At 46.1% G+C, this 113253-nt stretch carries 119 protein-coding genes, 1 other RNA gene and 1 pseudogene (2 of these 121 running past the window's edge); 54 read left to right on the top strand and 67 right to left on the bottom strand.

Annotated elements, in window-relative coordinates:
- Positions 1-835: the 3' portion of a UDP-N-acetylmuramate--L-alanine ligase gene (locus F8C67_RS03440; RefSeq protein ID WP_151666393.1), read on the top strand. Its footprint begins 521 nt before the window's first position; only the last 835 of its 1356 coding nucleotides appear in the window; its start codon lies beyond the left edge, outside the window; its stop codon occupies positions 833-835.
- 46 nt (positions 836-881) lie between these two features.
- On the opposite strand, the gene F8C67_RS03435 is transcribed toward F8C67_RS03440, so the two are convergent.
- The 6 genes from F8C67_RS03435 to F8C67_RS03410 all read right to left on the bottom strand — a co-directional run bounded on the left by F8C67_RS03435 (position 882) and on the right by F8C67_RS03410 (position 6649).
- Entirely contained in the window at positions 882-2015 is a 1134-nt protein-coding gene (locus F8C67_RS03435; RefSeq protein WP_151666392.1) for a thioredoxin family protein, read from the bottom strand.
- A 9-nt stretch (positions 2016-2024) separates the two neighbouring features.
- Positions 2025-2546, bottom strand: coding sequence for a DUF3347 domain-containing protein (locus tag F8C67_RS03430; protein ID WP_151666391.1), 522 nt, complete (start codon positions 2544-2546; stop codon positions 2025-2027).
- Positions 2547-2587: 41 nt separating this feature from the next.
- Complete coding sequence (locus F8C67_RS03425) at positions 2588-2884, bottom strand: hypothetical protein (RefSeq protein WP_170266344.1); 297 nt, start codon at positions 2882-2884, stop codon at positions 2588-2590.
- A 79-nt stretch (positions 2885-2963) separates the two neighbouring features.
- Positions 2964-5570 (bottom strand): PAS domain S-box protein, encoded by a 2607-nt coding sequence (locus F8C67_RS03420; protein ID WP_151666389.1) that lies wholly within the window; start codon positions 5568-5570, stop codon positions 2964-2966.
- 84 nt (positions 5571-5654) lie between these two features.
- Positions 5655-6200, bottom strand: coding sequence for a hypothetical protein (locus tag F8C67_RS03415; RefSeq protein WP_151666388.1), 546 nt, complete (start codon positions 6198-6200; stop codon positions 5655-5657).
- 107 nt (positions 6201-6307) lie between these two features.
- Entirely contained in the window at positions 6308-6649 is a 342-nt protein-coding gene (locus F8C67_RS03410) for a hypothetical protein (RefSeq protein WP_151666387.1), read from the bottom strand.
- 187 nt (positions 6650-6836) lie between these two features.
- Here F8C67_RS03410 and pyrR point away from each other — a divergent pair, with 187 nt between their 5' ends.
- The 6 genes from pyrR (at position 6837) to F8C67_RS03380 (ending at position 11623) form a co-directional block, all read left to right on the top strand.
- A complete protein-coding gene (pyrR, locus tag F8C67_RS03405) occupies positions 6837-7388 on the top strand; it encodes a bifunctional pyr operon transcriptional regulator/uracil phosphoribosyltransferase PyrR (protein ID WP_151666386.1) in 552 nt (183 codons plus the stop codon).
- Positions 7381-8331, top strand: a complete 951-nt coding sequence (locus F8C67_RS03400) for an aspartate carbamoyltransferase catalytic subunit (protein WP_151666385.1) — start codon at positions 7381-7383, stop codon at positions 8329-8331. Before pyrR ends, F8C67_RS03400 begins: the two co-directional genes overlap by 8 nt.
- 8 nt (positions 8332-8339) lie before the next feature.
- Positions 8340-8657 carry a hypothetical protein gene (locus F8C67_RS03395; RefSeq protein ID WP_151666384.1) on the top strand — a complete coding sequence of 106 codons (318 nt, stop codon included), beginning with the start codon at positions 8340-8342 and terminating at the stop codon, positions 8655-8657.
- An 84-nt stretch (positions 8658-8741) separates the two neighbouring features.
- Positions 8742-9509, top strand: a complete 768-nt coding sequence (locus F8C67_RS03390) for a T9SS type A sorting domain-containing protein (protein ID WP_151666383.1) — start codon at positions 8742-8744, stop codon at positions 9507-9509.
- Positions 9499-10434, top strand: a complete 936-nt coding sequence (locus F8C67_RS03385) for a ribonuclease Z (protein ID WP_151666382.1) — start codon at positions 9499-9501, stop codon at positions 10432-10434. The genes F8C67_RS03390 and F8C67_RS03385 overlap by 11 nt, the downstream gene beginning before the upstream one ends.
- Positions 10427-11623, top strand: a complete 1197-nt coding sequence (locus tag F8C67_RS03380; protein ID WP_151666381.1) for an MFS transporter — start codon at positions 10427-10429, stop codon at positions 11621-11623. Before F8C67_RS03385 ends, F8C67_RS03380 begins: the two co-directional genes overlap by 8 nt.
- Positions 11624-11654: 31 nt before the next feature.
- On the opposite strand, the gene F8C67_RS03375 is transcribed toward F8C67_RS03380, so the two are convergent.
- Complete coding sequence (locus F8C67_RS03375) at positions 11655-12182, bottom strand: plastocyanin/azurin family copper-binding protein (RefSeq protein ID WP_151666380.1); 528 nt, start codon at positions 12180-12182, stop codon at positions 11655-11657.
- A gap of 98 nt (positions 12183-12280) precedes the next feature.
- Positions 12281-13915 carry a transcription termination factor Rho gene (gene rho / locus F8C67_RS03370; RefSeq protein ID WP_151666379.1) on the bottom strand — a complete coding sequence of 545 codons (1635 nt, stop codon included), beginning with the start codon at positions 13913-13915 and terminating at the stop codon, positions 12281-12283.
- 213 nt (positions 13916-14128) lie between these two features.
- Between rho and F8C67_RS03365 the strand changes: the two genes are divergently transcribed.
- Positions 14129-14533 (top strand): DUF4293 domain-containing protein, encoded by a 405-nt coding sequence (locus F8C67_RS03365; protein WP_151666378.1) that lies wholly within the window; start codon positions 14129-14131, stop codon positions 14531-14533.
- On the opposite strand, the gene F8C67_RS03360 is transcribed toward F8C67_RS03365, so the two are convergent.
- Positions 14530-15036 (bottom strand): metallophosphoesterase family protein, encoded by a 507-nt coding sequence (locus F8C67_RS03360; protein ID WP_151666377.1) that lies wholly within the window; start codon positions 15034-15036, stop codon positions 14530-14532. The two genes, F8C67_RS03365 and F8C67_RS03360, sit on opposite strands and share 4 nt — an antisense overlap.
- A 26-nt stretch (positions 15037-15062) precedes the next feature.
- Here F8C67_RS03360 and truA point away from each other — a divergent pair, with 26 nt between their 5' ends.
- From truA to F8C67_RS03335, 5 genes are all read left to right on the top strand, one after another.
- Positions 15063-15854, top strand: coding sequence for a tRNA pseudouridine(38-40) synthase TruA (gene truA, locus F8C67_RS03355; protein ID WP_151666376.1), 792 nt, complete (start codon positions 15063-15065; stop codon positions 15852-15854).
- Entirely contained in the window at positions 15847-17679 is a 1833-nt protein-coding gene (locus tag F8C67_RS03350; protein ID WP_151666375.1) for an ABC transporter ATP-binding protein, read from the top strand. Before truA ends, F8C67_RS03350 begins: the two co-directional genes overlap by 8 nt.
- A gap of 114 nt (positions 17680-17793) precedes the next feature.
- Complete coding sequence (locus F8C67_RS03345) at positions 17794-18396, top strand: hypothetical protein (RefSeq protein WP_151666374.1); 603 nt, start codon at positions 17794-17796, stop codon at positions 18394-18396.
- On the top strand, positions 18386-18679 hold the full coding sequence (locus F8C67_RS03340) for a winged helix-turn-helix domain-containing protein (protein WP_151666373.1): 294 nt from the start codon (positions 18386-18388) through the stop codon (positions 18677-18679). The genes F8C67_RS03345 and F8C67_RS03340 overlap by 11 nt, the downstream gene beginning before the upstream one ends.
- Positions 18676-19212, top strand: a complete 537-nt coding sequence (locus F8C67_RS03335) for a hypothetical protein (protein ID WP_151666372.1) — start codon at positions 18676-18678, stop codon at positions 19210-19212. The genes F8C67_RS03340 and F8C67_RS03335 overlap by 4 nt, the downstream gene beginning before the upstream one ends.
- Here F8C67_RS03335 and F8C67_RS03330 read toward each other — a convergent pair.
- From F8C67_RS03330 to F8C67_RS03315, 4 genes are all read right to left on the bottom strand, one after another.
- On the bottom strand, positions 19209-22292 hold the full coding sequence (locus tag F8C67_RS03330; protein WP_151666371.1) for a WD40/YVTN/BNR-like repeat-containing protein: 3084 nt from the start codon (positions 22290-22292) through the stop codon (positions 19209-19211). The two genes, F8C67_RS03335 and F8C67_RS03330, sit on opposite strands and share 4 nt — an antisense overlap.
- A 62-nt stretch (positions 22293-22354) precedes the next feature.
- Positions 22355-22510, bottom strand: a complete 156-nt coding sequence (locus F8C67_RS03325) for an Arc family DNA binding domain-containing protein (RefSeq protein ID WP_151666370.1) — start codon at positions 22508-22510, stop codon at positions 22355-22357.
- Positions 22511-22513: 3 nt separating this feature from the next.
- The gene (locus F8C67_RS03320) at positions 22514-23044 is read right to left on the bottom strand and encodes a hypothetical protein (protein WP_151666369.1); all 531 of its coding nucleotides are present in this window, start codon (positions 23042-23044) and stop codon (positions 22514-22516) included.
- Positions 23044-23892: an SPFH domain-containing protein gene (locus tag F8C67_RS03315; protein ID WP_151666368.1), complete on the bottom strand. Its 849-nt coding sequence runs from the start codon at positions 23890-23892 to the stop codon at positions 23044-23046. The genes F8C67_RS03320 and F8C67_RS03315 overlap by 1 nt, the downstream gene beginning before the upstream one ends.
- Positions 23893-24071: 179 nt before the next feature.
- On the opposite strand from F8C67_RS03315, the gene F8C67_RS03310 reads away from it, so the two are divergent.
- Complete coding sequence (locus tag F8C67_RS03310) at positions 24072-24734, top strand: YceI family protein (RefSeq protein ID WP_151666367.1); 663 nt, start codon at positions 24072-24074, stop codon at positions 24732-24734.
- Between the two features lie 56 nt (positions 24735-24790).
- On the opposite strand, the gene F8C67_RS03305 is transcribed toward F8C67_RS03310, so the two are convergent.
- On the bottom strand, positions 24791-25696 hold the full coding sequence (locus tag F8C67_RS03305; protein ID WP_151666366.1) for a TIGR01777 family oxidoreductase: 906 nt from the start codon (positions 25694-25696) through the stop codon (positions 24791-24793).
- Between the two features lie 64 nt (positions 25697-25760).
- Here F8C67_RS03305 and F8C67_RS03300 point away from each other — a divergent pair, with 64 nt between their 5' ends.
- Positions 25761-26330 carry a hypothetical protein gene (locus F8C67_RS03300; RefSeq protein ID WP_151666365.1) on the top strand — a complete coding sequence of 190 codons (570 nt, stop codon included), beginning with the start codon at positions 25761-25763 and terminating at the stop codon, positions 26328-26330.
- Here F8C67_RS03300 and F8C67_RS03295 read toward each other — a convergent pair whose 3' ends face one another.
- On the bottom strand, positions 26331-27377 hold the full coding sequence (locus F8C67_RS03295; protein WP_151666364.1) for a branched-chain amino acid aminotransferase: 1047 nt from the start codon (positions 27375-27377) through the stop codon (positions 26331-26333).
- A 108-nt stretch (positions 27378-27485) separates the two neighbouring features.
- Here F8C67_RS03295 and F8C67_RS03290 point away from each other — a divergent pair, with 108 nt between their 5' ends.
- The 3 genes from F8C67_RS03290 to mnmD are packed head-to-tail and all read left to right on the top strand — an operon-like array spanning position 27486 to position 29612.
- The gene (locus F8C67_RS03290; RefSeq protein WP_151666363.1) at positions 27486-28016 is read left to right on the top strand and encodes a DUF4920 domain-containing protein; all 531 of its coding nucleotides are present in this window, start codon (positions 27486-27488) and stop codon (positions 28014-28016) included.
- Between the two features lie 2 nt (positions 28017-28018).
- On the top strand, positions 28019-28510 hold the full coding sequence (locus tag F8C67_RS03285) for a hypothetical protein (protein WP_151666362.1): 492 nt from the start codon (positions 28019-28021) through the stop codon (positions 28508-28510).
- Positions 28500-29612: a tRNA (5-methylaminomethyl-2-thiouridine)(34)-methyltransferase MnmD gene (gene mnmD / locus F8C67_RS14355; RefSeq protein ID WP_151666361.1), complete on the top strand. Its 1113-nt coding sequence runs from the start codon at positions 28500-28502 to the stop codon at positions 29610-29612. The genes F8C67_RS03285 and mnmD overlap by 11 nt, the downstream gene beginning before the upstream one ends.
- Here the strand turns inward: mnmD and F8C67_RS03275 are convergent.
- From F8C67_RS03275 to F8C67_RS03250, 6 genes are read right to left on the bottom strand one after another with little or no spacing between them, the layout of a single operon-like run.
- Positions 29609-30109 (bottom strand): ABC transporter ATPase, encoded by a 501-nt coding sequence (locus F8C67_RS03275; RefSeq protein ID WP_151666360.1) that lies wholly within the window; start codon positions 30107-30109, stop codon positions 29609-29611. The genes mnmD and F8C67_RS03275 overlap by 4 nt on opposite strands.
- 25 nt (positions 30110-30134) lie before the next feature.
- Positions 30135-30923, bottom strand: coding sequence for a (Fe-S)-binding protein (locus F8C67_RS03270; protein WP_151666359.1), 789 nt, complete (start codon positions 30921-30923; stop codon positions 30135-30137).
- A gap of 2 nt (positions 30924-30925) precedes the next feature.
- The gene (locus F8C67_RS03265) at positions 30926-31363 is read right to left on the bottom strand and encodes an LNS2 domain-containing protein (protein WP_151666358.1); all 438 of its coding nucleotides are present in this window, start codon (positions 31361-31363) and stop codon (positions 30926-30928) included.
- Positions 31363-32676 (bottom strand): 4Fe-4S dicluster domain-containing protein, encoded by a 1314-nt coding sequence (locus F8C67_RS03260; RefSeq protein WP_151666357.1) that lies wholly within the window; start codon positions 32674-32676, stop codon positions 31363-31365. Before F8C67_RS03260 ends, F8C67_RS03265 begins: the two co-directional genes overlap by 1 nt.
- Positions 32677-32686: 10 nt before the next feature.
- Entirely contained in the window at positions 32687-33703 is a 1017-nt protein-coding gene (locus F8C67_RS03255) for an MlaD family protein (protein WP_151666356.1), read from the bottom strand.
- 39 nt (positions 33704-33742) lie between these two features.
- Positions 33743-34903 (bottom strand): N-acetylmuramoyl-L-alanine amidase family protein, encoded by a 1161-nt coding sequence (locus tag F8C67_RS03250; RefSeq protein ID WP_170266343.1) that lies wholly within the window; start codon positions 34901-34903, stop codon positions 33743-33745.
- Positions 34904-34967: 64 nt separating this feature from the next.
- On the opposite strand from F8C67_RS03250, the gene F8C67_RS03245 reads away from it, so the two are divergent.
- The gene (locus F8C67_RS03245) at positions 34968-37538 is read left to right on the top strand and encodes a putative LPS assembly protein LptD (protein WP_170266342.1); all 2571 of its coding nucleotides are present in this window, start codon (positions 34968-34970) and stop codon (positions 37536-37538) included.
- Here the strand turns inward: F8C67_RS03245 and F8C67_RS03240 are convergent.
- Positions 37535-38107, bottom strand: coding sequence for an anthranilate synthase component II (locus tag F8C67_RS03240; RefSeq protein WP_151666353.1), 573 nt, complete (start codon positions 38105-38107; stop codon positions 37535-37537). The genes F8C67_RS03245 and F8C67_RS03240 overlap by 4 nt on opposite strands.
- A gap of 40 nt (positions 38108-38147) precedes the next feature.
- On the opposite strand from F8C67_RS03240, the gene F8C67_RS03235 reads away from it, so the two are divergent.
- Complete coding sequence (locus F8C67_RS03235) at positions 38148-38528, top strand: RidA family protein (RefSeq protein ID WP_151666352.1); 381 nt, start codon at positions 38148-38150, stop codon at positions 38526-38528.
- A gap of 5 nt (positions 38529-38533) precedes the next feature.
- On the opposite strand, the gene F8C67_RS03230 is transcribed toward F8C67_RS03235, so the two are convergent.
- The gene (locus tag F8C67_RS03230) at positions 38534-38968 is read right to left on the bottom strand and encodes a hypothetical protein (protein ID WP_151666351.1); all 435 of its coding nucleotides are present in this window, start codon (positions 38966-38968) and stop codon (positions 38534-38536) included.
- Between the two features lie 123 nt (positions 38969-39091).
- Between F8C67_RS03230 and lpdA the strand changes: the two genes are divergently transcribed.
- The 5 genes from lpdA to F8C67_RS03205 are packed head-to-tail and all read left to right on the top strand — an operon-like array spanning position 39092 to position 44932.
- Complete coding sequence (lpdA, locus tag F8C67_RS03225; RefSeq protein WP_151666350.1) at positions 39092-40480, top strand: dihydrolipoyl dehydrogenase; 1389 nt, start codon at positions 39092-39094, stop codon at positions 40478-40480.
- Between the two features lie 59 nt (positions 40481-40539).
- On the top strand, positions 40540-41232 hold the full coding sequence (locus F8C67_RS03220; RefSeq protein ID WP_151666349.1) for a porin family protein: 693 nt from the start codon (positions 40540-40542) through the stop codon (positions 41230-41232).
- 44 nt (positions 41233-41276) lie between these two features.
- Complete coding sequence (locus F8C67_RS03215; protein WP_151666348.1) at positions 41277-41732, top strand: hypothetical protein; 456 nt, start codon at positions 41277-41279, stop codon at positions 41730-41732.
- Complete coding sequence (locus tag F8C67_RS03210; RefSeq protein ID WP_151666347.1) at positions 41729-43981, top strand: hypothetical protein; 2253 nt, start codon at positions 41729-41731, stop codon at positions 43979-43981. The genes F8C67_RS03215 and F8C67_RS03210 overlap by 4 nt, the downstream gene beginning before the upstream one ends.
- 27 nt (positions 43982-44008) lie before the next feature.
- Positions 44009-44932: an ABC transporter ATP-binding protein gene (locus F8C67_RS03205; protein WP_151666346.1), complete on the top strand. Its 924-nt coding sequence runs from the start codon at positions 44009-44011 to the stop codon at positions 44930-44932.
- On the opposite strand, the gene F8C67_RS03200 is transcribed toward F8C67_RS03205, so the two are convergent.
- The 13 genes from F8C67_RS03200 to F8C67_RS03135 form a co-directional block, all read right to left on the bottom strand.
- Entirely contained in the window at positions 44924-46210 is a 1287-nt protein-coding gene (locus F8C67_RS03200; RefSeq protein ID WP_151666345.1) for a porin family protein, read from the bottom strand. The genes F8C67_RS03205 and F8C67_RS03200 overlap by 9 nt on opposite strands.
- A complete protein-coding gene (locus tag F8C67_RS03195; RefSeq protein ID WP_151666344.1) occupies positions 46207-46755 on the bottom strand; it encodes an RNA polymerase sigma factor in 549 nt (182 codons plus the stop codon). The genes F8C67_RS03200 and F8C67_RS03195 overlap by 4 nt, the downstream gene beginning before the upstream one ends.
- A 104-nt stretch (positions 46756-46859) precedes the next feature.
- Positions 46860-47582 carry a hypothetical protein gene (locus F8C67_RS03190; protein WP_151666343.1) on the bottom strand — a complete coding sequence of 241 codons (723 nt, stop codon included), beginning with the start codon at positions 47580-47582 and terminating at the stop codon, positions 46860-46862.
- A 71-nt stretch (positions 47583-47653) separates the two neighbouring features.
- On the bottom strand, positions 47654-48529 hold the full coding sequence (locus F8C67_RS03185; protein ID WP_151666342.1) for an NmrA family NAD(P)-binding protein: 876 nt from the start codon (positions 48527-48529) through the stop codon (positions 47654-47656).
- Between the two features lie 11 nt (positions 48530-48540).
- Positions 48541-48843, bottom strand: a complete 303-nt coding sequence (locus tag F8C67_RS03180; RefSeq protein WP_151666341.1) for an addiction module antidote protein — start codon at positions 48841-48843, stop codon at positions 48541-48543.
- A 307-nt stretch (positions 48844-49150) separates the two neighbouring features.
- A complete protein-coding gene (locus F8C67_RS03170) occupies positions 49151-49990 on the bottom strand; it encodes an alpha/beta fold hydrolase (RefSeq protein WP_170266341.1) in 840 nt (279 codons plus the stop codon).
- Between the two features lie 28 nt (positions 49991-50018).
- Positions 50019-50321 carry a HigA family addiction module antitoxin gene (locus F8C67_RS03165; protein WP_151666338.1) on the bottom strand — a complete coding sequence of 101 codons (303 nt, stop codon included), beginning with the start codon at positions 50319-50321 and terminating at the stop codon, positions 50019-50021.
- 10 nt (positions 50322-50331) lie between these two features.
- Positions 50332-50613 (bottom strand): type II toxin-antitoxin system RelE/ParE family toxin, encoded by a 282-nt coding sequence (locus F8C67_RS03160; RefSeq protein ID WP_151666337.1) that lies wholly within the window; start codon positions 50611-50613, stop codon positions 50332-50334.
- Between the two features lie 129 nt (positions 50614-50742).
- On the bottom strand, positions 50743-51087 hold the full coding sequence (gene rplT / locus F8C67_RS03155; RefSeq protein WP_151666336.1) for a 50S ribosomal protein L20: 345 nt from the start codon (positions 51085-51087) through the stop codon (positions 50743-50745).
- A gap of 101 nt (positions 51088-51188) precedes the next feature.
- Complete coding sequence (gene rpmI, locus F8C67_RS03150) at positions 51189-51386, bottom strand: 50S ribosomal protein L35 (RefSeq protein ID WP_151666335.1); 198 nt, start codon at positions 51384-51386, stop codon at positions 51189-51191.
- A gap of 37 nt (positions 51387-51423) precedes the next feature.
- On the bottom strand, positions 51424-51978 hold the full coding sequence (gene infC, locus F8C67_RS03145) for a translation initiation factor IF-3 (protein ID WP_223277505.1): 555 nt from the start codon (positions 51976-51978) through the stop codon (positions 51424-51426).
- 41 nt (positions 51979-52019) lie between these two features.
- On the bottom strand, positions 52020-53963 hold the full coding sequence (gene thrS, locus F8C67_RS03140) for a threonine--tRNA ligase (RefSeq protein WP_151666333.1): 1944 nt from the start codon (positions 53961-53963) through the stop codon (positions 52020-52022).
- A 96-nt stretch (positions 53964-54059) separates the two neighbouring features.
- Positions 54060-55739, bottom strand: a complete 1680-nt coding sequence (locus F8C67_RS03135; protein WP_151666332.1) for a hypothetical protein — start codon at positions 55737-55739, stop codon at positions 54060-54062.
- Positions 55740-55895: 156 nt separating this feature from the next.
- Between F8C67_RS03135 and F8C67_RS03130 the strand changes: the two genes are divergently transcribed.
- Positions 55896-56300, top strand: coding sequence for a DUF805 domain-containing protein (locus F8C67_RS03130; protein ID WP_151666331.1), 405 nt, complete (start codon positions 55896-55898; stop codon positions 56298-56300).
- Positions 56301-56425: 125 nt separating this feature from the next.
- Positions 56426-56611 (top strand): hypothetical protein, encoded by a 186-nt coding sequence (locus F8C67_RS03125; RefSeq protein ID WP_151666330.1) that lies wholly within the window; start codon positions 56426-56428, stop codon positions 56609-56611.
- Here F8C67_RS03125 and F8C67_RS03120 read toward each other — a convergent pair.
- Positions 56605-56949: a hypothetical protein gene (locus tag F8C67_RS03120; RefSeq protein WP_151666329.1), complete on the bottom strand. Its 345-nt coding sequence runs from the start codon at positions 56947-56949 to the stop codon at positions 56605-56607. The two genes, F8C67_RS03125 and F8C67_RS03120, sit on opposite strands and share 7 nt — an antisense overlap.
- Before the next feature lie 95 nt (positions 56950-57044).
- Between F8C67_RS03120 and F8C67_RS03115 the strand changes: the two genes are divergently transcribed.
- The 5 genes from F8C67_RS03115 to F8C67_RS03095 are packed head-to-tail and all read left to right on the top strand — an operon-like array spanning position 57045 to position 62142.
- Entirely contained in the window at positions 57045-57473 is a 429-nt protein-coding gene (locus F8C67_RS03115; protein WP_151666328.1) for a PaaI family thioesterase, read from the top strand.
- Between the two features lie 34 nt (positions 57474-57507).
- Entirely contained in the window at positions 57508-58458 is a 951-nt protein-coding gene (locus F8C67_RS03110; protein WP_151666327.1) for a chorismate-binding protein, read from the top strand.
- On the top strand, positions 58455-60146 hold the full coding sequence (gene menD / locus F8C67_RS03105) for a 2-succinyl-5-enolpyruvyl-6-hydroxy-3-cyclohexene-1-carboxylic-acid synthase (RefSeq protein ID WP_151666326.1): 1692 nt from the start codon (positions 58455-58457) through the stop codon (positions 60144-60146). Before F8C67_RS03110 ends, menD begins: the two co-directional genes overlap by 4 nt.
- A 39-nt stretch (positions 60147-60185) precedes the next feature.
- On the top strand, positions 60186-61091 hold the full coding sequence (gene menA, locus F8C67_RS03100; protein WP_151666325.1) for a 1,4-dihydroxy-2-naphthoate octaprenyltransferase: 906 nt from the start codon (positions 60186-60188) through the stop codon (positions 61089-61091).
- Positions 61092-61101: 10 nt separating this feature from the next.
- Entirely contained in the window at positions 61102-62142 is a 1041-nt protein-coding gene (locus F8C67_RS03095) for an o-succinylbenzoate synthase (RefSeq protein ID WP_151666324.1), read from the top strand.
- Here F8C67_RS03095 and F8C67_RS03090 read toward each other — a convergent pair whose 3' ends face one another.
- The 6 genes from F8C67_RS03090 to F8C67_RS03065 all read right to left on the bottom strand — a co-directional run bounded on the left by F8C67_RS03090 (position 62143) and on the right by F8C67_RS03065 (position 68557).
- Complete coding sequence (locus tag F8C67_RS03090; protein WP_151666323.1) at positions 62143-62661, bottom strand: DUF1697 domain-containing protein; 519 nt, start codon at positions 62659-62661, stop codon at positions 62143-62145.
- Between the two features lie 194 nt (positions 62662-62855).
- Positions 62856-64805 (bottom strand): WG repeat-containing protein, encoded by a 1950-nt coding sequence (locus tag F8C67_RS03085; protein ID WP_151666322.1) that lies wholly within the window; start codon positions 64803-64805, stop codon positions 62856-62858.
- A gap of 609 nt (positions 64806-65414) precedes the next feature.
- Positions 65415-66287, bottom strand: coding sequence for a pirin family protein (locus tag F8C67_RS03080; RefSeq protein WP_151666321.1), 873 nt, complete (start codon positions 66285-66287; stop codon positions 65415-65417).
- A 629-nt stretch (positions 66288-66916) separates the two neighbouring features.
- Positions 66917-67918, bottom strand: coding sequence for an NAD(P)-dependent alcohol dehydrogenase (locus tag F8C67_RS03075; RefSeq protein WP_151666320.1), 1002 nt, complete (start codon positions 67916-67918; stop codon positions 66917-66919).
- Positions 67890-68108 (bottom strand): helix-turn-helix transcriptional regulator, encoded by a 219-nt coding sequence (locus F8C67_RS03070; RefSeq protein WP_151666319.1) that lies wholly within the window; start codon positions 68106-68108, stop codon positions 67890-67892. The genes F8C67_RS03075 and F8C67_RS03070 overlap by 29 nt, the downstream gene beginning before the upstream one ends.
- Entirely contained in the window at positions 68108-68557 is a 450-nt protein-coding gene (locus tag F8C67_RS03065; RefSeq protein ID WP_151666318.1) for a hypothetical protein, read from the bottom strand. Before F8C67_RS03065 ends, F8C67_RS03070 begins: the two co-directional genes overlap by 1 nt.
- A 194-nt stretch (positions 68558-68751) precedes the next feature.
- Here F8C67_RS03065 and F8C67_RS03060 point away from each other — a divergent pair, with 194 nt between their 5' ends.
- Both F8C67_RS03060 and F8C67_RS03055 read left to right on the top strand, forming a co-directional pair.
- Positions 68752-70425 carry a formate--tetrahydrofolate ligase gene (locus F8C67_RS03060; RefSeq protein ID WP_151666317.1) on the top strand — a complete coding sequence of 558 codons (1674 nt, stop codon included), beginning with the start codon at positions 68752-68754 and terminating at the stop codon, positions 70423-70425.
- 75 nt (positions 70426-70500) lie between these two features.
- Complete coding sequence (locus F8C67_RS03055; protein WP_151666316.1) at positions 70501-70863, top strand: hypothetical protein; 363 nt, start codon at positions 70501-70503, stop codon at positions 70861-70863.
- Here F8C67_RS03055 and F8C67_RS03050 read toward each other — a convergent pair.
- Positions 70860-73271 (bottom strand): TonB-dependent receptor, encoded by a 2412-nt coding sequence (locus F8C67_RS03050; RefSeq protein ID WP_170266340.1) that lies wholly within the window; start codon positions 73269-73271, stop codon positions 70860-70862. The two genes, F8C67_RS03055 and F8C67_RS03050, sit on opposite strands and share 4 nt — an antisense overlap.
- Positions 73272-73363: 92 nt before the next feature.
- Between F8C67_RS03050 and F8C67_RS03045 the strand changes: the two genes are divergently transcribed.
- Entirely contained in the window at positions 73364-74371 is a 1008-nt protein-coding gene (locus tag F8C67_RS03045; protein WP_151666314.1) for an AMP-binding protein, read from the top strand.
- On the opposite strand, the gene F8C67_RS03040 is transcribed toward F8C67_RS03045, so the two are convergent.
- The 4 genes from F8C67_RS03040 to ffs all read right to left on the bottom strand — a co-directional run bounded on the left by F8C67_RS03040 (position 74368) and on the right by ffs (position 77190).
- On the bottom strand, positions 74368-75312 hold the full coding sequence (locus tag F8C67_RS03040; protein ID WP_151666313.1) for a tocopherol cyclase family protein: 945 nt from the start codon (positions 75310-75312) through the stop codon (positions 74368-74370). The genes F8C67_RS03045 and F8C67_RS03040 overlap by 4 nt on opposite strands.
- Positions 75312-75938 (bottom strand): L-threonylcarbamoyladenylate synthase, encoded by a 627-nt coding sequence (locus F8C67_RS03035; protein WP_151666312.1) that lies wholly within the window; start codon positions 75936-75938, stop codon positions 75312-75314. The genes F8C67_RS03040 and F8C67_RS03035 overlap by 1 nt, the downstream gene beginning before the upstream one ends.
- Before the next feature lie 259 nt (positions 75939-76197).
- A complete protein-coding gene (gene fsa, locus F8C67_RS03030; RefSeq protein WP_151666311.1) occupies positions 76198-76854 on the bottom strand; it encodes a fructose-6-phosphate aldolase in 657 nt (218 codons plus the stop codon).
- 236 nt (positions 76855-77090) lie between these two features.
- Positions 77091-77190, bottom strand: an RNA gene (gene ffs, locus F8C67_RS03025) — signal recognition particle sRNA small type.
- A gap of 81 nt (positions 77191-77271) precedes the next feature.
- Here ffs and F8C67_RS03020 point away from each other — a divergent pair.
- From F8C67_RS03020 to F8C67_RS03000, 5 genes and pseudogenes are all read left to right on the top strand, one after another.
- Positions 77272-78867: an endonuclease gene (locus F8C67_RS03020; protein ID WP_151666310.1), complete on the top strand. Its 1596-nt coding sequence runs from the start codon at positions 77272-77274 to the stop codon at positions 78865-78867.
- A 68-nt stretch (positions 78868-78935) separates the two neighbouring features.
- Positions 78936-79496 (top strand): DUF4199 domain-containing protein, encoded by a 561-nt coding sequence (locus F8C67_RS03015; protein ID WP_151666309.1) that lies wholly within the window; start codon positions 78936-78938, stop codon positions 79494-79496.
- Positions 79489-80460 carry a glycosyltransferase family 2 protein gene (locus tag F8C67_RS03010; protein WP_151666308.1) on the top strand — a complete coding sequence of 324 codons (972 nt, stop codon included), beginning with the start codon at positions 79489-79491 and terminating at the stop codon, positions 80458-80460. The genes F8C67_RS03015 and F8C67_RS03010 overlap by 8 nt, the downstream gene beginning before the upstream one ends.
- The gene (locus F8C67_RS03005; protein WP_151666307.1) at positions 80460-81437 is read left to right on the top strand and encodes a glycosyltransferase; all 978 of its coding nucleotides are present in this window, start codon (positions 80460-80462) and stop codon (positions 81435-81437) included. Before F8C67_RS03010 ends, F8C67_RS03005 begins: the two co-directional genes overlap by 1 nt.
- Positions 81438-81500: 63 nt before the next feature.
- Positions 81501-82589 (top strand): annotated as a pseudogene (locus F8C67_RS03000) (efflux RND transporter periplasmic adaptor subunit); the annotation flags it as partial.
- Here the strand turns inward: F8C67_RS03000 and xerD are convergent.
- A complete protein-coding gene (gene xerD / locus F8C67_RS02995) occupies positions 82586-83482 on the bottom strand; it encodes a site-specific tyrosine recombinase XerD (RefSeq protein ID WP_151666305.1) in 897 nt (298 codons plus the stop codon). The pseudogene F8C67_RS03000 and the gene xerD sit on opposite strands and share 4 nt — an antisense overlap.
- Before the next feature lie 46 nt (positions 83483-83528).
- Here xerD and aroQ point away from each other — a divergent pair, with 46 nt between their 5' ends.
- Positions 83529-83954, top strand: a complete 426-nt coding sequence (gene aroQ, locus F8C67_RS02990; protein ID WP_151666489.1) for a type II 3-dehydroquinate dehydratase — start codon at positions 83529-83531, stop codon at positions 83952-83954.
- Here aroQ and F8C67_RS02985 read toward each other — a convergent pair.
- Together F8C67_RS02985 and F8C67_RS02980 are read right to left on the bottom strand one after the other, a co-directional pair.
- Positions 83916-84959, bottom strand: a complete 1044-nt coding sequence (locus F8C67_RS02985; RefSeq protein WP_151666304.1) for a glycosyltransferase family 2 protein — start codon at positions 84957-84959, stop codon at positions 83916-83918. The two genes, aroQ and F8C67_RS02985, sit on opposite strands and share 39 nt — an antisense overlap.
- Positions 84960-84969: 10 nt before the next feature.
- A complete protein-coding gene (locus tag F8C67_RS02980; RefSeq protein WP_151666303.1) occupies positions 84970-86457 on the bottom strand; it encodes a GWxTD domain-containing protein in 1488 nt (495 codons plus the stop codon).
- Between the two features lie 146 nt (positions 86458-86603).
- Between F8C67_RS02980 and F8C67_RS02975 the strand changes: the two genes are divergently transcribed.
- The 6 genes from F8C67_RS02975 to F8C67_RS02950 all read left to right on the top strand — a co-directional run bounded on the left by F8C67_RS02975 (position 86604) and on the right by F8C67_RS02950 (position 92318).
- Entirely contained in the window at positions 86604-87107 is a 504-nt protein-coding gene (locus F8C67_RS02975; RefSeq protein ID WP_151666302.1) for a SixA phosphatase family protein, read from the top strand.
- Positions 87104-89176 (top strand): polyphosphate kinase 1, encoded by a 2073-nt coding sequence (ppk1, locus tag F8C67_RS02970; protein ID WP_151666301.1) that lies wholly within the window; start codon positions 87104-87106, stop codon positions 89174-89176. Before F8C67_RS02975 ends, ppk1 begins: the two co-directional genes overlap by 4 nt.
- 3 nt (positions 89177-89179) lie before the next feature.
- Positions 89180-90091: a Ppx/GppA phosphatase family protein gene (locus F8C67_RS02965; RefSeq protein WP_151666300.1), complete on the top strand. Its 912-nt coding sequence runs from the start codon at positions 89180-89182 to the stop codon at positions 90089-90091.
- An 86-nt stretch (positions 90092-90177) separates the two neighbouring features.
- Positions 90178-90498, top strand: coding sequence for a thioredoxin family protein (locus F8C67_RS02960; protein ID WP_151666299.1), 321 nt, complete (start codon positions 90178-90180; stop codon positions 90496-90498).
- Positions 90495-90734, top strand: coding sequence for a DUF6952 family protein (locus tag F8C67_RS02955; protein ID WP_151666298.1), 240 nt, complete (start codon positions 90495-90497; stop codon positions 90732-90734). The genes F8C67_RS02960 and F8C67_RS02955 overlap by 4 nt, the downstream gene beginning before the upstream one ends.
- 1035 nt (positions 90735-91769) lie before the next feature.
- Positions 91770-92318, top strand: a complete 549-nt coding sequence (locus tag F8C67_RS02950; protein WP_151666297.1) for a YceI family protein — start codon at positions 91770-91772, stop codon at positions 92316-92318.
- Positions 92319-92376: 58 nt separating this feature from the next.
- Here the strand turns inward: F8C67_RS02950 and F8C67_RS02945 are convergent, their stop codons facing one another.
- Positions 92377-92841 (bottom strand): acyl-CoA thioesterase, encoded by a 465-nt coding sequence (locus tag F8C67_RS02945; RefSeq protein ID WP_170266339.1) that lies wholly within the window; start codon positions 92839-92841, stop codon positions 92377-92379.
- A 54-nt stretch (positions 92842-92895) separates the two neighbouring features.
- Between F8C67_RS02945 and F8C67_RS02940 the strand changes: the two genes are divergently transcribed.
- Positions 92896-94062: an alpha/beta hydrolase-fold protein gene (locus F8C67_RS02940; RefSeq protein ID WP_151666296.1), complete on the top strand. Its 1167-nt coding sequence runs from the start codon at positions 92896-92898 to the stop codon at positions 94060-94062.
- Positions 94063-94258: 196 nt separating this feature from the next.
- Here F8C67_RS02940 and tpx read toward each other — a convergent pair whose 3' ends face one another.
- Both tpx and F8C67_RS02930 read right to left on the bottom strand, forming a co-directional pair.
- Positions 94259-94759, bottom strand: coding sequence for a thiol peroxidase (gene tpx, locus F8C67_RS02935; RefSeq protein WP_151666295.1), 501 nt, complete (start codon positions 94757-94759; stop codon positions 94259-94261).
- A 33-nt stretch (positions 94760-94792) separates the two neighbouring features.
- Positions 94793-95707: a patatin-like phospholipase family protein gene (locus F8C67_RS02930; RefSeq protein ID WP_151666294.1), complete on the bottom strand. Its 915-nt coding sequence runs from the start codon at positions 95705-95707 to the stop codon at positions 94793-94795.
- 93 nt (positions 95708-95800) lie between these two features.
- Between F8C67_RS02930 and F8C67_RS02925 the strand changes: the two genes are divergently transcribed.
- Positions 95801-96787, top strand: coding sequence for an aldose epimerase family protein (locus tag F8C67_RS02925; RefSeq protein WP_151666293.1), 987 nt, complete (start codon positions 95801-95803; stop codon positions 96785-96787).
- Between the two features lie 56 nt (positions 96788-96843).
- Here the strand turns inward: F8C67_RS02925 and F8C67_RS02920 are convergent, their stop codons facing one another.
- The 7 genes from F8C67_RS02920 to F8C67_RS02890 form a co-directional block, all read right to left on the bottom strand.
- Positions 96844-97473: a peroxiredoxin gene (locus F8C67_RS02920; protein ID WP_151666292.1), complete on the bottom strand. Its 630-nt coding sequence runs from the start codon at positions 97471-97473 to the stop codon at positions 96844-96846.
- A 155-nt stretch (positions 97474-97628) separates the two neighbouring features.
- Entirely contained in the window at positions 97629-98324 is a 696-nt protein-coding gene (locus F8C67_RS02915) for a ZIP family metal transporter (protein ID WP_151666291.1), read from the bottom strand.
- A 108-nt stretch (positions 98325-98432) separates the two neighbouring features.
- On the bottom strand, positions 98433-99209 hold the full coding sequence (locus F8C67_RS02910; protein WP_170266338.1) for a sulfite exporter TauE/SafE family protein: 777 nt from the start codon (positions 99207-99209) through the stop codon (positions 98433-98435).
- Positions 99210-99274: 65 nt separating this feature from the next.
- Positions 99275-99616, bottom strand: coding sequence for a hypothetical protein (locus F8C67_RS02905; protein WP_151666289.1), 342 nt, complete (start codon positions 99614-99616; stop codon positions 99275-99277).
- 43 nt (positions 99617-99659) lie between these two features.
- The gene (locus F8C67_RS02900) at positions 99660-100337 is read right to left on the bottom strand and encodes a hypothetical protein (protein ID WP_151666288.1); all 678 of its coding nucleotides are present in this window, start codon (positions 100335-100337) and stop codon (positions 99660-99662) included.
- A 37-nt stretch (positions 100338-100374) separates the two neighbouring features.
- A complete protein-coding gene (locus tag F8C67_RS02895; protein WP_170266337.1) occupies positions 100375-101103 on the bottom strand; it encodes an alpha/beta fold hydrolase in 729 nt (242 codons plus the stop codon).
- Between the two features lie 52 nt (positions 101104-101155).
- Entirely contained in the window at positions 101156-101890 is a 735-nt protein-coding gene (locus F8C67_RS02890) for a DUF1028 domain-containing protein (RefSeq protein WP_170266336.1), read from the bottom strand.
- A gap of 52 nt (positions 101891-101942) precedes the next feature.
- Here F8C67_RS02890 and F8C67_RS02885 point away from each other — a divergent pair, with 52 nt between their 5' ends.
- Positions 101943-103355, top strand: coding sequence for a serine hydrolase (locus F8C67_RS02885; protein ID WP_151666285.1), 1413 nt, complete (start codon positions 101943-101945; stop codon positions 103353-103355).
- On the opposite strand, the gene F8C67_RS02880 is transcribed toward F8C67_RS02885, so the two are convergent.
- The gene (locus F8C67_RS02880) at positions 103342-104004 is read right to left on the bottom strand and encodes a DUF1361 domain-containing protein (protein WP_151666284.1); all 663 of its coding nucleotides are present in this window, start codon (positions 104002-104004) and stop codon (positions 103342-103344) included. The genes F8C67_RS02885 and F8C67_RS02880 overlap by 14 nt on opposite strands.
- A gap of 159 nt (positions 104005-104163) precedes the next feature.
- Here F8C67_RS02880 and F8C67_RS02875 point away from each other — a divergent pair, with 159 nt between their 5' ends.
- Genes F8C67_RS02875 through priA form a run of 3 tightly spaced genes read left to right on the top strand, consistent with a single transcriptional unit; the run spans position 104164 to position 108741 of the window.
- Positions 104164-105312, top strand: coding sequence for a THUMP domain-containing class I SAM-dependent RNA methyltransferase (locus tag F8C67_RS02875; RefSeq protein WP_151666283.1), 1149 nt, complete (start codon positions 104164-104166; stop codon positions 105310-105312).
- Between the two features lie 16 nt (positions 105313-105328).
- Positions 105329-106303 (top strand): 6-phosphofructokinase, encoded by a 975-nt coding sequence (pfkA, locus tag F8C67_RS02870; RefSeq protein ID WP_407675832.1) that lies wholly within the window; start codon positions 105329-105331, stop codon positions 106301-106303.
- Positions 106303-108741 (top strand): replication restart helicase PriA, encoded by a 2439-nt coding sequence (gene priA, locus F8C67_RS02865; RefSeq protein ID WP_151666281.1) that lies wholly within the window; start codon positions 106303-106305, stop codon positions 108739-108741. Before pfkA ends, priA begins: the two co-directional genes overlap by 1 nt.
- Here the strand turns inward: priA and F8C67_RS02860 are convergent.
- From F8C67_RS02860 to F8C67_RS02850, 3 genes are read right to left on the bottom strand one after another with little or no spacing between them, the layout of a single operon-like run.
- Positions 108717-109400: a lysoplasmalogenase family protein gene (locus F8C67_RS02860; protein WP_151666280.1), complete on the bottom strand. Its 684-nt coding sequence runs from the start codon at positions 109398-109400 to the stop codon at positions 108717-108719. The genes priA and F8C67_RS02860 overlap by 25 nt on opposite strands.
- Positions 109390-110592 carry a sterol desaturase family protein gene (locus tag F8C67_RS02855; RefSeq protein ID WP_151666279.1) on the bottom strand — a complete coding sequence of 401 codons (1203 nt, stop codon included), beginning with the start codon at positions 110590-110592 and terminating at the stop codon, positions 109390-109392. Before F8C67_RS02855 ends, F8C67_RS02860 begins: the two co-directional genes overlap by 11 nt.
- A 3-nt stretch (positions 110593-110595) precedes the next feature.
- The gene (locus F8C67_RS02850) at positions 110596-111429 is read right to left on the bottom strand and encodes a M48 family metallopeptidase (RefSeq protein WP_151666278.1); all 834 of its coding nucleotides are present in this window, start codon (positions 111427-111429) and stop codon (positions 110596-110598) included.
- Positions 111430-111667: 238 nt separating this feature from the next.
- Between F8C67_RS02850 and F8C67_RS02845 the strand changes: the two genes are divergently transcribed.
- Entirely contained in the window at positions 111668-112057 is a 390-nt protein-coding gene (locus tag F8C67_RS02845) for an Hsp20/alpha crystallin family protein (RefSeq protein ID WP_170266335.1), read from the top strand.
- A 60-nt stretch (positions 112058-112117) separates the two neighbouring features.
- Here F8C67_RS02845 and F8C67_RS02840 read toward each other — a convergent pair whose 3' ends face one another.
- Both F8C67_RS02840 and F8C67_RS02835 read right to left on the bottom strand, forming a co-directional pair.
- Positions 112118-113089 (bottom strand): isoaspartyl peptidase/L-asparaginase family protein, encoded by a 972-nt coding sequence (locus tag F8C67_RS02840; RefSeq protein WP_151666276.1) that lies wholly within the window; start codon positions 113087-113089, stop codon positions 112118-112120.
- Between the two features lie 10 nt (positions 113090-113099).
- On the bottom strand, positions 113100-113253 hold the 3' end of the coding sequence (locus F8C67_RS02835) for an RluA family pseudouridine synthase (RefSeq protein WP_151666275.1). 524 nt of this gene lie beyond the right edge of the window; 154 of the gene's 678 nt are visible here — the last part of the coding sequence; its start codon lies off the right edge, out of view; its stop codon occupies positions 113100-113102.

Here is a 113253-nt window from a genome sequence, read left to right as displayed (position 1 = left end):
TCATTTATACCATCCCAACATTGCGCTACTAAGCGGCATAGCTTGGGATCACATCAATGTGTTTCCTACGTTCGACGATTATCTCGATCAGTTTAGAATATTCCTGACTACGATGGAGCGCGGCGGTGCCCTTGTTTACAATGCAGACGACCCCGTTGTGAAGAAATTGGTAGAAGAAGATAAGACCGAGATCAAGAAGTTTGCATACCACAAGCCATCTTATCGAGTGGAGGGTGGTAGCTGCATTTTGGAAACACCTTTTGGGGATGTTCAGTTACAAATCATTGGCGAGCACAACTTGTTGAACCTTGAAGGTGCGCGTTGGATTTGCTTGGAGATGGGTATTCAAGAGGATGAATTTTATGAGGCTATCGCCTCGTTTACCGGTGCAAGCAAGCGACTTGAGCCCTTGGCTGAGTCCTCCAACGTACGCGTTTTCAAAGACTTCGCACACGCTCCTAGTAAAGTAAAGGCAACCGTTTCGGCAGTTGCAGAAACCTATCCTGATAGCAAGGTTGTGGCGTGCTTGGAGCTACATACCTTCTCAAGTTTGAATCCGGATTTTCTTCCAGGCTACGCTGGGAGCATGGATAATGCTGATGAAGCATTCGTGTATTTCAATCCAAAAGCTGTGGAGCACAAAAAGCTTCCACCACTTGACGAAGAGATTGTATCGACAGCATTTGGAAGAAGCGACATCCAAGTCTTGACGCAGTCTGATGCAGTACTTGATCGCTTGAAGTCTGAGAAGGCGGAATCTACCGTATACTTGATTATGAGTTCGGGTAATTTCGACGGAGCGGACCTGAAGGATTGGGCCGATCAATTGAAATAAAAAAGGCCGGCACATTGGCCGACCTTCAGAGTGTTTTGCATTAGAATTACTCAGCCATAAGCGTGAGCAGCTCTTCTGAGGATTTCATTTCACCCCCGTTTTCAGCAATGGCACGTTGAGCTTGTTCCTTGGCCTCTTCAGTTTCACCAGCGCGATATAGAAGCCATGCAAAAGTGTCAATGTGGTTAGGGTCTACATTATCACCTTCAACGACGGCAGCCATAATCTCGGTAGCTGTCTTGCATGATTCACGATCTTGGCACTCTTCCTCTACAAGGGTCCAAAGTGTGCTATTGATATACTCGTCGCTCACTTCTTGCTCTTCCACTAGGGTGGCTAAGGTTTCTATGAACTCGTTCCACATCTTTTGCTTTCCGTACCAGTCCACCATGTAGGCGAGTCGATTTTCATTCGCGTTAGGGACATTCGATTCTGCCCATTCTAGCGCTGCAAAGAGTGATTCTTCCGTTTCCGCTCCTCGAATCTTCGCGTATAAGATGCTTTCCTTTAATCGGGTTACGTTGCTTTCACCGTAAAGCATCTCATATTTTTCAAAATGCGGTTCAATGCGGGCCATCATAGCGTCATCCATGTAATAAATACCGCGTTGAACAACAGACCATGCAACTTCATCGGTCATGTTGCCATGCTCGTCAAACCAAGCCGTTAGATCTTCCTTTTGAGGAAAGCCCACTTGCGCTAGACGGTAGCGTGAACGGATGAAATCTGGGAACACTGGTGAGCCTTGAAGTGGGTCGTATCCAAGCGTTTCCCAGCCTTCCTTTAGATCTTCTTGAAGCTTATTGAGATATTCTTCCTTGTCTTTAGTGTATCCCATGTAGCGAATTTCCTTAGGGGATTCTGCATTAGGGTCGTAAACCACTACGGTTGGATAACCCATGGGACGGAATCTTAATGCAACTTCGGCTCCAGCGCTTTCTGCGTTGAGCTTCACAGGCACGTAATTCTCATTGATGAAAGCTGAGATTGTCGGATCGACAAAGTTTGTACTATCCTGAACCTTGCACCACACACACCAATCTGTATAGAAGTCGATAAAGAGTGGTTTTTGTTCTGCTTTAGCTTGTGTTACGGCCTCTTCCCAATTACTGGTAAAGTTCACCTCTTGAGCCATTCCGAAGAGGGGGATGAACAATGCGAGTGCAAGTATCTTTTTCATGATAGTGGATTATAGTTCTTCGTCAACACGACCGCATTTAAGCATCATGTCGCCGAAATATGGATTGAGGATGTCTTCCTCTTCCGCAAGCCAGTATGCGCCATCATTGTTGAAGGCCATCGGGCAGTATTGTCTGTAGATTGGACGTCCGTGTCCTTCCTTCTTTAAGTAGATATAGAAGTTGTCTGAAATCACTTCGAATGCTGAACGCTGCACATCCAGGTTTGATGTCATACTTAGAGAGTCGGAAGCGATGCGAATTACGCCGAGTAGTGAGTCTGATTCTGAAAGCTCTACGATTTGCGAGCTTAGTGAGGTAGCTGCCTGTGCACTCTTTTCAACGTCAGATTCAACCAGTGCATTTTTGAGTTCCATATACGCAGTTACTGCGGCCGAAGTTGCGTGATTGTCTACTACAGGCTCCTTTTCAGCCGTGGCTTGTGTTTCCTGCTGAGTGTCTTTCGATTCTGGTTTAGAATTACAGGAGGCCATGAAGAAGGCTAGAAAAGCGAGTGGTAGGAATAGTTTCATGCGTTTTGTCTTTTGCTCAAAGGTAGTGCGCAAGCTTCAATCTAAACGACAATTGGCGCTTCTGTGCTAATTATTATTCCTTCGTTCAACACGAGTTGTTGCTTCTCGTTGTATTGAGCGTTTGGAATAACCTCTGGATAGTCGAATTGATGAAGTTCTAAATCGGACTGTGGAGTAGGGCGCGAGTCGCGCTCAGCGGCAGGTGCTTCTTTGATCACATTACAGTCGGGCGACTGGATTTGAGATTCACATTGGTTACCTACTGAATTCCAACTCAGCAGTGCCCCAATGATGAGGGTACTAGCAAGAGTCAGTTTCATAGCGGTTTTGAGAAGCATGTAACAAGTTTAAAGAATTCCGCTCACTTCCAATGAGTTGAGTGTGTCAAATGCATGTTAAAAGTGTGAATCCACACAATTACTCTTCTACCAACGCAGACTGACGGATGATTTCGTGAACCATTTCATCTAGCTCACTTGTAGCCTTGTGCATGTATTTGATGATATCTGCATTCATTGGGTTTGCGGTGTCTTTTGCGTCGAATAGCTCTAATAATCCAAGAATAGAGCTGACCGGCTTTCTGAGTTCATGCGAAAGGATGAACGCAATCTTCTTGAGGTTTTCATTCTGCTGAATAAGCCTCGCATTGATGGCGCGCTCCATAGTGATATCCGTAGCCAGAGCCATGAACCTCGTAATTTCACCGTTTTCTCGGATTGGGCTTATGCTCATACGCACCCAATACGTGCTTTTATCCTTTCGGTAGTTCAAGATTTCGGTGGTGACGTCTTCGCCATTCTTTACGGCATTAGACATTGCTTCTATGGCTTTTGGACTTGAGTTTTCACCCTGGAGAATTTGCCCGGGCTTGTGTCCAACAAGTTCTGGTAGTTCATAACCAGTAAGTTCTTCAAATGCCTTATTCACCCATTCAATCTTTCCTTCTGGGTCAGTGATAATCAAGCCTACTGAAGAACGACTTACCGCAAGAGAAAGTGTTTCATTCTCCTTTCTTGATTTCACTAGTTCGTCAATATCTTGAATTGAGCCTACAGCCCTGACGGCATTATCCTCTTCGTCACGAATGAACAGACCACGGTCGTTCACCCAAACATACTCGCCATTGGATTTTCTGAAACGATACTGACTTGACCAGCTATTAGAACTCGAGGAAAGAGCTTTGTCGAAGGTTTCAACAGCCTTTTGCTGATCTGCTGGGTGAACCCTTTCGCCCCACCAATCCAGGTCTGTTTCAGTGAGATCGTAACCGTAGGAGGATTTTAATCCTGTGCTCCAAGTCAGCTTATCGCTATTTACCACATAATCCCAAATGGCATCTTTGGTAACTGCGGCGATAATATTATATCTCTCAATCTCTTTATCGAGCGCAATTTTTTGAGCCTCCTGTTCGGTCACATCTTGAGCGAAACATGCTGCACCAATAATGTTATTATCGCTATCGCGGATGGGGGATCCATTAAAGGTCACCAAGTCTACACCTAGGCCTAAAATACTTACATCATAGGTTCCTTGAACATGTTCTCCTCTTAGCATTCTATCGTACGAACTCTTGAATAGGTGATAAAGATTTTCATCCCCTTGCTCTGTGAGTACGGTGTTTCCTGGAGAAAGATCGCCGCCGCCAATTTTCTCGCCAGCATCGCGTATTGACTTGTTGCTTGTTAGAATGATATAATTTGTATCGATTGACCAAATGAAATCACGAGTGTTGTTAATGAGTGATTGGAGATTGGCTTCATTTTTCTCGATAGCCAACTTGCTTTCTTTATTCTTTGAAACATCTCGATACAGCACGGCCATTCCATCATCAAACGGTACTGCGCTAATCTCTAGCCACATGTCGAAGAACGGATTATACGCCTCGTATTGTCGGAGTTGATTGTCAGCAAGCGCCTTTGGAATCTCGATGGAGGAGACTGTGCTCTGCCAGTTCGGTATTACCTCGGAAATAGGTTTTCCAATGAGTTCATCCGGACTTGCTTTCAAGAGTTCAGCAAAAGCGTTGTTTACGAGTTCGACATTCAGCTCTTTATCAAGGATGAAGAAACCATCCTTGATGCTGTTCAAGATTACATTTATTCGGGTTTCATTCTTTTGGAATGCTGACTTAACCGCATCGAGTTCAGCTTCGTCTCGTCCGAGGCCTTGAAGCCCTTTGACCTTTCCGTCTTCATCAAGAATGGCTATGTATTCCCAGGTTGTACGTACAAAACCACCTTTTCCGTCGTGCTTGCGAAGTGAGGCAGGAACCATCCGGCTTGGTGAAGCCATGCATTGCTGGCCTACTTCAATACACTTTTGAATATCATCGGGGTGAACCGTTTCGGTGTAGGACATTCCTACGAAGTTCTTATTGATGTGTTTGAAGGCGTTTTGGTAGGATTCGTTGACGAATTCGTAGATCCCATCCATATTCACGCGGATCAGATATGCACGGTCACTCTTCACTAGTGCGTTGTACAATCGTTCCCGTTGTTGCAGCGCATTTTTGAGTTCTTCGCGCTCAGTGACGTCATGAATTGAGATAATCAAGGCATCCTCACCTTGGTAAACGAGCTCATTGATTTTTAAATCTACCGTATACTTCCTACCGCTTTGGGCAACATGTCGGTCGGTACCTGCACTAAGATCTTTTTCAGAAATTCTTACGGCATCAATCGAGCCTCCAACTAGCTCATTTTTGGGATATTCATAAAACGTGACGGCGGCTGGGTTCAGGTCTAGAATCACGCCATCTTGAAGTCGAATAATGATGATGGGTTCCGGGCTGTCGTTAAAAAGCTTGCGATAGCTCTTCTCGGAAGTCAGGAGTTTGTATTGGTAGTTGCGGACTAGTAGGTAGATGATGACAGCAATGATCATTACGAAAAGAGTGCCCTTAAAGGCAGCGTCGTAATGAAAGTGCGGCTCATCCGATTGGATATACAGCAAAAAGTCACTACCCCAAATCCAAATAATCCCGAAGGCAAATGTTATCAGAGCGGTTTTTCCGGCAGGTCTCATGTTAGGTTGTCGTGAGTCTAACACTGAATTTACGCATTCATTTCCTCACAACCCTTTCTCGTAAATATTTTCTGACAAAAAATGTTAGAAGCGGTAACCTGTTCCAATGGCAAGGGAGGTGAAGGTTTGCACGTTACTTTCGAAAGCGACATTGAATTCTAGAGTGAGTAACCAATCGCCTAGTCTTTGTTCGTAACCCGCTCCGAGAACGGGGTAGAATCCAGATCTACGCTCACCATCTACTGCTACAATAACGCCGTTCTGCTCTTCTAACTCCGTGTAAAAGTGAGATCCATATCGTGCTCCAGCGGTGAATTTAACGTCATATGGCGATTTCAATCCGTACAATCGACCGATGAGATTGAGTCCAACTCCCCAACGCGATGCGTGGTTTCCAATGTAATCCGTAGGGTGATGAAGTGAAGTGTTCAAATGAACGTCGGCCCCAAAGTGATTCATAAAGGAGTATTCATATGCTGCACCAGCGTAGCCACCGACCTTATCGATATCGCTGAAGATGGTCATTCCCAAATCTAAGCGAACAAGCTGGCGGGCTGGAGAGTAATTCAAGCCTTGAGCGAAGGATAGGAGTGAAGCAGAGGAGAGCAATAGAGTGAATAGAAATCGCATATGTTGTGGTTTGTGTCTTATTTGAAACGAAGATAACACTCCAAAAATATGACCAAATAAAAAAGTCGCCACAATGGGCGACTTCCAATCTGTTCAGAGCCGTTTTTCTATCGCTTGGATAGACCTTCACCGCTTTGTACTTCGCGAACTTCAGTTTGCATGGCTTCAGAGTTGTCCTGTCCTTTTTCAACAGCCTTCTCAACTTCTTCCATTGTTTCTTCAACTTCGTTTGCTGGCTCTTCAGAAGACATGTCTTCAGCATCGTCAGCATGGTCAGCGTGATCCGCGTGATCTGCGTGATCTGCATGATCAGCTTCCATTTCAGTTCCTTCGTTTTCAGCCTGCATTTCAGTTTCTGGAGTCGTTTCTTCTCCTCCTTCTGAACCTGCATTGTTACAAGCTACGAGCATTCCCGCTACGGCAAAAATTGCCAACCACGTTTTTTTCATGTGTGAAAAGATATAAGAGTTCATCTCCTCAAAGCTACACTTTTACTTGTAAAGTTTGATTTCTCCGACAGCGGTCTCCAGTATTTTTTCTTTTTTGAAACCACCTGTTTTTCATTATCCCATCTCAACCCTAGTAGATAAATTTCAAATTGCGGATACATTTATTTCTATCTTCGCCAGCGGAACTATGATTACGAAGAATCTAATAGGCCCTAAGGAAATTGACGTCATCCTCAACAGGCTGGCCTGCCAACTCGTTGAGAACCATTCCGATTTCGAGAATACCGTTCTTATTAGCCTTCAACCGCGCGGTTTACCACTACTCTCCAGACTTTCAGATATCCTCAAGTCACAGTACGGCATTTCAGATATTCCTACTGGCAGACTGGATACCACTTTTTATCGCGACGATTTTCGTCGAAGAGATTCTCCCTTAAAGGCAAACCAAACAAGAATCGACTTCCTCATCGAAGGCAAGCGTGTGGTTTTTGTGGATGATGTGCTCTTTACCGGAAGATCTATCCGAGCAGCATTGGATGCAGTGCTTTCTTTCGGACGCCCTTCCGAAATCGAACTTCTCGTTCTTGTAGACCGAAGATTTAGCAGAGAACTTCCTATTCAACCCGATTATGTGGGTCGACAAGTCGACTCCATCGCCTCTGAGCGAGTACTTGTAGAATGGGATGATACAGATGAAATGAACCGAGTTTCTATCGTTCAAAGTAGAAATGATGAGTGAGCTGAGCGTAAGCCATTTACTGGGAATTAAGGACGTCACTGCCGACGACATCCAACTCATTTTTAAAACGGCCGACCAGTTCAAAGAGGTGATTAATCGCCCTATTAAGAAGGTTCCTTCCCTCAGAGATATTACCATTGCCAATCTGTTCTTTGAGAATAGTACCAGGACACGATTAAGCTTTGAACTCGCCGAGAAGAGGCTTTCCGCAGATGTTGTGAATTTTTCTGCATCATCGTCCTCTGTTTCAAAAGGAGAGACACTGATTGATACCGTAAATAACATCCTTTCGATGAAAGTCGATATGGTGGTTATGCGTCACCCTAACCCTGGTGCTGCACAGTTTCTCAGTAAACATATCGACGCAGCCATTGTGAATGCAGGCGACGGAACACACGAACATCCCACGCAAGCATTGCTCGACGCCTATTCTATCCGCGAACGTCTAGGAGATGTCAATGGCAAGAAAGTCGTAATTGTGGGAGACATCCTTCACTCAAGAGTAGCACTTTCCAACATTTTCTGCCTTCAGAAGTTGGGAGCCGAAGTGATGGTATGCGGACCGTCCACACTTCTACCGAAGTACATTCACACGCTGGGCGTGAAGGTGGAAACGGATCTAGACAAAGCCCTTGCATGGTGCGATGTGGCGAACATGCTTCGAGTTCAGCACGAAAGAATGGACATCAAGTATTTCCCGAGCATTCGCGAGTATACGATGCAATATGGGGTAAACATGGAGCGACTAAAGCGCCTAGAGAAGCCTATCACGATCATGCACCCTGGGCCGATTAACCGAGGAGTTGAAATTACTTCTGAAGTTGCTGACTCAGAACAAGCACTTATTCTACAACAAGTAGAAAACGGTGTGGCAATTCGAATGGCCGTATTATATTTATTGGCTAATAGAGGAGTACGTTCCTCAGAAGAACAATCTAGCTGACGCTCAATATGTCTTTCAAGTTCGAAATCAAGGATTCTATTCTCGTCTTCCGTTTTGGGGGCGACGAGTTTGGAGCATCTGATGTAGACCAACTCCGCGCGCTTCTCAAGAAGCAAGAACCTCAGAATTGCTTTATCAACCTCAAAACTCCCGAGGTAATTGAAGACCCCGAAGAACTCGAGGCTGTTCAAGATGAATGGTTTGAAGAGGGACACGCCATGGTTTTCATCATGCGAGGTGCACACCATTTTCTATTCAGTGAAGAATGCATAATGGTGGAATCTCATCAAGAAGCCCTCGATTGGCTTTCAGAAAACGAGGAATAATTTTCATAAAGTTTGGCAAAAGCGGATTTGACCGTCACTTCAGCGCGTATTTAATACGTACATTTGATTAGTTAAGATCGCTTTATGAAAAAACTCTACACCACTCTCTTTGCACTCGGAATAACACTCGCATCCTATGCGCAGTGTACTCCAAACCCACCAACCACTTCCCCAGGTATTTATCCTTCTGCCGGAGGTTCTGTGAAGAACGACACGATTTATGTGCTTCCTTCCGTGAATTTCAACAGAAGCTATTCACACACCCTACATATCGTTGTACCAAGTGATACCACGATTGCCTTTGGAGGCGGTACTATTACGGCAGATATTGATTCCATGCGCGTTTTAGGCGTTCGCAACATGCCCTCTTGGTTAAACTACGCCTGTGACAATGGCAATTGCTCTTGGCCAGGTGGTGCCGACGGATGTTTCATCTTCTCAGGTACGTCACCAAGCGCAACAAGCACAGTGCTCATGGAGGCTGATATTGAAGCCTTCGCTAACCTCGGTCAGTTTGGCTCAATTTCAGACACCTTCTCTGTGTACATTGAACTCACCGTTGATGCCAGCGTGAGCTTGATCGAAAACCTTATCACCGAGCCAGTTGTAGGACCAAACCCTGCACAAAGTCATGTGCGTGTGAAGTTTGAAACGACTACTGCACGTCAGTGGAAGTTCGAGTTGATGGATATCACAGGTCGCGTAGTTACGCGTAAAACAGGTATGTCAACTGCAGGAACAAACAACGTTCAAATCAACCGCGAAAATTGGCCAGAAGGCATGTATCTCTACAGATTCAGTGTAAACGGAAAGGTGCATACCGGCCGTTTGATTGTAAGAGATGGCCTTTGAGTTAATCATTCTCGGCTGCGCCTCAGCCACACCTACTTCAGAACAGTATACAACAAGTCAGCTGCTCACCATGCGTGAGCAGCTTTTTTTGATTGATTGCGGTGAGGGAGTTCAACAGCAGCTTCGTAGGCATAGAGTTAAAACGGGCCGGATCAATCACATCTTCATTAGTCACCTCCATGGGGATCATTACTTCGGACTGGTTGGATTAATCTCTAGCTTTCACCTGCAACGCAGAAAGAAAGAGCTCCATATTTATGGCCCAAAACCTCTAGAAGAAATTATTCATGTTCAGCTGAAGGCATCAAAAACATGGTTGACATATCCTCTTGTGTTTCATGTTACCAATCCAGATAAAGCAGAATTGGTAGCGGAAACGAATAAAGTTGAAGTGTACTCCATTCCGCTCATCCACGGAATTGCCACTACTGGGTTCAAGTTTATAGAAAAGCACAACCCGAGGAGTATAGATAGAGATGCGGTTGAGAAATACGGAGTTCCTAAGCATGAAAGGGCTGCTGTTCAGCGCGGCATGGACTGGGAGAATGAACAAGGGGAGGTCATCCCCAATGCGAAACTGACTGTGGATCCACCGAGACCTCTTTCGTATGCATTCTGGTCGGATACCTGCTATAACCCTGATAAGGTAGAAGAGATTTCGGAAGTTGATGTGCTTTATCACGAGGCTACATTTACTCAGGCTGAGAGAGATCTCGCTACTCAAACCAAGCACAGCACAGCTGGCGATGCCGCACAAATCGCCCATGCAGCACAGGTACGCTGCCTGATTCTAGGTCATTATTCCTCGAGATATCCAAATCGTGATGTACATTTGGCGGAGTCGAAGCAATACTTCCAAAACGTCATTGCTGGACACGATAACATGCGCATTCGCGCGGACCACCAAAGCATAGAAGTTGTTTAAGAACAAGGGAATCCTAATTATCATTCTGACGGTCTTTGTAGACCTGATTGGTGTTGGACTCATAATCCCCATTCTTCCTGTCTATGCCGAAAACCAGCTTGAACTTTCTGAGAGCCTCATCGGAATTATCATCGGGATTTTTTCCCTCATGCAATTCTTGTTTGCGCCTTTACTTGGTGGACTTAGCGATCGCATAGGTCGACGTCCCGTGATTGTGATTACCGCTACGATCACCGGAATTAGTTACTTGGTCTTTAGCCAAGCTACTACCTTACTTTTATTACTAGTAGCACGAGGCCTGGGCGGTATTGGCGGTGCAAACATCGGTGTTGCACAAGCGTATATCAGTGATGTGGTTGCGCCAGAGAACAGAAAGCGAGCCTTTGCATACATCGGTGCCGCATTCGGATTAGGCTTTGTTATTGGGCCTTTCTTGGGTGGAGTTATTTACGAGTCGCTCGGATTCTCATGGGTGGGATACATCGCTGCCGGAATTTCATTTGCCAATGTTCTTTTGGCTTGGAGATTCCTGAAAGAGCCTGAAAATGTGAAGAGAGATGTGAATAGGCCGCTTTTCAAGAACCCTATAATGGAGATCATTCGCGCTTCAAGAACACGCGCCATTGGCGGTTTGATGCTCATTACCTTCGTCTTCATGTCAGCGTTTGCCATGATGCAAGCCATGGCGGCATTGCTTTGGGAAAATATCTACAATCTGACAGAGAAAGAGGTCGGGTATATGTTCGCCTTCATCGGTAGTGTGGCCTTCATCATTCAAGGAGGCTTTATAGGCTGGTTTCAGAAGCGTTTGTCCGATAAGAGACTCTTGGTTTACGGTATCATACTCGTAGGTGTAGGTCTCTCTGGCCTGAGCCTCGTTCCAGAAGAATATTTCATTCCGTACGAGTTCTTCTTCATCATTTGTATGTCTCTCGGAATGGCCTTCTTCACACCAACCATGAGTTCTTTGCTCTCTACTTTATCAAGTAGTTCTGAACAAGGAACAATCTTGAGCGTGAATCAAGGAGTATCATCACTTGCGCGAGTGGTTGGACCTTTTGTAGGAGGACTCCTTTACGAGATTCACTATCAAACTCCTTTTGTGTCAGGTGGAATCACTATGGCATTTATCGCGCTCGCTACGTTCTTCTTCCTCAGTGGTGTAAAAGAAAAAAGCCACGCTGAGTAGCGCGGCTTTTGATTTTGCTTGAAGCGAAGATTTACTTCACTATCATCTTACCATTCATAATTCCTACGTGACCAGGGAATGTGCAAGCGAACTTGTAGATCCCGGCACTTGGAGCTTTGAATTCGATGGTTTCAGATTCTCCAGGACCGATAATCGAAGTGAATGCAATTACATCGCTTTCCTTACCTGGTACCTGGTATCCATTGTCCTTGTGATTCAAGGCTTCTGATGCGTATGCATTAGCGTCAACGCCCTTTGCGAACAACGTCCAGTTGTGGCCCATTTGCTCAACCGGCAACTCTCCAACATTTTTGAGTGTCAAGCGAACGGTCTGACCAGCAGAGGCCTCGATGAGGTCCATGTTGAACTGCATTTGGTCATTTCCTTCGATGGTCACTTCAAGCACCTCGGAGGTTGTTTCCGCCGGAGTGTCTGGAGTTTCTTCTGTCGGTGGAGGTGGTGGTGGAGTAGTTTCTTTCGAGTCTCCATCGCCGCCGCATGATACAGCTAAGGCGCTGATTGCTAGAATGCTAATTGATGAAATTACGTAACGTCTCATATTGTGTGAACTTAGGTTTTGAAACTGCTAAATGCTGTTATAAAGGTAACGTACAACTGCACTTCATGTTCAAAACTAAGCGCTCAATTTTGAGACAATTATCCGTTCATACTGATGAGGAACTCTTCGTTGTTTTGAGTCTTTGACATTCGATCGTGCATGAATTCCATTGCCTCCACTGGAGTCATGTCGGCCAAGTGGCGACGTAAGATGTACATGCGACCAAGGACGTCAGGATTCAGCAACATATCTTCTTTACGTGTGCCAGACGACATGAGGTCGATGGCAGGGTAAATACGACGGTTAGAAATCTTACGGTCGAGCTGCATTTCCATGTTACCCGTACCCTTGAATTCTTCGAAGATCACCTCATCCATCTTAGAGCCGGTATCAATTAGAGCCGTAGCAAGAATGGTAAGTGAACCACCGTCTTCAATATTACGAGCTGCACCAAAGAAGCGCTTAGGCTTGTGCAATGCATTGGCATCCACACCACCCGAAAGTACTTTTCCTGATGCTGGGGAAACGGTATTGTACGCTCGAGCTAGACGAGTAATGGAGTCGAGAAGAATGATCACATCATGTCCACATTCCACCATTCGCTTAGCTTTCTCAAGAACGATATTGGCTACACGAACGTGTCGGTCTGCCGGTTCATCAAAGGTTGATGCCACTACTTCGGCATTCACACTTCTGGCCATGTCGGTAACTTCCTCCGGACGTTCGTCGATGAGAAGAATAATCATGTAAGCCTCAGGGTGATTGGCTGCAATGGCGTTTGCAACTTCTTTGAGTAGAGTGGTCTTACCTGTTTTAGGTTGAGAAACGATAAGTCCACGTTGTCCTTTTCCGATTGGGGAGAAGAGGTCGATAACTCTCGTGCTCAAGGTTCCCTTTCTCGCTGTAATATCGAACTTCTCATTCGGGAAGAGAGGAGTGAGGTGTTCGAAAGCTACGCGATCTCGCACGTAATCTGGCTCACGGCCATTGATCTTGGCGATTTGAGTAAGGGGGAAATACTTTTCGCCTTCTTTAGGTGGACGAACCTGACCTCGTACGGTATCACCAGTTTTCAAGCCAAACAATTTGATTTGGCTTTGTGAAACGTAAACGTCGTCTGGTGAGTTGAGGTAATTGTAGTCGGAAGAACGAAGGAATCCATATCCGTCAGGCATAATTTCTAGTACGCCTTCAGTTACAATGATTCCATCAAACTCGTATTCAGGACGCTTTGGTTTGCGATCGTTCTGATTGCGATTTTGATTTCTGTTCTGGTTTTGATCTTGATTTCGGTTTCGGTTTTGATTCCGATTATCGTTCCGATTTTCGTTGCGGTTGTCGTTGCGATCGCGGCGATCGTTCTGACGGTTACGGTCGTTGTTATCGTTGTTGTTCTGGTTGTCGCGACGTTGGCGTTGCTGTCGGCGGTCGTTGTTTTGCTGGCCGCCTTGGTCGCTATTATCGCTATTCTCCTTGTTCTCGCCTTCTTCAGATGATGGAGCTTGCTTTCTTGGTCGGCGTTCGCGTGAGTTTTCACGAGGAGCTTCAGGGGTTGACTCACTTGGGGTTGAATCAGACTTAGGGGCAGCCTCGCCCGCTGGTTTATCGCCTCCTACAATGGCTTCAATGAGCTCTGGCTTACGCATGTAGCGCGCCTTAGGAATATTCAATGCGATGCCAATTTCCTTGAGTTCAGGAAGTTTCTTTTCTGCTAAATCAGCTTTTGTGTACATGTGCACTCGTTGTAAAACGAAAAAATGTGATGGGATATCAATGGACTCAACCTTCTTACGAATGATGCAGAATGCACGGAGAAGGGGGAGTAAATTTAATTTGTGGAATGGTGTGTCGACAGGGACACCTTGCAATTATACGATAAAATCAGTCTTATTGGTTATTGGCGAACGATTTTTTGACAACTTTGCCATCAAATAGAAATCTGAGAAATGCTACAACGTATTCAATCCGTTTATATGCTACTCTCGGCCCTCGCTATGTCGGCCGGCATGTACTTTCTACCTGTTTATCTCGTGAATGAAACGTCTGTCTACCTCAAGGAAGACGGGCTGCTTCTCATGATGTCTGGACTATGCGCCGGCATCAGCATTGCCAACGTATTCAATTTTAAGAATAGAAGACTTCAAGTCGTTCTCAATAGAATAGCTATCATCCTCTCCTTCGTCCTTTTTGGGCTTCTCATGTGGGATTGGATCGGTCAACCTGAAGATGTAGTTGTAACTGGAAAGCTGGGCATGGCTATGCCGTTGATCAACGTTATCCTAATTGTACTCGCCAATCGCGGTATCCAGAAGGATGAACTTCTTGTTCGCTCCGCAGATCGACTTCGTTAATCGATTTTTCCCCTTGGTCCTAATTCGATAACCTCCAGGTTATCTACTTTGCCGTTCTCAACAGTGAAGCGAAGCATCGTGCGCATTTTGTGAAATCCATGAATGCCCGCGGCTCCAGGGTTCATGTGGAGAAGATTAAATCGCTTGTCCATTTGAACCTTCAGAATATGGCTGTGCCCTGTGATGAATAATCCGGGCTTCTTCACCGACATCAGTTCAGTAATGCCTGGAGCATATCTTCCGGGATATCCTCCGATATGCGTTATCCATACCTTGAGTCCCTCTACCTCGAACTCATTGTGCAATGGCCATTCTGCACGCGCCTTCTGGTTGTCAATGTTTCCATACACCGCCCTTACTTTTGACACTTCTTTGAGGTCGTCGGTAACTCTCAAGTCGCCAATATCCCCAGCATGCCACACTTCATCAGCCTTACTGGCATGGTGAAGAATGCGCTCGTCGAGGTAACTGTGCGTATCCGAAAGAAGTAGTATGCGTTTCACGTCGGGCTTTATGTACTTTTGCACGAATGTCCGAAACTACAAACAAACCAAAGGCGCACAGGTACTTCGTAGAACTTTCGTTCGACGGATCAAACTTCAAGGGGTGGCAAGTACAGCCGAAAGACCGCACAGTTCAGGGAGAATTGATTGAGGTATTTTCGAAATTCTTCCGAGAAGAGGTGTACGTCATTGGAGCGGGACGGACAGATACGGGAGTTCACGCGACGCACATGGTGGCGCACTTCGAACTAGACGCTCGAATTGAATCTACGGAAGATGCGCTGTACAAGTTGAATCGCTTCCTCACTACAGAGATTGCCTTGAAACGCTTGTACGAAGTCAACTTGGAAGCTCATACTCGATTTTCGGCAACCGAACGAGCCTATGTCTATCGAATTGCCAGGGTGAAGAATCCCTTCTCGGTTGGACAAGCCTGGTCGTTTCAGAGAGACCTCAATTTATCAGCAATGAAAGAAGCTGCGGCTATGTTGCTTGAATACAGCGATTTTGCCTGTTTTTGTAAGGCTGATGCCGATGTTAAGACTACCTTATGTGATGTTCGTGCGGCTTATTGGGAACAAGTAGGCGACGAATGGGTTTTTCACATTCGGGCGGATAGATTCCTGAGGAACATGGTACGTGCCATTGTAGGCACGCTCGTAGAAGTAGGAGAGGGGAAGCATACCCTTCAACAGTTTAAAGAAATATTGGAATCGGGAAATAGAAATGAAGCAGGTGTGTCTGCTCCCGCAGAAGGGTTGTACCTTTCTGAGGTCATATATCCCGATTCAATTACGGATAACATAATTCATGGCTGATAAAGTAAGCGGCAAGGCGTTTGACCTTAAATTATTCCGACGCGTACTCACGTACGTGGCTCCATACAAGAAGATTTTCTGGGGAGCATTTAGCATCACGCTACTACTCGGTGCCTTGAGTACCACACGCCCGATTCTTACGCAAAGGGCAATCGATAATTACATTCTTGAAGGCGATGAGGTCGGTTTGCTCAACATCACCCTTTTGATTTTTGCAGTACTTGTTGCTGAATCAATTTTCCAGTTCCTATTTACCTATGCGGCGAATTATCTCGGACAATCCATTATCCGCGATATCCGAATGCAACTCTTCGATCGCATTACACGCTTCAAGCTCGGTTTCTTCGATAAGACGCCAATAGGCACGCTTGTAACGCGCGCAGTAAGTGATATTGAAACCATTGCCAGCATCTTCGCTGAAGGTGTGCTCGTCATCTTTGGCGATTTGTTCAAGATTATCGTCATGGTGTTCGCCATGTTCTGGTTCTTCGATGTGAAGTTGGTATTGATATCCCTATCGGTAGTTCCCGTGCTGTACATCGCTACTCGTTGGTTCCAAAAGGCAATTAAAAAGACCTTCTCCGATGTCAGAAACGAAGTAGCTGCGCTGAACGCTTTCGTACAAGAGCATATATCTGGTATGAACGTCGTGCAGATGTTTAACCGCGAGAAGGCCGAAATGGATAAGTTCAAGGTTATCAATAACCGTCACCGCAAAGCGAATATTCGCTCCATTTGGTATTTCTCCATTTTCCTTCCGCTCATCGAAATTTTGTCGGCCATTAGCATCGGTTTGGCAATGGGCTACGGCGGCTGGGCTGCAATCAACAGCATTGACTCATGGACACTTCAACAAGGCTTCTACAAGATGATGGGGTGGGATACGTCACAATTCAACGATTCGATTACGATTGGTACGTTGCTCGCGTTCATCATGTTCATCAACGCCCTCTACCGTCCGCTTCGTCAGCTTGCCGATCGATTCAACACCCTGCAAATGGGTATGGTGGCGAGTGAGCGCGTGTTGAAGCTTTTGGATAGAGAAGAAGCTCTAGAGCCCGAAGGGAAATCTGAAGTTCACGAGGTAAATGGCCGAATAGAGTTTAAAGACGTCCATTTCGCGTATGTTCCGGATGAACCAGTGTTGCGCGGAGTAAGCTTTAGCGTAGAGCCAGGGGAAACACTGGCCATTGTAGGCGCCACAGGAGCTGGTAAATCTACAATCATCAGTCTGTTGATGGGATTCTATCCATACCAAAAAGGAAGTGTATCCCTTGATGGTACAGAGATTACCGACCTAAAGCTGGAAAACCTCAGATCTCACTTTGCGCTTGTTCTCCAAGATGTATTCTTGTTCAGCGACAGCATTTATAACAACATTACCTTGAGGGAAGATATCCCAATGGAGCATATAGTGGATGCCGCGAAGAAGATCGGCGTGGACGAGTTCGTTCGTCAGCTTCCAGAGGAATACGAGTACAATGTGAAAGAGCGCGGACAAATGATTAGCGCGGGTCAACGTCAGCTTTTATCCTTCCTTAGAGCCTATGTAACCAATCCTCCTATTCTTATTCTTGATGAGGCTACGTCAAGTATCGACAGCCATACCGAGCAGTTGATTCAGAATGCCACCGACCTGATCACAGAAGGTAGAACGAGCATAGTGATTGCCCACCGATTGGCGACAATCCAAAACGCGGATAAGATACTCGTGATGGACAAAGGCAAGGTGGTAGAAGAAGGTAAACACGATGAGCTCTTGGCAAAAGGAGGGTATTACGCCCGACTTTATGAAATGCAATTTAAGGAGCGCGAAGCCTCGTAAATACTAGCTAAATACCAAAAGTGCCTGATTATCAAGGCACTTTTTTATTCGTAGACTTGTTTATAACATAAACTAGTTTATATATTTGCATTGTAATCAAACAATACAACCAAAATGGAAAAGACATTAAAACCAGAAGATAGCCTATCGGTAATTGCTGAGATGGTATCAAAAACGAAACGAAACCTTCAGGAAGGATCGTTCTATTATCTGATGTGGGGCTGGTTAGCGCTAGGTGCCGCTGGAGTGGAATACTTCCTTCTCACTTACATGAAATCTGATTGGCATCCGATTGTTTGGCCGGTTATGGGCGTACTTGGAGGAATTGCAAGTGCGGTGTATTCGAGAAAGGCGCATGCTCGACAAGGACACACTTCATTTATTGAGTCTGCCATGAAAATCGTCTGGATGGCCTTCGGGGCCATGATGGTGCTGGCCATATTGATGGGAGCTACGCAGAATTGGAGCCTAGCATATGTGCTCATCATTGCCCTATATGGTATGGGAACCTTCATTTCTGGAGGGATTCTAAAGTTTCGTCCGCTTATCTACGGTGGCGTTGCATGCTGGATTATTTCAGCTGTATGTATTCTTTGGAGTTCGGAGTTTCTACATTTCCCAACGATGCTCATCATGCTCATGATCAGCCTTGCTGTCGGATACCTCATTCCTGGATACGCCTTGAAGAATTCAGAAGCCAAGAACAATGCTGCCTGATTTAGATCCACTTTTGCACACTCAACTGCGCCTCCAAATTGTAACACTATTGGCCGGTGTAGAGGATGCTGACTTCAACTGGTTGCTCGAGAACACGGGAGCCACGAGAGGTAACCTAAGCGTGCAAATCAACAAACTAAAAGACGCCGAGTATCTCACGGTAGAGAAGGGTTTTAAGAACAATTACCCGCTCACTACCTGCAAGATCACGAAGAAAGGTCGGGAGGCCTTCGAAAAGTACGTTGCGGCCATCACGAAATACATCAAACATCAACAAAAATGAAAAAGCTAACTATTCTACTCATCCTCATGTTGGGGATTCAAGTGACATCAAACGCCCAAATGCAAGAAAAGCCCAGAAATGGCTGGGGTTTTGGCTTCCAACTTACCGAATGGGGCAACGACTTCGGATTTGGGTTCACCCTCAATTCGCCTGAGTATTTCAGCTTCCTGAGCGTAGATCTGACCTACCAACAACAGTTTCGTTCAAACTTCGTAGATGTATCCAATCCGTGGGAACCTTATGGAATCCTTCAACTTGGTGTACGCTCTAAGGGAGGTCAAATTACGGACTGGTTTCACCTTTATGGCTTCGGACGTTTGAGCTACCTAGCATGGGGACCCGAAGATTGGGAAACAGGTGCCATTAGTGGCAGTGGTGGATTTGGGTTCGAATTCAATACGCACGTATCTGGACAATCACCCGTGAGCTACTTCATCGAACTCGGAGGTATAGGAGGGATGGAAGTCGCAGCAGATGAACCCTCCATTGCTGGAGGATTCAATTCTACTGTCGGACTTAGAGTCGTGTTCTAATCTACGTGAAGGTATTCAACCTCTGCTTCACGCAGACTTCTGTTGAACTCCGGGATGTCAGTCTCAATGATACGATGGTAAATCTCCATCTGCTCGTCGATCTGCGCTCGGAGTTCAGCTTTTACATCGTACATAGGTTGGGTTGGACGCTGCAAGCCCATCGAAGCGAGGCTTCCTAGGTGCCCCCACTGATTATTTAAGCGGATTGGATAATTCAACGGGTCTTGTGCACTTCTATTTTTAGTTTGATAGAAGGTTTCCTCAATGGAAGTCAATTCTTCCTTAATGGATTCTCCACTTGCGCTCAATTCTTCGTCTTCAATATTCTGAAGAACCAGATCCATCTGGCTTCTCAAAGTTCTGATATCCTCAATGGTCTGATGCATCAACGTCATTTGATCGCGAATCTCGAGTAGGAATTCGAATTGAGCCTTTAGGTCATCTCGATTAGCCTCCCAGCGAGGATCGGCCTCGACCACCGCTTGAACATCTACGGAATCTCCATTCATATTGAATCGGAATGTGTAGGTATCAGGAATAGCCGTAGGGCCATCCAAGAAACTCCACCAGAGGATCATTCCTGGAATTCGCTTAGCACCCTCGTAGGTGAGGTCCCATTGGAACTGTGCTGCACCTTCTTTCGGACTCCATTTGTTCTCATTCTTTTCTGCATCACTGCTGTATTCTCGAACGAGTACTCCATCACTGTCCATGATTTTTACAGAGTAAACCGCATCACCCGTATCAATCTTGTTCAAGAAATACGGAATGACCACACCTGGATATGGATTCTGACCAACTGTGCGCTGCGGTTGAGCTCTACCACCTTCCATCAACCAACTTCTATTTGGCGTGTATACAGTGAAATTGTTTGATTGAGCATCTTCTGACCATTGATGAAGCGGACTCAAATCATCGAGAACCCAAAAGCTTCTTCCCTGAGTTGCGGCAATAAGATGCTTGTCTTTAAGCGTTAAATCGGTGATAGGAACAATCGGTAGATTCAACTGCCAAGCTTTCCAACTCTTTCCATTGTCAACGCTGAGGTAGAGACCGTTTTCTGTTCCTGCGTAGAGCAGGCCTTCTCTGTCAGCATCAGCTCTCACCACACGAGTGAAATGTCCTCGGTCGATTCCATTGTCTATTCGTTTCCAACTCTGACCATAATCTGAAGTATAGTACAGGTATGGTTGATAATCACCGAGTTGATATCGTGTCCCTGCAACATAAAGTCCCCCTTCGTTGAACGGATCAACTTCAATACTATTGATGCGCATCCACTCGGGCATCCCAGAAGGAGTAACGTTTTCCCAATTTTCACCGTTATCGCGAGAAACGTGGATTAAGCCATCATCACTTCCCGCCCAAAGAAGACCCTTTACGGCAGGAGATTCCACGGCAGCGAAAATGGTACAGTAGTATTCTACGCCTGTGTTGTCTTTCGTAATTGGACCTCCACTTGATACTTGCTTTGCGCTGTCGTTTGTGGAAAGGTCTGGTGAAATTACTTCCCAAGAACGGCCTCCATCGGTGCTTCTGTGCAAGTGTTGAGATGCGGCATAAAGTACATTTGGGTCATGTGGGCTGTAGAATACCGGGAAATTCCATTGGAATCGGTACTTCATGTCTTCTACACCATGTCCAAGCGGGTTGAGCGGCCACACGTGGATGGTTTGCATGGCCTCCGTTCTGTGATTCATTCGCGTAAGGAACCCTCCGTACGAGCCTCCCACAACTACGTCGTTGTCATCAGGTTTAACAGCGATGTGTGCACTTTCACCACCGGCGGTCGATTCCCAATCATCTTCAGAAATCACCCAACCCGTGCTGCGATGTGCAATTCGGACAGTTGAATTGTCTTGTTGGGCGCCATAAATTCTGAAAGGGAAGTGATCGTCTGTGGTTACTCTGTAGAATTGGGCGGTAGGTTGGTTCATGTAGGTAGACCAGTTCTCTGCCGCATCGTAACTCACTTGAGCGCCGCCGTCGTCTCCCACGATGAGTCTATTATTGTCATCCGGCGCAATCCATAAGTCGTGGTGATCGCCGTGTGGTGTACCTTTTCTTGCAAAGGAGTTTCCGCCGTCGTTAGAAACATGGAAACCTACATTCATGACATATACGCGATCGGCTAAATGCGGATCAGCATAAATTCTGGTGTAATACCAGGCACGCTGACGTAGGTTGCGGTCGTCGTTAACCTTGGTCCAGTTTTCACCGCCATCGTCACTTCGGAAGAGCCCTCCGTCCCGTGCTTCCACCATGGCATAGAGTCGTCCTCTCTGCGCTGGACTTGGCGCAATGCCAATAATGCCGAGCATTTGCTTCGCGAAACCATTGTTGTCGGAAATGCTTTCCCAGGACTCGCCTCCATCTGTACTTTTCCAAAGAGCAGAACCGGCTCCGCCGCTCGAAAGCGACCAAGGATTGCGTCGGATCGTCCAAGTAGTGGCATAAAGATGTCTAGGATTAAAGGGGTCGAAAGCTATATCTACAGCACCTGATCCGGCATCGGAAAAAAGAACCTTCTTCCAAGTTGTTCCGCCATCGGTAGACTTGTAAACGCCACGCTCTTGAGTGTCCTTGTACAAATCACCCATGGCTGCGACAAATACCGTATTTGGATCGGTAGGGTGGATGCGAATTCTTCCGATGTGCTTGGTGGCGGGAAGTCCGGCGAACGTCCACGTTTGTCCGGCATCGGTACTCTTCCAAATTCCATCACCGCTGCTCACGTTGCCGCGAACGGTTTCTTCACCCATTCCCACATATATAATGTTGTGGTCTGATGATGAGACGGCTATCGCTCCTACGGATCCTCCGAAGAAGTCGTCTGAAATATTTTCCCAAGATCCACCTCCATCTGTGGTTTCCCACACTCCACCTCCGGTAGAGCCAAAATAAAAGTGTTGAGGTTCGTTGGGAACCCCAGTTACGGCGCAGGAACGGCCGCCTCTAAAGGGACCAATGTTTCGCCATTCCATTTGGCCAAGGCGATCTATTTGAAGATCTTCTGTGCTTTGGGCAGAGAGTAAAAAGGGCGCGCACAGAGCGAGCACGCCGGTTAGTAGCTTCCGCATGAGTAGGTTGTGTTAACTTAATACGATAGAAAGGTACAAAACAACCTACGGATGCTACAGTTCTATTTCCCAGGCAATCGCCCCGCTTCTTTAAGGGCTTTATGAAGGAGGTATTCGATTTGACCATTAGCACTTCTGAATTCGTCCGCGGCCCATTTTTCTAGGGCAGCGTGGACGTCGGGATCGAGACGAAGGGCAAATGCTTTCTTCTTAGCCATAGCTTAAGGAGTTGCTGTGGTTGCGAATTTATCTGCTACACTTTTGGCTTTCGCGGCATCGTTGAGCGTGAGCACAAGTTGGTAGCTTCTTGCTTTGAAATGAATTTCCATAGCTGGGCCTTCTTTCATAATGTATCCTCTTTTTCCAGAGAAACTACGGCGATATCCCCATCCTCCGAAATCCGTCAAGGGATGAATTTTTCTGAAAACCACTTTTTCTACTTCTCCCCAAGGGATAGTCTTTTCAGATACTACAAATGGGAAGAGTTTATAATGGATGCCTTCAGGATTCATGCGAAGATGAAGGGGAGACCGAAGGAATAAAAAGTACAAACCTATTTCCAGCAACCCTACACCGATGAGGGCCCAAAAGGCCTCTTGACCTTCGCGATAAAACTCTCCGTCTCCAGAAAGATATTGACCGATGGCCTCATGGGAGGTCCCCACTATGGTGAGAATCGAAACCAGGAACGTGGTTACGATTAGGATGGCCACCCATGAAGGTGGCCTTTGTACGGATGAGTAGGTTGTCATTAATAAAGAGATCCAGTATTTACAACGGGTGATGCTGACTTTTCGGCGCAGAGTACAACCATTAAGTTGCTTACCATGGCGGCTTTTCGCTCATCGTCTAGCTCCACAATTTCTTTCTGACCAAGCTCCTCTAGAGCAAGTTCGACCATGCCTACCGCGCCTTCCACAATTCGGCGGCGTGCGGCCACTACCGCTGTGGCCTGCTGGCGTTGAAGCATCGCTCCAGCAATTTCTGAAGCATAGGCTAGGTGCGAGATTCGCGCCTCCATTACCTCAATCCCGGCGATGGCGAGACGTTCGGTGATCTCGGTCTCGAGAACATCGTTTACCTCTTCAATATCGCTACGCAGACAAATTTCCGACTCTTCATCGTCGAAATTGTCATAAGGGTAGGAGGTAGCTAGTTTGCGGATGGCTGCATCCGTTTGAACGTACACAAACTCGACAAAGTCGTTTACTTCAAAACTCGCTTTGAACGTATCGCGAACACGCCACACAAGTACAACCCCAATCATAATGGGATTACCGAGCTTGTCATTCACCTTGATTGGCTCACTGTCGAGGTTACGAGCTCTAAGTGATACCTTCTTTTTGACCATGAGTGGGTTGACCCAAAACAGACCGTTGGCTTTGATGGTGCCTTTGTAAGCACCGAAAAATGTTAAGACGGCTGATTCATTTGGATTCAATACAACGAAACCAAATAGGAATACGAGCCATACAGGGATGAATGCCAAAAACCAGAACTGACGATTCACTCCCATGTAAATGAATGCCCCGATGAGGCAGACTTCTATGAGAACCATTAACCAGCCTATGGCGGTGCTTGAATTGCGTGTTTTTTCCATGATTATTTTATAATGATATGATTATGATATCAATATAAATAGAATATTCGACACCCGCAAGTTTTCTAATTGTCTAAACATCAATGTTCTAACAAATAATAATGATGTTGTAACATTAATTGTGAAATCTATTCTATATTTGGACTGTCAAAACAATTCAATTTTGAACCATTAGAACAATGAAAGCACTTAAAGCACTTGCGATTGCAGCCATGGCCACATCGATGGTAGCATGTAACAACGCATCAGAATCAGAAGCTGAAACTACATCAGCACAGGAAGTAGCTCAAACCGAGGCAGCAGCAGTTTACGCTGTAGCTCCAGAGAGCGCACAAATCAACTGGAGAGGTTTCAAAACCAATGTAGATTGGGGTCATGATGGAACTATCCAAATCACCGAAGGTGAGTTTCAAGTAGAGAACGGAGAGCTCGTAGGCGGTTCTTTTGTGATCGACATGAACACTATTCACGCTACGGATTACGAGAAAGACAGCGAAGACTACGGTAAGCTCATCGGCCACCTTTCAAGCGACGACTTCTTCTCAGTAGGTACTTACCCAACTGCTAAATTTGAAATTACTGACGTAATGGCGAACACGGATGGAGAGACTTCTCACATCGTGAAGGGTAACCTTACCATGAAGGACAAGACGAACAACATCACTATCCCAGCGAACGTAGAGGTAGTTGATGGTATGGTATCATTCGATACTCCACAGTTCTCTATTGACCGCAAAAAATGGGGAGTTATGTACGCTTCTACAGGCGTAGAAGGTGTAACTAAAGATCAATTGATCGACGATTACATCCTCCTTTCAGTAGACTTGACTGCGAAGAATTAAGTTCAGGTTCAGTGAATTCTGGCTGCGTGTGGTGTTAGTTCCATGCGCGGCCTTTTTTATTTACCCAAGACGTCTTTCAACGCTGCGATGAGTTCTGGATGTTTCCACTCAAATCCGGCTTCCTTCATTCGATCTACCGAGATGTGGGTACTCATGAGTGCAATTTGAGCCATTTGTCCAAGTAATAGCTTCAGAGCAAATGCAGGGACAGCAGGGAAGAAGTAGGGCTTCCTCATGGCGACAGCAAGGCATCTTCCAAATTCGCGGTTGCGCACTTGATTTTCTGCCGCAGCATTGTACGCCCCGGTCATCTCGTCTGTTTTTGCGGCATGAATGAACATCCGTGCTAAATCTTCCATGTGAATCCACGGCATCCATTGTTTCCCACTGCCAAGTGGAGATCCAACGCCAAACTTGAAAGCTGGAATCATTTGTCCCAACGCACCACCTGATTTATCGAGTACAATTCCAATTCGGAGTTTAACCACGCGACTACCCAAGCTAGAGATTCTGTCGACCTCACGTTCCCATTCTGTTACCACACTTCCTAGGAAATCGGTTGCAGGCGAGGCGTCCTCAGTATAAAATTTCTCATAGTCGCTAGGATAGTATCCGACCGCACTGGCTGAAATAAAGCGCGATGGTTTCTGGTCAGACTCAGCGATTGCCTTGTACAGGGTTTGGGTGCCCATCACGCGACTGTCCATGATGTCACGCTTGTTTTTCTCCGTCCATCGCTGTGCAACATTCGCACCCGCCAAGTGAAAAATGGTATCAATTCCCTGGAGTGCGCCCTTTTCGATTTCGAGGGACTTAGGATTCCAGAAATGGACAGTAACACCTTCGGCTGACGCTCCTTTTCTCGTGCTAAGCCAATGGACTTCAACCCCTTGCTTTTTCAGTAATTCGGTGAGTGTTTTACCCACCAATCCAGATCCACCAGAAATCAATACTTTCTTCATAAGTTCGGAGTTATACTAGCCTTTGGAATTCAAACATACGCATCAAAAGTTTGTTCTTTTCTACATGCACGATTTAGAACCGCATTACAATTGGAGGCACTTGTACGTCGCGAGTGAAGACGACCGTTCACCTATGTACGGTCACTTTAATTCCGAGGTGTACTACACGGACTCTATCTATGATTTTGTCATTCACCCACAGTGGGATAACATTGGAAGTGAGACACTCTTTATCAAAGTGTTGTTCGCCGAATATGACGAAGGCTATGCGATTATCGAACTGCTGGGGGAGTGGAATGACGTGTTGACCAACGACATCATGACTTTGAAGCACGAGGTGCTCGACTTGATGATGGATCAAGGGATCGACAAGTTCATCCTCATCGCAGAAAACGTCCTAAATTTTCATGCGGACAGCACCGATTACTACGACGAGTGGCTCGAGGAGATTCCAGATGGATGGATTGTATTCTTAAACGCACGAGAACATATCCTCAAGGAGTTGGCTGATTATGGTATCGACCAGTACTTCCTCTTCGGAGGTCAAATGAATGACATTTCATGGAGAACGAAATCTCCTAGAAAACTCTTTGATCAGATTAAAAAATTGGCAGAGCGCAGGCTCGAGGTGTAATTATTTCACCTTCACCATCCAGTTGTGTGTGTCTTCAACTCGTCCGAGGCGGATGTCGTTGAGACCCTTGCGAATCTTACTCGCAATTCCATCTTCCGGCGTTGGGATATCGAATCGCTCACCCTTGAAACCGATTTGTTGGATTACGCTCACAACGGCTGCAGTACCCATTCCGAAGGCTTCCTTGAGCTCGCCATTACGCGCGGCTTCAACAACTTCTGCAACTTTGATTGGGCGCTCTTCCACGTCGTGGCCCCACTCGCGTAACAACGTCACGATTGAATCGCGAGTGATTCCAGCCAAAATTCTGTCGGTAAGCGGAGGAGTGATCATCTTATCGCCAATGCGAAGCATGATGTTCATCGTGCCACTCTCCTCGATTAGCTCGTGGTTGGCATGATCTGTCCAAATAACCTGGTTGTAACCTTCCTCAATGGCCTTTGCAGTAGGGTAGAATGCACCACCGTAATTGCCGGCAGCTTTTGTGAAGCCGATTCCGCCTGAGGCTGCACGTGTGAATACGTCCTCAATTTTCACTTTAACAGCTCCAGCATAATAAGGTCCAACCGGAGAACAAATGATAGCGAATGTATAGCGCTCACTTGGACGTGCCGCGATAAATTCACTGCTTGAGAAAAGGTAAGGTCGGATGTAGAGTGACTTAACCTCGTCTTGTGGAACCCAAGCCTGGTCAATTTCGATGAGCTTCTTCAAGCCGTCGATAAATACCTCGTGAGGTACCTGAGGCATGAGAAGGCGTTCAGCCGACTTGTTCAGTCGCTCCCAGTTGCGTTCCGGACGAAAGAGAGCAACCTCACCTTCTTGGTTTCGGTAAGCCTTCATTCCCTCGAATGCGGCTTGTCCGTAATGAAGCGCATGAAGTGCAAAAGTTGCGTTAAGATTGCCAAAAGGACGAATCTCTGGTTCTTGCCAAGCCCCGTTCTCAAAATGACAAACCAACATGTGGTCGGTGAAATTCACACCGAATGGAAGGTTGTCGTAATCAATGTTTTCGAGGTTCGATTGCTGTGCAAGGGTGATCTTCATGAGCCTACAATTTGCGGCAAAAGTAAGCATTTGAAACGGAAGTTCTGGTGTGTCACTAACACCGTTCAAAATCTTATCTTTGGCATCCGCACAAATTAATACTGAACTATGAAAAAGTGGATGATGATTCCTGCGGTTGTGGGAATGATTGCTTGTAACTCAGGAGAGGGAACAAACAACGACGAGAATACGTCGGACTCAACGATGGTTGAGAATACAGGAGATGAAATGGCAATGGCCGGTGGAGAGCTTCTTCACTTTGGTGATACCGTAGCATTCGAAGGTGCAATGTCAACCGACGAAATGCTAGCCGTTCTTGCAGAGAAAGATTCTGCTGAAGTAAAAGTAAAAGGCGAAATCCTCGCTGTTTGTCAGAAGAAAGGATGCTGGATGAGCATGCCACTTTCTGATGAGGAGAGTATGCACGTTTCTTTCGACTACGTTTTCCTTCTTCCTACAGGAGGTATCGAAGGTAAAGAGGTTGTGATTGAAGGTAAGGTGAAGAAATCTACCATTGGAGTAGACCATTTGCGTCACCTTGCAGAGGATGCAGGAAAATCTCAAGAGGAGATCGATGCGATCACAGAGCCTGAAACGAAGCTCAGCTTCCTCGCTACTGGCGTAACTATTAAGTCGTAATCATGCGATTTCAAAAGTACCTGATATTGTCCGCTATGGCCGCCTTTATTTCGGTAGCTGTAGCGTGCAATTCTGGCGAAACGAACGCGGAAGAACCGGTTGAAGAGGAAGCTGCTACGGAAGCTTCTTCTGAGATCATCATGCCTGACCCTTCTGAACTTGCTCTTCTCATGCGTAAGATGTTCGACGAGAACATGGCCATGAAAGAGCAAATCATGAACGGAGGCGGAGCTCCAGAGAGCTTCCCGGAAGAGTATTACAATCTTCATACTGCGGATGCCACGGAACCTGAGAAAATCACGGCCGTATATCATGCGATGGGAGATTCATACCTGCAGTCGATGAAAGCTGTAGTTGACGCTCCTGAGGGCGAAGAAGTGAAGTTGTTCAACAACATGGTGAATACTTGCATCGCTTGCCACCAGTCTGTTTCTTGTCAAGGTCCAATTGCAAGAATCAAGAAGCTTCGAATTCCTACCCCGGATGAAGCGTGAGTTAAAAGTAACGTCTGATGGTTCTCCAACTCTGTATTCGGAGAAGTGGGACCAGCACTACCACAGCGTGCATGGAGCATTTAATGAATCCATGCACGTTTTTCTTTTGCATGGCCTCAAAACACTTGATTCTAAAAGTGTATCCATTCTCGAAATGGGAATGGGAACCGGTATCAATGTGTTCCTCACTTGGCGTGAATCCAGAGGCGCAGTTCAATCGATTCAGTTTCATACCCTCGAGGCTTTTCCGTTAGCCAAAGAGGAGTGGAGCCAGCTACAGGTAGGCACAACGCCTCGCGAATTGGAGGTTTTCGACCGCATTCACAATTCAAGCTGGACGTCCCCAACGGAGATTGACAAGGATTTCATACTGCGTAAAGAGAATGCAGATATCCTCGCTTGGGAGCCGAAACGCAATGCGTACGACATCATATATTTTGATGCTTTCGCACCATCAACACAGCCCGAATTGTGGTCCGTAGAGATCTTCCAGAAATGTCGCAGAGCCCTGAAGCCGAACGGAATTTTGGTGACCTATTGCGCGCAAGGTCAAGTAAAACGCAACATGAAAGAGGCGGGCTTTGAAGTGGAACGCTTGCCTGGCCCACCGGGAAAGCGCGAAATGACTCGGGCACGCAAACCGAATAATCCTTCTGAAAAACCTTCGTACACTGTCCGTGTCTATGGGATTCTTGAAAAAGACAATTGTCTTTTGGTTAGTCGTGAACTGTACAAGGGAGTACGCATGTTCAAATTTCCTGGAGGCGGAATGGAAGAGGGGGAAGGCGCAATTGATGCGTTGAAACGTGAATTTGTTGAAGAGTTGAACCTAGAGGTTGAAGTAGTGGATCACCTATACACGACTGATTTCTTCACGGCTTCCACATTTGATCAAGACATTCAAGTCATCAGCATTTACTACTTGGTACATCCGGTAGATGAATCTGAATTGAGCACATTAAACGTTGATGAGCTTGGCACGATGCCTCAAAACAAAAAAGAGTCTTTCCAATGGTATCCACTAGAAAGACTCTCTGAAAATATGTTCACTTTCACCACAGAGCGCGCCGCTTGGCGCCGTTTGGTGAAGTTGAGGTCTTAGTTCTGTACGCTTTCGAAGTAGCGTGAATGCCAAGATTTGGCAGCCGGAACTTCCCAATTTGTTCTGAATTCTCCGAGGTTGGATACGAGGTTGTTAAATACAATCGTCGTTTCATTCACATCACCAGCTTCTACTAAGCCTTTGAACTCATCGAGCTTTACGCTAACCACCAAGTCGTTCTCTGACCTGAAAGCAACCTGAAGTCGGTCCATCAAATCGAGGTTGAGCGACTTTTGGAGATTTTGAATGAGGGTAACGCTATCGTCGACGCTGCATCCCGTAGCTTCCTGAACGGTTTCATCTACGGCAAGGATGATAAATCGGCGGTAGAAAAGGCCGTATCCAGCATAAAGATCTTTACCGTGGGCTTGCCAATCAGAGGTGAAGTTTTCGAGCTCGGCTGATATAACCTCTCTTTCTTCAACCGTCAATGCGCGAGGCGCTTGATAGATCCAAATCCTGCAATGATCAGGTAATTCGTTAAGAGCTACATTCATTTTATAGTGTGTTTTTGCTGTTCATTTAGGCCTGGGCATCTGCCAGTAACTCAGCAACGTCGTATACCTTTACTTTAGTTGATTGCTCCTTGATTTTAACACCATCAGTCATCATAGTGTTACAGAAAGGGCAGCCCGTAGCGATAACGTCTGGCTGAGTTTCAAGTGCTTGCTCCGTTCTTTCAATGTTTACCTCCTTGTCGCCTTTTTCGGCCTCCTTGAACATTTGAGCTCCTCCTGCACCGCAACACAAACCACGTTGCTTGCAGCTTTTCATTTCGCTGAGGTCGGCTTCAAGTTTAGAAAGCACTTCTCTCGGCGCTTCATATTCGTCATTCGCACGTCCCAAGTAGCACGGGTCGTGGAAGGTGATTCGCTTTCCTTTATACGATCCTCCTTCTACTTTCAATCGGCCATCGTTGAGTAGCTTCTTGAGGAACTGGGTGTGGTGCATTACTTCGTATTTGCCACCTAGCTCTGGATACTCATTTTTAAGCGTGTTGAAGCAGTGAGGACAAGTAGTCACGATGCTTTGAACTTCGTATCCATTGAGGACTTCAATGTTCATCATCGCCTGCATTTGGAAGAGGAACTCATTCCCAGCGCGTTTAGCCGGATCGCCAGTACAAGACTCTTCTGTGCCTAGTACGGCGAATGATACACCTGCTTTATTGAGGAGTTGAACGAATGCGCGGGTTATTTTCTTCGCACGATCGTCGAAGCTTCCAGCACAGCCAACCCAAAAGAGAACTTCTGGCTTTTGACCTGCCGCCATCATTTCGGCCATAGTAGGCACTTTCATCGCTTCACTCATAATTATTCGCCGTCTTTAAAAACTTGAATAGTAACTTCTTTATCTACCAAATCACTGAAGGTTCCCTTATATCGGGTAGCTCTCACCAAATGGTTATCAATCCAGTGGTAGTTCCCACCGCGAGGTTTCCCCATCAGTAATCCGTGATACTTAAAACCGTGCTCGGCTAACCACGCTTCAGTTACTTCCCGATTCTCCTCGACACGAGAGGTGAAAAACGTGATGATATGACCTTGGTCGTACCAACGGTTTAAGGTTTCCAACGCATCGGGATATACGCGTGCAGTAGCCATACGCTCAGGCTCCTCATTGGGAATGTCATCGCAAATGGTACCGTCGATGTCAATCAAGTAGTTCTTCACGTCCTCAGGAAGGAGTGGACTTACATGCTGACCATCAACAATCTTCTCTTCTAACTTCAGGTTCTTTGGTATGCTCATTATGCTTCGTCTTTCCAGTTGAGTCGGTCAGCCTGAGCGAATTGCCAAGGAGCCCCGTTATTCTCAACATTTGTCATCATCAAATTGAGCTCTTGTGGTGCTGCAGATTCTTCCATAACAAGGAAGTTGCGCATTTGAACAATGATTGAAAGAGGATCGATATTCACTGGACATGCTTGAACACAGGCATTGCAGCTTGTGCATGCCCAGAGCTCTTCGCGCGAAATGTAGTCGTCGAGGAGGGACTTGCCATCATCCTTAAATTCGCCGTTTAAGTCAATGTTCTTTCCTACTTCTTCAAGTCGGTCGCGCGTATCCATCATCACCTTTCGAGGTGACAATTTTTTACCTGTCATATTCGCTGGACATTCCGATGTGCAACGTCCACATTCTGTACACGAATACGCGTTCATCAAATTGACCCAATTCAAATCGGTCACGTCTTTAGCACCGAATCGCTCGGGTGCAGCACCTGAATCGTCAGCTGAAGGAGCCGCAAAAGGGTCTGCAGTTGGATCTAGCATCATCTTCACCTCCTTGGTAACTGCTTCCATATTTGGGAAGCTTCCCTTTGCCTTTAAGTTGCTGTACCATGTGTTCGGGAAAGCAAGAATAATGTGGAAGTGTTTTGAAATCGGGAGATAGTTCAAGAATGCGAGAATTCCGATGATGTGGAACCACCAAGCGAAGCGCTCAACGATGTGAAGCGTATCTTGCGACATTCCCGAGAAGATAGGGGCGAGGTATTGCGAAATGAGGAATGGTCCTGCCACTGCATGTTCGAAGTTTGCTTCGGTGGCATTCATCGTTAGCAAGGCAAGCATCAAGATAATCTCGATGTACAGAATGTTGTTCCCATCTCTAGTAGCCCATCCTTTCATCTCTGGTTTGGTGAATCGAGGGACTTTGATAACGTTTCTGCGGATGAGGAAGACAACGCATGCTGTGATGACAAGCACGGCGAGGATCTCGAAGAAGTTAATCACCACATCGTATAAGCCACCGAGTGGTTCGGCGAACAGTCGATGCGTTCCCAATACACCGTCGAGTACAATCTCGAGAACTTCAATATTGATAAGGATGAAGCCGGCATATACAATGAAGTGCAGAATTCCAGGGATGGGTCTGGCTTGCATCTTACTTTGCCCAAAGGCTACACGCAACATCGTTTGCCATCTGGCCGATTTGTTATCGGTACGATCGATGTCTCTACCAAGATTGATGTTTCTGCGAATCTTGCCAACTTGCTTTGAAAACCAAAGAATGGCGAGTGCCAGAACGGCAACAAACACAATATTGTCTACGTACTGCATAGGTTGGATATCAGTTATCGGAATTACCCGAATTTTGCTGTTCTCTTTCCTTCTCTAATTGGTCGATTTCTTCCGGAGAATACGCCGGATTAGTGCCGAAGACACTGAATTCGATGTAGCGGTTCGGATTGTATCGAATGTCGAGTAGGAGTCGATCTAAACTCTGAGTAGCCTTCGTTAGGTTGTCGTAGAGTTCACGGTCGTTCATCAGTTGACCAAGTGTGCCTTCACCATTATTCACTTTGGTGAGAATCTCATTCGCTCTTGCGGTCGTTTCCGAAAGCTGACGAATGGTTTCACCCACCTGAGCTTTGGCCAGCGTATCCGATAGGGAAGCGAAGTTAGAGAAGATGGTATCTAGCTTGCCGCTATTGTCATTCAGCGTTTTGGTTAAGCCCGCCAGATTCTCCGTAATTTCTTGAACCTGAGGCATGGCTGTGTTAATCTGTCGAGTAATGCTCTCCAGATTCTCAAAACTCTTGTTCAAATTGTGGAAGGAGGACTTGAAGTCTTCACGAGTTTCTTTTGTCAGGAATCCTTGGAATACAGCCAGGGCAGTATCAAGTGATCCGAGTAGCTTTTCTGTCTTTGCCTTTAGCGGAGCGAGTTGCTCATTCACCGCTTCGGTAAGTCCAGGTTGAACTCCCGTTGGAATGGTGTCACCTGGCTCAATGATTTCGGTGCCATCACCCAATATGATGTCTACCCGCTTATTGCCAAGTACGTCACCAGCAATTACCGCCATTGAATTGGTCGGAATAGGGTATTCTTTGGTAAGTTCGAAAGTGACGATTAGGTTTCCGGAGTAATCTGGAGCAAAATCGATGCTCGAGACGATTCCTACGCGGTTGCCATTGATGTTTACTGGTCGGCCCGGATCGAGCCCTTGGGTGTTGTCATAAACACCATAAACCATTTTTTGGGATGCGAATACATCGCTGCCCATCAAGAAGTTAACGCCCCAATAAAGTGCGAGAGCACAAAAGACGAAAATCACTCCTACCTTAAATTCTCTGGATATCTTCAAAGCGCTGAAAATACTGGGATTATATCCACAATAATACGACTATTGAAGGAGACGCTCAGCCTCTCCAACGGAAATCTTCTCACCTCTGTGGAAAGCAACGAGATACGCATCGTTGAAACCCGCGGCCTTAGCGCGCGCCTGTGCTTCCAACGCATCAGCTTTCGAAGAATACCCGTCCAAGATGTACTTGTAAAGCCGTCCTTCTTTATAGAATGAAACACCTTCTAATCCCCCAAAGTTCTCGGGGTTTTGTTCAACCAGGTTGGAGGAAACCATAATCTGAACGGCAAAATGTGGTGGTGCTGGAGCTTCAATTTCTGGCTGATTTTCTACGAGGGCTGAATCCGGACGCTCCTGAATCACAAGGCCATCCGCAATCGCATCCATATGCAACTTGTAGTCCTTAAAAGCTCTGTAAATTCCAGAAGCCATCAATTCTTGGCCTCTCTCCGAAAGCAAGAAGTCTTCCTCATTTCTATTTGTAAGGAAGCCCAGCTCAATGAGAACTGAAGGCATGGCCGTGTAGTCTAACACATAAAGTACACTTTGCTTCACCCCGCGATCTCTTCTTTGTACTCGCTCTCTAAACTGATCTTGAACCAAAGAAGCGTATTCCACCGATTGATCGAGGTGAGCGCTTTGCGAGAGTCTCCCAAATATGGTGCTAAGAGGCGAATTCGGATCGAACCCTTCGTAGTTCTCTTCATAATTGTCCTCCAAGAAAATTACGGAGTTCTCTTTCCGTGAAACTTCAAGGTTCGCCTCCTCACGTGTGAGTCCCATTACGTAGGTCTCCGTGCCATATGCACTTCTGGCCGTAGCGGCATTACAGTGAATCGAAATGAAGAGGTCAGCACCTGCTTCATTCGCAATGTTACACCTTTCGTGAAGTTCTAGGAACGTATCGTCGTCTCTTGTGTAGATGACCTTGACGTCGGGAAGGTTTTCCTCAATATACTTTCCGAGTAGGAGAGCAACATTCAGAGAAACATCCTTCTCTTTTTTGCGGTATCGACCCGTTCCCACATTGCCCGGATCCTTGCCTCCGTGACCTGCGTCAATAACAACTACGTTCACTTTATCGTCGGCCTCAACACGCTTGTGTTCAAAGCCTAAACTCGGTAAAATTAGTCCGAGTAATACGAGGAGTGTCCATCGTTTCGTTTGTGGTCTGTAAATAGCGTCAGTTTGTTTCGACACTTTGGCGTAGATTTTGACTAGTTTTGACCCGTTTTTATTCGGTCTTACAAAAGTAAAACTTCCCTTGCGGAGCGCACAGGCCCTCATATTTAAGTTATTAACGCTGCTTGTTGGCTTTCCATTGTCAGCTCAAGTCGTTTCACCAGATGATTCAATATCCGTCGCAGTCTCGGATACGAATGCGTTGCCTGGTGACACGCTGACCTTGAATACAGATACCGTGCCGCAATCGGGATCTCAAGCCCTCAAAGATAAGGTCAATTACGATGCGCAAGATTCCATTTCTTACGACGTGCAGCGCGGTACGGCCTATCTCTATAACAAGGCGCATGTCGATTACGGCGACATTCAACTTGAAGCCGGCTATATTGCCATAAACTTCGAAGCTGGAGTCGTTACCGCTTCAGGGATTGTAGACAGTACCGGGAACATAACCCAGAAGCCCATTTTTACCGAAAAGGGAAAGCAGTATGCCAGCGATACCATTCGGTATAACTTCAATTCACGACGAGCACGCATTCAAACGATTACCACCCAAGAGGGCGAAGGATACATCCACGGGAGTCGAGTGAAAATGGTGGATCAAAAGACGTTCTACATCGAGAACGTACGCTTCACAACCTGTAATCTTGGGCATCCTCACTTCGATATTGTCGCTAGGAAGGCAAAAATTGTCGCAGGGGAAAAGGTAGTTACTGGTCCCGCTTTTCTTCGAATAGCTGACGTTTGGACCCCACTTTTTGTTCCTTTTGGTTTCTTTCCAATGCAAGAGCGTCGAGCAAGTGGAATCATTATTCCTAGTTATACGGATCAGCTGGACCGTGGCTTTGGTCTACTTGGTGGCGGTTATTACTGGGCGGTGAATGACTACATGGATTTGATATTCACCGGGGATATCTACACAAAAGGAACTTATGCGCTCAACGTCGCATCAAACTATAATGTTCGCTACCGATTCCAGGGTAACTTGTCCGCTGGTTTTTCCCGTCTCCGCACGGGAGACCCACGGTACGCAGAGGCTGGTCAGTTTAGTGAAACACGGGATTTCCGATTTAGATGGACCCACCGACAGGATGCCAAGGCTCGTCCTGATCTGCGTCTAAATGCCGATGTGAACTTCGCTACAAGTTCTTACTACCGAAACAACTCTCGAAATCCAGAGGACATCCTTCAAAACAGCTTCCGAAGCTCGGTCAACCTCGCCAAAACTTGGCAAGGGACACCGTTTACCTTGAACGCCGCCATCCGACATCAGCAAAATAACGGTCAGCAGACCTTTAGTGCAGATCTTCCCGAAGTTGCTTTTGCGATGAACCGAATTCAGCCATTCGAAAGAGATGGAGTAGGCGAGGAGAGATGGTACGAACGAATCGGATTAGTGTACAACTTGGATTCTAAACTCGAGATACGCGACAGCTTGCTGGCGTATGAAGATCCAAGTCGCCTCCTCGAAAACAACCGGATGCAATACGGTGCGAACAACCGAATCGGTCTTACTTGGAACACTAAGATTTTGAAGTTTGCAACCTTAACTCCATCCATCACCTACGGAGCCGCATTCCTGCCTCAACGCTATACGTATTCTTGGGATTCAGTGAATCAGGTTGTCGATACGGATACCATCGCCGGTTTCAACCTATTGCAAAGAGGATCCATCAGTGCGAGCACAACCACCAAGATTTACGGTCTCTTCAACTTCAATGGTAAATTCTCAGCCCTTCGTCACATTATGACACCTCGTGTCGGAATCTCATACACTCCAGATTTCACAACCGATTACTGGAACTACTACGAGACGGTTCAAGTAGATTCACTCGGAAACACGGAGGATAGGTTCGTTTATCAAGGGTTGTTGTATGCGCAAACACCAGGACAAGGTGGCGGGTCAATTACCTTTGATTTACAGAATAATTTGGATGGGAAGTGGCGCTCAAGCAACGATAGTGTTGGCGAGACGAAGTTTAAGATTTTGGAGCGTTTGAACTTTAGCACCGCTTATAACCTTGCCGCTGATAGATTCAATTGGCAACCGATTCAGGTCGCGGCCAACAATACCTTCTTCAACGGTAAGTTTGGGGTAAACTATCAAGGTACTTTTGATGTGTACGGTATTGATTCTACCGGAACACGTGTTGATGTTACGGCGTGGGAGCAGAATGGAAAACTGCTTCGCAATACTCAAAACACCTTCAGCTTCGATTTGAGATTGAATGGAGGAAAGCGCGGACCAACAGCGCAGTCGACCGGACCTCTTGGCTTGATGGCGAACAGTCCGAACTACTATCAGATTTACGATTACATGAATGTGACTGCGTTGTGGACGCTCAATTTCTCCTACTCGTATCAAACTAGAGTAGTGGCATTGGAGACGAATACTACGCAAACACTCAATGTTACCGGCTCAATTGAACCTACACCAAATTGGCGATTGGGCTTTAGTTCGGGCTACGATTTGGTGAATGGCGGATTGACGTACACGACCATTGATTTAAAGCGTGATTTGCATTGTTGGGAACTCAGCGTTCAATGGGTACCGTTCGGAACGCTTCGCAGCTATACGTTTGCCATTAGAGCAAAGGCTTCTATGTTCAACGACTTGAAGTACGAGCAGGCCAGACGTCAAGGTCAGCTTTAGAACTGCTCTACCCAATTTCGAAGGATCTCTCTTCCGAATTCACTCAGCACACTTTCAGGATGATATTGCCAAGCCGTCCACGGTTTGGTTTTATGGGCTACCGACATGATTACGCCATCTTCTGATTCTGCGGTAATCTCAAAGCAAGACGGTAATGCGGAGCCGAGCGCTGCCCAGCTGTGGTAAAGCCCAACAGATTGTTGAGTTGGAAGTCCGGTATATTCTGCAGCGTTGGTAAGGATGTTCATTTTCATGGACGTGCCATGTCGTACATTTCCCAAATTATACAGTTCGCCTCCTTCGTGCTTTACCATGGCTTGAAGTCCAAGGCAAACGCCAAGAATAGGTTTGGATGAGAATTCCACCTCTTCGATGAACTTCAACAAATCGCCAGATTCATGAGGAAGACCTGGTCCAGGTGAAATGACGAATCGATCATAAGCGCCGAGGTTCTCAAAGTCGATTTGATCATTACGAACCACATCTACCTGAACCTCAGGTATGCGCTCAAGGTCGTGTACGAGATTGTACGTGAAACTATCGTAATTATCGATAATGAGAATCTTCATGGAAGGCGAAAATACCTAAGTTTGAGCAAACTCAATGCTCATGAAGAAAGTCATTCAAACGCAGGATGCACCGGCGCCAATCGGTCCGTATAACCAAGCGATTCAATTTGAGAATACCCTTTACGTATCAGGCCAAATAGCCATTGACCCAAAAACTGGAGAAATGGTTATGGATTCCATTGAAACTGAAACTGAAATGGTCTTGAAGAACTTGGGTGCCGTGCTATCTGCAGCGGGTTTCGATTATTCCGATGTTGTGAAGTGCAGCATCTTTATTTCAGACATGGGACAGTTTGCGAATATCAACGAGGTATACGCAAAGTATTTCGATGGACCGTCGGCTCCCGCACGGGAAACTGTTCAGGTTGCGGTTCTTCCGAAGAATGTCAATGTGGAAATCAGCTGTATTGCCGTTCGATAGTTTGATTAGTTCATAATCAAGCCAAAGATAAATCCAAGCAAGAACAAGGAGGCGATAATCATAAGCAGGATTCCCCAGTTTCTGAAAACTTTACCGAGGTACTCTATTGCGTATTTTGCCTCGACGCCACTGCTTCGTTTTAATGCCTCACGACTTGAACCAACGGCCTTCAAGAGAATGGTCGATGTATAGATGACCACACTCATGACCACAACCGTGATGAAACTGCCGATGTGCTCACCCATGCTTTTGCTCGTGCTTGAAACCGAGTTTAGAAGGTAATCAGTAATGAGAATGAGCATGAAAAGACCGGCGATGACCATGACGGATATAGCCACGATTTGTGCCCATCTTATGAAAACTGAAACATTTCCGCGCAGCTCTTCATTGAGCATATAATTGTCTTCCGGAGTAATTAAATCGTCGTCGAGCGTATTCATGAGAGAAGTAAAATTTGAGTTTCCGAAAATAGACTTCTCAGATGAAATTCTCAAAGCTCTCTGGAAGGAAGGAAATTCAAGCCATATAACTTACCTTCGCATACCGTAATAAAACTGACTCCCATGGATTTTGATTTGATCGTTCTCGGTAGTGGTCCCGGTGGATATGTAGCTGCAATCCGCGCTGCACAACTAGGTATGAAAACCGCTATCATTGAAAAGGAGAATTTGGGTGGCATTTGCTTGAACTGGGGATGTATCCCTACAAAAGCCCTCATTAAGAGCGCCCAAGTATTCGAATATATGCAGCACGCCGAAGACTACGGTTTGTCTGTAAAAGATGCCTCACATGACTTCAGCAAGGTTGTAGCACGTAGCCGCAACGTAGCAGAAGGAATGAGCAAGGGTATCGAATTCTTGATGAAGAAGAATAAAATCGAAGTGATCTTCGGTACTGGTGTAGTAAAGCCAGGTAAGAAAATCGAGGTGACCGACGAGAAGGGCGGAAAGAAAACTGTTTCTGCCAAGAACATCATTATCGCAACCGGTGGCCGTTCACGTGAGCTTCCAAGCCTTCCTCAAGATGGCAAAAAGATCATCGGTTACCGCGAGGCAATGACTTTGAAAGACCAGCCAAAGAGCATGGTTATCGTAGGTTCAGGTGCAATTGGTGTTGAGTTCGCTTACGTGTACAACGCAATGGGAACTAAAGTGACCATCGTTGAATACATGCCACGCATCGTTCCTGTTGAAGACGAAGAGGTTTCAAAAGAACTAGAGCGTACCTTCAAGAAAGCTAAGATTGATGTGAAGACCGGAGCTGAAGTGACTAAAGTAGATACTTCAGGTAGCGGTTGTGTTGTTACTTACAAAGACAAGAAGGGCGAGCAAACCATCGAAGCTGATGTCGTATTGAGCGCTGTAGGTGTTCAAGCAAACATCGAAAACATTGGTTTGGAAGGAACTGGCATCAAAACTGAAAAGGGCAAGATTGCTGTTGACGAATTCTACCGCACGAATGTGGATGGATACTACGCAATTGGTGATGTAGCCCCAGGTCAGGCTCTTGCACACGTTGCCTCTGCCGAGGGAATTATTTGTGTTGAGAAGATTGCTGGAGAGAATCCTGAGCCACTCGATTACAACAACATCCCAGGATGTACGTACTGCTCACCTGAAATCAGCTCTGTTGGTTATACAGAGGCTGCCGCTAAGGAAGCTGGTTACGAATTGAAGGTTGGTAAATTCCCATTCTCAGCATCTGGTAAAGCAAAAGCTGCCGGAGCTCCAGGTGGATTTGTGAAGATGATTTACGATGCGAAGTACGGCGAGCTTCTCGGCGCACACATGATTGGTGCCAATGTAACCGAGATGATTGCAGAAATCGTAGCTGCTCGTAAGCTCGAAACAACCGGACATGAGATTTTGAAGGCTGTTCACCCTCACCCGACTATGTCGGAAGCCGTGATGGAAGCAACAGCAGCTGCCTACGGTGAAGTGATTCACTTGTAGAAGTACTATTGATACTGGAAAAGCTCCGCATTAGCGGGGCTTTTCTTATTTTAGAGACTATGAAACTCGCTCTCCTTTCACTCGCACTCTGCGTATCTACATTCTCCTTTGGACAACGGTCATTCATGGATATGTACTTCAATCAAGTACAACTCCATTTGAACTATTCGAATCCTATTGACGGGAATCCCGCACCAGGAATGGGAATTAATGCCATGCATTACTTCTACAAGACTGAGAAGTACAACCTCTACTTAGATTTCGGATACAACTTAACAGGTGCACGAAACTTAGATTCGACCGCGATTCATTTCAACAGCGAAACCGATCGACTGTATGACGTGACGTTCTATTGGCACACCGTATCCATGTCACTCGGTTATAGACGTTTGATATACGGTCCAATAGGCGGTGATTTCAATGCTGGATGGGGTGTTGGCACTGGAACTTTTAGTGGAGAATATACGAGCGGGGGACAAGTGCGACAAGACCGATTCATGAAGGGCTCAAGCTCAACCTGGCACTTGCAGGCTGGATTGTTCTATTCCTTCCAATGGGGTTCGGATCAGATTACCATTGGCGCAAATTACCGATATGCCAATCCACAAGTAGGGAAAGGATCTGTGGATACTTTTCGGAAATTCTATCCGTATGGCGGTCCAACTTCAAGCTTCAGTTTGAGCTTTGGTTACATCTTTTGCGATCCTCCTGAATCAGATAAGGAAGTCATGGATCCGTTTCAACCTTTTTAATTGAACATGGAGCAAAGAGCAAAGCTGTGGCTTATCTTAGTGTCATGACTGATACCTTTTTGCTCGAAGAAGTTCCCGTGGCCATGCGCCGTTTGAATGACGATGTAAAACCTCTTTGGGGAGAAATGACTCCTGTTCAGATGGTAGATCACCTTTATCATGCGTTGTTGTTAGGACAAAACCGTGAGGACTGGCCACTGAGACAACCGGTAGAAAAACTGCCTGCACTCAAACAGTTTCTCATGGGCCCAAAGCCTTTTCCAAGATCTGCAGATAAGCCTGTCGGTTTTATTGAAACAGAAGTGGATTCTTCTCCGAACCTGAATGCGGCCATCGAGCGTTTCCTCAATGAAGTGCCAAGTTTGATGCGCGCTGTAAGTCAGCCCAACTATCGTATGGTTCATCCTGATTTTGGTGTTCTAAATGGAGAAGAGGCGCTAATGCTGAATCGCAAGCATATAAGGCACCACCTCGCACAATTTGGATTGATGGAAAGATGACCGAATCACAAAGAAAAATATGGCTGCAAGTAAAGCTATACGCACTTGCGCTTGCCCGATTTTTCCCCATCCAATTATTAGCACATCACCTAAAACGAAGCTGGTTGTTTCTGGCTTTCTGGGTGCTACTATTTGGCATGGCCAGTGGTTCATTCTTCAAAACGCTCGGAATTCCATACCTGTTCAGTACACCTGAATACCTAGAAAAGGTAAATCCTCTTTCTTACTTCATCGTTGGGGTCGTCCTTGGCCTGTTCACGATGGCATTTCACATTTCATCCTACATCTTTTATTCTCACAGGTTTCCGTTTTTGGCAACACTGTCAAGGCCTCTCTATCGCTTCAGTTTTAATAACAGCATCATCCCTGTAGCCTTCTTTTTCTTCTATGCCTACCAGATTTTTCAGGAGCTCAATGCCGATGGGATGCACTGGCCGTGGATTCTCGCCAATATTGGCGGAATGTTTGGAGGGGTGGTCACGAGCCTTACCGTTTCTTTTAGTTGGTTTTTCAGCACCATTCGATCTCGTGTGTTTGAAAAGATAGGCGAGCGGCTAGATAAGACACTTCGCCTAGTCATCGTAGAGGAGAAGTCGGCCGACAAACTTGATTTAGAAGGACACCATCGCGTAGTGACTTATCTGAAGAATTTTCATAGTGTACGCTGGGCGAGGGATACGAGTCACTATGCAAAGAGCGACCTACTCCAGATACTCCAACAACACCACTCAAATGCAGCGCTGTTTTTGTTGATTGTAACCGTTGTTATGCTCAGCCTGGGCTATTTCGCAGATCAGCCCATTCTGATGATTCCAGCCGGAGCGAGCATCGTTCTTTTGTTGACCTTCTATTTAATGATTGTTGGTGCTATTTATTCGCGATTCAAGAGCTGGACATTTGGCATTTTGATGGGGGGAGTCTTGATCATCAATTACCTTTCTGGAACTCCATATTTTCAAAAGGATCACTATGCCTTTGGGTTGGAATACGAAACCGATCCTGCCGTTTACACCATTTCTGAGCTTGAAAAGCTGTGCGGTCCACAAGAAATGGAGCGCGATAAAGCACTGCTGATAAGCACACTGGAAAAGTGGAAAGCAAAAACAGGCGAAAGCAAACCCAAGCTGATTCTGTTGAACTCTTCTGGCGGAGGCCTGAGAAGTTCGTTGTGGAGCTTCTCGATGTTGCAAAGGCTTGACAGTGAAACCAACGGCAAGTTTTGGGACAACTGCTTTCTCATCACTGGTTCGTCCGGAGGAATGGTGGGAACCGCTTATTTCCGAGAACTAGAACACCGAGGGGTAAGCGCCTCTGCAATTGGCGAGTTCGATAAACAAGCCTACGTAAACCTCGGGAAGGATATCCTTAATCCGATTGGTTTCTCGCTGATTTCCAATGATTTGTTTTGGTCATTGAAGAAGTTTCAGGATGCGGGAAGTACATACAACTACGACAGAGGTTGGGCTTTTGAACGCCAGCTCGATGCGAATACCAATCACGTTTTCCCGACTCGATGGTCGAAGTATGAAGGTCTGGAGCGCTCAGCACAAATTCCCTGGATGATTCTATCGCCTACGGTGATTAACGAAGGCCGTCGCCTCATGATTTCCAATATCGGAGTGTCGTACTTGATGAGAAATACAAACGAGTTTTCCGATGTAACCTCCCTCGAAATAGACGGTGTGGACTTTTTCAGGTTTTTCAAAAATCAGCGAAGTGACTCGCTTAGAACTACCTCGGCGTTAAGACTTAGTGCAACGTTCCCATACATTACACCGCTAGCGTCCATGCCCTCAGAACCACGAATGGAGGTGATTGACGCTGGAGCTAGAGATAACAATGGATTTGAGTTGTCCCTGCGAGTGATTTATCAGTGCAGAGATTGGATTGAAGAGAACACCAGCGGAGTTGTATTCGTTCAATTGATGGCGAATGAACCGCCGAGCGACGAGATCGCCGGGTCGCCCTATCAGTCAAGATTTGATGCGTTAATTAAGCCCATAGGGGGCGTAGTTAATTCATTCGCCAATTTGCAAGGGTTTTCGGCATCAGAACACTTGAGCTTTGCATCTTCTTGGGTAGATTTTCCGATGGAAATAATCTCGTTCCAGTTAATGACTGAAAATGAAACAGACATTGCCTTGAGTTGGCACTTGACAGAACGCGAGAAAGAGTTCATTTTCAACAGCGCACAATCGGAACGCATTGGGAAGACCATCGATGAGGTCAATTACCTTCTAGGACTTTAACGAACATTCAATTATCACTTTCGCGCTATGCTCGAAGTACGAAACCTTCAATATCAGTATTCAGATGAGACCGAGTTCGCATTAGACGTGCCTTCATGGAGCTGTTCTGAAGGTGCTAGAGTCGCCATAGTGGGACGTTCTGGAAGTGGCAAAACGACTTTCCTCAAATGCTTGGCGGGACTTCTACAGCCTGGAGAAGGAGAGATCTTGTGGCGGGATGAACGAGTGAAAGGAGCAGAGGAGAGGCTTGTTCCTGGTAACGACAAGATTAAGCTGGTTCGACAAGACTTTGGTCAAGATCCACACATGAAAGTTGTGGAAAACTTGAGGAAGTACATTCTTTCTCACGATGATGACGCGCGGGCCGATAGAATCAAGAAATGGCTGAACGAGCTTGAAATCAGCAATCTAGAGCAACGGAAAGCAAAGCATTTGAGTGGGGGACAGCTTCAACGGGTAGCCTTAGCGCAAACGCTTTTGGCAGAACCCGAAGTTCTACTGATGGATGAACCCTTTTCGAATCTTGATCCGGTTCACAAGCATGACTTCATTCCGGCTCTGAGAGAATTATTCGCTAAAGAGAAGATGACCACTATTTCAGTCATGCACGACCCGGTTGACGCCTTGAGAATTGCGGATCAAATTGTAGTCTTTCAAGACGGACAAATTATTGAAAGCGGCACATCAGAGGAGATATTCCGCAATCCCAAGAACCTTGAAACCGCTAGGCTCTTCGGATTGATATCTGTTTTATCCGTGGAGCAGAATAATGCATTCTTCAATCATCCCTTGGATAAAGTGGTGCTTGACAAAAAGGTATGGTTTCGCCCAAACGAGGTTGTGCTCAGCAATGTGAAGGCCAAGTATACGGTCCAACGAAAACTACCTATGCCAGGTGCCAATTGGATAGAAATCGAAATCGACGGAAAGTTGATTGTAGTATCAGAATAGGTACATCATAGATACGCCAGCACTGTTCCACCAAACACTTCCGTGTCCCACTCCTTTTAGCGGTACTTGATAGAAAGGCTTTATCTCCACGTAATCCTTACCAACTGGTACAGCGAAGCCCGCACTGATAATCCAGTGGGCCATTAACGCAGAGTGAGGTACTTCATATTCCACTCCGTGTTTCTCTGTTGGACCATAGTCGTTCTTCACGTATAGATCGTACGTCTCACGCTGAATATAGTACGAACGCAAGCCTGTTCCTATGTTGAGCCAATCAAGTGGATGCCACCTTACCTCAATAGGGAATTCAAACATGTAACAATGTCCGTCGGTCCAGTCGAGGTTATGATACTGTGGAAGCTCATAAGCTAGCTTGTATTCTTCACCATAAGCTGTGTAGCCAATGTTGGCATAGTTCACTCCAATCGAAGCGCTCCACTGCTCGAACGGTTGATAACGGATACCTGCACCTGCCCGGAAGCCTAGACTTGGTGAGTTATTCATTTGGGTACCTCCGTATTCACTGCCAACGAGCACAAATGGACGCCATGTTTGCCATCCTTTGTCGTTTTCTGATGATACGATTTCTCCTCCATCTTCGGAGTCGGATGTAACCGCAAGGGGTGCGTCGATTAACTCTTCAATAGTATTGGGAGATTCATCATTTGGTATGAGGGTAGGCTCCATGGCGAGTCCATCCCGATTCAGAGAAAGGGAGTTGAGGTGCAAGTGCTCAATCGCCTTCCGCTTAGATTCAGCTTGAGAATCTTCGCTTGATGCTCCGTCTGACTGGGCATCTGCAAAGCTGACTGAAGTGTTGCTTGAAGATGGGCCTGAAGGGCTTGTCGTGAGATTGGTACTCTGGGTATTGGTTTGAGGTGAGACCTCGGTTGTGGTGCTTGTTGGTGTTTGTGATTGACTTGATGTAGAAAGGTTTGACGACTCGGTTTGTGCAGCCAAATCGGTCGCATCTTCACTGACTGAATTTGTAGAATTAGGTGCTACGGATATAGACTCATCCGCTGCAGCAGGTGCAGGCATGGTCTGTTCTGTAGTATTTGATGGAGCGGATTGGTGGTTTTCGATATTCCACGGCCACCAAGGAATGCTCACGAGTAGAAGGGTGGATAGTGCATATCCCCAAAAGTTTCCACCGCGTGTAGGCATTTCACGGTCGAGCCTTGCTTCTAAGGCTGACCAATCCTTTTCATTAAAAGGATACTCATAACTCTCCGCTCGATCGCGGAAGAGGTCTTCCATTGGATCGTGCTCACTCATTCTGCCTCCAATTTTTCCAAAGCCACACGAAGATGTGCTTTGGCTTTAAACAAGTTTGATTTCGACGTGCCCACGGATATTCCGAGCATGTCGGCAATTTCTTCATGTTTGTACCCTTCGATGACGAAGAGGTTAAATACGGTTCGGTACGACGGACTAAGTTGCTGGATTAATTTGAGGATTTCCTCATAAGCCAAGTTGCTTGTCACACTTTCTTGTACGCCCGGTTCTGGAGCCAACTCAATGTCACCTGAATCGGCAATTCTCCTGCGTACTCGAAGAAAATCGATAGCCGTATTCACCATAATTCTGCGAATCCATGGCTTAAGCGGCTTTTCGATATCGTACGAATCGAGGTTCTTAAATATTTTAACAAAAGCGGTATTCAGAATCTCCACTGCGTCTTCCCGATCATTTACGTATCGGAAGGCTACACTCATACCATAGCCATAGAAGTGTTGGTATAACTCCTTCTGGGCTAGACGGTTATTGTCGCGGCACGCTTGTATAACGCGGATGAGTTCTGATGGTGAGTTCAACGACACTCGGTTGCTTTTGCCATTAATACGAAGGTAGAATTGAAAAGGTTGCTAACGAATCTAAAATATCAATGGAGGCGATGATAGATAGAATCCGTCAGGTCCTTTTGCTATGACCCAAAATTGTAGTAGAAGCCGATGCCAAGTTGAAACGCTTGAGGGCTGAGTTGCTTTTCCAGTTCAAATTCAGCGATTCCATTTACGTCGTAAATGACCCCTTCAATTTCTACTTCTTCAAGTGAGGTATATTGATACTCTAGCATTACGGATGCGCCAAAGTTTTTGTGGAATTGCCAGTTTGCTCTAATTCCAGGAGCTAGGACGAGGCCTTCGGTGACTGAAGTCTCTGAGATAAATCTCTCCGTAGTAGCGCCTCTTTGAAAGACCATGTCATCACCTGGAACTACTAGGCTCATTCCGCCGAAAAAGAAACTTGGTTCAAGGCTCCACTTCTCGGCAATTCCTACACGATAGGAAATTCCAAACATGGAGCTAAGGGAGAAGTAGCCGAAGTTCGGACGATTGCGATATGCATTGTTTTCGGCGTTGAAGAACTCGGCAAGTGACTCTTCGTACTCTTCATAGTCGAGGCTATACAATCCAGAACTAAATCGAATTCCCAATCCGAGGTCGCCGATGTAGTACTTCACAGTGAGGTCGTTCGAAAAGGAGTGTTCGGAGAACCCGTTTGTTGTATTTATTTGGTCAGACTCGCTAAAGTCACCAAGTACTTGACCGCCATAGCTGTTCAATTCTATTTGCCATGAATTTTGGGCTAGCAACGGCGTGCTAAACAAAACGGATAAAGCGAGTAGGGGTATGGTAAGTTTCATGAACGATTGGTTTTAGTTCAGCAAGATAACAGCAGAAAGAAGGGAATCGTTCGGATTATGGGTAAATACTTTTAGGGAGTAAACTGCTTTCTTTCCCGAGTAATGAAATCTTCTAAGCGTGTTGGGGGGCTTCCGCAAATTTCTAGAAAGTTATGATTGATGATTGGAGCATTTTGAACGCGAGGCAGAAAGTGTAACATGGTGACCACAAACGCGTACCCCAGGCTGGAATTCTTGGCCTTTTGAAAGAAGAAGGTGAATGGACTGACTGGGCGATACGTAATTTGGAGATCGAGTGTTTTCGAGAGTAAGTTCGCTACTTCTTTAAAGTTCAGGTTTTCTTCTCCGGTAAGTTCTATTGCGCGATTCCGAAATGATTCAAAGTCATTAACCGCATAGGCTCCAACTTCGCCAATGTTTTTCACATCAATCCAGTTGAATACGGCATTGGCAGAGGGGAGAGTTATAGTCCTTTTGTTTCTAATTTCGGGAAGCAACGTCGTCGTTAGATTTTGCATAAAGTAACTCGGTCGAAGAAAAACATACTCGAATTGAAGTTTGCGAATGATGGCTTCAATTTTATGGTGTGGAATTACCGAGCTACTCTCTACACCTTGTACAGAGAGGAAGACCACTTTATTAATGCCACATTTCACAGCTGTGTTTAACATAGGAGCAAACACACCTTTCACGTCTGAAATCTGGGGTGGTCTCAATAGAAACAGCACATCCACATCTTCAAAGGCCGCTTCATGCGTGGTCTGGTCTTCAAAATCGAAAGTTATTAGCGAAACTGAGTCGGGAAATTTTCCGGCCGCTTTTTCTTTAGATCGTACTCCTGCATGAATACTCAGGAGTTCTGTATCATGAATCTCATTTAGAAATTCAATGACCGCTTGACCAACATTTCCAGTAGCTCCGGTGATAAGTGCGCGTTTTTGTTTCATTACAAGGAAGACTATTGCTTTGACGGAACGATGCTCAAATTCCCTCCGATAGCTCTTAATACTTTTAGAATGGTATTGAATTGAGGTCGTGCGTTGGGGGCGAGTGCTTTGTATAAACTTGGACGACTCATACCTGTTGATTCTGCAATTTTCGACATGCCTATGGCTCTAGAAACATCCGATAATGCGAGAACTAGATCAGCTGCATCTCCTTCTTCCAATACAGTATTGAGGTACTGGATGATTACCTCTCTATCCTCGAGATGATCTGCAACATCGAATGATTTATAAGTAATCTTCTTTTTTGAGTTCATTCCAGATATTCTTTGCCTTTTTTATGTCTGAGGATTGCCTGGCTTTGTTTCCTCCAAGTAATAAGAGGAGTACAAGGTCATCTATTTCAACAAAGTAGACACGGTATCCTTTTCCTTCAGGTATACGAAGCACTGAAAGATTGCACCTTCAGAGGACTGTCTCCATTTGGATATAAGTTTATCAATTTATTTCGGTGGATTGGAACTTCATTTGAAATTAATTGATGTAGAATAAAATGATAGAATCTGAGGCAGCATTGTGCGTCGAGGCACTTAGAACAGGTCGATTATTAGACTGTCAATTGACTTAGGGGGCGAGACTTAAATCTACATCTGACAAGAAATCTCGAATCAACTCCAAAACAAGCCCTGGCTCATCGAGATGGATATAATGACCACTTTGGGTTGTGCTGGTCATTGTGATGTTCTCATGACCCATCAGCCAATTGTTGTAGAGCTTTTTTTTGGCTGCCATATTTTCTGGCGTCAAGAAACTGTTTTCTCTCCAAGAAGCAACGATATGCACTGGGATGTCTTTTGGGAAGGGCACTTCTCGCATTTTTATCCACGTAGGTTCGAACTCTAAATATTCGTTGTACACACCTTTCGGTTGCTCAGAAAAAAAGGATTCCATGGCCGCCTTCATTGAATCGACCTCTTGCATTGACATCCTCGAACGGATTTCATCGTGTTGGTATTCATGAGATGGGTCGATGAGGAAAATGCCAGCTATGTCATCTGGATATGTGCTTTGATACTTTCGTACGATATAGCTCCCCATGGAATGACCGACGAGTATGATTGGGCCGTCGATTGAGTTCTGTGTAATGAGTTGATGGAGGTCTTCTACCTGATTCTCAACAGTTCGTCGAAGGGTAGTAGAAGGAGATTCTCCGACGCCAAGGCGGTCGTAACTCAGTGTTGTGTATGATTTTGATAAGCTATCCTGTAGCGTGGTCCAATGCTCATTTCCATCGCCAAGGCCGGCTTCGAAGATGATGGTTGGGGTGCCGGTTCCAATCAGTCGTTGGTCGAAATTAATACTAGTATCGGAAGTCTGGATTGTGTTTGAATGCTCGGAAGAGCTCTGATTGCAGGAGAGTGCAAGTGCAATCATAACAACCATGGCCAGTCGGGTACAATTCATTCGCCAATTCTGGAAGAATACAGTATCCCTAGGCCACATCACGTTCCTCAAAGTGCTTGATATTTTCGAGCTCTTGGCGCTTAGTTCTCATTTCTTCTTCGATATCAAAATCATCTTGAAGGCCCAACCAGAATTTAGCAGAGTTGCCGAAGTATTTGCTCAATCTCAATGCTGTATCCGCAGTGATTCTTCGATTCCCTTTTAGGATTTCGGATATCCTGGTTTGAGGTATGGCGATATCCTTCGACAACCGATAAGCCGTAATCTGCAGAGGCAATAGGAACTCCTCTTTCAGGACTTCTCCGGGATGTATGTTTCTTAATTCACTCATACTCTAGGTCTTAGTGGTAATCAATTAGTTCTACGTCAAGGGCTTGGCCATCTTTCCATTTAAATATTATACGCCATTGTTTGTTCACACGTATGCTGTAGAATTCTCTCAAATTTCCTGATAACTTCTCTAGCCTATTTGAAGGAGGTACTCTGAGATCATTTATGTCCTTCGAGTTGTGAAGCATGCGCAATTTTCGACGGGCGATGTTCTGCACTTCTAATTGGGGCTTTTTGATTCTGTGCCCTTCATAAATGTGGATGGTATCCTTAGAGCCAAATGAAGCTATCATACAAACGTGTAACGTTACTAACGTCAAAAGTAAGTAAATGGTTTGATGATGTTCTACATTCCAGCAAAAAAAAAATCCCGCCATCACATTGCTGTGAGACGGGACCTATACTGTAAGTCGAACTATTGCTTATTTAACTTTCGCTACGATTGCTTTGAAAGCCTCTGGGTGGTTCATTGCGAGGTCAGCGAGTACCTTGCGGTTTAGCTCAATACCTGATGCTTTTACTTTACCCATGAAAACGCTGTAAGACATACCGTTGGCGCGTGCACCGGCGTTGATACGCGCGATCCACAATGCACGGAATGTGCGTTTTTTGTTTCTACGGTCACGGTAAGAGTACTGAAGACCCTTCTCAACCGCGTTCTTTGCTACTGTCCAAACGTTCTTACGACGTCCGTAGTAACCTTTTGAAAGTTGCATGAGGCGCTTTCTGCGGGCTCTTGATGCAACGTGATTTACACTTCTTGGCATAATTTGATCATTTTTTGTGAGGCGCGCTCCTGGCGAACAGGAAACTTTTTAATGGGGCGACAACACAGGGTTTAATGAATTTAACCAGCGCAACTCCGGTATTAACCGATAGTGAGCTGCTGCTTAATTGACTTCTCGTCTGCCTTGTCTACCAAAGTAGCATCAGTTAGACGACGTTTGCGGTCAGTCGCTTTCTTGGTCAAGATGTGACTCTTGAAAGCGTGCTTACGCTTGATTTTGCCAGTACCAGTAAGCTTGAAACGCTTCTTAGCACTAGACTTGGTTTTCATTTTCGGCATAATCTTACAGTTTTACGCTCGACTTACAGTGATAATCTTACTTCGCCTTCTTTTTCGGGCCGATGAACATAATCATACGCTTACCCTCAAGTTTCGGCATCTGCTCAACTTTTCCTACTTCCTCGAGGTCCTGCGCCAATCGCAACAAGAGGATTTCTCCTTTGTCTTTGTAAACGATCGTACGTCCCTTGAAGAATACAAACGCCTTGAGCTTTGCACCATCTTCCAAGAACTTATAAGCATGCTTTAGCTTAAACTCATAATCGTGGTCGTCGGTGTTTGGTCCAAAACGAATTTCCTTAACGGTGACCTTCTGAGCCTTCTGCTGAATTTCCTTCTGCTTTTTCTTCTGGTCATACAGGAACTTCTTGTAATCGATAATTCTCACAACCGGCGGATCCGCCTTGTCTGTAATCATTACCAAATCCAAATCTTGTTCTTTTGCTTTTGCCAATGCATCACGCGTTGCCAAAACCTCGGGCTCAGCTCCATCTTGAATGACACGCACACGTGGTACGCGAATCTTTTCGTTGATGAGGTGCTGGTCCTCTTGGCGCTCTCTGCGCTGCGGGGCTCTTCTTGGTCTCCTCAGAGTACTGTAGTTTTAGTTAAACACAAATTCTTATAATACAATTAGTTAGCGTCAAATGCTGCTAACTTTTCTTCAACTTCTTTTGTCACGAGATCAGCAAATTCCTTCACCGACATCGAGCCAATGTCTCCTTCTCCATGACGGCGAACCGAGCAAGTCTCGCTCTCCATCTCCTTCTCACCGACAATCAACATGTATGGAATCTTCTTCACTTCAGCGTCGCGAATCTTCCTTCCTATCTTCTCACTTCTGTCGTCAATGAGGGCGCGAATATCGTAATTTTCAAGCAATTTCGAAACTTTCACGCTGTAGTCCTGATACTTATCCGAAATCGGAAGGATGGCAACTTGCTCCGGCATTAACCATAACGGGAAATTACCCCCACAATGTTCAAGCAATACTGCAACAAATCTTTCCATAGATCCAAATGGCGCTCTATGGATCATAACCGGACGGTGCAAATCGTTGTCACTACCCTTGTACTCAAGCTCAAAGCGCTCTGGCAAGTTGTAATCTACCTGAATGGTTCCTAGTTGCCAGCTTCTTCCCAGGGCATCTTTCACCATGAAGTCGAGCTTCGGACCATAGAATGCAGCTTCGCCATATTCCACAACGGTCTTCAATCCCTTCTCTTCTGCAGCCTCAATAATGGCACTTTCAGATTTCTCCCAGTTTTCATCCGAACCGATATACTTTTCAGTATTCTCAGGGTCCCTCAATGAAACTTGAGCAGTGAAATCATTGAAATCAAGTGTTTTGAAGATGTACAATACAAGGTCAATTACCTTCTTAAACTCATCTTTCACCTGATCTGGCGTACAGAAAATGTGCGCATCATCCTGAGTGAACCCGCGAACACGAGTTAACCCATGAAGCTCACCACTCTGTTCGTATCTATACACAGTTCCAAATTCCGCAAAGCGAACAGGTAAGTCACGGTAAGAGCGCGGTGTCGCCTTGTAGATTTCGCAGTGGTGCGGACAGTTCATCGGCTTGAGTAGGTACTCTTCGCCTTCTTCTGGGGTATTGATTGGCTGGAAGCTGTCCTTACCATACTTTGCATAGTGACCCGAAGTCACGTATAATTCTTTGTTACCAATATGTGGACTGATCACCTGCTGGTAGCCAGCCTTCTTTTGAGCGCGCTTTAAGAACTGCTCCAATCTTTCACGAAGGGCAGCTCCTTTCGGTAACCAAAGTGGTAAACCTTGTCCAACACGCTGACTGAACGTGAAGAGTTCCAATTCCTTACCCAACTTTCTGTGGTCACGTTGCTTTGCTTGCTCGAGCAATTCAAGGTACTCTGTAAGCATGCTCGCTTTCGGGAAGGAAATCCCGTACACACGAGTTAACTGTGGGTTATTTTCGTTTCCTCTCCAGTATGCACCGGCGATGTTCATCACCTTTACCGACTTGATGTAGCCGGTGTTGGGAATGTGTCCACCTCTACACAAATCGGTAAAGTTGCTATGGTCACAGAAGGTGATAGTACCGTCTTCAAGGTTTTGAATGAGTTCAGTTTTGTACTCATTGTCCTTGTAGTATTCCAAGGCCTCTGCCTTTGTAACAGACCGCAACTTAAATTCCGCTTTTTGACGAGCGAATTCGAGCATCTGCTTTTCAATCTTTGGAAAATCAGCCTCTCCAATAGACTCTCCGTTGAGGTCTACGTCGTAGTAGAATCCATTCTCAATGGGAGGTCCAATCGTCAGCTTAATGTTCGGATAGAAGTGGAGAAGGGTTTGTGCGAGTACGTGGGCAGACGAGTGCCAAAATGCTCTTTTTCCTCCTTCGCTATCCCAGGTGAACAGTTCGAGAGCGCCATCTTCGGTGAGGGGGTCCTCAAGCTCGATGGTTTCGCCGTTGTAAGTTCCGCTGAGTACATTTCTAGCCAAACCATGGCTAATGTCTTTCGCCACATCCATGGCGCTGCTTCCGTCGGGCATTTCACGAACCGACCCGTCGGGTAGAGTAACTTTAATCATCTTAATTCTTCGTTACGAGTGAAGGTTAAGACGCAAAGGTAGTGGTATCTGTAGAGGTGGGAAAGCGATAATATGGACTAAATGCAGATTCTGTCATTATCCTAAATCACTTAGAATTTTTTCCAATTCCGCTTCATTCTTCGTGCTGATTAATTCGACCTCATTTGTTCCTGAACTTGTGAAGTCAATCGTGTTGAGTTTACCGACGAATACGCTGCCATTGTCGATACCCATCACCACGAAGTCTCGCTTTGTTTGCAGGCGAACTTTCTGTGGTTCGCCTGACCACCTCAGACCTAAATTCACAATCGCTCTATCGTTTATATCAATAAGATAGATGCTCATGGAAGATCTTTCCGAATCGGTATGGAAGTTTACCGCGAAGTCATTTGCAGGGACGATCCAGAAGCGGTCGCAATTGTACGTGCCAAAAGAGTTGATGTTGACATTTCTCGAAGCGGATGAATTATTCGATGAAAGTGCCTCTTCTATCTTATCTATCCCTTCTTGTGTAGATACATACTCTTGATAATTACTCACCAAATTGGCTCTTTGCTGAAGTAGAGCATAGAGATATCGTGACCTTTCATTCTGTTCAATTGTGGGCGTGCGTCCAATGTACAACTCGCATTGCTCTCTCAATTTCAAGTACAAATCATCATCAAATTCACCTGTTTCGAACTCTCTTTGAATATGATCGACCATTTCGAGCATCGTAGAATCGGCCCTTCGGAGGGTGAGTGTATAAGCCTTGTACGCGGTCCTTCTCCTCATCCCTTGGATGCGGGTGTAGCTCCAACGCACTTTCGCAGAAACAGCACTATCAGTCTCCATGGTGTTTCCATATATCACATAATAATCACCGTGTCCGCGGAGCATACTTGCAGTCTGAATTTTAATTTGATCCAGGTTCCACTTACTCAGACTATCAACAGCAACGAAATACAACGGGGAAACTGCCGAGAGCTCCGGTAATGGGCGAAACTTCCTGTGTCGAAACGCTCGTAAAGATTGATAGGGATTACCTCGATTGAGCGCCACAGGGAAAGGTACTTTCCATCCCATTCTCATGTCCAGCAACTTTTCCGCATATTTCTCCTGATTAGAGAAGGCAGGAACCCAATGTGACATAGTTGCGTTGTAATGTTTCGAGAGAAACGGTGGGGAAAATAGGACGGAAGCCTGTGTATTGACGCGCGTAAAATTGGTCGTTTGGCTGGTCTGAGCAGAAGGGTCGTCTACCTCTAACCCTTTATTAACTCGAACCCACTCGTTCGTTTGCTCATCTAATTTCCAAAAGTCAAAGTCCTCGTCTGTATTCTTCGTTGGAAACTTGATGCCGATTGATTTTCCCGGTGCAATCCGTACATCTTGTACGGGGTTAATGGAAATCATTCCCGCCGTTTGAAACGTACCATACTCGCCGTTCGGCATCTTGGCGTCCATTCGGATTCCAGACTTCATGATAGCGCCGAGGCTTGTCATATCCTCAATCAGTAAATCGACATGTTCCGTCACCGGCGTTCCATCTTGATGAACGAAGGAGTGTTCGGGAATCGAAATCACCACACCACTTTCGAGTTCAATGGTAGTGGCTTCAACAGCACTCACATTTTGTTCAGTGGGGATAAGATCTGGGAGCATCTCCGAGATGGGGCCAGGCACATCGACCTGGACGGAGGCTAGCGTTGTTGAGGGTACTGGTGGTGGTGTGTGACTTTCGTTCTGGCAAGAAATCACCAGAGCAGCCACGGCGGAGAGAGCTAAATATTTCATAGTAAGGAAGGAGTTGATAGTCTACCTTAATATCAACAAGGATTGTTCCGAAATATTTTCAATTGCAACGTTTTTTCGAATTTCTACTGAATTCCTACAGAAAGGAACATCCAAAATCACTTTTTTCGCTCTCTAAAATGATAAACTCTTTCTCTTATGAATGTATACGTACGCATTATGACTCGGTACGCTGAGTTCGATGGCCGACTAAGACGTCGCGATTACTGGATTTTCGTCTTGATCACATTTGCCATTATGTTGGTTACAAGTTTATTAGGTAATCTGTTTCTCAACGAGAGACAAGCTATGATTCCATTAGCCTTGGTAGCATTGGTTCACTTCATTCCTCTAATAGCAGTTGATATCCGTAGACTACACGATCAAGGCAAAAGTGGGGCATGGTGGTTTATCCGTTTCATTCCTTTAATTGGCGGAATTTGGTTTCTCGTACTTATGCTTACAGAAGGGGATACTGGACGGAATGAATACGGACCAGATCCCAAGGCATTGGATAATTCCTTCGCCATGTCGGATGAGAATATACTTGACAACAAGTTCTAATTCATTTCCACATGCAAAGTATACCCCACTTCGGTGGGGTTTTTTGTTTTCCAAACTTGAGCTTTCTCATGTTTTTATGGATTGATACTCAATACCTTCGAGGAGTACCAAACACCTTAATAATCATGAAAGACAAAGTAAAAAGTGGAGGAGGAGGAGCCGTTTATGGCTTGGGGTTTATTGGAGCTGCTGTGTACTACATCGGTCACGCCACAACCTTCTGGTTCGGTGTGTGGGGCTTCGTAAAAGCCTTGCTTTGGCCGGCTTTTCTAGTGTATGATGCTTTAATGTTTATGGGAGCAGCTCAGTAGCGTACTATGCTTTCGTCCAAGAGATCTTCATTTACTTCTCTACGACTCCAGCGCTTTTTCAAGCTATTGTACAGGAAATATACCGCCGCTGCACCTCCAGCAATCGAGCCTACCAAAACGCTAGCATACGCGCCACCACTTAATTCGCCTTCGGCATCAATTAAGTCGGGGTAGTACATCGCCGAAACCACACCTACTGCAACACCAATGGATATCGAAACACCGTAATAGAGAGCTATTGGAGCGATGAAGTAAATCCAGGGATTATTGATGTTGTGCTGCTTGGCCAGATTATAGAAGCCTCTTCCGACCAATATGAGAACGACGATGCCAATCATAGGTGTAAAGTTTGAATTTCGACTATAGGCCTATTCGTCTGATTCGTCTTGAATCTTTCACTTTGCTTTCGAGGGAGTCATTGTATCTTTGAGGCATGACTAAAGCCGATAAACTCGCTGTTCTCAACAAGGTTTCTGAGAACACACTTATGACCACCCTTGAGATTGAATACATCGATTTGGGTGAGGATTGGGTGAAAGCTTCAATGCCTGTGAACCCCAGAGTTCATCAACCTGTTGGACTTCTTCACGGAGGTGCTACCGTTGCGCTCTGTGAATCTCTCGGTAGCGGAGGTTCAATGCTCTTTGTTGATGATCCTGAGAAGTATGTGGCTGTCGGAATCGAAATTTCGGCAAACCACGTGCGAAGCATCACCAAAGGCATGGTATACTGCACCGGAAAACTCATTCACAAAGGAAGGTCGACACACCTTTGGGAAATGAAGGTAGAGGATGAAAGAGGCAAGCTGATTTCATTCTGCAAAATGACAAATATGATTGTGCCACGTGCGAGCAAGCAATAAGCATAGAGAATATTTGATCTGGAGGATTCCGGGCATGCCTATCCAAGGATGGGAGTTGTCAGGAAGCGATTCGAACTCCAACCCACGTATCGTAGTGGCACCTTTCAAAGGTGAGCCAAAGGAGTATCAAGCTAGTGGACCGTTTGATTTCGAATCCTGTAAGCGTTGGCTCGATAAAAATGAGTTATCGGAGTTAGATGTGCATTCAAGCGCAGACAAGAACCGACATCTGAGAAATGTAGCTCAAGTGGTTGATGAGATAAAGGCGAAAGATCTCCGAAAGGTGGTAATTGCTAGGCGCGAGGTTCTAGAAATAGATATCAACCCCCTCACGGTGTTCGAGCAGCTTTGCGATTCTTATCCGGATGCTGTCGTCCACGCACATCGTTCAAAAGATAGTTTTTGGATGGGCGCTACTCCTGAGACACTCTTAACTACTGACGAACACGCGGTCTACACCATGGCGCTCGCAGGAACGAGAAAACCAGACGGACCAGAATTTAGCTTAAAAGAAGTCGATGAACAGGCTGCGGTGACCGAGTCAATTCGTGAGACACTCTTAAACCTCGGCGCGGGTAAGGTAGGGTGTAGAGGACCGGAGGCTATTCAAGCGGGGCCGGTGGAGCATTTGATAACTCGAATAGAATCCTCTAAACCCAGTACGGGAAATCCTCAAGATTGGGCTGCAGCCTTACATCCAACACCGGCTGTTTGCGGAATGCCACGCGGAGAAGCGTTAGGAATTATCGATGAGGTCGAAGGCTTCAATCGTTCACTATATGCAGGTTACTTCGGTTGGGTTTCGGATGAGAACTCAGGCTTTTACGTCAACCTGCGATGCATGCAGGTTGGTCAAAAGCGCGTAGCTTTATACGCTGGAGGAGGAATCACGGCGAAATCTGACCCCGAGTCAGAGTGGGATGAAACCGTAAATAAACTTCATACCCTCAAGGCTGTTATTTCTTCGGATAAAACATCAGAATGAATTACTCCGATAAACGGAACGTACAAGCACTGCTCGAACTAGCCTACTTTCATGGCATTCGAACGGTAATATTTTCCCCAGGTTCTAGAAATGCCCCATTAGTTTTGGCCTTTCAAGCCGACGAGCGATTTGAAAAAGTCATTATCGCCGACGAAAGAAGTGCCGCTTTTTTTGCCTTGGGCGTAATTCAAGAAAGAAGAGAACCCGTTGCCGTGTGTTGCACATCTGGTTCAGCAGCGGCGAATTACCTTCCTGCTGTCGTCGAGGCATTCTACCAACGATTACCTCTAGTCTTACTCACAGCTGACCGTCCAAAAGAATGGGTAGATCAAGGCGAAGGACAAACCATTAGACAAGAAGGGTTGTACCGAGAACACGTTGTGGCAGAGGCTAATCTCTTGGTGGATTCGGAGAATGTCGCCGATCATGCGTACAATGACAGAATTCTCAATGAGGCATTGTCGATGACCGCGCTCCGAGAAGGTCCCGTTCATGTAAACCTGCCATTTGAAGAACCGCTGTACGGTACTACCACAGAGAAGGTGATTCCAAAAACTATCTCGGTAGTGGGAGGTAGACCACAGTTGAGTGTGGAGGAGTTGCAGTCTGTCATCAATATCTGGAATCAACCCGTCAAGAAATGGGTCCTAGTCGGGCAAGTTCTTCCAGGACCACAATGGGGCAAGGCGATTTTAGAGCTGGCCAAGGATGAGAATACCCTCATTTGGACAGAGTCTACCACTAACCTTCCAGAGGAGGCAACGATTGGACATATTGACCGTGTTATCAATACCATAACAGAGGATCAAAAAGCAGAATTGGTTCCGGATGTGTTGCTCACTTTTGGAGGGGCAATCATCTCTAAGATGGTAAAAGCGCTTTTGCGCAATCATCCTCCAAAAACACATATTCACATAGACGTGAAGTGGCCGCAACCTGATACTTTTAGGGCGCTTACGCATGGCGTCATTGCCAGGCCAGAGGAGTTCTTTAGCCACTTCTTACCTCAACTCAAACCAGCGAAAAGTGGGTATCGCAAACATTGGATGGACATCGCGCAAAGACGTCGCGAGCTTCATTCTGAGTTTGAGAACAGTGTGCCTTTTAGCGACTTCACTATCTATCGAGACACCCTTAAAGCTCTTCCAAAGCATTGGAAACTGCAGCTAGCAAATTCATCCGTAATTCGGTACGTACAGCTGTTTGATGGAGGTAGAGAAAACCTTCATTTCAGCAATCGAGGAACAGCTGGAATTGATGGCGCATCGAGCACCGCGGTAGGTATGGCGTGGGCGAGTGAAGATCCTGTCTTTTTAATTACAGGAGATGTGAGCTTCTTCTACGATTCTAATGCGTTTTTCAATCATGTAGTTCCGCCATCTATGCGAATCCTACTGATTCATAACGGAGGTGGTGGAATTTTTAGAATTATCAAAGGCCCATCTGGTTCTCCAGCTTTAGAGGAGTACTTCGAGACTCAACACGATACGAATGCGGAGGGCATAGCCATGAGTTATGGTCTTGATTATAAGCGAGCTGAGAATGAATCTGATTGGTCTTCGGCCTTAGAATGGCTGCTTTCAGATGGTGATGGGCCGCGGTTACTCGAAGTGCACACGCCGGGCGAGATTAATGCCGAGGTACTGCAGTCGTATTTCGCACATCTCAGAAATGGGGTGAAGTCTTGATTCAACTTCGTACTTTCGAAGCAGAAAATCTCAAGATAAATGGCGATTAAATCATGGGTTGCGGCGGCAAGACTTCGTACGTTACCGTTGGCGTTTTCCTGTATTCTTCTCGGAAATTTCATTGCGATTAGCCAAGGTGCTTTTACCTACGAGATTCTCATACTCTCTTTGCTTACCACCCTTTTCTACCAAGTTTTAAGCAATTATGCGAACGATTATGGCGATGGTGTGAAAGGAACCGATGCGGATCGTCAAGGTGAGAGACGAGCAGTTGCAGCTGGGGAGATTACTCCGGAGCAGATGCGAAATGCCGTTGTTCTGTTTGCCATTCTTGCTTGGATTAGTGGCGCCTTGCTGAGTTATTTAGGAACAGAGTCATTGCCATCCTGGATATTTTATGCCTTTCTGATTTTGAACACGGGCGCGGTGATTTCGGCCATTCGGTACACTGTGGGGGGAACGGCCTACGGTTACAAGGGCTATGGCGATGTCTACGTATTGATATTCTTTGGATGGGTCGGAGTTGTTGGAAGCCATTTTTTGCAAACTCAAGAATTGAATCTGCTCGTCTTCCTTCCAGCTACTTCCGTTGGGTTTCTCGCAATGGGAGTACTAAACCTGAATAACATGCGCGATTTGGAATCGGATGTTACCCACGGTAAGATGACTGTTCCGGTGAAGATTGGACGAGCTAAGGCAAAGACTTATCATTCTGTACTTCTGATCGGTGCGGTTGTCTCCATGGCTTTATATATATGGCTTGGGACTCAGGGTGGATGGGCCTGGTTAGCTATGGCAACTTCTCCCATCATTTTTATTCAATTGAGAAAAGCGAGGAAGGCTGAAACGCCACGTGAATTTGATCCTCTGTTGAAACCGCTTGCCTTGTCGACACTTCTGTTTGCACTTATCTCCGGACTTGCGCTGAACTTCCATTTACTTTAAATCCCACCACATGAAAGCACGTTGGATAAAACATGAATTGATATTCAAACAACCTGCTGGAACGAGTAGGGGTGTCCTCAAAACCAAAGAGACGTATTTCATCATCGCTCGTGAAGAAGGGAAGTATGGCATTGGTGAATGTGGCTTGCTGAGGGGGCTTAGTCCGGATGATGTACCAGAATATGAGGAAAAGCTCGATGAAGTTTGCAAGTACATCAATAAAGGAATGAAGTATTGGTATCCCCGATTGGCTGAATTCCCATCCATTCAATTTGGATTGGAACAGGCGACGCGCGATGTTTTTACGGCTGAACCTCTTTCTCTATTTGACACGTTCTACAGCAGGGGCGAGGAAGGGCAGTCGATAAATGGCCTGATTTGGATGGGGGATGAAGACTTCATGCGAAAGCAAGTCGAAGAGAAAATTGAGGCCGGTTTTCGTTGTTTGAAAATGAAGATTGGCGCCATTGATTGGGATAGTGAGCGGGCAATTTTGAAATCTATCCGCGACCGATATTCTTCATCCGAATTAGAACTTCGGGTGGATGCGAATGGAGCTTTCACGTCAGACCAAGCCCCAGCGATGCTCGATCAATTGAAGAAACTTGATATTCATAGTATCGAACAGCCTATTAAGGCCGGCCAGTGGGATGAAATGGCAAAACTGTGTGCTTCAACGCCAGTGCCGATCGCATTAGATGAGGAGTTGATTGGCGTGCATGACTATGCGAAACGACAGGAATTGCTAGATGCTATCAATCCTCAATACATCATTTTAAAGCCATCTTTTATCGGCGGATGGATTGGAAGTAGAGATTGGATTACTCGCGCTGAAAAAGCCGGTATTGGATGGTGGGTCACATCGGCATTAGAATCAAACGTAGGATTGAACGCGATCGCAGAGTGGACAAGTACACTGGGCAATGAAATGCCGCAAGGATTAGGAACGGGTTCGCTTTACACAAACAACATTGAAGGTCCGCTTTACATCTACAAAGGACATTTGGTGAAAGTGCAGCGCGACTGGGATTTGTCGTTGTTTGACCTATAATCAGCTCACCATTTTTTTAAGCGCAACAAGCGTATTCCAGTTTCGGGTAGTACATCGCTGTCCGAGCGCTTTTTCAACGGCCGTGTTGGTGAAAAACGGCTTCTTTAATTCAGAAGGGTAATGGAGGTAAAGTGCTCGACCATGGTGTGTCAGTGTTTCCTCTTCTGTTAGTTTTTCCGTTACGACCTTAACCTGTGCATCTGTGGGTTGGTGCTGAGTTAGCGTGATATACTTCTTGATTTCCGTTCCTGCCTCCTCGTATATGGAAGGAGCCTTTTCCACAAGTTCCAGCCACTCATCAGCCTCAAATAACATCCCGGGTACTTCGAACCCAGTGACCTCTGTAATAGATTTCTCAAGAGCTTCATTTGTCACGTCTCCGTCGAAAACCACGTTTCCAGATTGGATGTACGTCTTCACATTCTTCAATCCAAGTCGCTCATAGCATTCCCGCAATTGAACCATTGGAATTTTCTTGTGGCCGCCGACGTTGATGCCGCGGAGGAGGTGGATTTTCATTTTTTGGAGGGTTGGAGGGTTGGAGGGTTAGAGGGTTAGAGGGTTAGAGGGTTAGAGGGTTGGACTTATGGACTTATGTTCCGACTGAAAGGAGGAATCCCGAGAGGCGGAGCCGATTTGGGAGAGGGTTGGAGCCGGAACTTGGACTCTTGCCCAAATCCTCAAGCCTTTTGCCTCTGGCCTTTCACAAGATATCAATACGGATCCATAATCCCTGAAGGAGAGTACGACATTTCTCGATAGAACTGACTTGGGTTTAATCGTCCGGTCCAAGTGGCTGAATATACCTCGAACGGTTCTGAGTTCGAATATTTTGAGGTGTAGTCCCAGTCGTTCTCCGGCTCCTTGTCTGGGTCGTATTCCCGCGTAAAAGCCTTGTAGACCCTTATCCGGAATTCCGTTTCTACGCCGCCATCAAACTCAGGGACGGTCCATGTCCATTCTTTGTTTGGCGGCAAGTAAACCGTATGGTAGCTATTTCCACACCATGAGCTCCTGAAATTCTCAATTGGTAACCATTCTCCTTCTCCATTGACAGCCTCAACTACGGTGTAAAGCCGGCTGTCTTGAGCCTCAAAGAAAATAGTGTCCTTGGTGCCGTTCACTAAGGTTACTTTTCGGGCAGAAATACTAGAGTCTCTTTTCCATGGAATCACCTCTTCGGAGCGAATTACTTGAAGCTCACCCTTCAGATCGGAATGTGAAGCTGCCTGATATCCATTGCGAGAATTTCCCCAACCTCCATATCCGCTAGTGCTGCGAAGAGGTGGGCTTCCTACCGTGACCCAGTTTTCGAATTTTGCCGCAATGTTAAGTGGACGTAAGGCTGAGTTTTTGGTGGTGGATGGGGGGTAAACAATGGTTCCGTCTGATAGCACGAATGTCATTTCACCATCCTTCAAGCATCCCATGTAATTGCTGTTATACACGAATATACGGTCGTAGACGGCTTTCGACGTATCTCCTGTTTTCAAATTCCAATAGGTGCGCTTGTTGTTGTCAGATGCGTGGCGAAAAAGCGCCATCTTACCATCCATGATTTGAAAGATCGCTTCATGGTACTCCGAGTTCGGTCCAGTAAGAGTTACGTCTCCATTGCGATTTATCAGAACCCATCTATTCTCAAACTCGACTAGTGCTTTGCCGTTCGTGAAGAGTAGGGGCAAATCCATGCTCTCCAAGTAATGGGGTGGGAGGTTAAATCGCTTGTTTGAAACTTGCTTGCCCTGTTCGTCTAGCAGAATCCAGTGTTGCTGGTTTATCTCTGCAAAACATCGGTCATTCTCCATGTAGGTCATATTCGTAATGGAGTCCCCTAAGGGTTGGAAGTGACCATTATCGTGTAGCAATCCCCAGTGACGCGGACGGTCATACATATCGCGATAAGAGTTTATCGGACTTGAATATTTCTCAAATGGGGTGGGACTTTGTGTATAATGCCGCGAATGATAGAAGTAGAGCGAATCGGGAATTGTGAACTTCATTTCCCCTTCGCTGGTGTAAACGTAGTTCACACCAAGTCCTTGGGAATTAGATTTCTGAAGCACGAAGTAAGCATCGTTGCAGGCGCCTGCCTGTAAATCACCAATTGACATGATGTGCTGTCCTTCGTAGTTGTAGATCTCTCCAGGTACGTCATTGCTTTCATGTCTGACGAATAGACTTGTCCCAAAAGGCCATGTCGACCCTGCCGATGGAGGTAGAATGGATTCGCCGTTCTCATCCAGCACTTCAACTTCTTCGTTATTTATAAGCGCGATGTAGATCCCACTAGGCCGACGATAGATTTGCGTGTATTCTCGAGCTGAAATCCTTTCAAAGTCAGCATTGATGAGGTGGTAGTGTTCGCCCTCCATGACAATGGCCAAGCCATTTGTAAAAGGATATGCATAAACGAATGCTGAGGTATGCAAACGTTCATTTTTGTCATTGATATAGAAGTAGAATCCATCCTGACGCACAGCAGCGATTCCCTCTGTGAATACTTCTGCTAAGTCATATTGGGGCTCAATTGCCCAATCGCCGTGGATGTCGATGTACCCCCACTTTTGGTTCTCGCTACAGGGAAACAGTTTGGGTTGAACAGCGAGAGCTTGAATGGCGCTTGCAAGTATAGCGAGGGTATAAAGGAGGTGAGGTCTCATGGCGATTCGTTTGGTTGGATAACGCAAAATGTAGGCCAGAGGGTTGGAGGGTTAGAGGGTTAGAGGGTTGGACTGATGTGCCGACCGAAGGGAGGCATCCCGAGAGGCGGAGCCGATTCGGGAGAGGGTTAGAGGGTTAGAGGGTTAGAGGGTTGGACTGATGTGCCGACCGAAGGGAGGCATCCCGAGAGGCGAAGCCGATTCGGGAGAGGGTTAGAGGGTTAGACTGGCAGACTGATGTGCCGACCGAAGGGAGGCATCCCGAGAGGCGGAGCCGATTCGGGAGAGGGTTAGAGGGTTAGATGGCCAGAGGGTTAGACTGGCAGACTGATGTTCCGACCGAAGGGAGGCATCCCGAGAGGCGAAGCCGATTCGGGAGAGGGTTAGAGGGTTAGATGGCCAGAGGGTTAGACTGGCAGACTGATGTTCCGACCGAAGGGAGGAATCCCGAGAGGCGGAGCCGATTCGGGAGAGGGTTAGAGGGTTAGATGGCCAGAGGGTTAGACTGGCAGACTGATGTTCCGACCGAAGGGAGGCATCCCGAGAGGCGAAACCGATTCGGGAGAGGGTTGGACGGGCAGGCCAATGAACTTAGAGCCTGCTTCCTGTTCACGACGGCAAAGGAATCACCCCGCTTTCGTTAGGTACCATGTCAAACTCGCCGTTTTTCCATCGTGTTTTCGCGTCTTCTATGGCTTCTTGGGAAGTTGCGACAAAATTCCACCAAATGTGGCGGGGCTCCGGAAATGGCTCGCCTCCAAAAATGAGAAGCAAGCTTCCAGCTTTCACCCCGAAAGTACAACCGCCTTCCTCATTGGAAACGAGCATTTTGCCTTTGTCGACTGTTTCACCACAAGCCTCAACTGCCCCTTCAACTACCGCTATTCCGACTTCGCCGTAGAGTTTGTTTTTAAAGTCAAGCTGACCATCCTCCAGAACTTCAATCTTCAACATGAAGAGTTTGCTGTGAACTGGAACAGGACTTTTCCTTCCGAAGGCCTCGCCGGCTACGAGTTTCAACCGCATACCATTCTCTTCCCAAACAGGCAGATTTTCTTTGGAAACGTGGTGGAACTCTGCCTTCATGTTCTCCTTCTCCTTCGGAAGAGCAACCCAAATTTGAAATCCGTGCATATTTCGGGCACGCCCATCTCTCTTGTCTTCGGGAGTGCGTTCGGTGTGAACCGCGCCACTGCCGGCCGTCATCCAATTTACCGATCCAGGTGTAATTCTTTGAACTGCGCCTGTACTGTCGCGATGCATAGCTTCTCCTTCAAAGAGGTAGGTCAACGTTGATATTCCAATGTGCGGATGCTGAGCAATATCAAGGTAGCTGCCTTCCCCAATAGTTGAAGGTCCCATATGATCAATAAAGATGAATGGTCCCACCATGCGTTTTTTGCGAAATGGAAGTAGACGTCCAACTAGGAAATCTCCTATGTCGCGGGCACGTTCTTCGATGATGAGGGATTGATTAGACATGGGGTGTTGGATTAGTGGGTTAATGGGGGGATAGACTAATAGACTTTTGGACAAATGGACTAATTAACTCAGTAGCTGATGTTCCGATTGAAAGGAGGAATCCCGAGAGGCGCAGCCGATTCGGGAGAGAGTTGGACCGGTTGAAATGAGGTGTATTGATTTAGGATTTGATGAGGCTTGGTCAAATTACAAAACAAACGAGATTTCGACTGGTATTGTTTGGGAATTGAATCTGATTATTGAAAAAGCTGTATTCTGTGGATTCTTGCTCCTCGCCTAAGGCTGAAAGTCTAATGAATCAGGAGCGCTGGTATGTAATCTAGTGGGTAGGGGGCTGGTTAGCCCCTCCCTAGTCTCAAGTTAATTAACAAGCGTCAGAATGAGCGAATCTCAGTAGTCGAATGCGTGATTCACATGATTATCCGTTTGTAAACGTTTGTCCTCCGACTAGCCATTGGGATTTACCGAACTTGACTACTGGGGAGGGGATGGGGCCCCCCTTGAGTTGAGACCCAAGGCATTTGAGCAATTAGAAATCAAATAACGCGCTGCGATTTCCGAAAAATAGTTGTGCTTATTCTTATTCCGTCTTGCGGAAATTATCAGCCTTTAGAGTCATCTCCTTCATCCTATTCCAAACAAATTACAATCCTACCCTTCATTCCAAAATTCTCATACTTTTCAAAAGCTTGTTTGATCTCCGTGAGGGGATATACGGAGTCAACCATGGGAGTAATGATTCCATCTTCACACATCTGCAAGGTCTCTGCAATATCCGTTGAATTAGGCTTGTAGCCGAGTATCTTTAGCTTTTTTGAACCAAATAGGTTGATGATGCTTCCAACCGTGAGTAAACCGATTAGGGAGTTGGACGCTCCTCCAATCGCCGTAAATCTTCCTCCTTTTTTCAGAGTAAGGGCGTAGCATGGCGGGCGGCCTGTCGCTCTGCAATCAATGATGAAATCAAAAGCGTCACGACGCTCCTTCTGGTAGGATTCCACTTTGTAATCAATTACTTCGTCAGCGCCTAGCTCTTTCAGAAAGTCTAATTTTTCAGCGGAATCTATGGCTGTGACTTGCATGTTGGCTCTCTTTGCAAGCTTAATAACAATCGGACCTACACCGCCGCCAGCTCCATTAACGGCAATAGATTTTCCAGGTTGAAGGGCGTCAATCTGACGAATCGCCTGAAGAGCCAAAAGGCCGGCGTGGGGTAGGGAAGCCGCCTCTACATAACTCATTTCAACCGGAATTTCACTGAAGGAAGTTTCACGAGCACAGGCGTATTCTCCAAATCCACCCCAATGGTCTTCAGATAAATCGCCAACAACGCGATCGCCAACTTTCCATTTCGAAACTTTTTTGCCAACCGCCGAAACTTCTCCCGCTACATCTAGGCCAAGTATGGGGTATTTGGGCTTGTTCAGACTAGCCATACGAAGAACATAGGGTCTTCCCTTAATCATTCCCAAGTCGAAGTCGTTAACCGCTGTTGCATGAACCCTGATCTGTACCTCATTATCCGCAGGCTGTGGAATGTCCTTTTCAACAAGCTTCAGGTCGCTCGGAGTTCCATAGCGCGGCATGACAGCTGCTCGCATCTTACTTTTGGTCGTCATAGCTGAATACATCTTCAATTGATTTATCGAACGACTGCGCAAGCTTGAAAGCAAGTTCCAGTGAAGGGGAGTAGTTTCCTTTTTCAATAGCCACAATGGTTTGTCGAGATACACCTACGGCATCGGCAAGGTCCTGCTGGGTCATCTCATCCTTGAGGAATCGAAGCTTCCTAATCTGATTTGTGATTTTTGACTTTGCCATTATACTCCCTTTCTGTAATAATACACTCTAGATACAGCTTCTATCACTTCCCCGAAAACTCCGCCTATGATCAGAGTCATAAAGAAGTGATTTACACCATACCCATTGGCCAACCAAATCAATCCTCCAATAAAGGTGAACGCAAATGAAATCATCCCATTTCGGCTCGACTTCAGCTCAATGATCTTGTCGAATTCATCAACTACTTCTTCCTTGATTTTCCCTCCGTTCGCCATTCCTCTCGCAATTCCCAATAGAATGTGCACAATGATGTGAATCACAATTTGAACCGGAATCATGATGAGAAGGAATCTCGACCAAAACTGCAGGAGCTCATCCGTGTTCATGCCTTCTTGCCAATAATGAGCATGCACGTAGTTGGCGTAGAGTAGCAGAGCAATCACATAGGTTACAAAGTTGAGAAGAGCCTTTTTTTCTTGGTAAGACATGGTGTGTTAGTTTTTGTTGATGTCGTGTTTAGTTGACGCAAAGTTAAACACATTTTACATAAAGTCAAGTAAACTTTACATTTGATTTTCTGGAACATCCCTGACAGTGTTCGATTATATTTTCCAATCGAATACATGATATATATCAACAGCGAAACGAAGTCTCCCTCGTACATTTGAGAAAATTTGAAAGAATGAAAACGGATCTTGAAATCGCTCAAGCAGCGAAACTTCAACATATAAAAGACATTGCAGCGAAGATTGACGTACCTGAATCCGTCCTCGAGCCTTATGGTCACCACAAGGCAAAGCTTCCACTTTCACTGATTGATGATTCTAAAGTCGCCAATGCCAAGCTCGTCTTGGTTACGGCCATGTCACCCACACCTGCAGGCGAGGGCAAGACTACGGTTACCATTGGATTGACAGAAGGTTTAAACCTCGAAGGAAAGAAGACAGTGGCTGCTCTTCGTGAGCCAAGTTTGGGTCCCGTTTTTGGAATAAAGGGCGGTGCAGCAGGAGGTGGACACTCACAAGTTGTGCCTATGGAGGACATCAACCTTCATTTTACGGGAGACTTTGCGGCAATTGAAAAGGCGAACAACCTACTTTCTGCTTTGATCGATAACAATATTCAAGCGAAAGCGGAGGTCAATCTTGGTATTGACGGAAGGACAGTTCGTTGGAAACGCGTAATGGATATGAATGACCGCGCACTTCGCCAGATTACGGTGGGAATGGGCGGTAAGGCAAATGGAATCTTGCGGGAGGATGGATTTAATATTACCGCTGCGAGTGAGATTATGGCCATTCTTTGCATGTCAACTGATTTTGCAGACCTCCAAGAGCGATTGGGAAATATTTTCGTTGGATACACTTTTGACAAAAAGCCAATTTATGCTCGAGACCTCAAGGCTGAAGGTGCAATGGCAGCTCTACTCAAAGATGCGATCAAGCCCAATCTTGTTCAGACGCTACACGGTGTTCCTGCCATAATTCACGGGGGACCCTTTGCTAATATTGCCCAAGGCACGAATTCAATTATCGCTACGAAAATGGCGATGAGTCTGGGTGAATACGTCGTTACGGAAGCAGGCTTTGGAGCAGATTTGGGAGCTGAGAAATTCTTTCACCTAAAATGTCGCGCTTCTGGACTTAAGCCGGCGGCCGTGGTTGTTGTGGCAACAATTCGCGCGTTGCGATACCACGGAGGAGCGTCGCTTTCAGAGTTGAATGATGTTTCTGTTGAAAGAGTAGAAGCTGGTTTTGAGAACTTAGAGAAGCACCTTGAGAACATGCAGTCGTTCGGTGTTCGACCCGTAGTGGCTGTCAACAAGTTTGTGTCGGATTCTGAAGAAGAGATTCAATGGCTTGTGAATAAATGTGAGTCGCTTGGCATAAAATGCAAGGTGTCCAATGGCTGGGCAGAAGGTGGAGAAGGCGTCCGTGAAGTGGCCAAAGCAGTTATTGAAGAGGCCGAATCGGGCAAGTCTAATCTGGAGATGCTTTATGACGTAAATAGCTCCATTCAAGATAAGATTACTACCGTAGCTACAAGGATTTACGGTGCTGAAGGTGTGGAGTTCACGGCGAAGGCAAAGGCTGATTTACGCACAATCGAAAGTTTGGGGCTTTCAAATCTTCCGGTGTGTATCGCCAAAACGCAAAAGTCGTTTTCTGATGATGATTCCAAGAGAGGTCGTCCGCGCGATTTTCGAATTACCATCCGAGAGTTTGAATTTGCGCGAGGAGCTGGCTTCGTGATTGCCGTAGTGGGTAATCTGATGCGTATGCCTGGACTTCCAGCCGAGCCCGCGTCAAATCGGATTTCTGTCAATTCCGAAGGACAAATTGAGGGCTTATTCTAAGAGCTAGAGCCGTTTGAAAACGTAAGTAAACGTTTATCTACGGCTAGGCGGATTTTTGCTGGCTAGATTGGCGGTATGAATGTATATCGATCAACCGAAGCCATCCGCGATTTACTCGACATTGCTGAGATTTATAGCGACAGATGTTACTACCGCGGATTCCCGAGAGAAGGAGATGAGTTTCTTTCAATCGCCCGTAGAATCTACAATCGATTCGAAGAAGTAAGTAAAGGCAATCGCCAAAACGAAACGAGGGCTTGGTCTGCTCTTCATCACACGCTATCTAGGTGTGAGCGAAGAGCAGACCATCTCCGTAAGTTGCAAATCATCGATAAAGAGGAGCTACTCTTTATTCGTGAGTGCATGGAGGAAGTACATAAGTACATCCGCAGGTATTTTGCCAAAAGAGACGCCCCAGATTGGCGCAGAGGCGCTTAGAGCTCTGCTCGTACAGCTACGATGAAGTTTCTTCCAGGTGCCGTAATTCCACTTGAGTAAGGTCGATATCGCACATCGAGAATGTTCTCAATTCCAGCGTTCACTTCGACATATTCGTTGATGCGGAAAGTTCCTTTTAAGTTGACGGTGTACCACGAAGGTGCGTACGAGTTGCCGTTTTCATCGGTAATGTAGATGTTCTTGTCTCTTTCTGAAGGAGCCATGTTTTCTGGACTAATCTCACCGTTGTAATTCACATACGCCTGTGCTCTGAAACGCTCATACCGGTAGCCTACAGAAACATTACTGAAGAACGGTGCTGCATGTCTCCATGGCTCTCCATCGAATGCTTCTCCCTTGGTGTAGTTGGCGCTAGCTTTCACATTCCAATGGTCAGTGATATCTGCGCCAAAGCTCGCCGAAACACCATAAATGAAGGCGCCATCTACGTTTTGAACACTTTGAACTTGCAGTAATTCTCCGTCTACCAGGATGCTGTCTTGACCGTTTACCGTAGTCGGACGGCGATCAACGGCGTTGTCGAGATAACTGTAGTAAGCAACAACTTCGATTTCATAGGATTCTTTCACACGCTGCTGGATGCCTATTTCTGCAGAATAGAGGTATTCAGGTTGAAGGTCAGGATTAGGGATGACCGTAGAGCCGTTGTCGAGTTCGAAGAACTTCCCGATGTCATCAATGTTCGGAGCACGGAAACCTGTTCCTGCGTTGAAGTACACCCTTGATGCGCTTCCGTATTCTTTGGCAATTCCGAAGTTTCCGGTAAGTGCACCCGTATTTAGCGTTGAGGTCGTGAAGGGTAGGGGCAGGACGGATTCACGGAAGTCAGCATTAATGATGATTTGACTGTAACGAGCGCCAGTAGTGAGCGTGAATCTATTGCCTAAGTCCTGAATCCAAGTGGCATAGGCCGAGTGGCTAGACCAAGTTGATCCATTCGGGTACCTAGACTGGATGTCTGAACGCGCACCCGTGGTAATATCCTCTGCATAAGATTCGCTACCAGTCTGGTTGTAAACCGACTCAAGTCCGTAGTATAGGTGGGTTTTCTCTGTGAAGAACTTCTGGAAATCGAAATTCGCACTGTATGCGTTCACGGTCTCAAAGCGATTTTCTCGAATATCCGAATTGAAGTTTCGGTCATGTCTGCTCTCTGTAAATTGTTGCCAAGCCCCGGTAAACTTGAGTTTGTCGAAAATTCCAACGGGCTCAGTGAACGTGTAACCCAGTCGTGCCATTTGCCATTCTTGTGGCCCATAGTACCATTCTCCAAAACGAAGGTTACCGTTTCTGGTTTGTGTAAGCCGGTCGTAACGCGGAACATCGCTAAGTCGAGAGTAGTGGTAATCTAGCTCCCAAGTCACGTTTTCATTCGCTCTGTATTTGAGCTTTTGCATCACATTGAACTGCTCGTACCCTGAATAAATTTGCTGATTGGGGTTGGGATTGTTCGCGGTAAAGTCTGATGTGTCACCGCGAACTTGGTAGGTAGGTCGTGTGTAGAATTCATCACCATAACTCCCAATTTCAAGATCGTCGAAGAAGCTCGATGAAATGCTCGTGTAAGAAGAGAAGTTGTGAGTGGCGACATTGAAATCCATGTGGACAGTCCGCTCGTTGTTTGCAGTAGCCGTGCGCAACATGGCATTTGCATTTATTCGGGTTTCTCCTTCAGTAAGAGCGAACTGAGGCTGTAGAGTGGTGAAGTTCATCACTCCTCCCAATGCGTCAGAACCGTACATCACGGAACTGGGACCGAAGATGATCTCGGTTCGTTGAATACTCAATGGATCGACGTTGAGTACGTTCTGAATATTTCCGCCTCTGAAGATGGCGGTGTTCATTCGAACTCCGTCTACTACAAGGAGAACGCGACTAGTGGCGAATCCTCGGATCATTGGACTACCTCCGCCAAGTTGTGATTTTTGGATGAAGACCTGATTGCTCTGTCCGATGAGGTCGGCAGAAGTTTGCGGGTTCTGGAAAGCGATGAGTTGTTGGTCCAGAACTTCAACCTGAACGGGAAGCGATTCAGCTTTGTGTTCCCATTTGACGGCAGAAACCACTACTTCATTAATATTGATGTTTGAAGCTTCCAGACGAATTGTATTCATTTCGTCAAGCTTCAAATCAGCTTTTTGAATCGATAATGTGCGGTATCCAGTATGCTGAAACGTAAGTAAGGCATCAGCTGACCCAAGCTTTGAAACGTTGACCATCCCTTTCTCATCTGTGGTGAGGAAACTCTGATTGTCAACGGATACATACACGTATTCAATTGGAATTCCGTCGGTTGCATCAACAACGGTAACATCTTGCGCTTGGACTGTTGAGCTGATTCCAATAGCAATCGCGAGCAGCCTAAAGGCCTTTCGTAGTTCTGTCATCTTTCCATTCAATTTGGTTCCGAAGTTATCAATAATCATGCCTAGGAGCCAGTGTTGATGCGGTTTTCCATTTATCTACCTACCTTTGAATTATGCAGTTTAATGAGCACTCTGATTTTCAGTTACTTCGAAATGGAATAGCCTTGAAAAGGGGGGATAGCGCCGTTGGAGACCAGGCGCTCGACTTTCTGGATGAATGGCGGAAGGACGACCCTACTATTTCCCTACAAACAAGTGGGAGTACTGGAGTGCCAAAGGTTGTTCAAGTTGAAAAGGCAGTCATGTGGCATTCAGCAACAGCTACCATTGCGGCTTTAGGACTCGCTGAATCAATTCACGCTTTGTTGGCGTTGTCTCCTCAGTACATCGCTGGTAAAATGATGATTGTTAGAGCATTGCTCGGCGGCTGGAAACTGCATGTCCACGATTTGTCCACCGCCATTTTGGATGACTTAAGAAGTGATTTCGACTTCGCCGCCTTAGTTCCTCTTCAGGTGAAAGGTCGGGCAACTCAGCTAAATAAAATTGGAACGACCATACTGGGTGGTGCTCCCGTTGATGCTGGCTTACTTGATGAAATGAATGAGGTAAAAACCAGGGTGTTTGAAACCTATGGAATGACCGAAACGGTAAGCCATATTGCGCTCAAGGAGTTGCGTCCACATACACAAGACGCCTTTCACGCTGTGCCGGGTGTGACTTTTAGTGTTAATGCGGATTCTGAACTGCGTATTCACGCACCTCAGTGGAATCATACTGAGTTACAGACCACGGATGTGGTTTCTCTACTTAACGAGAACACCTTTGTGTGGAAAGGACGCTCAGATTTCGTGATTAATAGCGGTGGCGTTAAAATCCATCCAGAGAAGGTTGAACCGATTCTTTCAAAATTGGTGGGGAAATCAGTTTATGTGACTTCGAGACAAGATGATGCTCTTGGAAGAAGGCTTGTGGCTATTGTAGAAGGAGAAGTTCCTGAACTGTCAAGGGAACTTTTGCAATCATCTGGTTTGAGCGTGTATGAAACTCCTAAAGCTTGGTTGAGTGTTTCAAGCTTTCCGATGACTGAATCCGGTAAAATAGTAAGGCATAAACTCTAGGCTACGAGCTCAATCCCGGCGTGTGAAGCGGTTCCTGAGTAGATGATGCCTCCACGTTTTTCACGCAATGTCATTCCTACCGATCCCGAGATGCTTTCTTGGATAATCCGGTCCATTTTTCCTTTGTTAGGTGCGATCAATGGAGCCGTTTGCGAGGTAGTTACCTCCAGAATCAATTCGTGATTTGGGTTGGAAAACTTGAGTACTCCACCGGAGCTTGACGTTTCCTTTTTCCAGCTGTGCCCCCAGGCGGAGGACCAGAAGAATCTGTCTGAATCAAGCTCCAAGGCCGCCACTCCAGCCGGAACCTTGAATGGCCCTAAAGGCAGGTGAGACGTTGCAGCTGTAAACGCCCCTTGGGCGTCGGACAAGTGGGAAGACTGTAGCCAGCTCCATGATTTAGGAAACGAATTTCCCCAATCCTTTTCGATGTATACATGCGCATTTTCAAAGGAGTAGTCGCTCTCTTTCCATTTAGCCTGACCATGAGCAGGCTTGCGCATGTGAAGAATGTGGTGATAGCAGGGAAGGAACGGAACTTGACTAGCCCATCCCATTGCATTCATGGTATGGAAGTTCTTTCCGAATCCATCGCTATGACTCAGGTCAAAATCTGCGGTAAAATCCAAACCTCGACTTCTTAGGTCGATGTGAATGAGCGTATCTGTGAAGCGATTTGGTCCGATTTCAATGGCGAACTCGTCGCTTGAGGCATGAAATTCCTCAATTGGATAGGGCAGGTAATGCGAGGTTCCTTCAGCTTCAATAAACTGTAAAAATGCTATGGCATTACCGTTTGAATCAATAGAAACCCCGGGTATTACGGCAAAATTCCACGGTTCTTCTCGGGAAGTGATGCGGATATACCATCCTTCGAAATAGGACTTGGTCTTGTTCTTACCTTGAAAGGGACCAGCGTTGTATATCCACTTATTCCACATTATTCAATATCAGCGGGATCCCCTTTTCCTTCGCGAATTACTTCAGGTTCATCCCCGGTTAAGTCAATTACAGTTGATGCGATGTTGTCGCCGAATCCTCCATCGATTACAAGATCTACGAGAGCGTCGTATTTCTCCTTAATCAGAGATGGATCCGTGGTGTATTCTATCACATCGTCATCATCATGTACGGACGTAGTCGCAATCGGGTTGTCGAGCATCTGGCTCAATTGACGCGCAATAGAATTGTCAGGCACACGAATACCGATAGTTTTCTTCTTACTCTTAAAGAGTTTTGGGATGGAATTGTTCGATTCTAGAATGAAAGTAAACGGACCAGGCAGCGCACGCTTGAGTCGCTTGTAGGTTGGCGTGTCGAACTGTCGCGTGAAGTCGCTCAGGTGACTCAGGTCGTAGAAGATGAACGAAAGATCGACTTTATCCAAGCTAGAACCTTTGATTCTGGCTAGTCGCTCAAGCGCTTTTGGTTGCGAAATATCTGCTCCAATGGCGTAAACAGAATCAGTCGGAAAGATGACGAGTCCGCCGTTGCGTAGGGTTTCTACGGCTCTCAGCATTTCTTTCTCTTGTGGATTTTCGGGATATATTTTTACGAGCTCTGCCATGTGGTTGAAGTGTTTGTTCTAAGGTACGAAAATGGAGGGTTGGTTGAGGTTTATTTGGGTTGAGGTGAGAGGTGACAGACGTGAGGCATGAGGCATGAAACGTGAGGCCGTGTCGGTTTCGACAATGGGCCTCGGCGACATGATGACTGTTCTGATTCCTTCGCAAAAAAAAAGCCCTCCAAAAAATGGAGGACTCTTCTATAGTTGAACGAGTTTTGAGCAAGAGCCTAAAGCCTCAAGCCTATCGTCTGTCGCCTGTCTATTTATTCGACTTCGCGTGATCCGCCAAGAACTTCTCCAAACCGATATCGGTAAGAGGGTGCTTCAAAAGTGCGGTGATTGCGCTAAGTGGACCTGTCATTACATCGGCACCAATTTCTGCACACTCGATAATGTGCATTGGGTGACGTACAGAAGCGGCAAGAATCTCAGTGTCGTAGCTGTAGTTGTCATAAATCACACGAATCTTCTCGATGAGGTCAAGACCGTCGGTAGAGATATCATCGAGGCGACCGATAAATGGAGAAACGTAGGTTGCACCTGCTTTAGCGGCAAGTAGAGCTTGACCAGCAGAGAAAACGAGCGTGCAGTTCGTTTTGATGCCTTGATCGCTGAAGAACTTCAACGCCTTAACACCGTCCTTGATCATTGGAACTTTCACAACAATCTTCGGATTGAGTTCTGCAAGGGCCAATCCTTCTTTGATGATTCCTTCGTAGTCGGTAGAAATAACTTCTGCACTCACATCACCATCAACGATTTCGCAAATCGCCTTGTAGTGGTTGATTACATTTTCTTCTCCGCTGATGCCTTCTTTGGCCATTAGAGAAGGGTTCGTAGTTACTCCGTCGAGTACTCCAAGATCTTGAGCTTCACGGATTTGGTCTAGGTTCGCAGTGTCGATGAAAAACTTCATGCCTGATAGTTGAAATTATGATGCCGCAAAGATAGCAAAAGCACCACACCGCAAAAGCGTGATTTTGAAAGGAATGATACAGTTTTGAACAGCTGGATATAGCCTTAAGTCGACCTAACTTTTCTTCGCCTTTGGCAAAGAACCTTTTCCGAAGGGAGACGGACCTTGTCCGACAATCGGCGGACCTCATTCGTTCCACTAATGCCGAACGGAAACCTTCACTTTAGGGCACAAAAAAAGGGCAAGCTCCTCATATCACACCGCTTCGACCAGTTACCCTTGCTTCCTTCCGGACCTGGGGGAGTTCACCAGGAGCTGGTTGTATGAGACTTGCCCGCTGCAAAGGTACGTGAATAATGGAAAATCAAAAAGGAATCTATACCTAATTCTGCTGGGCGTTTGGCTATCTTTGGGGCTATGAAACAGACTGCCTTGAGATTCATGTGGTTGGCACTCATTTCTTCGAGTGCATTTGGACAAGCTTTAGAGGTATATCCCGCACAAATAAACTTCGGTTTTGTGACAGAAGTAGCTCCAGACAGCATCCAAATTACCCTGTATAATTCAACCCGTACCACGTTTACGGTTGACGCAGAGAAGCATATCTTGCCGTATGCCGATGATGCATTCAGGCTTTCTCCCTCCGAAGTTTCTATTCCCCCAATGGATTCGGCAACGGCCTACATCGTTTTCTCGCCGAATCAAAACCTGGATTACGAAGGAGAGCTTATCCTCGCCGATGATGGTCCGGGTGGATGCGCCATTCTTGAAGTAGAGGCGCATGGACGGTTTAGCAATTCGTATTACAACTCGACAGAAGGAAAAAGCGAGGAATTGCTCAAAACAGCGCTGAATACTCTACTAGCTCAAGGGTATGTTACACTCTCGTACAATGCAGCCCGCGATGAGATGTATGCCAACCTAGATAATGTCAATGGAGATGTTGAGTGCGTGTATACCGGACGAACCGCAACCTTCAACGATAGGACAGGCGCTAATGCCAACAACTTCAATTGCGAGCATACTTTCCCTCAAGGATTCTTTAGTCAGAATCAGCCTATGAGGTCTGACATCCACCACTTGTTTCCTACCGATGCCGGAACAAACAGCCGCAGAAGTAACCATCCCTTTGGTATAGTTTCAAATCCGTCATGGACAGGTGGAGGAAGCAAATATGGAAACTCTGTATTCGAGCCACGCGATGCCCACAAGGGTGCTGCAGCTCGTGCAATGATGTACTTTGTAATTCGCTATCAGGATTACGCCAATTTCTTTGCGCCACAGGAATCAATCTTGCTCCAGTGGCACGAACAGTTTCCACCTTCAGCATTCGAAACAGGTAGGAATAACGACATCTACGCGGTTCAAAACAACCGCAATCCTTTTGTCGATTACCCGCAATTCGCAGATCGTATCAACAACTTTGTAGCTAACTCTTCGGCTGATGTGAATTTCGATCTTCAGCTTGGAAACGATACCATCTTTTTGCCTATCAGTCAATCCGGCGAAAATGGAGTGTACATTTTTCGCACTGCAGTAGTCAACGCGGGCAACGAGCCAATCTTCGTTGACCCTCAGGCGTTTGCAACTACTGAATTGAATTACCGTGGCGCGAGCGGGAACCCTTCTACGCTTCTTCCAGGAGAGGTGAAGGAAATCGAATTTACTTTCCCGTATTCGCCAAGCTTCACGGCAGCAGATGGAATCACACTCGAAATATTGACGAATCTTCCATCGGGTAACGTGGTGATTCCTATTATCCCCACGCCATTCGCGCTTTCCGAGTCTGAGAGCTCACGGACAGACTTTGAGTATGCACGACCAAACCCAGCCTCAACTCGGTTCATCCTCGATGAGAGAGTGCAGAACTACGTGCTGCGCGATATCCGTGGAAGAGTGATCGATGAAGGCGTTGGGAATGAGGTGGACTTAAGCTCTTTCAATGCAGGTGTTTATCTGCTGGAATACGAAGGGAAAGACTTCTCAAGAACTGAGCGCGTTGTAGTAAAATAACTATCGACCTAGAAAGTTATATTTGCTTCTTTGAACCTCGAAAACCATAACCTTAGACATCTACTATCATGAATGAACATGTGAAGAAACACTCCGTACAATGGGGATTGATTGTAGCGGCAATTGGCATTTCTTATTATGTTGTAGCGTACTCAGTTGACTGGTCGCTCTATACCAATTGGGTTGCGGGACTACTCATTCTTTTTCTAAACATTGGACTTTTGATTGTTCCAGTGGTGAAAGTAAAGAAAGCCCAAGGCGGATTTTTGTCGTTTAAGGAAGGCTTTTCCGCATATGTGGTGGCATGGATAGTTCAGTCTTTAGTGAGCGTTACATTTAGCATTTTGCTGTTTAATGTTATCGATCCACAAGCGGGTGTCGAAATCAATGAAATGATAATTGACGCACAAATCGAGATGATGGAAGGATTTGGGATGCCAGATCAGCAGTTAGCGGAAGCCGTAGAGCAGCTTGAAGGACAAAATTCATTCTCTGTTGAAACACAAGTTACGGGGATGATAAAAGGGATAGTACTTGGTGCTGTCATCGGCCTTATTGTAGGAGCAATATTCTCGAAGAAGCGTCCATTCCTCGATAACGAACAGCAAGAAGAAACACTTGATGCCTGAATCATCAGTTGATATTTCCGTTGTAATACCACTTTACAACGAGGATGAAAGCCTCCCCGAGCTCCATGATTGGATCGCTCGAGTGATGGATGAAAACAAGTTTACTTACGAAATCCTCTTCATGAACGACGGGTCTACCGATCGTTCATGGGAGGTGATTAAAGAGCTTGCGGAGAAGAATCCCGAATGCGTTCGCGCCATTCGTTTCCGCAAGAATCAAGGTAAGTCTGCCGCCCTCAATGTTGGCTTCAAGCGCACCAAGGGTAGAGTAGTGATTACCATGGATGCCGACCTTCAAGATAGTCCTGACGAAATTCCTGATCTCTACAAACTCATTGCAGAAGATGGATGGGATCTTGTTTCAGGATGGAAGAAGAAGCGTTACGATCCAATTTCCAAGACTATTCCAACCAAGCTCTTCAATTGGGCTACTCGGAAAATGTCAAAAATCAAGCTTCACGATTTTAACTGCGGACTTAAGGCATACCGCGGCGAAGTTTGCCATAATGTGGAAGTGACAGGCGAGATGCACCGTTACATTCCGATTCTAGCTAAGAATGCAGGTTTTCCCAAAATCACAGAGAAGGTGGTGGAGCACCGTGCACGCAAGTATGGCGTCACAAAATTTGGTCTAGATCGATTCATCAACGGGTTCCTTGACCTCGTTACTCTTTATGTGGTTTCTCGATTCGGAAAGCGCCCAATGCATTTCTTTGGAATGATTGGGACGTTCATGTTCGTTATCGGCTTCCTGGCACTTTTCGGACTAATCATCTACAAGTTCAAAGAGCTTTGGGCGAACAACGAGCCAGGTTTGATTGCGGATAATCCGTTGTTTTACATCTTCCTAACTACCATTATCCTCGGTATGCAACTGTTTACCACAGGATTTTTGGCCGAATTGATGTCGAGAAACAGCGCCAAGAAACCGAACTACACGATCGACGAAACCATCGGCGAGTAATGAAGTTTTCACTAATCGTTCCCACTTTCGGTCGCCCAGAAGAGGTCACCGAGTTCCTCGATAGCCTACTCGAACAGAATCACCGTTCTTTTGAAGTCATTATTTCCGACGGTACGCCTAAGGATACGCTTCGTCCAGAGTTACAGCGCTTTGTAGGCAATGATGTGTACCCGCTGACCATCCACTACGAAGAGTTCTTACCCGTAAGTGCCGCGCGGAACGACGGAGCAAAAATTGCGAGTGGCGAATACTTTATCTTTCTGGATTCCGACTGTATTATCCCATCGGAGTATTTGAATCATATCGAGGCCTATTTGCAGGAAAACGATGCCGACATCTTTGGAGGTCCCGACGCTGCTCATGATGATTTCACTATTCTCCAGAAGGCGATAAGCTATAGCATGACTTCTATGCTGACTACTGGCGGAATTCGTGGGAAAAAGTCTCACGTGGGAACCTATCATCCGCGAGGGTTTAACATGGGGATGAAACGAGAGGCCTTCGAAGCAGTAAATGGATATTCTACATTTCGCTGTGGTGAGGATATCGAACTCAGCATCCGATTGATCAAAGCAGGGTATAAGACCGCATTGATTGAATCGGCACATGTTTTTCACAAGAGAAGGACAAGCGTTAAACAGTTTTTCAAGCAAGTTTTCCGCTTTGGAGCCGCTCGTGTGAATATCTGGAAGTTACATCCCGAAGAGTTGAAACTGACTCATTTGTTTCCGCTTGTCTTTTCCCTTGCACTCATCTTTAGCGCACTCGTACTACCCTTTCCAATTATTCGTTACCTAGCAGTACCGATGCTGGTTTACCTGCTTTTGGTTTTTCTCGATTCTACCCTTCAAAATCGCTCATTCTTGGTGGGGTTAAAATCAATCCAAACCACGGTTGTAATGCATTTTGGATACGGCTGGGGATTCCTGAAAAACTATATGCACTGGACCAAACATGGGAAAGGCATGAAGCTGTAACCGATTTTCTAATTTCGGTTTGCTACATTTGAAAAGCTACTTGATACCACCAAACAATCCGAGTCTATGAAAAAGGTCATTCGGACCGTACTACTTATTCTATTAGTCGGTCTAATCCTATATACCCTTTACTATCTCTACGCTAAATCTCAAGAAGATCCAATCGTTTACAATACCGAAACTGCTGCTTATCAGGATATTATCCAGAAAACAGTGGCTACTGGGAAAGTGATTCCTCGAGAGGAAGTAGAGATTAAGCCTCAGGTGTCCGGTATCATTGCCGAGCTCTACGTAGAACCCGGTGATGAAGTGAAAGAAGGCGATCTAATCGCTAAAGTTCAGGTGATTCCGGATATGGTGACCTTGAACAATGCCGAGAATAGGGTGCAAGTAGCTCAATTGAACTTCGACAACAATGAGCGTGAGTACAATCGTCAAAAGCAATTGCACGAGCAAGGTGTCATTTCTGATCGCGAGTTTCAGAACGTTGAGCTGTCGTACACCAGCTCGCGCGCCGAGCTCGAGGCGGCTAAAGACAATCTTCAGATTATTCGCGAAGGTGCAACACAGAAGTCGGGTAGCAGCTCACTTACGCTTATTCGCAGTACGGTGTCTGGGATGATTCTAGACGTTCCTGTGAAGAAAGGTAATCAGGTAATCGAGTCCAATACGTTCAACGATGGAACTACGGTAGCTTCTGTGGCCGATATGGATGACATCATTTTTGAAGGACTCATCGACGAGTCTGAGGTAGGGAAGCTTCAAACAGGAATGGAGTTGGTCATCAGCGTGGGAGCGATTCAGAATGAAACATACCCGGCAGAGCTTGAGTACATCGCTCCAAAGGGAACCGAAGAGAATGGTGCTATTCAATTCCAAATTCGCGCTGAAGTAAATCTTGATGATTCACAGTTCATCCGCGCTGGATATTCTGCCAATGCCGATATTGTTCTCGCCAAAAGAGATTCTGTATTGAGTGTGGATGAAGGACTCGTTCAGTACGACGACGAACAGCCATTTGTTGAAGTGATGGTTGGTCCACAGCAATTCGAGAGACGTGACTTAGAGCTCGGATTGAGCAATGGCCTCCAAGTGGAAGTGATCTCTGGAATTTCTGCTGAGGACGAAATCAAAGACTGGAATAGGAACTAACCTTTCCGATTGTACATCGGGTGGTCTTCAATAGCCGCACGGAGCTTATTGTCGTTCAAATGCGCATAAATCTCCGTGGTGGTTATGCTTTCATGTCCCAATAATTGCTGAACCGCTCTGAGGTCGGCGCCGTTGTTGACCAGCGCCGTCGCAAAGCTGTGTCTGAACGTATGGGGACCAATATTCTTCCTAATTCCCGATTTTTCTGCGAGCTGCTTAATCATGGTGAACACTGTACTTCTGCCCATTCGCTTCCCCCTTTTTGAGAGGAATACAATGTCCTCTTCTCCGTGCTTCGGATTGTTGTGAATTCGCACCTCATGGATGTATCGCATGAGCACTTTCATGGCTACGGAGTGAATTGGAACCAAGCGTTCTTTGTCGCCCTTACCGATGACGCGAATTATTTCGTCTTTCGGAAATAAGTCACTGAGCCTCATTTCAATTAATTCGCTCACGCGCAATCCACACCCGTACAGCACTTCGAGTATAGCCTTGTTTCTTTCACCCTCGTCCGTGCTCAAATCGATATTCGATATCATTTTATCGATTTCAGAATCCGTTAGATAGTCGGGCAGTTTTCTCCCAATCTTTGGGGCTTCTAAAAGTTCGGTGGGATCAGTTTTAAGGGCATCATCATAAACGAGAAACCTAAAGAGTGATTTTATGGAAGTGATGAGCCTCGCTTGAGATCGAGGAGAGAGACTTTGCTGGTCGGCAAGAAACTTCCGCAACACTTCAAGGTCTACCTTTTCAGGCGATACTTTTGCTTCCGTAGACCAGTCTGCCAGCTTTTCAATATCTCTAATGTAGGCTGATAAGGTGTTCTTACTCAAGCCTCGTTCGAGTTTGAGGTACCTAGAAAAATCTCGAATTGCCGCTTCCCAAGTCATGAAAGCAAGATATGAAGCACTATCTTTGAAAGACAACCTATTTGCCATGAAAATCCAAATCATCAACGGTCCAAACCTCAATCTCCTAGGTAGAAGAGAGCCAGAGATTTATGGAAATGAGAGCTTTGTAACCTTTTTCGAAAGGCTCAGAATGCGTTATCCCGAGGTCGATTTGTCATATTTCCAAAGCAATAGTGAAGGTGAACTCGTTTCCCAAATTCAACGTGCTGGATTCGAAGCTGATTTCATCATCTTAAACGGAGCAGGGTATACGCATACTTCTGTGGCTATGGCCGATGCCATTGCACTTATTCCCGCACCAGTCGTGGAAGTGCATATCAGCAACATTTACGCAAGAGAAGAATTTCGTCAGCATAGCCTGACCGCTCACAATTGTGTGGGTGTGATTACAGGACTTGGACTGGAAGGCTACTCACTTGCGATCGACTACTGTCTTCGTTCTGACAAATGATGACTGAGCAAGCTGACTGAAGTTCTTTAGTCCGCCTAAAAAAACCTGACGAACGATGCTTCGTTGATACACGCCTGTCAGTGGCCATGGGAACTGGCCGCTTCTTTCACGCATTATTTTGTTGAACATCCCATAGTAGTGGAAGTGTCCTTTCACGATCGCAATGGTGTGCTTAGGCTTGCGCTGAAGTAGAAATTGAATTCCGGCTAATCCATCAAGAATCAATCTCGAAAAGATGATAGGAAGGATTTTATGTCTGGGGAGGTTTTTGGTAAGCAGTACCAAGTTATTTCTGAAGTTCAGGTATGTCTTTCTCGAATTCAGACTGTCCAATGTGCCTCCGCCAACGTGATACACACAACTCTTAGGTTCCACCCAACATGTGTATCCACTTCGTTGAAATCTCCAACACAAATCAATCTCCTCCATGTGCGCAAAGAACATGGGGTCGAGTCCGTTGCATTCTTGATATGCGCTGTTTCTAACGGCTAGGCATGCGCCGGTAGACCAGAACACGGGCATGGCTTCGTCGTATTGGCCTTCATCTTTTTCGAGGTGACCGAAAATTCGACCGCGACAGAATGGATATCCAAGGCTATCTATGAATCCACCGCTCGCCCCCGCATATTCGAAATACTCTTTATCGTTGTAAGCTCTAATTTTGGGTTGAATTGCTGCTATGGAATCGTCTGACTGGAAGCGCGTCAAGATTGGGGCGAGCCAACCCGGTGTAGTTTCAACATCACTGTTGAGAAGTACGACAAAGTCGTGCTTGATTTCTTTGAGTCCCTCGTTGTATCCTCCCGCGTACCCGGTGTTGGTATTGTTCTCAATGATGCGGATTTCGGGATGGTTCTGTTGAATCCAACTGACAGAATCGTCGCTAGAGGCATTGTCAATTACGATAACCTCACCTTCAGGACTATCGTCAATGACTTTACCGAGAAACTTTTCGAGAAGGGATTTGCCATTCCAATTGAGGATGGCTAGAGCGATGGGCTTCATTCGGCCAGTATTATCGGCGTTCAACGCTGTTTGACGTTCCGCCGTTGATGATGGTGTTGTTGTTCAAACGAGAGCCAAATGGATCTTCGTTGTACTGACTTGAACTGGCGTCGGGATTGGTAACTGTTCCGCCTCGTGCAATTTGTGCTTTCCATTGAGGATCGTACGGTTCACCTACTGCACTTGAGTGAATCAAGCGATAATCTCTACCAGCAATCTGTCGGTTCACAAATATAAACACCTTGTTGGTTTGCGGAGCCCGATTAGGTGCGGTGAGACGGTTATACTGCCAGATTTCATACGGATACGTGTTGTTGTCAAACGCACGCTCTTCAATATTGCTAGGATCTCCATACTGAAGCCTTACACGCCCCATGTCGGTCTGATAGCCTCTGAACGTTCCTCCGCCATAGGCATCGTTCATCAGTTCAACTCGAGTCATGTAGTTTACAAAGGCTTCCTCTGTATTGTTAGGCGCATGTTGATTCCAAAACCCGCTTACAAACCGCTTGAGTTTCGTCGTATCTCCTTCTTCAATCAATGAAGCGGCTTGTAGTCGCTGTAAATCATCTTCGATAGGGAAGAGGCAATCCGCCAAGAATCGCCATTGCTCAACACCTTTGAATTTGTCGAGGAAATGCGCCGGAGCTGAATTCTGCAATACACTAATAAGTGGTGCCGCCATTTTCTGATTGTTCCTGCCAAAGAAGATGGAATCGCGTGAAACCACAGTGCTCCTTGCATCTTGAATTTGAAACTTGAATATGTAGTTGCCGGTAGGGAGTTGGCGGAGGTCTATTCGTTTTGTGATAGGTTGAAACGGCACGGCATCTAGTCGAATAAAGCCATACATGCCATCGACCATTTCTCCGTTTGTGGCGTTGTAAATACCGAACGTGGCGATGTGTCTTTCTACAGAGTCGGGCTGATAAAACTCCGTGTAAAATTGCAGAATTGAATCTTGAGTGGGGTAGTAGGCACGACGGCCCAATGATCTAGGAAAAGCCGGAACTCCGTAACGGATCCAATCTTCTGAAGGGGCATCGAGTTCTGTGAACATGAATCGAGAACACGTTTTCTGCGTAGGGGCAGCGATGGTTACGCTATCCTCAACTTCGATAGGCTCCATGCTGCCATAAAGGTCTTCGTATATGATTTGCACCTTCCAAGTTCCCTCTGGAACGGAGATTCTAGACAATCCTACAAGTGGTATGGAACCAGTAGTGTCAGTTATCACTCCTGTTGTGAGAGCTACTTTATCGAACGCAACAACGTCATCACCATCTAAGAACATGGTTGTGATTTCGAGGGCGCATTCGAAGCCTCCATTGCGGGGAGCAAATACAAGCGATCTACCTTCAGCGTGGTAGTAAACCTCCAAGAATGGTCCAGATTCGGGATGCCAGAATTGCTGGGCCGAAAGGTTCAAATAGGGATCTTTCGCCAAAGCACTAATGGACAGACAGAAAAGGAGTAGAAGTGTAAAGCGCTTGTTCATGTGCTAAAATTACGAAGAATGTGCTGTAGTAGTTGGTGATTACCGTCATTGCCACCGAAATCTGTCAGAATTGACAGCATATCCTTAACCTTTAGTTTTCATGGAAGTTTCGAATTATTCGCGTAATTTGAAGGAAACTGTGTCGCATGAAAACGGTTTACTTAGTTCGCCATGCCAAGAGTTCGTGGCAATATGAGGATATCGACGATTACGACCGCCCGTTGAAAGGGCGAGGAATCCGCGACGCTCACCTCATTTCTCAATGGTTAGATACCGAAGCGGATCGTCCACAGCTGCTCATAAGTAGTCCGGCTACCCGAGCGCTACATACGGCTATGATCTTCGCTCGGACCCTGAGTTTTCCTTTGGGATCAATCGACGTTGAAGATGATCTCTACATGGCTTCAAACGAAACGGTGCTGAGCATTATTCGTGGACTTCCTGAAAGTATTCACAGTGTGATGTTCTTTGGTCACAATCCGACTATAACCAATTTTGTGAACCGCTGTGTGGATCAAAGAATCGACAATGTTCCAACCTCTGGGGTAGTGTGCCTGCACTTCGAAGAAGAATCGTGGAAGGAAGTAGACGATAGGGCCGAATTGCTTTACTTTGACTACCCGAAAAAGCGGAAGAAAAGCAATTCATGAGCGACGTAAAAAGGTATGTAAATCGCGACCTAAGTTGGTTGCGTTTTAATGCGCGAGTGCTGCAAGAAGCGGCAGATACAGATGTACCCCTCATCGAAAGAATGAGGTTCCTCGGTATATTCTCCAACAACCTAGACGAGTTCTTCCGTGTTCGATACGCCTCCATAAAGCGTATGAATACACTCAAGGGGAAAAAGGTGAAGGAACAACTCGGCGGATGGTCTCCACAGAAGCTACTAAAGGCGCTTACAGAAGAAGTGATTCGACAGCAAGAAGAGGCGACACGAATCTACGACGAGCTCATTCTGGAATTAGAGAAGGAGAACGTTGTCATTCTCAATGAGCAGAACCTTACTCACGCTCAGCAGCGCTTTGTCCGTAAGTATTACGTTGAGAAAGTAAGTCCCTCTGTTTTCATTCTATTGTTGAATGATCGGGAAGAATTCCCAGAGCTACGAGATAAAAGCATTTACCTGGCTATCAAGCTCATTAGGAATGCTGATCCAGATAATCCGGTTTATTCCCTTATCGAGGTTCCGTCTGAATTGATTGGTCGATTTGTGCTTTTGCCTAAATATGGCAAGAACTACATCATGTTCTTGGACGATTTGATTCGATTCAATCTGAAGTACGCTTTCTTCATTTATCCATTTGATAAGATTGAAGCGCATACCATTAAGATTACACGGGATGCGGAGCTGGATTTGGACAATGATGTGTCTAAGAGTTTCCTCGAGAAGATTGAAAAAGGGCTGAAAGCCAGAAAGATCGGTGACCCTGTACGATTCGTATACGACAAGGAGTTACCGCGCGATTATCTGACGTTCTTCAAGGAGAACATGGAATTGGATAGCTACGACAGCTTAATTCCTGGTGGCAGGTACCACAACAAAAAGGACCTGATGAAATTCCCCAATGTGGGAAGGAGGGACTTGGAGTATCCGAAAGTTGAACCGGTCTATCATCCGGACCTTGACATGGAGCGTTCCATTTTGCAAGTCGTACGACAGAAGGACGTTCTTATTTTCCTTCCATATCACACGTTCAGCTACTTGATTCGATTCCTGCGCGAGGCGGCCATTGACCCACAGGTGGAAAACATCAAGATTACCTTATACCGCTTGGCGGATCAGAGCCGAGTAATCAGCGCACTCATAAATGCGGCTAAGAATGGTAAGAATGTGACAGTGGTGATTGAGCTACAGGCACGTTTTGATGAAGAGGCCAACATTGAATGGACGGAGAAACTTCGTGCAGATGGAGTAAACGTGATCAGCGGTGTTCCGGGACTAAAGGTGCATAGTAAAGTGGCCTTGGTCCAACGTAGAGAAGGTAAGAAGCTGGTCGATTACGCCATAATCGGCACAGGAAATTACCACGAGGGTACGGCTAAAATTTACACAGATTATCACTTGATGACGGCTGATAAACGCATCACGAAAGAGATCAGAAATATTTTCGAATTCATCCGTGCGAACTATCAGGTATTCAAGTATGAACATCTGATTGTGAGTCCGCATTACACACGTGAAAGGTTCATCAGTTATATTGATAACGAGATTGCCAATGCGAAGGCAGGTAAACCAGCTTCGATGTTCTTGAAGATGAATAGCCTGTCGGATTACGATATGGTTGAGAAGCTCTACGAGGCCAATAATGCTGGGGTGAAGATTCGATTGATTATCCGCGGTATTTGCTGTTTGATTCCGGGAATTCCTGGAATGAGTGAGAATATTGAGGCGATAAGTGTGATCGATCGCTTCTTGGAGCATTCAAGAGTATATATCTTTGAGAATGGTGGTGATACTCGATGCTTTATTGCGTCGGCCGATTTCATGACAAGGAATTTGGACCACCGATTGGAAGTGAGTACACCGATTTACAGCAAATCTGTATTGAGGGAGATTCGCGACCACATGGAGATTCTATGGAAAGACAATGTGAAAGGCAGAATTCACAACGCAGAACAGGACAATACATACCGGAAAGTTCCGGGACCTCGGATCAGATCACAAACGGCCATGGCAGATTATGTGGCTCAGCAATTGAGACGAGGAGGAAGGCAATAGTACATGAAGTTAAAGAAGTTAGCGGCCATTGATATAGGATCGAACTCCATTCGACTCCTCATTACGAACGTAATTCACGAGCCATCGAAGAATTACACGTATTACAAGAAATCGAGCATGACACGTCTGCCGATTCGTCTAGGTGCCGACTCTTTCACAAAAGGGAAAATCTCCGAGGCCAATCGAAAGCGCATGCTTGAAGCGATGGTTGCGTATCGCGCAATTATGGATGTGCATGGAGTACAAGACTTTCGTGCCTGTGCTACGAGTGCCATGCGCGAAGCAAGTAATGGCGATTTAGTTGTTGAGCAGGTCAAGAAGCAAACGGGTATTGAAATTGAGATCATCGATGGGATGGAGGAAGCTCGACTCATCTTTGAATCAAAGATGTTTGATAGACTTGAGCCAGAGGAGGACCGATTTCTTTACATCGACGTCGGTGGTGGATCTACCGAGCTAACCGTCTTAGAGAACAGAGAAATCGTTGTGTCAAGAAGCTTTAAGATTGGAACGGTACGCCTGCTCAATGAGATGGACGATCCAGCGGAGTGGAAGGAGATGAAGAAGTGGATTGAAGCGAATGTGAAACCAGGCGACGATTTAGCCATTATAGCTTCTGGGGGTAATATCAATAAGCTTCATAAAATGAGTGGTCGCAAGCTCACAGAACCACTTACCATGCGCTACCTGAATAGTCAGGATAAGCTTCTTTCATCTTATACTAGAGATGAAAGGGTTACGGAGTTGGGGTTGAACTTCGACCGGGCTGATGTAATTGTCCATGCGCTTCGCATTTATAAGACGGTAATGCAGTGGAGTCACGCCAAACATATGTACGTGCCTAAAATTGGTGTGAGTGATGGTATTGTTCGCGATCTCTATCACAGAAAGTACCGTCGCAGAATTGAAAAATAGGCGTGATAGATTTCACCTATCAACCTTTAAATAGCATTGATTGAAGTCGAATTACCTTTGTCTTGTAAAAGAAAACAAGCAAAGCAATGGTACATCAGGTTGACGATAAAGTATTCGACGAGCAAATCAATAAAGGAGGAATTGTAGCTGTAAAGTACTATGCCGATTGGTGTGGTTCATGTAAGCTCTTCTCTCCAAAATTCCGCAGAGTTTCTGAAGAAGAGGAGATGCAGGGAATAACGTTTTTGGACGTTAATGCCGAGCAAAATGAGGCTGCACGAAAGAGAGCAGGGGTAGACAACCTGCCATTCTTGGCGGTCTTTAAGGATGGGGAATTGATTGAAGGCAGCGCGACCAGCAAAGAGGAATATTTGCGCAAGATGATTGATAAAGCACAGCAGTCATGAAAATCCCAGCAATCCGAAAGTTGGTAAAGACGTATAGCTTGGAGGAGCTACTTCAAGCTGAGGCTGATATACTAGAAGAGAAAACTCCTTCGATTGAAGTGGAAGGAGACGATGAGGGTGAACAATTGACACACCTAATCGGTTCCATAGAAATACTAAGAAACATTGACAATGGAATGAAAGAGTCGGAAGCACTGCGAGCTTTCACTCTGAGGGTTAGGAACTCCATTAGTTAGTAGGTTGTTTTTCATAGCTGAAATCCCCGCTCACAAGGCGGGGATTTTATTTTTTGACAAGGTCAGGTCAAACTTTGGCCTTCAGTCTCACGCCTGAAGCGCGCCGCCTTCCGCCTGCGGCCTATGTGCAGCAAGCATGACGCTATCGCCCTGATGCACATCGGATGCCTGATGCCTACTGCCCACGGCCTGCAAGTCTGAAACCTCTCGCCGAAAGCTCGTAACCTACGGCGCGAAACTGAATGCCTGATACCGAGCTTCGTTTCGGGGACTGAAACCCCGCCCCAGTCTCAAGTTACGTCTGTTGGTCGATATGAGTCGTGTGTTTTACGTTTACAATCGGCTAGATTTTCACAATGATCGATGTCCACCAGATGTCCCTTTCAGAAGTACACGCTTGTTAATCATTTATCCGAACTTGAGACCGGGGAGGGGCTAACCAGCCCCTATAGCCCCAAAAGATTCGTCATCCAACACAACTGACTTCTTGCAGGACTTTCTTGCAATTGCGCCGATGATTCCCATCATTCACCTCATAGGCTCTGACTAGCGAGACTTTTCCTTACAGTCAGTCCCGAATCGAGCGCGTTTTTCGGATTCGTCTTTCATTCGGCACACTAGTCAGACCCTCCAACCCTCTCCCGAATCGGCTCTGCCTCTCGGGATTTCTCCTTTCAGTCGGAACATCAGTCTGCCAGTCTAACCCTCTGGCCCTCCAACCCTCTAACCCTCTCCCGAATCGGCTCTGCCTCTCGGGATTCCTCCTTTCAGTCGGAACATCAGTCTGCCAGTCTAACCCTCTGGCCCTCCAACCCTCTAACCCTCTCCCGAATCGGCTCTGCCTCTCGGGATTCCTCCTTTCAGTCGGAACATCAGTCTGCCAGTCTAACCCTCTGGCCATCCAACCCTCTAACCCTCCATGCCCCTCTATCCCCACTTCAACAAAATCTATCACCCATACACTTTGATGTTTAAACATTGTTTATATATTTGTTGTAACATTGATTCAAGGGAATTAATCTAAATCCAATAGATATGAGCACTATGAAATGGACAATTGACGCATCACACACCAACATTCACTTCAAGGCGAAGCACTTGATGATTACCACCGTTACTGGCGAGTTCGGTACCATTGAGGGATCAGTAGAAACCGAAGGAGAAGATTTCTCTACCGGTAAGTTCTACTTCGAAGCCGATGTTGCTAGTGTTAGCACAGGGAGTACCGACCGTGACAATCACCTTCGCAGCGATGACTTCTTCAATGCAGAAGAGTATCCAAAGTTGACCTTCAGAGGAACAGAGATCAGCAATGTAAGTGGCAATGAGTTTGATTTAACTGGTGACATGACCATCCGCGACGTGACCAAGCCAGTTACCATTCGCGTTGAAGTGGGTGGAGTAGCAGTAGACCCATGGGGTAACACCAAAGCAGGGTTTGCATTCAAAGGTTCTTTGAACCGTAAAGATTTCGGTTTGAAGTTTCACGTAGTGAACGAAGCGGGAAATCTTCTCGTAAGCGACGAAATCAAGTTAGACGGCGAAGTACAACTCGCTGCTGTGACAGAAACCGTTGAAGCTTAGAGTTCATCACAAACAGTTTCATAAGGGTTGAGAAGGTCGGCATTTTGCCGGCCTTTTCTCATTTTGGACTCTTGCTCGTGGCAATCCATTCGAAATCTTCCGATCTCGGAAGTACCTCTAAACCATTTTCTATGGCCTCAGGTGGAAGGGTCAATTTTCGCTTCACCGTATCCATCCATGCTCCATTCAAGGTTAAAACGGCGCAAAGGGTGCCGTCCGCTTTCATGAACCGATGTCTGAAAGCAAAGCGCTCCAAGTCCTTCGACAATCCAATTATTTCAAAGTCCATGTAAATTTCGTCTCCAAAGTGAATCTCTTTTCTAAAGACGCATTCCTCCTTGAATAGTACTGGACCTACCTTCTCCTTGGCAAAAACTGCGAGGGTTAATCCAATTTTATTTAGGACCTCAGTTCGCATTTGTGCGCCGAAGTCATAGTACACAGAATGACGGAGGTGGAAGTTCGGGTCAATATCGCTCCAACGTAAGTCTAAGCGCTTCTTCTCACGGATGATTTCAGACATTTCTCGTAATTTGATTTCAAGTTACGCAGGCTTCACTTCCTAACCAAGCATAATATGTTTCGAGTGTCTTTTCTTTTTGTTCTAGCCTTTGCAACACTAATCTCCTGCAAAGATGCTTCGAAAGTTAGTGTTATCGTTGAGGTTGAGGGAGTCCCTGATTCAGCAACCGCCTTTATTACCGGTAATTCTGATGCTTTGGGAAACTGGAATCCTTCGCAAGTGGAGCTGATAAAAGACGATAGTTTTCACGTTGTTCACTTTACGCTGGACACTTCAGAGGTAGTGGAATTCAAAATCACACTCGGGTCATGGGAGACGGAGGGACGCCTTGGCGACGGATCAGCACCTCCAAACGTTTCGTTTAAAGCGGATAAAGACACGATCATCCATTTGCGTTATTCATCATGGACAGCCCCGCCCGTAGAATCTACCGTTGTGGGGGTTCTAGATATCATCGAATTACCGTTTCCGAATGAGGATTTTCCAACGAGGAAAATTCGTGTTTGGAGACCTTATGCCGCTGATTACAAGAGGTACAGAACACTCTATATGGCAGACGGACAAAATTTGTTCGATGCGGCAACGGCAAATATGGGAGAGGAGTGGAAGATTGACGAATCGATGAAGGAGCTGAAGGATTATAATATGTCTATCGTTGTCGGCATAGATAACTCACCTCTAAGGATGAAGGAATATCTGGACACCCCCGAGGGAGAGGTGTACCGCAAATGGGTAGTAGAAGTTGTGGTTCCTTATGTAGATGAGCATTATTCGACAATTCCCGGTGCATTTAACCGGCTATTGGGTGGATCGAGTGCTGGTGGTACCGTGAGTCTGCTTCTTCATCGAAGAGAATCTAAAACATTCGGTGGAGGTGCGTTGTGTTTTTCTCCAGCCGTGTACTATCAAGGAGAGGAGACTCAAATCGACTTAATCCCCTCATTTAGAAGTAGCAATAAAGCTCCCATTTATTTTGATATGGGAGGTTTGGGAGTTGATTCCGTTCTAAAACCGGGGCTTGATATGCTCACGGATTCACTCGATGCTTTTGGCTGGACAGAAGATAATAAGTGGTACAAGTACGAGTACTTTCCAGAGGATGACCACAACGAGATGGCATGGCGAGGTCGATTCAAAGACGCGTACACTTGGTATAATCAGACGTTAAAGGTCTACATGAAGGCGGTACATTTTACGAATGCTGCGGAAGATAACCACTGAACGTGGATTTAGCAGATTACTCGGCTGCCTTCAAGAGGTCCACATCACGTTAGTCAAAAAAAAAATCCCAACATCTCTGCCGGGATTTTTTATGAGAATTCTATCGCGTCGCGCAATTGCGATAATTGGTGTTTCTCATTTTCAACACCTATATAACGCGGCGATTACCCAGATGGTTTGGGTGGAGATGTCAAATTTATCCTAAGGCCGCCGTTGCAGCGTCATAGTTCGGCTCCGTTGTGATTTCGGGAACGAGTTCCGTATACACTACTTCGTGGTTCTCGTTAAGCACAACTACTGCACGAGCGAGTAGTCCAGCCATCGGTCCATCGGCTAATTCCACACCGTAGTTATCCATAAACTGGGTGTTGCGAATTTGTGATACACTTACTACGCCTTCAATTCCTTCAGCACCGCAGAATCGGTTGTGAGCAAAAGGAAGATCACGTGAAACGCAGAGCACGACTGTGTTGTCAAGCTTCGCGGATTCTTCGTTGAACTTGCGTACACTTGCTGCACATATTCCAGTGTCGACACTCGGGAAGATATTCAGGACAATCTTTTTCCCTTTGAAATTATCTAGAGACACATCGCTGAGGTCCATTTGAGTGAGCGTAAAATCAGGAGCCACAGTTCCCACTGTTGGAAGTTCTCCTTTCAATTGAACCGGATTGCCTTTTAATGCTGTTGTTGCCATAGTTTCATTTAGTTTATATCGAAACGTCTTATTCTATTGATTGTTCTCGAATTCGTCAATCGCTTTCATCGCCAAAGTTCTGCCCGCATCGATGAGCTTTTCGCCCAAGTAGAAGTCAAATGTGCTGGCTGACTTTCTTGGTATTTGAATGAATATTTCGGGCTTAAATTGCTCCATAGCCAGTTGGGCCACGCGGTCTTGCATCATTTCAAAAGAAGCATTCAGAATGCCTAAGTAGTTCTTTTTTACGTGACTAGTGTCTTTTTCGCTTTCACCGTTAAACGGCCACCAATCACCGATTCTATCCTTAATGGATTCCAAGAATTTATTTTGCTCCTTGTCTTCTGTAGGTTGCGACTTCGGGTTCGCCATAGGAAGTTCATCGTCCACTAAGGCATTCAAATCAACCGCCACCATGATATCGTCATCCGTACGTTTTACTCTGTTGACAGGGAGGGGATTGACCACACCACCGTCTACCAGGATTCTATTGTCCTGCATCACGGGTGTCAGCACCGATGGAATTGCCACGGATGCGCGTATAGCCGACCATAAGTCGCCTTCTGTAAAGACGACCTCTTCTTGGTTTTCAAGGTCAACCGCCACAGCGCTAAAGGGAATCTTTAGATCTTCAATTTTCTCAACGCCTACAAACCGCTTCATTTCTTCGAACACTCTTTCGCCCTTGATGAAACCGTGGGAACTAAGCGTGAAATCCATCAATCCGAATACCTTTCGGCGGTCTAGGGATATGATCCATTTCTTGTAATCTTCCATAGACCCTGCTGCATAGACACCAGCAATTACGGCCCCAATGCTGGCACCGGATATCGAAGTGATTTTGTAACCTCTCTCTTCTAGCGCTTCTATCACACCTATGTGAGCTAGGCCTCTGGCACCGCCACTTCCCAGAACTAATGCGACATTCTTTTTGGTGGAATCTGACATGGAATTTTGTTTGAGGAAAGATAACAAGTTATATACACTGAGCTTTCAGTTGAATCAAAAAGATTCTCCTAACTTGAACATAAATTTTCGAGTATGAACGCACAAGTTAAGTCGCTCGGGCGATCTAAAACAGAAAGAGAAATCAAGGTGATTACCCTTTCAGCGGGAACTTCATCTGCTGAAATTTGGACGCACGGCGGCCGATTACACAAGCTCGAAATTCAAGTAGGGAAGAAGCTGCAAAGCATTGTGGTTTCTCCCTCAGATCCCGTTTCGAAACCATCTTTTGCTGGTGCTTCAGTAGGACGTGTAGCAAACATCATCAAACGGGCGCAGTTCGAATTTCAGGGTAAGAAGTATTCCTTAGAGGATAACTTCAATGGCGACCATATTCACGGCGGTACGAGAGGATTTCACTCGAGAAACTGGGAGGTCGCGGATATTCGTCCAGATCAAGCAATGGTGCGTTTGTATACCAGAATTAGCACCGAGGAGGATAGTTATCCTGGAATGTTAGAGGTGACATTGACCTATCGACTGGAGGAGAATGCGCTTCACACAGAATTTCGTGCACAATCCTCGCACAATACGTTGTTCGCTCCAACACTGCATCCATTTTTCAATCTTTCTGGTGCCCGAAATATCAACGATCATAAGCTCACCATTCCGCTACAGTATTTCCAGAAACTCGAAGATGGGGTTCCAAAGGGTAGGCCCGTAGCGGTGAAAGGATGGAACGACCTGACCAAAGGCTCGAAGTTGGAATCTATCCTGACTGGGCCGCGAACGGATATCTTGAATCTTTGCTGGATTAGAGATGGATTGCCTAGTACCGAACACCTCTGTAGTTTATCAGCTGGTAACGGTGTGAATCTCCATATACACAGCAGCATGCCCGCCTTGCAAGTGTACACTAGCAACACCATGAAGGAAGACGGGCTTCGTGCCTTCTCTGGGATTGCGTTGGAACCCGAGTATCCACCTGATTCGGCAAATCGCGTGATGAAGAACCGCATTGGTCTTTTCGCTGGCGATGCTCGTATGGAGCGTATCATTTACAAATGGGATATAGCCAAATAAAAAATCCCCGCCACTAGGGCAGGGATCTATTCTGAGACGATTGCTCCTTTGAGCTATTAGTTCTTGCTCAAGTAGTCTGCAATGCCGTCATGTGTGGCAGTCAAACCTTCAGAACCTTTGTTCCAGTTTGCCGGACATACTTCGCCTTTTTCTTCGAAGAACTGAAGCGCGTCGATCATGCGAAGAGCCTCATCTACGTTACGACCCAATGGAAGGTCATTCACCAACTGGTGACGAACAACTCCCTCGGTGTCAATTAGGAAAAGACCGCGGTATGCAACCAATTCTCCTTCAGCTACAAGCTCGTCGTTCTCGTTGTATCCCCACTGACCTGCTAGTACGTCGTAGTTGTGAGAGATAGTCTTGTTGGTGTCAGCCACGATTGGATAAGTGATACCTTGGATACCACCATTGTCCTTTGAAAGCTGCAACCATCCCCAGTGAGACTGCTCAGTGTCAGTAGAAACGGCAATTACTTCAACATTACGGCTCTTGAATTCGTCAAGCTTAGCTTGGAAAGCGTGCAATTCTGTTGGACACACGAAAGTGAAATCTTTCGGGTAGAAGAAGAGCACTACATATTTGCCACGGAACTGTGAAAGAGAAAAGTTCTCTACAATCTCTTCACCGTTGATTACAGCGGCAGCGTTAAAATCAGGGGCTTGTTTTCCAACTAGTACAGCCATGATAATCTATTTACGGGTTATAAATTCATTTTTGCTGACACAAAGATACGCCGACTCTATGTCCATTTCATCATGCACACATTATTTGTATCTATACCTTGATAAGGTGTCTTGATGAAGTCTCGAATAAGTCTCGAGTATGTCTTGACGCAACCCTAGTGCTGTATAGTAATCCAAGCTAGCACCGCACCTGTAATCACCACAACGAGCTTTCTCACATTGAATTTGTGGTCTTTGCTCGACTCGTACAAGATGGTCGTGCTTACGTGAAGGAAAATACCAATCACAAAGGCATTGATCTCCGGCATCCATTCCTGAATGCTCGGGAAGTATGACATGGTAATGCTTCCCAATGGAGCCATTGCAGAGAAGAGGAGCATCGAAGACCATAGTTTCATCCCGGATACATTCGCCTCGCGCAGCAACAAGTACAGCACCATGGCTACAGGAACCTTGTGTAACGCTACAGCGATGACGAAGCCACGCAAGCTAACATCGTCCATTCCGAAGGTTGGAAGACCTTCTAAAAAAGCGTGTACAAAGAGTCCGACGAAAATTCCAACAGGAAGTGCCCCTCGCATGACGTCGCTGCTGTGGTGGTGACCATGTTCAACTCCGCGAGAGAGGAAATCCATTAAGAATTGAGAAATGAAGCCAATCAAAATGAAGAGGCCCGGCATGTGACTATGCCCTTCGTAAAGCTCCGGAATCAGATGAAGAACGCTTACAGAAAACAGGAATGCCCCACTGAAAGCAAGCAAAATACTCGTTCCCAAGCTGGCATTCTTTCGTATGACAGAGGCGAGAAGTACTCCAACCCAAACAGAGAGGAAAAATACGAGTGCTGGCATCAATTCAAGTTCTGGATGTGTCGTGTAGACGTGCAGTCGTGCTCGGTCTTACGACAGAAGTGCGAATATAACACCCTTTTTGCAATGGAGTTGCGTTTTCAGATTCAATTAAAACTCGAACCAAGGAGTGAAAATCTTGAGTAACGCGAAAATGATGATGCCAATCAAAATATAGCGTATGTATTGGTTGGCCTTGGGATGATATAGGACATAGCGGGTTCCGAACCATGCACCAATTGATGCGCCGATCGCCAATGCTATGCCGGGAAGCCAAACAATATCTCCAGATAAGAGGTAGATGATGAATGCTGGAATAATGAGGATAAAGGCCAAGAGTAGTTTGATGATATTGGCATCTTTAAGGCTGAATTTGGCGCTTAGGACTAAGGCCGCGAGCATCATGATGCCAATCCCCATCTGAATGAAGCCACCATAAAACCCAATGATGAACATCAATATCCAGTTTAATGGAGTCTTTCTTTCCTTCTTGGCATCCGTAGAAATGAGCCACTTTTTAGGTTGAAGAACCAATGTTCCCAAGAGGAGAATCATAAAAATTCCAATGATGATCTCCAATGTACCATCATCGATTTCAACAGCCAGCAATGCGCCACCAATAGAGCCAAGAATGGTTGGTAAAAAGTACCAAGAACTGTGTTTGAGAAGTATGAGGGTGCGCTTAGAGCGCTTTAAGCTAACGAGAGAGGTGAAGGTTTGAAAGAGAACGCCAATACGGTTCGTCGCATTGGCAACCGTAGCGTCCATACCTGTAGTGAGGAGCAAGGTCAGTGTAATAGCCGAACCATTACCTGCTAGGGTGTTGATAATTCCAGCTAGAAATCCTCCGCCAATAAACAGGGGCCAATCCCATCCTCCAAAATCCATTGTGCAAAGGTACATTGGAAGTATGGATGGCAGAACCTGTTGTTGGCAAAGAATAAATTATCACATTATTTCTTAGATCGAGTGGTCTCTTGAATGCGAAGCGGTCTTTCTGGTTCCGAAAGCTCTTCTTCACGAACTTCAGTAGCTCTTTCCATAACTTCCTCTACTTCGGCTGAACGCGGAGCAGTTGGAGCCTTCGGCGGAGAAACTACAGTTGGAGAAGTGGTGCTCGCTTTCGGAGCTCGGGCAGGTGTTGCAGGCTGTGCAGGTTGCTCTGGCTGCTCTGGTTCTTCAACTTGCATCGTTCTTTGAGCAGGTAACGTATTCGACTCGCCCGTTTCGTTCGACTGTGCGAAGGCAATCATTCCGCTAAAAAGCAAGATGCCTGTAATCATTGTCTTTTTCATAATTGAGTTTTTTGTTGATGCTACACAATGTTCTTGCCAAGTGTTAGAAGCTCACTTTATTCGCGAAAGATTGCCCTTCACTTTCTGGACGGAAGATGTAGTAGCGTAATTGAGTTGATTTGCCATCCGCACTGAGCGTGTAGTTGGCGTTGCTGACATTGTCAATTCGATTGGAAAACTCCATCACCACATTGTAGCTCATGTCACCAAAAATCATCGATGGATCCATACCCTCCATATCGGGATTGTCCATCATTTCCGATTTCATTTGAGCTACATGAGTTTGCTCCGATGTCCTTTCAATAGATCTCCCGTTTTTCTTGTAAAAAACAGGTCGTTCTGAAATTTCACCTTCCTCCATAATATGCGCGATGCCCGCATTCAGTGCGTCAATATCATCAAAGTCGAAAAGCGTTCGTACTACAAAGTTCTCTTCGTCAGCCTCAACTCGAGCATTCGAAACACCACGCACTCCTTCAAGTTTTGCTTTTTGCTCTCGGATATCTTGCTCAATTCCTTCCATTGGATTTTCGGTACCAGCTAGGCTATCTGGATCCATGCCCATTGCAATCATCATCTGCTTCATCTGGCCCATGTCAATCGTCAGGGAAAAAGTTCCACTGTAATCGCTGTTAAATTTGGCCTTCTCCGTGATTTCAATGCAGCTAGAAAGCCCAATGGCTAGTACAGCTAGGAGGGCAAGTTTGAATGTCTTTTTCATATTGATTAGTGTTTTTACCAAAGTACTAAATGTTCATTTACAGCTGTTTATTGCCTAACTCAATTAGGAGTGGAATGATGTCTAATGCTCTCTCCTTATGAATGGCGTGCGTTGCTTCCATCTGCAAGTGAACTGATTCAGGGTGTTCGTTTAGATAGTCTTCGTGATACTCCCAAAAGTCCCACTGAGTTGCGGATAGTATGATTACTGGGATGGTGTCCGGAGCTGCCAAGCCGCGGACATACGCTCTGTTCGAAAGGTAAGCGTCCCATTCGGCAACGTCTCCTTCAGGTGATTCCGACATTGCCTCGTCTCCAAACGAGATGAAGTCTTCCATTTCTTCGTCCGTGTATTCGTCGTAGAGTCTGTCCGGACTTGGGTCTATTAAAACTAGCCCCACGACTTCTTCGGGATAGGAGTCCGTGAAATACCTACTGACATAGCTTCCCATAGAATGTCCAACAAGTAGGTAAGGTGGAGAAAGTCCGCGTTCCGAAAGTTCGCTTCTCAACTCTTCTACCATTTGAGGAATGCTTCGTGGAGCATCTGTAGGTAGTGATTGACCGATTCCCGCGCGATCATATGTGAATAGGGTGAAGGAGCCTTTGAGGGAATCGATGTATGAATCCCATTCGTCATGCGTTCCGGCCATGCCACTTTCAAAAATGATTGTGATTTCGCCTTTTCCAGTGACCTCTGAGTAAATACTGTCTGCTTGGGAGTAGCCAAGCCATGGGAATGCAAGGAAGAATATCCATTTGAACATGACGGGAAAGTACGCGCTATGTCGATAGCTCATTGTTATCGTCATGCTAAAATTACTGTTCCATCGCTTCGTCGAACTTCTTTCGCAATTCGGTAATGGGTTCGATTTTATCTCCAGCTTTGGTAATTACTTGCAGTTTTAATGAAGGTTCCCCAGGCTCATCATCTGGTGCGGCCACCTTTACAAAGGCGAATAGTGAAGAGCTCTCGTTTTCCGAGCATCTTGAATCAGCACCCACAATTTTGGCCCCTTCCAAGGCAGCCATGAGTTTTTCGGCAAGGCTTCCTTCTGTAGAATTGAAGTTCTCTTCCATCTTCTCCAAGACTTCTGGTCCAAGTAATATGTTCCCCTGAATGGCATAATTCTCACCTACGATGTGGTTTGCATAATCCATGTTCTGAGCACCCGTATAACCTTCCGATTGTGGCTCGCCATCTACAAAGGCGACTATCCCATATTGGCGAACCTCGGGAGTGTCGTTCACATCATTCAAATGCAACCAAGTAATCACTTCAGTGGGAGTAAATTCCTGTTGTAAAAGTTCCTTTGCGTTCGCTTGGTTTGTAGAGTCGTAGTAGGCTTGGGTGTTCATCGCAAACATGCCAGGCATCAACACACCTAGAAAACTGGCGTCTTCAATTCCGTATTCTGCGAGATCCACACAAGAGGCTCCTGCAGCTCCCACTTCACCTGTTTCAGGGTCTATAGCAACAATAGAAAAAGTATCCTGAGCAATGGATGCTGCACTCGCTAGGACTAGCAGTAGGAGTAGTTTGAGTCGACGCATGTCGTATGTGTTTGATTTTGAGTACCTTGTCATCAACTAACCGCCACCTATCATGAAACAATTCCTCGCTCTTTGCGCTGGGCTAGTCTTGTCTACAGGAGTACTAGCACAAATCGATTCATCATTTGCCGCCATTCTTCAAAGTGAAATTGACTCCAGAAGAACGGCTGCCGGTATCACGGGTATCGAATTTACAATTATTCTAGATGGAGGTTGTAGGTGGACCACCACCTCTGGTTTGGGTACTTCAGGAAACCCAATTGATACTAGCCTCTATTTTACAATTGGAAGCGTTTCGAAATCAATGACCGCCTCGCTTATTCTTCTCTTGCAGGAAGACGGCTTGTTGGATATTGATGATCCCATCGGCATGCATATCGACACAGATGAGTTACTCTATGTGGATAGTACAGAAACCATCAGACAACTTTTGAATCATACCTCAACCATTTCCAATAACTGGGGAGACAATCCCACAACACCATTATGGCAGGCGGTATGGGCGGATAGAGACAGTGTTTGGAGTTGGCGAGATGCCTTAGACTCAGTGTACATGCTTCCCAAGGTTTCCAACCCTAATCGCGATCACAAGTACAACGCGTTCACAACGTACTCGATTTTGGGGATGATCATCGAAGAGGTTTCAGGAAACACTTACGAGCAAGAAGCGCAAACCCGACTGTTCACGCCTCTGGGGATGTCAAACTCAGTGATATTCACAAATGGCCTGAGTATGAGTCAGCTGAATGGTGTGTATGCCAACGGCCAGGATCGAAGTACTTGGTCGCATACTTCATACCTAACAACTAGAGGCGGAGGTGGCTCCTGGGCTGGAAATTCAAGCGATGCTGCTACATTTATCCGTGCGCTGCACACCGGACAAGTTATTTCTGCCTCAAATTTGGCTGACATGCACACGAAGGTGGATAACGCACCTGTGGTTCTTCCCGGAACTTGCAACGGGACCGTTGAAGTGAACTACGGTTTGGGAACAAACATTTGGGAATTTAGGGGGGCAGATACCTCCATCTATTATGGTCACGGAGGAAATGGATTGGGTATGAATATCCTCATGCACAGTGCAGACTATGGGTATACCATGGCCATACTTGGAAACGATTTCGAAAAGGTGAACGAGGTAGGCCTCATGTCCATCGAGCTTGGTTGCGTTATTGAAAATGCATTGAGCAGTTACTCCTGTAGCATTGGCAGTGAAGAGTGGGAACAGTCGTTCTTTATGGCGTATCCTAACCCGGGGTCAGATGTCCTCAACGTGAACTGGGGTACAGAGATAGAAAGCGGCGAACTAATAATCCTTTCAAATTCGGGAGAAACGGTGTATTCATCAACTGTACATGGCATACGAACTGAAATCAACACCGCTGGTCTTCCAATGGGAGTGTACATCATTCAATTAAATGATGGTAAGCATATTCGAACTTCAAGATGGATTAAGGCTGAGTGATAGATCGTACTTCTGATGCTGTTTTAAAGTGCTTGAAATTGTAGTACATCAGGTTTAGAAGAATGCCAAACACGATGGTCATTCCCCATGTTTGTGGATGCTCCCATGGCACAAAAACACGGTGTAACACATCGTACAGCAAGTTGCCCGGTTGATGAATGATGTCCCAACTGTTCCACCTTTGGTATCTGCCTAAATAGACTCCGAATGCAGTTATAAACAGCAAAGCAGGTATGAGAAGCTTGGTGAATCGAGCACCGATTTTATCAGCATAAATTCTCTCGAGCTTGAGCAGGCTTTTGAAACCAAATAGTATTCCCACCCATGCGTAGGTGAGAATCATGGTTAGATCGTACCAAATGGGTGCTGAATTCAAATGTCTGAGGTGGAAAAGGTCAGTCAGAATGTACGGGGCATTCGGAAAAAAGAGCAACCAAAACATGCTGAATATGACCAGTGGAGCGCGACGTTGCATCCAAGGTTTACGTTCCATATTCCAACTGATGAACCAGGGGATTCCTGCCAAGAAGAGATTCCAATTCAAGAAGATGTAACCTGCCGAACCTGTGTAGAGCATTCGCGCAATACTCAATGCAAAGCAAAGCAGAGACAATAAGGCAAAGGCCGTCCATTCGTTTCGAATATTCATAAGTTGAGATAGTTAGAGTCGAGGGGTCAACGTGAACAAGCGGGGTTTTGTGTATTCATCTTTCACATTGACAGAACTTTAACGTCGAGTGACATCGTCTGCGACTATCGTTGATTACTTCACAAAGTATGTCGAACTTCGCTATCTGATTCCCAGAATATGAAATTGAAGATATCTACGGCAGATCAGCCGCTCATCGCCAAGACTCCTTTTGGCCTAGAAACCGTGCTTGCACGTGAACTCAAGCAATTGGGTGCACGGGATATCAAGCCACTTAAGCGCGCTGTTCAGTTTACAGGCGACCTGGGATTTATCTACAAGGCAAACCTATGGGCGTCAACCGCTTTGCGAATTCTCCGTCCCATTGCCTCATTCGATATTCGAAGCCAAGATGACTATTACCGCAATCTGAAGAGCATCCCATGGGAGGATCTCTTCGACTTGAAAAAGACGATAATGGTAGATACAGTCATCTATTCAGATCATTTTTCCAACTCCCACTTCGCTTCCTTGAGAGCTAAGGATGCAGTGGTCGACAGGTTTAGCGAAAAGTTTCGTCGTCGTCCAAGTGTAGATAAAGACTATCCCGAAGTTGTTATCTCCATTCATCTTATAAAAGACAAGTGTGAGGTGTTTCTGGATAGTAGCGGACGTTCTTTGCACCGTCGCGGTTATCGCGTAGCAGTAGGACCCGCACCAATTAATGAGGTACTCGCAGCAGGTTTGTTGCGCCTATCCGGTTGGGAAGGGCATTCAACACTGTATGATCCAATGTGCGGCTCGGGTACCATGTTAACCGAAGCAGCGATTTTTGCTGACAATATTCCGGCAAATATCTACCGTAAGGATTTCAGCTTCATGCATTGGCATGACTATGATGCTGACCTGCATGCAACCATTGAGGAGTCTGCACTTAATAAGGCGAGACCTTCAAATGTGAAGATATTGGGGTCGGATCAGGACATGAGCATGCTCACCAAGGCTAAGATCAATATTGAAAAGGCTTTGTTTCAGGATAGAATTGTGGTTTGGGATCAAAATTTCATCGGTTCAACCAAGCCGGAAGAAAATGGACTCCTTATCTTCAATCCTCCGTACGATCAAAAGCTCGTTTCGGATAATATTCGCTTGTACAAACAAATTGGTGATACTCTGAAGCAAGGGTATGATGGATGGTCCGCATGGTTCATTACATCCGACTTAGAAGCGCTCAAGCATCTAGGTTTGCGCACCAAGGCAAAGATTAAAATGTACAACGGCAAGCTTGAATGTCGACTTGTAGGGCTAGACCTCTACAGCGGCAAGTAGGCTGCTCACAAAGACTATCAGAATGAAGAAAATCGCTGTAATGACTTCTGGAGGCGATGCCCCAGGCATGAATGCTGGTATCAGAGCTGTAACTCGAACTGCACTCCAGAAAGGTTTGGAGGTAGTGGGGATTTACCGCGGATATCAGGGCATGATTGAAGGCGATTTTATTCCACTCGACCGATTTCGTGTGAGTAACATAATTCAACGCGGCGGCACGTTTTTGAAAACCGCCCGAAGCGAGGAATTCCGAACCGTTGAGGGTAGGGCTAAGGCCGCAGCTCATTTAAAGAAGGAAGGAATTGAAGCGCTCGTGGTGATTGGTGGAGACGGTAGCTTTCGTGGAGCCGCAGCTCTTCATGCCGAGCACGGGATCCAAGTAGTCGGATGTCCCGGTACGATTGACAATGATCTTTACGGCACCGACTATACCATTGGGTACGACACTGCTGTGAACACCGCTGTTCAGGCCATCGACCAAATTCGCGATACGGCGGATAGTCATAATAGACTCTTCTTTGTTGAGGTGATGGGGCGTGACGCCGGTTTCATAGCCCTGCGTACGGGTCTTGCTTCAGGTGCAGAGTCCGTGTTGGTGCCAGAAACCACTACGTACATCGACGAACTCATCACAAAACTTGAAGAGGGGCGAAAGTTGAAAAAGGCGAGCGCCATCATTATTGTCGCTGAAGGTGATGATGAAGGAGGGGCGCTGGATATTGCCAAAAAGGTGAACGAGAAATTTGACGCCTGGGAGACTAAAGTTACTGTCTTAGGGCATATTCAAAGAGGAGGCTCTCCTACGGCTTTCGACAGAATCCTAGCTTCTCGTATGGGTAACTCAGCCGTTGAAGCTTTGCTGAAAGGAAGCACGAACGTGATGATTGGTCAACGCAATAATGAAATGGTCGAAGTGCCATTCACACAAGCTTCCAAACACCACGAGACTCTCAATCCACATTTACTCGAATTAGTGGAAATCCTCTCTTGATGTACGCAGACGTCATTCTTCCTCTTGCGCTTAATCAAACCTTCACCTACGGAATTCCTGTAGAGTGGGAGGGGCAGATGGAGCGAGGGCGCCGTGTTCTCGTGCAATTTGGACAAAGGAAGCTTTACGCTGGTATAGTTTTGCGTATCCACAACGAACAACCAGGTTATGATGTGAAGCCTATCCTCGAAATTGAGGATGAGATTCCAATCGTAACCGAACTTCAACTTGAATATTGGAGGTGGCTGGCAGAGTACTACATGTGCTCTATGGGAGAAGTGATGAATGCCGCTCTTCCGGCAGCGTTTAAGATGCAATCTGAAACAAAGGTGAGTCGCAATCCCGAGTTGGAAGTGGACGAAGCCGAATTGAAAGACGATGAGTTTCAGGTTTATGAACTACTTCTGGAACTCGATTCGCTGCGTATCTCCGACCTAGGTAAAAAGCTGAATTGGAAGAATCCAATGCCCGTCATCCGACGGATGTATGCTGAGGGCTATGTCAATCTCGATGAAGAAGTAAAGGGAACTGTCAAATCCAAAACCGAAAGAAGATATAGGTGGCCAGAAGGCTATGGCGAGGAGTTGACTCAGGATGCATTCGACCAACTAAAGCGTGCAAAAGTCCAAAGCGAATTGTTGCTCGCCTATTTCAAGCTGAACACTGATAAAGAGAATCCATGGGTCAGAGAAGCTGACCTTCTCAAAGCCACTGATTCAAATCGTTCTCCCCTTAAAGCCCTAGTCGAAAAAGGATGGTTGGAAGAAAAGGTTTTTCCTGTGGAGCCAGAGAGAATAGCCGCGGTGGAGAGCGCGCCGACACTTTCAGATCAACAAGCCTTGGCGGTACAGAACCTCAATACGGCCTGGGAAGATAAGATCACCTCACTGTTGTACGGAGTGACTTCGAGCGGTAAGACAGAAATCTACTTCCATTACATCCATGAGTGTATTGAAAAGAACCGTCAATCGCTATTTATGGTTCCCGAGATTGCACTCACCGCCCAAATGGTTAAGCGACTGCAAAGCCATTTTGGAGATAAGGTAGTTACGTATACCAGCCGTCTTTCTGACCGAGAACGCTTGGAGGTTTGGGAGCGAATGCTTGACCCTGAGCGGCGTCCTCTTGTAATTCTGGGCGCGCGTTCCAGCGTCTTTCTTCCTTTTACTGATCTGGATTTTGTGGTTGTTGATGAGGAACACGAGTCATCCTACAAGCAGTTCGATCCCGCCCCGAGGTACCATGGTCGTGATGCCGCTATTATACTCGCGCATTACCACAAGGCTCGAGTACTTTTAGGTTCGGCAACTCCATCTATTGAAAGCTACCAGAATGCAGAGGAAGGCAAGTACGGTTATGCCGAACTCACAAAACGCTATAGCGGCATTCGACTCCCGGTGGTCGAGGCCGTAGATATTCGCAAGGAGACCATCCGCAAGCAAATGCACGGGCACTTTAGTCCGCGACTACTTGAGGCGATCAAAGATCAGTTAGAACAGGAAAAAAAGGTTATCCTCTTTCAAAATAGACGAGGTTTTGCGCCGGTCGTGATTTGTCAAAACTGTGGACATTCTGAGCAATGTGTTAATTGCGATATCACATTGACCTACCACAAGCTGAGTCACCAATTGCGCTGCCATTATTGCGGGTACTCCATTCACCCGCCGACCAAGTGTAAGAGCTGTGGAAGTGTGGAGTTGAAGATGCAAGGGTTTGGAACAGAGAAGATTGAAGAAGACCTTCAAGTGATTCTTCCAAATGCTCGTATCGCTCGGATGGACTTGGATGCGACCCGAAAGAAGAACTCATTTCAAAAGCTGGTAGATCGATTTGAAAAAGGGGAAATAGACATACTCATTGGTACACAGATGGTTGCTAAAGGTCTCGACTTTGAGGATGTTGGGCTCGTTGGGATATTGTCAGCCGATAGCCTGCTGAATTACCCGGAGTTCAGAGCTCACGAACGTGCGTATCAGTTGATGAGTCAAGTAGCTGGTAGGGCAGGAAGGCGAGAGGAACGCGGGCTTGTGCTGATACAGAGTTTTCAGCCTGATCACAGAATCATCCAACAGGTTACCACATACAGTTTTGAGGAGATGTTTCGGGAGCAACGCGCCGATAGAAAGCAATTCCATTACCCTCCTTTCTATCGTTTGATTCATATCGAAATGAGGCATGTCAAAGTAGAGGTGGTAAGTGATGCATCGGATTTCTTAGCGGGCAGACTGCAAGGGATTTTCGGGAAACGAGTTCTCGGACCTGAGTTCGCTCCTATTGCCAGAGTAAGGGGGCAGTATCACAAACGCATTATTCTCAAGATTGAAAATGGACTTTCATTGCCAAAGGTGAAGAAGGCCTTGCAGACGGAAGTGAAGCGCCTAGATTTCCACAAAGATCACAGAAAGGTGCGGGTTTATTTTGATGTAGACCCCGTGTAAGCGTACTCAGGCGTTTGGTTTTCACTAAGGATGCCTATGACAAACAATCCTTGCGATAAGCTGTGCATCAATCCCATAATTGGCTCTCCTATAATGAGCGGTTCAACGAAAAAGTGATAGGCGTAGATTCCGTCTGACACTAGGTGAATGAACACTGCGATTATGCAAAGAATGTAAGAGAAGTTGTTTCGGAGTTTCATCCCAGACACTACAACAAACAACAGGGCATCGAGCGCCACATAAATCCCAATTGGAATGAGCAGTTCCTGCGGAATGGTTTCCTCAATCAGCAAAAAATACCCGATGCCGTAAATCACCACGATTAGTCCGACGTACGCCCTGCGTTTCGCATAGCCGCTTCGCCATTTGAAGAAAGCCCAAATGAGAAAAGACAGGCTAATGATGGCTCCAACGGACGTTAGTATGGAAGAGTAAGTCTCCGTGTGTAGCGTGAGAAGGTCGGTAATTGCGTACCCAATCAAGGCGATAGAGAATAATTTGTAGTCACTTCCCACTCGATTAAACCAAAAAACTAACAAAACCAGATGAGGTAGGGCGTGCGAAGCGTAGCCCACGAGCCCTCCAATCTCCACAAATACGACAAATGCTACGAGTGTAGCTATAATGTAGAGTACTATTGGAGTATAGTTAGGCCGCATTCTTGGTTGTCAATGGCTCTTTGTAAAGGCGAGAGAGTGCTGAAAGGATGAGCAATAAAATTCCGAAAGAGTAGGCCGCTAACGGAATGTCTACGAGTAGCCACCATGTCGTGATGGAAGCAATCATCCCCGCTTCTAAAAGTAGGTTTGGAGTTTGTCCATTTGCCTTCATTCCAAGGGCGAAAACGGTGAGTATGATGGTTCCAATTCCTGTAAGGACTTGTGCTGTGGACAGTTGATTCACTGAAAATAGGAAGAAGGCTACGAAACCGAGTACGACGACGAATTGAAGTAGAGTGATTAGAGTAATAGGCCAACTTAATACGGGGTTGTACTTTTTGGCTTCGGTGATTTCAGGTGCGTATTCTCTGCCTCCCAGACGTTGAGGTCGCCATCCTGGAGGCGCAAAAAGGAGTTGAATAGACTCTTTCGTGTTGAGACCTTTCAACTCCTTACCTAGGTCCGAAAAAGGCTTCAAGTGTGCTACAATTGGATTGAAAGAGTTCACCGGTTTGGTAATGCCGTAGGTGGGACGTTCCTCTTCGGCTTGAAAGGTGCCAAACAGTCTATCCCAGACGATGAGTGTGGCTGCGTGATTTTTATCGATGTACTTTGGATTTCTGCCGTGATGTACCCTGTGGTGAGAAGGGGTGTTGAGGATCCACTCAAGCGGACCCAGTTTGCCGATTTTCTCCGTGTGAATCCAAAATTGATACAAGGTGTTCCAGGCGAGAATGTAGAGGAACCAATCCGGTGCAAACCCGAGCAAGGCCAAGGGTAGATAGAATGGAGAGGTGAATACCTTTTGGACCGCTCCTTGCCTCAGTGCTACGCTCAAGTTGTAGTCTTCGCTTTGATGATGGACTACGTGTCCGAGCCAAAGCAAATTGGTTTCATGGCTGATTCGATGTGCCCAATAGTAGAGAAAGTCGACTGCGATGAAGAGTACAACCGCGTATATCCATGTTCGCTCAATGTCGAAAATTCTGAACTGATACACCCAAGTGTAGATTCCAACGGTGAAAATCTTGGCCAGAACTCCTGTGGTCTGTTCGAATATTCCACACGAAATATTTCCATAAGCATCTCCCAATCTGTAGCTCCGTTTTCCGGTAATCAGGTCGGCGATTAGCTCAATGAGAATCAGACCAAAGAATACGGGAATGGAGAGAACAATTGGGTTGATGTCCATACCTTATAGTTTGGTTGGTCTACCAACGCCGCCAGTGCTTTGTGGCTTGTAGTACTCTTTCGCCTTTGGCATCCAGCCATTCAAATCGGAAATGCGTGTTTCATGATTTGGGTGGGTAGAAAGAAACTCAGGAGGTTGTGCTCCGCCTTGAGCATTCATTCGTTCCCAAAACTTAGGTGCTTCTTCGGGGTTGTATCCCGCCATAGCCATGAAATAGAGTCCGAGCTCGTCCGCCTCTGTTTCGTGCAATCTAGAGAATGGAAGCATGGCGCCAAACTGAGCACCAAGTCCGAAGGCGGTAAGCGCAAGCTGTTGGGTGAGTGCGGGTTCGTTAGCAAGGGCAACGGATAAAGCTTGTCCGCCAAACTGGGTGGCCAATCCTTGCGACATGCGTTCCGATCCATGACGGGCAATGGCATGCGCAACTTCGTGACCCATCACTACGGCTACTCCGGCATCATCTTGACAAACTCCAAGTATTCCCGTGTAGAATGCAACCTTTCCTCCAGGCATACACCAAGCGTTGAGCTGGTCGCTATCTATCAGTTTGAATTCCCATTCGAATCCATCTACCACATCTTCCATTCCCTCGTCCTTCAAATAGGATTCAACTGCGGTGCTGATTCGCACTCCCACGCGCTCAATCATGGCGGTTTGGGAAGCGTTGTTCGACAATTGGCTTTCGGCGATTACTTGATTGTATTGCTGAAAGCTCATGGCGTGCATTTCACTGTCGGACAGTAAGTTAAATTGCTTACGCCCTGTTAGCGGAACGCTACTACATTGTGATAGAATGAAAGCAACGCTTAAAAGAAGGAGGTACTTCGTCTTTATCATAGTTGTTCTGGTGTTTGAGCTGGAAATTACGAAATATCTGCTGTCAATTTAGGCAGCTCAAAAACGGTGTTTGCGACATTTTGTCTTGCGAAATTCGTTCAAAGTGTCAAAATGACGGTGAAATGAAGTGGTTTTTGAGGTGGTATGTGAATTGATTTCAGGGCAGTATCTCAAACGATATTAAATCAAAAGAACACTAGATATGAGAACCATGCATTTTCCAACAAGAAACACATCAATGAACTCACTATTCGATGAGCTCCTCAATGATTTCCCGACCAATTTTCACTTGAATGAATCTTGGACACCAAAGGCTAACATTCAGGAGAAGTCTGACGAGTGGAACATTGAATTGATGGTACCTGGAATGAAGAAAGAAGACTTCAAGCTTGAAGTTGTTGAGAACAAACTCATCGTAAAGGCGGAGCTTGAGAAGTCCGAAGAAGACAAGACGTACAAGTACAGAGAGTTCAATGTGAAGTCATTTACTCGTTCATTCAATCTTCCGAAAGGACTGGTTGATGAGGACAAGATTTCTGCGAAGTACGACAGCGGAATTCTTTATGTGATGGTGCCTAAGCGTGAAGAAGCGAAGGACCGCGGACCAAGGGTCATCGAGATCCAATAAGAGGATCCACTCTATATAGTTGCGTGAAGCCCCGACAACCTCGTGTTGGTCGGGGTTTTTTCATTCTGAATACATTCCAACGAAGGTGGTATCCGCATTCTTGACCCCTCTAAACATGCCCGAAGTGTTGAACGGCATCGTGTAGTTTCCGTTGGCGTCAAGTGCAATGAGACCACCTGCTCCGTGCTGTGCATTTAAAATGTTGAAGAGAATATCATTGGCTGCAGCGGATAAATCTTCTCCGTGCTTCACTCTCAAACTCAATTGTCCGGCTACACTATGGCGAATGAAGTACTCTCCATGTCCGGTACAGCTCACAGCACAACCCGCATTATCTGCATAGGTTCCGGAGCCAATAATCGGACTATCGCCAATCCGTCCATATTCCTTCATCATCATTCCCCCCGTGCTAGTTCCTGCGGATAGATTGCCATCGGCATCGAGTACGACGACGCCTACCGTTCCCATTTTATCTGGAACTAAATCGGCATATTGATTCGCTCTTCGATGTGTGATAAACAGCGAATTATCTACCAATGGGAACCCCATTTTTTGTGCGTATTCTTCAGCGCCAGTGCCACTTAGCATGACGTGTTTCGATGAATCCATAACCACCTTGGCGAGCTGAATAGGATGTTCAATGTGCTTCAAACCTGAAACCGCCCCGGCCTGAAGGTCTGATCCCCGCATAATAGAGGCGTCTAGTTCTGCTTCGCCTTTGGCTGTGACTACCGCGCCGACACCGCTGTTGAAAAGAGAATCAGATTCCATCATAGAAATCGATCTCGCTACAACTTCTTCGGGTGCAACACCCTCGTTTAGCCATTTGTAACCACTGTCTAAAACTCGTTGAAGCGAACGCTCATATGCGGCTTCTACCTCGTCAGATAGCCCCTCCTTAGTAATAGTTCCGGCCCCTCCGTGAATTAATATCGTGGGTGACGGTGAGCTTGGAGCTTTGTTTTCGGTTTTGTTTTCTGGCGAATTACAGGACACCAAAAGAAGTAGGGGAAGGAGTTTGGCGTATCTCATCTTGTGAGGCTTATTTCAATGCATTCCAAACGGGGTCGTTTGGCGGTTCTGCATCGATTTGGATTGGTGTGTTTTTGATTGGGTGGATGAAAGATACGGATCTTGAATGAAGATGAATGCTTCGGTCCTTGTTAGGTCGGTCGGCGCCGTACTTCACATCTCCC

Source organism: Phaeocystidibacter luteus (assembly GCF_008933115.1).
In the GTDB taxonomy this organism is placed as follows: domain Bacteria; phylum Bacteroidota; class Bacteroidia; order Flavobacteriales; family Schleiferiaceae; genus Phaeocystidibacter; species Phaeocystidibacter luteus.
The sequence above is the reverse complement of the archived record's forward strand: the minus strand, read 5'-3'. Positions and strand labels throughout refer to the sequence as shown.

Excerpts from the sequence above, each read along its gene's own strand:
- F8C67_RS03435 (WP_151666392.1), bottom strand. The coding sequence starts at position 2,015 with ATGAAAAAGATACTTGCACTCGCATTGTTCATCCCCCTCTTCGGAATG.
- F8C67_RS03430 (WP_151666391.1), bottom strand. The coding sequence starts at position 2,546 with ATGAAACTATTCCTACCACTCGCTTTTCTAGCCTTCTTCATGGCCTCC.
- F8C67_RS03425 (WP_170266344.1), bottom strand. The coding sequence starts at position 2,884 with ATGCTTCTCAAAACCGCTATGAAACTGACTCTTGCTAGTACCCTCATC.
- F8C67_RS03420 (WP_151666389.1), bottom strand. The coding sequence starts at position 5,570 with ATGAGACCTGCCGGAAAAACCGCTCTGATAACATTTGCCTTCGGGATT.
- F8C67_RS03415 (WP_151666388.1), bottom strand. The coding sequence starts at position 6,200 with ATGCGATTTCTATTCACTCTATTGCTCTCCTCTGCTTCACTCCTATCC.
- F8C67_RS03410 (WP_151666387.1), bottom strand. The coding sequence starts at position 6,649 with ATGAAAAAAACGTGGTTGGCAATTTTTGCCGTAGCGGGAATGCTCGTA.
- pyrR (WP_151666386.1), top strand. The coding sequence starts at position 6,837 with ATGATTACGAAGAATCTAATAGGCCCTAAGGAAATTGACGTCATCCTC.
- F8C67_RS03400 (WP_151666385.1), top strand. The coding sequence starts at position 7,381 with ATGAGTGAGCTGAGCGTAAGCCATTTACTGGGAATTAAGGACGTCACT.
- F8C67_RS03395 (WP_151666384.1), top strand. The coding sequence starts at position 8,340 with ATGTCTTTCAAGTTCGAAATCAAGGATTCTATTCTCGTCTTCCGTTTT.
- F8C67_RS03390 (WP_151666383.1), top strand. The coding sequence starts at position 8,742 with ATGAAAAAACTCTACACCACTCTCTTTGCACTCGGAATAACACTCGCA.
- F8C67_RS03385 (WP_151666382.1), top strand. The coding sequence starts at position 9,499 with ATGGCCTTTGAGTTAATCATTCTCGGCTGCGCCTCAGCCACACCTACT.
- F8C67_RS03375 (WP_151666380.1), bottom strand. The coding sequence starts at position 12,182 with ATGAGACGTTACGTAATTTCATCAATTAGCATTCTAGCAATCAGCGCC.
- rho (WP_151666379.1), bottom strand. The coding sequence starts at position 13,915 with ATGTACACAAAAGCTGATTTAGCAGAAAAGAAACTTCCTGAACTCAAG.
- F8C67_RS03365 (WP_151666378.1), top strand. The coding sequence starts at position 14,129 with ATGCTACAACGTATTCAATCCGTTTATATGCTACTCTCGGCCCTCGCT.
- truA (WP_151666376.1), top strand. The coding sequence starts at position 15,063 with ATGTCCGAAACTACAAACAAACCAAAGGCGCACAGGTACTTCGTAGAA.
- F8C67_RS03350 (WP_151666375.1), top strand. The coding sequence starts at position 15,847 with ATGGCTGATAAAGTAAGCGGCAAGGCGTTTGACCTTAAATTATTCCGA.
- F8C67_RS03345 (WP_151666374.1), top strand. The coding sequence starts at position 17,794 with ATGGAAAAGACATTAAAACCAGAAGATAGCCTATCGGTAATTGCTGAG.
- F8C67_RS03340 (WP_151666373.1), top strand. The coding sequence starts at position 18,386 with ATGCTGCCTGATTTAGATCCACTTTTGCACACTCAACTGCGCCTCCAA.
- F8C67_RS03335 (WP_151666372.1), top strand. The coding sequence starts at position 18,676 with ATGAAAAAGCTAACTATTCTACTCATCCTCATGTTGGGGATTCAAGTG.
- F8C67_RS03330 (WP_151666371.1), bottom strand. The coding sequence starts at position 22,292 with ATGCGGAAGCTACTAACCGGCGTGCTCGCTCTGTGCGCGCCCTTTTTA.
- F8C67_RS03325 (WP_151666370.1), bottom strand. The coding sequence starts at position 22,510 with ATGGCTAAGAAGAAAGCATTTGCCCTTCGTCTCGATCCCGACGTCCAC.
- F8C67_RS03320 (WP_151666369.1), bottom strand. The coding sequence starts at position 23,044 with ATGACAACCTACTCATCCGTACAAAGGCCACCTTCATGGGTGGCCATC.
- F8C67_RS03315 (WP_151666368.1), bottom strand. The coding sequence starts at position 23,892 with ATGGAAAAAACACGCAATTCAAGCACCGCCATAGGCTGGTTAATGGTT.
- F8C67_RS03310 (WP_151666367.1), top strand. The coding sequence starts at position 24,072 with ATGAAAGCACTTAAAGCACTTGCGATTGCAGCCATGGCCACATCGATG.
- F8C67_RS03305 (WP_151666366.1), bottom strand. The coding sequence starts at position 25,696 with ATGAAGAAAGTATTGATTTCTGGTGGATCTGGATTGGTGGGTAAAACA.
- F8C67_RS03300 (WP_151666365.1), top strand. The coding sequence starts at position 25,761 with ATGCACGATTTAGAACCGCATTACAATTGGAGGCACTTGTACGTCGCG.
- F8C67_RS03295 (WP_151666364.1), bottom strand. The coding sequence starts at position 27,377 with ATGAAGATCACCCTTGCACAGCAATCGAACCTCGAAAACATTGATTAC.
- F8C67_RS03290 (WP_151666363.1), top strand. The coding sequence starts at position 27,486 with ATGAAAAAGTGGATGATGATTCCTGCGGTTGTGGGAATGATTGCTTGT.
- F8C67_RS03285 (WP_151666362.1), top strand. The coding sequence starts at position 28,019 with ATGCGATTTCAAAAGTACCTGATATTGTCCGCTATGGCCGCCTTTATT.
- mnmD (WP_151666361.1), top strand. The coding sequence starts at position 28,500 with ATGAAGCGTGAGTTAAAAGTAACGTCTGATGGTTCTCCAACTCTGTAT.
- F8C67_RS03275 (WP_151666360.1), bottom strand. The coding sequence starts at position 30,109 with ATGAATGTAGCTCTTAACGAATTACCTGATCATTGCAGGATTTGGATC.
- F8C67_RS03270 (WP_151666359.1), bottom strand. The coding sequence starts at position 30,923 with ATGAGTGAAGCGATGAAAGTGCCTACTATGGCCGAAATGATGGCGGCA.
- F8C67_RS03265 (WP_151666358.1), bottom strand. The coding sequence starts at position 31,363 with ATGAGCATACCAAAGAACCTGAAGTTAGAAGAGAAGATTGTTGATGGT.
- F8C67_RS03260 (WP_151666357.1), bottom strand. The coding sequence starts at position 32,676 with ATGCAGTACGTAGACAATATTGTGTTTGTTGCCGTTCTGGCACTCGCC.
- F8C67_RS03240 (WP_151666353.1), bottom strand. The coding sequence starts at position 38,107 with ATGAAGATTCTCATTATCGATAATTACGATAGTTTCACGTACAATCTC.
- F8C67_RS03235 (WP_151666352.1), top strand. The coding sequence starts at position 38,148 with ATGAAGAAAGTCATTCAAACGCAGGATGCACCGGCGCCAATCGGTCCG.
- F8C67_RS03230 (WP_151666351.1), bottom strand. The coding sequence starts at position 38,968 with ATGAATACGCTCGACGACGATTTAATTACTCCGGAAGACAATTATATG.
- lpdA (WP_151666350.1), top strand. The coding sequence starts at position 39,092 with ATGGATTTTGATTTGATCGTTCTCGGTAGTGGTCCCGGTGGATATGTA.
- F8C67_RS03220 (WP_151666349.1), top strand. The coding sequence starts at position 40,540 with ATGAAACTCGCTCTCCTTTCACTCGCACTCTGCGTATCTACATTCTCC.
- F8C67_RS03215 (WP_151666348.1), top strand. The coding sequence starts at position 41,277 with ATGACTGATACCTTTTTGCTCGAAGAAGTTCCCGTGGCCATGCGCCGT.
- F8C67_RS03210 (WP_151666347.1), top strand. The coding sequence starts at position 41,729 with ATGACCGAATCACAAAGAAAAATATGGCTGCAAGTAAAGCTATACGCA.
- F8C67_RS03205 (WP_151666346.1), top strand. The coding sequence starts at position 44,009 with ATGCTCGAAGTACGAAACCTTCAATATCAGTATTCAGATGAGACCGAG.
- F8C67_RS03200 (WP_151666345.1), bottom strand. The coding sequence starts at position 46,210 with ATGAGTGAGCACGATCCAATGGAAGACCTCTTCCGCGATCGAGCGGAG.
- F8C67_RS03190 (WP_151666343.1), bottom strand. The coding sequence starts at position 47,582 with ATGAAACTTACCATACCCCTACTCGCTTTATCCGTTTTGTTTAGCACG.
- F8C67_RS03185 (WP_151666342.1), bottom strand. The coding sequence starts at position 48,529 with ATGAAACAAAAACGCGCACTTATCACCGGAGCTACTGGAAATGTTGGT.
- F8C67_RS03180 (WP_151666341.1), bottom strand. The coding sequence starts at position 48,843 with ATGAACTCAAAAAAGAAGATTACTTATAAATCATTCGATGTTGCAGAT.
- F8C67_RS03170 (WP_170266341.1), bottom strand. The coding sequence starts at position 49,990 with ATGAATTGTACCCGACTGGCCATGGTTGTTATGATTGCACTTGCACTC.
- F8C67_RS03165 (WP_151666338.1), bottom strand. The coding sequence starts at position 50,321 with ATGAGTGAATTAAGAAACATACATCCCGGAGAAGTCCTGAAAGAGGAG.
- F8C67_RS03160 (WP_151666337.1), bottom strand. The coding sequence starts at position 50,613 with ATGATAGCTTCATTTGGCTCTAAGGATACCATCCACATTTATGAAGGG.
- rplT (WP_151666336.1), bottom strand. The coding sequence starts at position 51,087 with ATGCCAAGAAGTGTAAATCACGTTGCATCAAGAGCCCGCAGAAAGCGC.
- rpmI (WP_151666335.1), bottom strand. The coding sequence starts at position 51,386 with ATGCCGAAAATGAAAACCAAGTCTAGTGCTAAGAAGCGTTTCAAGCTT.
- thrS (WP_151666333.1), bottom strand. The coding sequence starts at position 53,963 with ATGATTAAAGTTACTCTACCCGACGGGTCGGTTCGTGAAATGCCCGAC.
- F8C67_RS03135 (WP_151666332.1), bottom strand. The coding sequence starts at position 55,739 with ATGAAATATTTAGCTCTCTCCGCCGTGGCTGCTCTGGTGATTTCTTGC.
- F8C67_RS03130 (WP_151666331.1), top strand. The coding sequence starts at position 55,896 with ATGAATGTATACGTACGCATTATGACTCGGTACGCTGAGTTCGATGGC.
- F8C67_RS03125 (WP_151666330.1), top strand. The coding sequence starts at position 56,426 with ATGAAAGACAAAGTAAAAAGTGGAGGAGGAGGAGCCGTTTATGGCTTG.
- F8C67_RS03120 (WP_151666329.1), bottom strand. The coding sequence starts at position 56,949 with ATGATTGGCATCGTCGTTCTCATATTGGTCGGAAGAGGCTTCTATAAT.
- F8C67_RS03115 (WP_151666328.1), top strand. The coding sequence starts at position 57,045 with ATGACTAAAGCCGATAAACTCGCTGTTCTCAACAAGGTTTCTGAGAAC.
- F8C67_RS03110 (WP_151666327.1), top strand. The coding sequence starts at position 57,508 with ATGCCTATCCAAGGATGGGAGTTGTCAGGAAGCGATTCGAACTCCAAC.
- menD (WP_151666326.1), top strand. The coding sequence starts at position 58,455 with ATGAATTACTCCGATAAACGGAACGTACAAGCACTGCTCGAACTAGCC.
- menA (WP_151666325.1), top strand. The coding sequence starts at position 60,186 with ATGGCGATTAAATCATGGGTTGCGGCGGCAAGACTTCGTACGTTACCG.
- F8C67_RS03095 (WP_151666324.1), top strand. The coding sequence starts at position 61,102 with ATGAAAGCACGTTGGATAAAACATGAATTGATATTCAAACAACCTGCT.
- F8C67_RS03090 (WP_151666323.1), bottom strand. The coding sequence starts at position 62,661 with ATGAAAATCCACCTCCTCCGCGGCATCAACGTCGGCGGCCACAAGAAA.
- F8C67_RS03085 (WP_151666322.1), bottom strand. The coding sequence starts at position 64,805 with ATGAGACCTCACCTCCTTTATACCCTCGCTATACTTGCAAGCGCCATT.
- F8C67_RS03080 (WP_151666321.1), bottom strand. The coding sequence starts at position 66,287 with ATGTCTAATCAATCCCTCATCATCGAAGAACGTGCCCGCGACATAGGA.
- F8C67_RS03075 (WP_151666320.1), bottom strand. The coding sequence starts at position 67,918 with ATGTATTCAGCTATGACGACCAAAAGTAAGATGCGAGCAGCTGTCATG.
- F8C67_RS03070 (WP_151666319.1), bottom strand. The coding sequence starts at position 68,108 with ATGGCAAAGTCAAAAATCACAAATCAGATTAGGAAGCTTCGATTCCTC.
- F8C67_RS03065 (WP_151666318.1), bottom strand. The coding sequence starts at position 68,557 with ATGTCTTACCAAGAAAAAAAGGCTCTTCTCAACTTTGTAACCTATGTG.
- F8C67_RS03060 (WP_151666317.1), top strand. The coding sequence starts at position 68,752 with ATGAAAACGGATCTTGAAATCGCTCAAGCAGCGAAACTTCAACATATA.
- F8C67_RS03055 (WP_151666316.1), top strand. The coding sequence starts at position 70,501 with ATGAATGTATATCGATCAACCGAAGCCATCCGCGATTTACTCGACATT.
- F8C67_RS03050 (WP_170266340.1), bottom strand. The coding sequence starts at position 73,271 with ATGACAGAACTACGAAAGGCCTTTAGGCTGCTCGCGATTGCTATTGGA.
- F8C67_RS03045 (WP_151666314.1), top strand. The coding sequence starts at position 73,364 with ATGCAGTTTAATGAGCACTCTGATTTTCAGTTACTTCGAAATGGAATA.
- F8C67_RS03040 (WP_151666313.1), bottom strand. The coding sequence starts at position 75,312 with ATGTGGAATAAGTGGATATACAACGCTGGTCCCTTTCAAGGTAAGAAC.
- F8C67_RS03035 (WP_151666312.1), bottom strand. The coding sequence starts at position 75,938 with ATGGCAGAGCTCGTAAAAATATATCCCGAAAATCCACAAGAGAAAGAA.
- fsa (WP_151666311.1), bottom strand. The coding sequence starts at position 76,854 with ATGAAGTTTTTCATCGACACTGCGAACCTAGACCAAATCCGTGAAGCT.
- F8C67_RS03020 (WP_151666310.1), top strand. The coding sequence starts at position 77,272 with ATGAAACAGACTGCCTTGAGATTCATGTGGTTGGCACTCATTTCTTCG.
- F8C67_RS03015 (WP_151666309.1), top strand. The coding sequence starts at position 78,936 with ATGAATGAACATGTGAAGAAACACTCCGTACAATGGGGATTGATTGTA.
- F8C67_RS03010 (WP_151666308.1), top strand. The coding sequence starts at position 79,489 with ATGCCTGAATCATCAGTTGATATTTCCGTTGTAATACCACTTTACAAC.
- F8C67_RS03005 (WP_151666307.1), top strand. The coding sequence starts at position 80,460 with ATGAAGTTTTCACTAATCGTTCCCACTTTCGGTCGCCCAGAAGAGGTC.
- xerD (WP_151666305.1), bottom strand. The coding sequence starts at position 83,482 with ATGACTTGGGAAGCGGCAATTCGAGATTTTTCTAGGTACCTCAAACTC.
- aroQ (WP_151666489.1), top strand. The coding sequence starts at position 83,529 with ATGAAAATCCAAATCATCAACGGTCCAAACCTCAATCTCCTAGGTAGA.
- F8C67_RS02985 (WP_151666304.1), bottom strand. The coding sequence starts at position 84,959 with ATGAAGCCCATCGCTCTAGCCATCCTCAATTGGAATGGCAAATCCCTT.
- F8C67_RS02980 (WP_151666303.1), bottom strand. The coding sequence starts at position 86,457 with ATGAACAAGCGCTTTACACTTCTACTCCTTTTCTGTCTGTCCATTAGT.
- F8C67_RS02975 (WP_151666302.1), top strand. The coding sequence starts at position 86,604 with ATGAAAACGGTTTACTTAGTTCGCCATGCCAAGAGTTCGTGGCAATAT.
- ppk1 (WP_151666301.1), top strand. The coding sequence starts at position 87,104 with ATGAGCGACGTAAAAAGGTATGTAAATCGCGACCTAAGTTGGTTGCGT.
- F8C67_RS02965 (WP_151666300.1), top strand. The coding sequence starts at position 89,180 with ATGAAGTTAAAGAAGTTAGCGGCCATTGATATAGGATCGAACTCCATT.
- F8C67_RS02960 (WP_151666299.1), top strand. The coding sequence starts at position 90,178 with ATGGTACATCAGGTTGACGATAAAGTATTCGACGAGCAAATCAATAAA.
- F8C67_RS02955 (WP_151666298.1), top strand. The coding sequence starts at position 90,495 with ATGAAAATCCCAGCAATCCGAAAGTTGGTAAAGACGTATAGCTTGGAG.
- F8C67_RS02950 (WP_151666297.1), top strand. The coding sequence starts at position 91,770 with ATGAGCACTATGAAATGGACAATTGACGCATCACACACCAACATTCAC.
- F8C67_RS02945 (WP_170266339.1), bottom strand. The coding sequence starts at position 92,841 with ATGTCTGAAATCATCCGTGAGAAGAAGCGCTTAGACTTACGTTGGAGC.
- F8C67_RS02940 (WP_151666296.1), top strand. The coding sequence starts at position 92,896 with ATGTTTCGAGTGTCTTTTCTTTTTGTTCTAGCCTTTGCAACACTAATC.
- tpx (WP_151666295.1), bottom strand. The coding sequence starts at position 94,759 with ATGGCAACAACAGCATTAAAAGGCAATCCGGTTCAATTGAAAGGAGAA.
- F8C67_RS02930 (WP_151666294.1), bottom strand. The coding sequence starts at position 95,707 with ATGTCAGATTCCACCAAAAAGAATGTCGCATTAGTTCTGGGAAGTGGC.
- F8C67_RS02925 (WP_151666293.1), top strand. The coding sequence starts at position 95,801 with ATGAACGCACAAGTTAAGTCGCTCGGGCGATCTAAAACAGAAAGAGAA.
- F8C67_RS02920 (WP_151666292.1), bottom strand. The coding sequence starts at position 97,473 with ATGGCTGTACTAGTTGGAAAACAAGCCCCTGATTTTAACGCTGCCGCT.
- F8C67_RS02915 (WP_151666291.1), bottom strand. The coding sequence starts at position 98,324 with ATGCCAGCACTCGTATTTTTCCTCTCTGTTTGGGTTGGAGTACTTCTC.
- F8C67_RS02910 (WP_170266338.1), bottom strand. The coding sequence starts at position 99,209 with ATGGATTTTGGAGGATGGGATTGGCCCCTGTTTATTGGCGGAGGATTT.
- F8C67_RS02905 (WP_151666289.1), bottom strand. The coding sequence starts at position 99,616 with ATGAAAAAGACAATGATTACAGGCATCTTGCTTTTTAGCGGAATGATT.
- F8C67_RS02900 (WP_151666288.1), bottom strand. The coding sequence starts at position 100,337 with ATGAAAAAGACATTCAAACTTGCCCTCCTAGCTGTACTAGCCATTGGG.
- F8C67_RS02895 (WP_170266337.1), bottom strand. The coding sequence starts at position 101,103 with ATGTTCAAATGGATATTCTTCCTTGCATTCCCATGGCTTGGCTACTCC.
- F8C67_RS02890 (WP_170266336.1), bottom strand. The coding sequence starts at position 101,890 with ATGCGTCGACTCAAACTACTCCTACTGCTAGTCCTAGCGAGTGCAGCA.
- F8C67_RS02885 (WP_151666285.1), top strand. The coding sequence starts at position 101,943 with ATGAAACAATTCCTCGCTCTTTGCGCTGGGCTAGTCTTGTCTACAGGA.
- F8C67_RS02880 (WP_151666284.1), bottom strand. The coding sequence starts at position 104,004 with ATGAATATTCGAAACGAATGGACGGCCTTTGCCTTATTGTCTCTGCTT.
- F8C67_RS02875 (WP_151666283.1), top strand. The coding sequence starts at position 104,164 with ATGAAATTGAAGATATCTACGGCAGATCAGCCGCTCATCGCCAAGACT.
- priA (WP_151666281.1), top strand. The coding sequence starts at position 106,303 with ATGTACGCAGACGTCATTCTTCCTCTTGCGCTTAATCAAACCTTCACC.
- F8C67_RS02860 (WP_151666280.1), bottom strand. The coding sequence starts at position 109,400 with ATGCGGCCTAACTATACTCCAATAGTACTCTACATTATAGCTACACTC.
- F8C67_RS02855 (WP_151666279.1), bottom strand. The coding sequence starts at position 110,592 with ATGGACATCAACCCAATTGTTCTCTCCATTCCCGTATTCTTTGGTCTG.
- F8C67_RS02850 (WP_151666278.1), bottom strand. The coding sequence starts at position 111,429 with ATGATAAAGACGAAGTACCTCCTTCTTTTAAGCGTTGCTTTCATTCTA.
- F8C67_RS02845 (WP_170266335.1), top strand. The coding sequence starts at position 111,668 with ATGAACTCACTATTCGATGAGCTCCTCAATGATTTCCCGACCAATTTT.
- F8C67_RS02840 (WP_151666276.1), bottom strand. The coding sequence starts at position 113,089 with ATGAGATACGCCAAACTCCTTCCCCTACTTCTTTTGGTGTCCTGTAAT.